We start from the raw sequence: 115,343 nt of genomic DNA, 5'->3' as shown, positions 1-115,343 counted from the left end.
AAGTCATTTCATGAAGCCATTTCATGAAGCCATTTCACTCAACTGTATCATTATACCATACATTCATTATTTCTTTTTAGACCCGTTTCTCGCTCAATTAGAAAAGATTATTAATAAAGGTCATTAAAAAAAGCCCCTTATCGGAGCTCAGTTATCAGGCCTTACTATTGCTCGTCTCGTTGAATAATTGAGAGAACTTCATTGAAGAAAGTTTTCGTGTGATACCATACCCAATCAAGCACTTGGTCTACTTCATCAATTTCTCCTGAAACACTACCGGCAGAAGCTAAATAAGGTTGGCTGTTCACTAATAAGATATTGCCCCGCACCTCACCTTCCACCACTAACTCTCCATTTCGAATGACAAGATCGCCATCAATCACTTCTCCCTCGGGAACAATGACACGTCCACTTTCATGATCAATCTGAACATTCCCTGAGCCTGTAAAGCTAATTTGATCATTATTGTTCCCTTGCCATAAAGTAGAGATACTTGTTGACATGAGTAAAATAAATACAGCAGCCGCTACAAGAATAGGGTGGTTCTTCATCCACCGCTTCCAAGTAGATTTGGTTTTTGATGTGGTTTTCTTTTGAGGCAGGTCAGCCATCACATTTGCTGTAAAATCTTTAGGTGCTTCAATATGGGAGGCACTTTGGACAAAGGCAATAGCCTTCTTTAATTCACGAACATGCAGCATGCAATGAGGACATTCATTAAGGTGTTTTTCTAACGTTTGTCTCTCTGTTGAAGTGGCTTCACCGTCTAAGTATTTATGAATTAATTGCTCATAGCTTTGTTCACATTTCATCATTAAGTCCTCCTTTCTACAAATGACGCATTCGCTTTCTTAGCGCTTCTCTGCCACGGTGTATGCGAGTCTTCACAGTAGATACAGGCAGATCCAAAATCTCACTAATCTCCTTTAATGAGAGGTCTTCTAAATATTTCAATATGATAGCTGTTCGATATTTAACAGGCAGCCTATTAATTTCACCTTGAACCCACTCCTGCATTTCAGCGGTGACAATTTGTTCTTCAGGAAGATCATCACTTGCTGCTAATTGACTTTCATAGGTTAGATCCCGAGACCCTTGAACTTGATCTTGCAAATAGAAATCAGGCTTCTTTTTTCTCAAACGGTCAATCGCCACATTTGTAGCAATGCGGAAAATCCATGTTGAGAACTTACGATTCGTATCGAAACGATCGAGATTAGTATAAGCACGGAGAAAAGCCTCTTGAGCGACATCTTGTGCTTCATGAGCGTTACCAACCATACGATATGCTACTTGATATACTTTGTCTTTATATAACTCTACCAACTCTGCAAATGCTTGCTCATCACCTTGTTTTATTTCTAGGATGATTCGTTTCACAATCGCTTCCATTATTTATCCCCTGCTTATATTCAATCTATAGTGATATACGTTTGGATTTATTATTAGGTTTCATTCATTAGGTATTATTTCATTTTTTCTTTGCTTCTATTATTTTATCATAAAAAAATAGAAGCTACTTCCTAATGATGTTTTAATTTGATAATAATGGGTATTCAAATAATAACCAGTTATTTCCGTTAGGAGGGTGTAAAATATGCTTATGATGACATGCTCACACAACGATCTTCTTTATCAAATTGAAGCAGCTAGACATAAATTGAATGAACTTGCACAGACAATGCCCTTGCATTCAGAATTGATTGTTTGGCAAAGTCAACATTTAGATGAATTACTGAACGAATATGATTTGTTATTAAAAGAAGAATAAAACAATAAAAAACCCTTAGCTGGCAGGCTAAGGGTTGAAATATGTAAGTTTGGTGGAGCCTAGCGGGATCGAACCGCTGACCTCCTGCGTGCAAGGCAGGCGCTCTCCCAGCTGAGCTAAGGCCCCGTATGTATGGAGCGGAAGACGAGATTCGAACTCGCGACCCCCACCTTGGCAAGGTGGTGTTCTACCACTGAACTACTTCCGCATCAGTTCACCTTAGGAAGATGAACGATATAAAAATGAGCCATGAAGGACTCGAACCTTCGACCCTCTGATTAAAAGTCAGATGCTCTACCAACTGAGCTAATGGCTCTAAAAATGGCTGGGCTAGCAGGATTCGAACCTACGCATGACGGAATCAAAATCCGTTGCCTTACCGCTTGGCGATAGCCCAACATAAATGGTGGAGGGGGACGGATTCGAACCGCCGAACCCGGAGGGAGCGGATTTACAGTCCGCCGCGTTTAGCCACTTCGCTACCCCTCCACTTAACTAATAAGAGTGCCGGCCAGAGGACTTGAACCCCCAACCTACTGATTACAAGTCAGTTGCTCTACCAATTGAGCTAGACCGGCATATGGTGGAGGATGACGGGCTCGAACCGCCGACCCCCTGCTTGTAAGGCAGGTGCTCTCCCAGCTGAGCTAATCCTCCATAGCTTGTCTTAAAAGTAAGTCATTTATGTATGATATAAAATTAATGGTGACCCGTACGGGATTCGAACCCGTGTTACCGCCGTGAAAGGGCGGTGTCTTAACCGCTTGACCAACGGGCCATTGTTTCAGAATGTGTCGTTTCTTGCTGACAAAAAGTATTATATCCAATATTCTTTTCGATGACAACCCCTTTTGTACATTTTTTTATAGATTTTTTTCTTTTTTTAATTCTACTGTAAAAACGATTGATTATACGAACGCATATTCGCTATACTATAATAAATAGCATACGTAATGGAGTGATCTTAATGAATCTAGATCAAGAAATGCTGCAGGCGGATTTAATTAAAAAGTTTCAATATGTTAAAAATCAAGCTAGAAATGAAACAAGGCTAGAAGTGGCTGAAAGAATGATTGATTATGGAATTGACTTGCAGCTTGTGCGAACTGTTACAGGTTTAACTGCTGAAGAGCTAAAAAGCCGTTCAACGCGATAGAGAGGCCCTCTTATTGGTCAATAACTACTACTTACCTGCTAGCAACCCCATTTCACTAAAAAAGCTCTCTCAGGAGCAAAATCCTGAATGGGAGCTTATTTTTAATTTATAGACTTTAGAAACTACTGTATTGAGTTGACTATATTAAGATTAAGAGTGAAAATATACTTTTCTACAAATAAAAAACCAACCTCACCAGGCTGGTTTGATCTATAGATATAAGATAAAGTCTCTCTGGAGCTTCCAAGCGGATTCGAACCGCTGACCCCTACCTTACCATGGTAGTGCTCTACCTGCTGAGCTATGGAAGCATAAAAATGGCTCCACAGGTAGGACTCGAACCTACGACCGATCGGTTAACAGCCGATTGCTCTACCACTGAGCTACTGTGGAACGTAAAAAAATGCCTGGCAACGTCCTACTCTCACAGGGGGAAGCCCCCAACTACCATCGGCGCAAAAGAGCTTAACGACCGTGTTCGGCATGGGAACGGGTGTGACCTCTTTGCTATCGCCACCAGACTATGATTTACTTCAGATGATCTTCACATTTCTTCGTCAGCTTCCTCATTCATGTCCTCACGTATGCTTGATACGCTCCGGGCATTCACTTCGTCGCTTCCTCGATATGTTCGATCCTCTTTGTAAATGTTTGAGATGGTTCTCTCAAAACTAGATAATGTGTAAACATATGTCAAGAATAATTTGGATAAGTCCTCGACCGATTAGTATCTGTCAGCTCCACATGTCGCCATGCTTCCACACCAGACCTATCAACCTCATCATCTCTAAGGGGTCTTACTGGATTAACTCCATGGGAAATCTCATCTTGAGGGGGGCTTCATGCTTAGATGCTTTCAGCACTTATCCCGTCCACACGTAGCTACCCAGCGATGCTCCTGGCGGAACAACTGGTACACCAGCGGTGTGTCCATCCCGGTCCTCTCGTACTAAGGACAGCTCCTCTCAAATTTCCTACGCCCGCGACGGATAGGGACCGAACTGTCTCACGACGTTCTGAACCCAGCTCGCGTACCGCTTTAATGGGCGAACAGCCCAACCCTTGGGACCTACTTCAGCCCCAGGATGCGATGAGCCGACATCGAGGTGCCAAACCTCCCCGTCGATGTGGACTCTTGGGGGAGATAAGCCTGTTATCCCCAGGGTAGCTTTTATCCGTTGAGCGATGGCCCTTCCATGCGGAACCACCGGATCACTAAGCCCGACTTTCGTCCCTGCTCGACTTGTAGGTCTCGCAGTCAAGCTCCCTTTTGCCTTTGCACTCTACGAATGATTTCCAACCATTCTGAGGGAACCTTTGGGCGCCTCCGTTACTGTTTAGGAGGCGACCGCCCCAGTCAAACTGCCCACCTGACACTGTCCCTGAACCGGATCACGGCTCGAGGTTAGAATGTCAGCACAGTCAGGGTAGTATCCCACCGACGCCTCCATCGAAGCTGGCGCTCCGACTTCCAAGGCTCCTACCTATCCTGTACAAACTGTACCAACATCCAATATCAAGCTACAGTAAAGCTCCATGGGGTCTTTCCGTCCTGTCGCGGGTAACCTGCATCTTCACAGGTACTATAATTTCACCGGGTCTCTCGTTGAGACAGTATCCAAGTCGTTACACCATTCGTGCGGGTCGGAACTTACCCGACAAGGAATTTCGCTACCTTAGGACCGTTATAGTTACGGCCGCCGTTTACTGGGGCTTCAATTCAGAGCTTCTCCCGTAAGGGATAACCCCTCCTCTTAACCTTCCAGCACCGGGCAGGTGTCAGCCCCTATACTTCGCCTTGCGGCTTCGCAGAGACCTGTGTTTTTGCTAAACAGTCGCTTGGATCTTTTCACTGCGGCTCTCTCGGGCATACACCCTACCAGAGCACCCCTTCTCCCGAAGTTACGGGGTCATTTTGCCGAGTTCCTTAACGAGAGTTCTCCCGAGCGTCTTAGAATTCTCTTCTCGCCTACCTGTGTCGGTTTGCGGTACGGGCACCTCTCACCTCGCTAGAGGCTTTTCTTGGCAGTGGAGGATCAGGAACTTCGGTACTACATTTCCCTCGCCATCACAACTCAGCCTTCGCGAGAAGCGGATTTGCCTACTTCTCAGCCTAATTGCTTGGACGCACATATCCATCAGTGCGCTTACCCTACCTTACTGCGTCCCCCCATTACTCAAACGGTGAGGAGGTGGTACAGGAATTTCAACCTGTTGTCCATCGCCTACGCTTTTCAGCCTCGGCTTAGGTCCCGACTTACCCTGAGCGGACGAGCCTTCCTCAGGAAACCTTGGGCTTTCGACGGAGGGGATTCTCACCCCTCTTTTCGCTACTCATACCGGCATTCTCACTTCTAAGCGCTCCACCAGTCCTCACGATCTGACTTCGCTGCACTTAGAACGCTCCCCTACCACTGACACCTAAGGTGTCAATCCATAGCTTCGGTGATACGTTTAGCCCCGGTACATTTTCGGCGCAGAGTCACTCGACCAGTGAGCTATTACGCACTCTTTAAATGGTGGCTGCTTCTAAGCCAACATCCTGGTTGTCTGGGCAACTCCACATCCTTTTCCACTTAACGTATACTTTGGGACCTTAGCTGATGGTCTGGGCTGTTTCCCTCTTGACTACGGATCTTAGCACTCGCAGTCTGACTCCCGAGTAAAAGTTTTTGGCATTCGGAGTTTGACTGAATTCGGTAATCCTGTGGGGACCCCTAGTCCAATCAGTGCTCTACCTCCAAAACTCTCAACCTCGAGGCTAGCCCTAAAGCTATTTCGGGGAGAACCAGCTATTTCCGAGTTCGATTGGCATTTCACCCCTACCCACACCTCATCCCCGCATTTTTCAACATGCGTGGGTTCGGGCCTCCATTCAGTGTTACCTGAACTTCACCCTGGACATGGGTAGATCACACGGTTTCGGGTCTACGACGGCGTACTCATTCGCCCTATTCAGACTCGCTTTCGCTACGGCTCCGCCTTATCAGCTTAACCTTGCACGACATCGTAACTCGCCGGTTCATTCTACAAAAGGCACGCTGTCACCCATTAACGGGCTCCAACTAGTTGTAGGCACACGGTTTCAGGATCTGTTTCACTCCCCTTCCGGGGTGCTTTTCACCTTTCCCTCACGGTACTGGTTCACTATCGGTCACTAGGGAGTATTTAGCCTTGGGAGATGGTCCTCCCGGATTCCGACGGGGTTTCACGTGTCCCGCCGTACTCAGGATCCACTCAGGAGGAAATAGAATTTCGACTACAGGGCTGTTACCTTGTGTCGCGGACCTTTCCAGATCGCTTCGCCTATCCTATTTCTTTGTAACTCCGTATAGAGTGTCCTACAACCCCAAGAGGCAAGCCTCTTGGTTTGGGCTGATACCGTTTCGCTCGCCGCTACTCAGGTAATCGCATTTGCTTTCTCTTCCTCTGGGTACTTAGATGTTTCAGTTCCCCAGGTCTGCCTCCTCATACCCTATGTATTCAGGTATGGGTACTATTCCATTACGAATAGTGGGTTCCCCCATTCGGATATCCTCGGATCAAAGCTCACTTACAGCTCCCCGAGGCGTTTCGCCGTTCGTCGCGTCCTTCTTCGGCTCCTAGTGCCAAGGCATTCACCGTGCGCCCTTTCTAACTTAACCAAAATTTAAAAAAGGTTGTTGAATTCTTGACATGCTCGTTCAATCTTCTCTATTAAAAGATACCGATGAACAAATATGTTTACATTTCATTATCTAGTTTTCAAAGAACCAAGTACTAACTCTTACTCAACTTGGTGAGAATTAGTATCTAATTGAAGGATAGTTCCTTCAAAACTGAACAAAAGATCCAAAGCGTATATGATCGTAAGATCATACATCGACTAGAGTAAATACTCCATAGAAAGGAGGTGATCCAGCCGCACCTTCCGATACGGCTACCTTGTTACGACTTCACCCCAATCATCTGTCCCACCTTAGGCGGCTGGCTCCAAAAGGTTACCTCACCGACTTCGGGTGTTACAAACTCTCGTGGTGTGACGGGCGGTGTGTACAAGGCCCGGGAACGTATTCACCGCGGCATGCTGATCCGCGATTACTAGCAATTCCGGCTTCATGTAGGCGAGTTGCAGCCTACAATCCGAACTGAGAATGGCTTTATGGGATTCGCTCAACCTCGCGGTTTTGCAGCCCTTTGTACCATCCATTGTAGCACGTGTGTAGCCCAGGTCATAAGGGGCATGATGATTTGACGTCATCCCCACCTTCCTCCGGTTTGTCACCGGCAGTCACCTTAGAGTGCCCAACTGAATGCTGGCAACTAAGATCAAGGGTTGCGCTCGTTGCGGGACTTAACCCAACATCTCACGACACGAGCTGACGACAACCATGCACCACCTGTCACTTTGTCCCCCGAAGGGGAAAGCTCTATCTCTAGAGTGGTCAAAGGATGTCAAGACCTGGTAAGGTTCTTCGCGTTGCTTCGAATTAAACCACATGCTCCACTGCTTGTGCGGGCCCCCGTCAATTCCTTTGAGTTTCAACCTTGCGGTCGTACTCCCCAGGCGGAGTGCTTAATGTGTTAACTTCGGCACTAAGGGCATCGAAACCCCTAACACCTAGCACTCATCGTTTACGGCGTGGACTACCAGGGTATCTAATCCTGTTTGCTCCCCACGCTTTCGCGCCTCAGCGTCAGTTACAGACCAGAGAGTCGCCTTCGCCACTGGTGTTCCTCCACATATCTACGCATTTCACCGCTACACGTGGAATTCCACTCTCCTCTTCTGTACTCAAGTCTCCCAGTTTCCAATGACCCTCCACGGTTGAGCCGTGGGCTTTCACATCAGACTTAAGAGACCGCCTGCGCGCGCTTTACGCCCAATAATTCCGGACAACGCTTGCCACCTACGTATTACCGCGGCTGCTGGCACGTAGTTAGCCGTGGCTTTCTGGTTAGGTACCGTCAAGGTGCCGCCTTATTCAAACGGCACTTGTTCTTCCCTAACAACAGAGCTTTACGATCCGAAAACCTTCATCACTCACGCGGCGTTGCTCCGTCAGACTTTCGTCCATTGCGGAAGATTCCCTACTGCTGCCTCCCGTAGGAGTCTGGGCCGTGTCTCAGTCCCAGTGTGGCCGATCACCCTCTCAGGTCGGCTACGCATCGTCGCCTTGGTAAGCCGTTACCTTACCAACTAGCTAATGCGCCGCGGGCCCATCTGTAAGTGATAGCCAAAGGCCATCTTTTACCGCTCCACCATGAGGTGGAACGGGTTATCCGGTATTAGCCCCGGTTTCCCGGAGTTATCCCAGTCTTACAGGCAGGTTGCCCACGTGTTACTCACCCGTCCGCCGCTAACCTCAGGGAGCAAGCTCCCATCAGTCCGCTCGACTTGCATGTATTAGGCACGCCGCCAGCGTTCGTCCTGAGCCAGGATCAAACTCTCCATAAAAGTGTTTGATTAAGCTCACTTACACAGGATGTGTTGGCTTCGATGTTGCAACAGGACGTTGCGAACTTAATCGAAGTTCATCTCTGCTAATAATTGACGAGATATCATGTATCTCTATTTCGCTTGGCTTTTGTTCAGTTTTCAAAGAACTTGTTCGCCGCTCGTTGGCGACTTAGTTATCTTACCGCATCTTTATGTGGAAGTCAACAACCTTTTTTGAAATATTTTTCAATGTTGTTTGTTGTTCCCTTGCGGTATGTACTAATATAGCATGTCCATTTTTTGAAGTCAACGATTTTTTTAATGATTTTTCTTCTATTCATTCATATAGTGAATTAAGGCAAAAGAAAAAGGAAGGCAATGCCTCCCTCTTCTCACTGGGTATGTTTCTTATTTTTTTGAAGCATGTATTTCATTCGATCATTTGGAGGGACAAACCGTTTATAGATGCCGTACACAATTTGATACTTTTCTTCCATTGCTTTTTTGACGACCTCATCTATTCTCGGGTCGGATAGATCTAGTAAGAGCTCTTCCATCTCTCTTTTCAACATGTATTCCACTTCAATTACTTCTTTACTATTTAACAAAAAACCTAACACAAGCAACACCTCAACCTTTAGAGACTCAACAGCATTACATACTCGTTTTATTTAATTGGTTATATCTTACAAGTGCCATCTAACTAAATTGTTTTCTAAACCTAATGTTTTTATTCATATGTTCTAATACTTTGCATAAATTTATCCTAAAAGGTGGACGAGGGGGATAATAAATGAAGTTTATTTGGGTCATTCATGCGAAACGTATGAAGCAATTATCTTTAATTATTGTTATGGCACTTTTTGCTGCAGGGTTCTTATATATCGAACGAGCCCAGCTTCCTGTTTTTTCAACATCAGAAGGACCACAGGCGTTTTACAAAGCGGAGACAGATGATAACCGTATCGCACTCACGTTTAACTTAAGCTGGGGAGATAAACAGGTTGGACCGATCCTTGATGTGTTAACTCAAAAGGGTGTTGATCAAGCAACGTTCTTTGTCTCTGCATCCTGGGCCGAGCGGTATCCGGATTTAGTAAAGCAAATTAAAGAGGCCGGTCATTTAATCGGAAGCCATGGCTATCAATATAAGAGCTATACTTCATGGGAAGATGAAAAGGTGAGGAAAGATCTAGTGAGGAGTAAACAAGTTCTTACTGAATTAGCTGGCGAAAAGCCAACGTTGCTTAGACCTCCAAATGGGGCTTTTGATAAACGAATCCTGGCCCTTGCTGAAAAACAAGATTACAGTGTTGTACATTGGAGCGTGGATTCTCTCGACTATCAAAATCCAGGAGTCGATGTCATTGTAGATAATGTCGTAAACAACACGACATCCGGAGACGTTCTTTTGTTCCATGCATCAGATTCTGTAAAGCAGACTGATAAAGCCCTTCCTATCGTTATTGATCAATTAAAAGAAAAAGGTTTTACTTTTATTTCAGTTGAAGAACTGATGGCAAGCACTGAAGCTGAAAGCGAAGAAATTAAATAGAAATAAAAAAAGCTCGAGCGACTATGCTCGAGCTTTCGTATTTGGTTGATTTGTCAGCTTATGAAGAGTAAGCAGCTGCCATGTATTTGCTGAGATAAGCGGTGCAAAATACATCCATAACCATTTAGGGTCATTTACCGTTAGGGCTGGCACCCATTCAATCGTCGTAACAACCACGATGAAAAATAAAGCTGGAATAAATGCTCCTTGATTTGTATCTTTTGCTTTAAGGTAAGCAATGACTAGCCCATATGCTAACAGTAAAACCGGCATAATGGTATAGTGCAGAATCGTCTCACCTTCTGTTGCAAAGGCAATATACCGCAGATAAATTAAATCAAAAATGACAAACGCAATCAGAACTACTTGTATTCTGTTCCAAAGCCTAGCCGATTTAAATAAACCGAGTCCAAAGCGGTGCAGCGTCAAGTAGGCAAAGAAGCCCATTTGACTCACTAAGCTAAATGCCGCACTGATCCCAAGCAGCCAAATGAGCCCGACTACCATATTTGTAATGTCCCCGCCTGTATACACATCAAAATCAATAATAAAGCCAACAATTGCTCCACTTAAACTTCCTACAAGCAATGTAGAAAAAAATAAATATACCACTTTCCGACTATTCACTGGCATTTCCTCCAAAATCGTTAAACATACTGTCATGATTGTATCAATCAAGATTAAAAAATGCTAGTTGTTCACTGTTACTCATGCATATTTTTTTAATAAATATCTCAAATTAATGACAAAGCGAAGGAGGTGAGCAGCTGTCATGAAAAAATTTCTTCATGGGTTGATTGTGTGCTCAGCTATACTTACACTAATAAGCTGCGCAACTGCTGAAGGAAGCGGTGGCAATAATACAGATTATGAAGGTACTAAAAAGATGATGGTCGATATGCTTAAGACCGATGAGGGCAAGCAAGCGATTCAAGAAATTATGAACGAAGAAGAGATGCGTCATGAGCTTGTAATGGACAATGCGTATGTGAAAGAAACGATCCAAGAAACCTTAACCTCTGAAAAGGGGCGAGCTTTTTGGCAAGAAGTGATGCAGGATCCTGAGTTTGCAAAAACCTTTGCAGAAAGTATGCAGACAGAAAATGAAAAGATGCTAAAAGGTTTAATGAAAGACCCTGAATACCAAGGCATGATGATCACCGTTCTGCAAAATCCCGAAATGGAAGAAACGGTGCTTGAGGTTATGAAGTCAAAGGAATACCGCCAGCAAGTGATGACTGTTATGTCTGAGGCCTTTGAGAGTCCTTATTTCGTTGCTAAAATTAGTGAGATCTTAGGCAGTGTTGCTGAGGAGCAAATGAAGAAACAAGATCCAGCCAAAGCAGAGGAAGAGAAGAAACAGCAAGAGGAACAGCAACAAGAAGAAGGCGGCGGTGGCAGTGGAAGCGGCGGCCAATCTTCAGGTGGATAAAAAAAGAAGCCAAAGCGGCTTCTTTTTTTACTTTTCGATTTTTACAATAATTTTCTCGGCAATTTCTTTATAAATCAGACCATTTGGATGATCCTCAGCATAAATAGATGGCGCAAAATCATTTTCATCGATGTCAGGTTGTCCAAGAGGAATTTGGCCAAGAATATCTGTTTTTAACTCTTCTGCTAAACGTTCTCCGCCTCCGCGGCCAAACACATATTCTTTCTCTCCTGTTGTCTTGCTTTCAAAGTATGCCATGTTCTCAACGACACCAAGAATTTCATGATGTGTTTTAATAGCCATTGTACCTGCACGTGCAGCTACAAAGGCTGCTGTAGCATGAGGCGTTGTCACCAAAATTTCTTTTGAATGAGGAAGCATTGTATGTAAATCAAGGGCAACATCACCTGTACCCGGCGGCAAATCAAGGATTAAGTAATCAAGCTCGCCCCACTCAATATCACTAAAGAACTGATTAAGCATTTTACCAAGCATTGGTCCGCGCCAGATCACGGGTGCATTATCTTCAACAAAGAAGCCCATAGAAATGACTTTTACACCAAAGCGTTCTACAGGATAAATACGATCTGCAATGACTTTTGGACGCTCTTCAATTCCCATCATATCCGGCACACTAAAGCCATAGATATCTGCATCAATAATTCCGACACGCTTCCCAAGACGAGCTAGTGTTGTCGCCACATTAACAGATACGGTGGACTTTCCAACGCCCCCCTTACCGCTTGTTACCGCAATAAACGTCGTTGGGCTGTCAGGAGCCAGAATAGAAGGGCCTTCAAATGCCGCTTCTTTTAATCCGCCGGCCGACTTCAACTCTTGTTCTGTCAGCTCTTCAAAGCGCAGGCCTACAGATTCTGCCCCTTCTCCTTTTAATACATTAACTACTTCCTGCTGCACTTCCATTTGTTCTGCTGTGCCTGTTTTGGCAAGAGCAATTTTGACGCTGACATTTCCGCCTTTAATCTTTACTTCACGTACACCACCAGTTTCGACGATGCTTTTATTTAAATCACGATCTTTGACTCGTTTTAAGGCTTCGACAATTGTCGTTTCTGTTACCAATATGAACACCATCCTTTAACCAGTTATATGCCTAGTATAGCATATTCTGCATAAGGACCGTGAATCCGTTTACACCTCGTTAGAATTATGAGACAGGTTCTTCTTCATTCGTATAATATCTCATGATTCCTTGGTAAATTGAAGCTGCGACCTTATCTTGATACGCCTCGGTCTGTAGCATCGACGCTTCTGTTGGATGAGATAAGAATCCAGCCTCTACTAACACCCCTGGGATTTCTGCTTTCTTTAATAAGAAGATATTATCAATAGGCTTAGCTATTCTTTCTGTATTCTCTAAGTTCGTCCGAATTTGATCTTGCACAAATTTGGCCAGTCCTTCATTTTCAGGAATTGCGCGATGGTAGAACGTTTGTGCCCCGCTCCATTTTGGTGAAGGAATCGCATTAAGGTGGATGGTCACAAACAGATCGGCATCTGACTCATTGACGATCTCAACCCGTCTTTTCAAATCCTCAATTTTACGATGCCTGATTTTCTTTGTTCCCTCCCCTGCTAAATCGCGGTCTTCCTCTCTTGTCATTAATACAAGTGCACCTGCTTCTTGAAGATAATCTCTTAGGTGTTCGCTTATTGCTAAGGTAACTTCTTTTTCAAGCAGACCTTGTTTTGACACGGCACCTCCGTCAATCCCGCCATGGCCTGGGTCGACGACTATAATTTTGCCTGATAAGGGCAGATGCCATGTCGCCGAATCTTTACTGATAAATTGATATTGTATTAAAAAAAGCAGTCCCACTATACCGAGCGCAAACGCTATGCCTCTCATCCACCTGATCATCAGCCTTCCCCCTTTATATCCCTACCCATATATATTGGGACAAGGAGGAAAATATGAATGGTTTAATGAAGTCTAAGTCTGTGGCGTTTTTCTGCTTCTTTAAATCCTTTTTCCCACCAACGGTCTATAAAGACATCAGATGAAATTTTAAGTGACTCTAATAAATAATCTGTATCCCCGTTCCACCCTTGTAATAGGTTAAACAAGGAAAAGGAAATATCGGTTAATTCATCTTCACATCTTGCCATGACTTCTGAAACGGACTCTCCTAAGTAGCCAAACCTCCCGTATTCTGCTCCCACTAAGTAAGCATCAATAGCCATGTCCATACAAGGATCGAGTAAAAAAGGATGAGATAAGAAATAAAACGGAACAACTGGCTTAAAATGCTTATGCACATCTTCTTTTAACTGCTTTAACGAGAGCTGCCTTAATACCCCTCGTTCAAATTTCCACTGCTTTTCACGTCTTTTTTCTGAAAAGGTCGATACAACTGCCATTCTCCTCACTCCCATAAATCATGTTGCCATTAGTATGGGGAATGTAAATGTCACTATGCAGTGGAAAAATTGTCAGGAGATGAAGGATTTAAAAACATTCATGACAGGCACCATTTAGGGAGATACCCATACACTAGGAGAGAATTGTATTAAGGAGGTCGGTCAAATGAGTATGCCTATTATTCCAAAACAGCCCCATCGTCCTGACTTATGTAAAGTAACGATCGATTTGATGGAATCGATCGCTTTAGAAGAGATAGCTCTCTCTCATTTAGTCAATGCAGAAGCTGAGAAAATTCAAGCCTTTGTCGGAAAGCATCTAAACTTCCCTACTTGTCCTAATACCGGCGAGATTATTACGTTTAATAAGTCAGTTAATCGAATGATCGACTCTGTTCTGATGAAAGAATTTCTGCTGCTTAGAAAACTTGAGACGACCATGGAGATTATAGACCTCAAACATTGTCACTCACATTGCGATAAATGTTATGACCCTTGTCATGATCATAAGCATCACCATGACTGCGGGTGCGCGTTTGAATTTGGCACAGACCATAAACATGAAAAAGAGTGTGATTGTGAATGCGATTGTCATTGCGAAGGTGACTGCGACTGCGGCTGTCATGATTAACCACAAGCTTGTTAGGAGGTGAGGATGATGAAAACAAACCCTCATGCAAATAAACCATTGATATTACTGAAGTCTATTTCAAGTATGGAAAAGGCGCTTAATTCTTATCTAGGTGCAAGCATTGAATTGATTGAATTGATTGAATTGATTGAATCGATTGATAAGAATAAAGGGATCCATGAGGCGGACATGATAACAAATAAACAGGTCTGCTTGCTCGTTCACGCGAGCTTATCTCAGTTATGCCAGCTGCAGCATCTTCTCAAGCGTAAACTCCAGTATTATGTAATGGTCATTCCTAACAACGGTGCAGCACCCATCATTGACCTTGATGAATTAGAAGAGAATCAGCAGCAATTATTATCAGCTATCAAAACGTTACGCATCCTTTTAAAAAGCTCGCCCCTATACAAAAAAGACCTGCCATTATTCAATAGCAAGCTTGATGATTTAATGAGTTATTATAAAGAAAAGAAGGAGCTGCTGCAGATAAGGTATGAACAACATACCATTCAACAGCCAGCTCCCCCGTTGTTGTGGATATGATTTTAATCTTCAATACACGGACTAACACCTACAGGAGCACTTGTTACTCCAACGTATAACTCATCTCCTGTATCTATATCTGTTAACGTTAATGTTACGATATTCGCATCATCATCAAATACCATCGTAAAGTTTACAGGTGTGTTCATTTGGTCAAAACCTGTACCTGTAGCTCTTCCAGTACCTGTTACTGTAACAATACCATTCTCTATATCATCACAGTCTACTTCATCTAATTCTTCTACATCTGCATCGAATTGAAGATTGACTCCTTGAGCATTGAAGTTATAGTTAATTCGTATATCTTCCTCACAATCTGCACAAATACGTAGTTGTCCAGCTACGTTACCCTCTATATCCTCTAATTCTTCTTCAGGAAATGAAGCAGTTGTCGTTTCGGTTTGTGAATTGACTAGTGCCTCTGCTGAGCATGCACACTCGAAAACTGGCGGCGGTGTTGGTCCATTTCCATTTAAAAGCCCTGAATCTAAAATATCCTCTAGCTTAAATTGAAGCAGCATTTCTTTTTTTATAACAGTTCTCAACATACGTTCTACACTGCGGTTGACAGCTAGAAGACCATCTAAATCTAAGTCCTCAGCAAGGCCCCCTCCATTTTCAAGAGTCCCTAACGCATACTGCAGCTTCTCACCCTCCGCATTCATGATGTGAGCTAAGCTTAGTTCTTCAAAGGCAATCGAAGCTAGTAGTAATAGAGCTACTTGCTCTCGATCTAATCCAGTTATTGAATTGAGATTTTCTGGTATATTAGACATTGACATTTTTAATGTCCTCCTTTCGTTTATAGTTCTAAAGTATTCATATAAAATGAAAAGGGGACGGCCCTTGTCCGCATGCTAATGCCTGTTTTAACAAGGGTTTCACTGTACTTGCTCATTCTTTAATAAATCAAAATTGTAAGCTCTTCATTAAAGCTTTTCTATCAGATGATTCAAAATACCCCTCATTTATAACCAGGCTTTTTTTAATTATGTTTTTAAGAGATTCTAAGGTCTTCCACTTTTTACTAAGGATTTTCCTTCAAATACTTTAAAATGTTATCTAACTTATACAACAGCAAAATCTCTTTTTTGATTACATGTTGAAGGGATTGTTCTAATCGGTTATTGGCTTCTAGTAATTCGTCTAAGGACTCAGCTTGGCCAACTTCAGGGTTTTCTATTAAACCAAGTGCAGCTTGCAGCTCTTCAGCACTCGCATTCATGACGTGGGCTAAACTAAATTGTTTAAAAGCGATCGATGCTAATAACAATAACGCTACTTGCTCGCGGTCTAACCCTTCTTTTGGTAATAGCTCTATTGGTAGATTATCCATTTTAGCTTACCTCCTTTCTTATTTATAATTTATTCATTCAGATAACCCCTTGAAACAGCCAGTGTCATTGATGCACTGCCTTTTCTTAGCTCCTTCTAAATATATAAAGCTCCTAACCCATTGGTTAAGAGCTTTACATTTCTAATTAATCTCCAGGTACATTATTTTCAAGAAGGCCTGAATCAATAACATCCTCTAACTTAAATTGGAGCAGCATTTCTTTTTTGATTACTGTTCTTAACATCCGTTCAACGCTTCGGTTAATCGTTAGCAAATCTTCGAAATCTCCTACTATGGGCGTCTGCCCAGGCAGTAATGTTCCTAATGCATATTGCAGCTTTTCTGCCTCCGCATTCATAATATGAGCTAAGCTTAATTCTTCGAGTGCAATGGATGCTAACAGCAGCAGCGCGACTTGCTCACGGTCTAAACCATCAAACGAATTAATATCAGGTATATTTGGATATGACATTTACTCTCCTCCTCCATCACTACACTCTATTCCGTATATTTATATTGGGCAGGGCGAATGTCTATAGATCAGCTAAACAAAAACAAAAAACCCCCATCCAAAATGGATGAGAGTTTTTGAAAACGATATTAACGTTTTGAGAACTGAGGTGCACGACGAGCTGCTTTAAGACCGTATTTCTTACGCTCTTTCATACGAGCATCACGAGTCAAGAAGCCAGCACGCTTAAGAGATGTGCGGTTTTCAGGATCTACTTCAAGTAGTGCACGTGCTACACCGTGACGGATAGCGCCTGCTTGTCCTGTGTACCCACCACCGTCAACGTTAACGTGAACGTCATATTGACCTTCAACGCCAGTTTCAACTAGTGGTTGCTTAGCGATAAGCTTAAGAGTATCAAGACCGAAATATTCATCTAATTCACGACCGTTGATGATCATACGACCATCACCTGGTACTAAACGTACGCGCGCAACAGAGTGCTTACGGCGACCTGTACCGTAGTATTGTACTTGTGCCAAGATAATAACCTCCCTATCGATTAACCGCGAAGTTCGTAAACTTCTGGTTTTTGAGCTTGTTGTTTGTGTTCACTTCCAGCATAAACATGAAGTTTCATACCTTGCTTACGTCCAAGCGTGTTCTTAGGAAGCATTCCCTTGATAGCAAGCTCAAGCATACGCTCAGGCTTGTTAGCACGCATATCAGCAGCTTTAGTCATCTTTAAACCACCTGGGTGATTTGTGTGACGGTAGTAAATCTTGTCGTTTAATTTGTTACCTGTTAGTTCAATTTTCTTTGCGTTGATGATGATCACGTGGTCACCAGTGTCAACGTGCGGAGTGTAAGTTGGTTTGTGCTTACCACGAAGGATAGAAGCAACTTCAGAAGCTAGACGACCAAGAGTTTGGCCTTCAGCGTCTACTACAAACCACTTACGCTCAACTTCGTTTGGCTTTGCCATATATGTTGTACGCATGAATTTCCCTCCTAAATACGTTCACTTTCAAATTTAAAATCAAGTGTGTTAAATCCAAAGTCTCTTGTAACATTCTACTACCCGGGGCTAGTGGGTGTTAGAATTACCATCTAAAATCATATAATAATCAAAACCCAATGTCAACAATTTGTTACACTAGGGTTCGTTGTTTTAGAAAGTTTTTTTCTGGAAAACTTATTTCAGTCATTATATTGTACGGACCATAGATAAAGTCCCTGTGGAGGAGCTGTTTTTCCAGCATCATCCCGCTTGCACGTACGAAGTGCTGTATCCACACTCTCTGCTGTTCTCTTGCCGTAGCCAACCTCAAGCAGCGTGCCGACAATAATCCGAACCATATTGTAGAGAAACCCATTCCCGCGCAAAATAAAATGCAGTTCATCTTCGTGTACGTTAATGTCGACTGCGTAAAGAGTGCGCACTTTATCTATGACACTTGTATTTGCTGCACAAAACGCGCTGAAGTCATGAGTGCCAATTAAATAAGCCGCTGCCTGTCTCATTTTATCAATATCAAGCGCGTACAAGACATGTGCTGTATGATGCCGTCTGAATACATCAGGATCTTCTGCATTCAGCACACGATAGCGATACTCCTTGCCTGTTGTATGATATCTCGCATGAAAATCCTTCTCTGCATAGTGCGCAGAAAGCACTCGAATATCATCAGGCAGACATGCATTTAATGCTTTAGGCCATTGAGCTGCAGGAATACGAAACGGGCTGTCAAAATGAATGACTTGGCCTTTGGCATGAACACCTGCATCGGTACGGCCAGAGGCGGTGACACTTACCTCTTGTCCTTTATGCACACGTTTTAAGGCTTGCTCGATCTCTAATTGTACGGTTCGTTTATTCGGCTGAACTTGATAGCCTGAAAAGTTCGTTCCATCATACGAGATGATACATGCTATACGGTTCAATTCGCTTCACCTACCCGTTTCGTAACAATATAATTCCAACGCCAATCACCAAAGCCGACACAACGACAAAAGAGTCCTTGCCATTCCACATCAACACTCTTAGCTTCGTACGGCCTTCACCGCCCCTGTAGCCGCGCGCTTCCATTGCAAGAGCTAAATCCTCTGCTCTCTTAAACGCACTGATAAACAACGGTACGAGGAGCGGAAGCAGTGCTTTTACCCGCTTTGAAATCGGACCAGAACTAAAATCCACCCCGCGGGCCATCTGCGCTTTTAAGATCTTTTCCGTCTCTTGCATAAAGGTTGGGATAAACCGGAGAGCAATCGACATCATTAAAGCAAGCTCATGTGCCGGCAGCCCTACTTTTTTAAGCGGGGTAAACAATGACTCTAGCCCGTCTGTTAAATCAATCGGACTCGTTGTTAATGTGATCAATGATGTCAGCATCACAAGCGTTAACAGTCTCGTAGCAATAAATAAGCCGTTCATCACGCCGCCCTCATGAATGGCGATCGGACCGAGCGTCATCAGGACAGGGCCCTCTTTTGTTAAGAGGATATGGAGAATGAGAGTGAACAACACTAACCATAAAATCGGCCTGAGCCCGCGATATAAAAATAAAAGCGGAACCCTTGAGATGGCCATTAACATGACAGTTAACCCTACTAGCAATAAGCTTGAAAACCAGTTATCAGCAAAGAAAATAATGATTAATAAAATAAAGACACTAATCAGCTTTGAGCGCGGATCAAGCTTATGCAAAAAGGAATTACCCTGCACATACTGGCCGATAATCACATTTTGAAACATGATCAGCCCTCTCCTTTCTCGTGAAGAAGGTCTGCTAGAAATGCAGCCACTTCTTCTTTTTCAAAAAGCAGAGGAACCTCAGTAAGGTTAAACTTCTTTTTCACCTGAGCCAGCAGTCGAACAGTGTCAGGTAAATCAAGCCCTATCTCACTTAGACGCTCAGACTCCTTAAACACTTGATCGCGGGTGCCAGACATCTCAATCTTCCCGTTATTCATTACCACTAAATGATCAGCATATTTCGCTGCATCCTCCATGCTGTGAGTAACAAGAATCGTTGTCGTGCCATATTCCTTATGATAATTATTAAAGAGCTCAAGCATTTGGACTCTTCCTTCTGGGTCAAGGCCTGCTGTCGGCTCATCTAGAACTAGTACAGAAGGCCTGATTGCAAGCACTCCAGCTATCGCTACCCGTCGCATCTGACCGCCGCTTAATTGAAAAGGAGACGACTCAAGTACATCTTCATTTAGCCCTACAAGAGGCAGAAGCTCACGCACCCGGCGCATAGCCGCTTCTTCAGTCACTCCGTAATTCATCGGCCCAAAACAAATATCCTTAGCCACTGTTTCTTCAAACAACTGATGCTCAGGGTATTGAAAAACAAGACCAACCTGCTGCCTTAAATCTCGTAACGGCTGCTTATTCTTTTTATCAGCATTCAGTTTAAATTTACCGATTACAATCTCTCCTGCACTTGGATTAAGGAGTCCATTAATATGTTGAATAAGAGTAGACTTACCTGATCCTGTATGACCAATTATGGCAGTAAATGAACCGGAAGGAATAAAGAGGTCTACAGGATGTAAGGCCGTTTTTTCAAATGGTGTTCCAATCATATACCGATGTTCTACGCCTTTGAATGATATGTCCATAACGCCCGAACCAACTCTCCTTCCGTCAGAGGTAACTGCTCGAAGCTGATCCCCTTTTGTTCTAGCTCATGAGCAAGACGTACAGAAAAAGGCACCTTCAAACCAGCAGCTTCTAACTGTTCACTCGATTGAAATACCTCTTTGGGTGGACCATCTGCTTTTATTTGACCATTTTCAAAGATAAGTACACGTTCAGCCATGACTGCTTCTTCCATGTCATGAGTAATCGTCATAATAGCCATACCGCGGTCATGAAGCATCTTCATCGTTTTCATGACATCTTTACGACCTGAGGGATCAAGCATGGACGTTGCTTCATCAAATATAATTAGATCAGGCTCTAGGGCAATAATGCCAGCAATCGCTACACGCTGCTTCTGTCCTCCAGAGAGGCGGTGAGGCTCTGCATCTAAGAGATGACTGATACCGATTAATTGAGAGTACTTTTCGATTCGAGAGATCATCTCATCACGAGGAATCCCCTGATTTTCTAACCCAAAAGCAATATCATCGCGAACAGTCGTCGCAACGAATTGATGATCTGGATTTTGAAAAATCATACCGACACGCTTTCTCACTTGCCATAACTCCTCTTCAGAAGATGTATGGAAGCCATCTACTATCACCCTGCCTTGCTGCGGTGTCAGCAAGCCATTGATTAACCTGCCAAACGTGGACTTACCTGATCCATTTCGTCCTAGAATGGACACCCATTCCTTTCGGTTAAAGGAGATCGTCAAGTCATGAAGCGCTAGATCCTTCGATTCTTCGTATTGAAACGATATTTCCTTAAGCTCAATAAAAGCAGACAAATAAAACCCTCCTCAAAAGGTCTTTTACTCGAATGAAACCGAATGAAATCAATATATAGGAGTGGTCTCATTCTCTATGACAAATATATGAGCAACAAAAAAGGGCCCCCAGAGTCAGAGCGTTACTTGCTCAGATCCTGTACAGCCCTTTGTCGCCTCATATAATGACTCTTTAAAGACTCTAATTATACAAGTTCAATAATCGCCATTGGTGCACCGTCTCCACGACGAGGACCAACTTTAAGAATACGAGTGTAACCGCCTTGACGATCCTCGTAACGAGTTGCGATTTCAGAGAATAGCTTTTGGATTGCATCTTCGTTAGTCTCTTCGTTAGCTACTTCACGACGAATGAAAGCTGCAGCTTGACGACGAGCATGAAGATCTCCACGCTTCCCTAAAGTGATCATTTTCTCAACGATTGAACGAAGCTCTTTCGCTTTCGCTTCAGTCGTTTCGATGCGCTCATTAATGATAAGGTCAGTTGCTAAGTCACGGAAAAGAGCCTTACGACCAGCACTATCACGACCTAATTTTGCGTATGCCATGTTCGTTTCCCTCCTTTGTTACCTTCTCTTGCTGTTAAGCCAGAGATATAAAAGAACTTTCAAACCTTAAAAGAGTTAAGAGCAGGCTGGGATTAGTCTTCTTTACGAAGGCCTAAACCTAGTTCGCCAAGTTTCTCTTGAACTTCTTCTAGTGACTTACGTCCAAGGTTACGTACTTTCATCATGTCTTCTTCTGACTTCTGCGTTAACTCTTGTACCGTATTGATACCAGCACGCTTCAGGCAGTTGTAAGAACGAACAGAAAGATCAAGTTCTTCAATCGTCATTTCAAGAACTTTTTCCTTTTGATCTTCTTCTTTTTCGACCATGATTTCAGCATTTTGTGCTTGATCCGTTAAGCCTACAAAAATATTAAGATGCTCAGTTAAGATTTTTGCGCCAAGTGACACAGCCTCTTCTGGGCGAATGCTTCCGTCAGTCCACACATCAAGGGTTAGTTTGTCATAGTTGGTGACTTGACCGACACGAGTGTTTTCAACTTGATAGTTGACACGAGATACCGGTGTGTAAATAGAGTCAATAGGAAGAACACCAATCGGTTGATCGTCATTCTTATTCCCTTCAGCAAGTGCGTAACCACGGCCACGCTTTGCTGTAAGGCGCATATGGAAGTGTGCTCCTTTTGCTAAAGTTGCAATATGCAGATCTGGATTTAGCACTTCGATATCACTATCATGTGTTAAATCGCCTGCAGTTACTACACCTTCACCTTGAACATCTACCTCTAGCGTCTTCTCTTCATCAGAATAAATCTTAAGTGCAAGTTTCTTAAGGTTCAAGATAATAGTCGTTACGTCTTCTACAACACCTTCAATTGTTGAGAATTCGTGCAGAACACTATCAATTTGAACTGAAGTAACAGCAGCACCAGGAAGAGAAGATAAAAGAATACGACGTAAGGAGTTACCAAGAGTCGTTCCATACCCACGCTCTAGTGGCTCAACGACAAATTTACCGTACTTTGCGTCTTCACTAACTTCAACCGTTTCAATATTTGGCTTTTCGATTTCAATCATTAAAACAAACCCTCCTTCAAAACGTCGAACTCCGGTAGACTGCCAGGAAAGCCTAACCGGAAATCCCCATTAGGCAGTTCCCAACCGTTTCACCTTTTTGTCAATCGGATGTATTCGTCTCATCCATTATTGACACTTTCAGGAAATCTATACAATGATTGATTTCGTTACACTCTACGACGTTTTGGCGGACGGCAACCGTTATGAGGAACTGGAGTAACATCTTTTATCATGTTAACTTCAAGTCCAACAGCTTGTAGTGAACGAATCGCAGCTTCACGACCAGCACCAGGGCCTTTTACAGAAACTTCGATTGTTTTCATGCCATGCTCCATTGCTGTTTTAGCTGCTGTTTCAGCTGCCATTTGCGCTGCGAATGGAGTAGACTTACGAGAACCTTTAAATCCTAATGCACCTGCACTTGCCCAAGAAATAGCATTGCCGTGCGTGTCAGTGATCGTCACAATAGTGTTGTTGAATGTTGAACGGATGTGCGCAACACCAGCCTCAACATTTTTACGTTGACGACGCTTTGGACGAGTATTCGTTTTCTTAGCCATTTTTTATGCGACCTCCTTTACTATTTCTTCTTGTTTGCTACTGTACGACGAGGACCTTTACGCGTACGAGCATTGTTTTTAGAGTTTTGACCACGAACTGGTAAACCACGACGGTGGCGGATACCACGGTATGAACCGATTTCGATTAGGCGTTTGATGTTAAGTGATACTTCACGACGAAGGTCACCCTCAACTGTGTGAGCTTCAACTGCTTCACGAATACGACCTAATTCTTCTTCTGTTAAATCACGAACGCGAGTATCCTCAGATACGCCAGCTTCCGCTAAAATTTCAGATGACTTTGTTTTTCCAACTCCATAGATATAAGTGAGTGATACAACCACTCGCTTATCACGAGGAATATCTACACCTGCGACACGTGCCATGTGCTGTGCACCTCCTTAAATATTAACCTTGTTTTTGTTTGTGTTTAGGGTTTTCACAAATAACCATAACCGTCCCTTTACGACGGATAACTTTACACTTTTCACAAATTGGCTTGACTGATGGTCTTACCTTCATTATCGTTTACCTCCTTATGGTACGGAGTGCATTTAATTGTAATCGTTCAATTCACATCTAGCAAGTCTATCGGATAGATCTCGCTAGCAAATCGCAACGTTTATTTGTATCGATATGTGATTCGTCCACGAGTCAAGTCATACGGTGATAGTTCAACCGTTACTTTATCTCCAGGAAGGATTCGGATAAAGTGCATACGAATCTTACCAGAAACATGAGCAAGGATCTTGTGACCATTCTCTAACTCTACACGAAACATTGCGTTTGGCAGCGGCTCGATGACCGTACCTTCCACTTCAATTACATCCTCTTTGGCCATGAATTTACTCTCCTTCCTTCAGCAAATCAAGTTGTTGTTTTAGGAAACCGCTAAGTGCATAGCGGAGCTTTCCGTTAGTAACACGTCCCGTTTCTTCAACGCTCATACGTATTTCAGGAGCAATGTAGTTCAACAATTCTAGATGGTTGATGTTTTTCTTCTTAGCTCGATCAATTTTACGCTTATCTCCATCAGCAATCAAGACATAACGATCATTTTGGACCTCAATGACCACAGCATAGCTGCCTTCGTCTCTACCTTTTTTGACTTGCACTATCTGTCCGATAGCAATTTGACCGATACCGGGACTCGGACCAGAGTCGTTCATTACATCCATCACCTACATCTAAAGTTTTGTTAAAATTTCATACCCTGTTTCTGTAATTGCAATCGTATGCTCAAAGTGTGCACAGTTTTTGCCGTCAACTGTAACCACAGTCCAGTTATCGGCAAGTGTACGCACATAACGAGAACCTGCATTAATCATTGGTTCAATTGCTAGTACCATTCCAGGCTTTAGACGAGGTCCTTTACCAGGTGGTCCATAGTGTGGGATTTGCGGGTCTTCATGTAAGTCTTGCCCTACTCCATGGCCTACATACTCCCGAACAATTGAATAACCGAGCGGCTCAGCATAAGTTTGGATTGCATGAGAAATGTCTGATAATCTCTCACCAGGCTTAGCCTGTTCCAACCCTTTATATAATGCGTTTTCTGTGACGTCCAACAATTGTTGATCCTCATCAGAAATTGTACCTACAGCATACGTCCAAGCGGAGTCACCGTGGTACCCATTCAACTTAGCACCAATGTCAACACTAATTACATCGCCGTCCTTAAGCACTCTAGAACCGGGTATACCATGTACCAATTCCTCGTTTACTGAAGCACAGATGCTGCCTGTAAATCCATTGTACCCTTTGAATGAGGGTGTTGCACCGTGTGAACGAATCAACTTTTCTGCAATCTCATCCAATTCTTTAGTAGTAATACCAGGTTGGATATGCTGCTTTAACTCTTGGTGAGTCAGAGCAACAATTCTCCCAGCTTCACGCATGATTTCTAATTCACGTTCTGTCTTACAAATAATCATGCATTGAGTCCTTTCAGAAGTTCATCTAAGTCTTCGAATACCTTATTGATATCTTGATCTCCATCGATCGTACGAAGATAGCCTTTTTCTGTATAGAAATCAATTAGTGGCTGTGCTTGCTGTTGATTTACTTCAAGACGTTTTTTTACTGTTTCCGGCTTGTCGTCATCACGTTGGATTAACTCACCGCCATCAACGTCACATTTCCCTTCAACCTTTGGCGGGTTGTAGATCATGTGGTATGTCTTACCTGAAGTTGGCGACACACGTCTACCAGTTAAACGATCCATTAAAAGCTGCTCAGGTACATCAATGTTTAATACGTAATCAAGTTTACGTTCCATTGAAGCAAGCATATCTTCTAATGCTTCTGCTTGTGCTACTGTGCGAGGGAAGCCATCTAATAAGAAGCCTTTCTCACAGTCCGCTTTAGAGAGACGCTCTCTCACAATGCCAATTGTCACTTCATCCGGCACTAATTCACCAGCATCCATAAACGATTTAGCTTTTAAACCTAACTCTGTTTCTCCTTTAATGGCAGCTCGAAACATATCACCTGTAGAGATATGAGGGACCTCATATTTCTCGACAATACGCTCAGCTTGAGTACCTTTACCTGCTCCTGGTAAACCCATTAAAATAAGATTCATCACTAATCCCCTCCATCGCTCCGATTTAACAACAGAAGGCGAACGGGAAGAAATGATCCTCCCCTGCTCCCCTTGTTACTTAATAAAGCCTTTATAAGAACGTTTAATAAGCTGTCCTTCTATCTGTTTCATCGTGTCTAATGCTACACCAACTACGATTAATAATCCAGTACCACCGATTTGAATCGCCGCTGGCAGACCCATTAATCGTGTGAAGAAAACCGGGATAATTGCTACAGTTGCTAGGAACAATGCTCCGACAAACGTTAAACGGTATAAAATGCGAGTTAAGTACACTTGAGTTGTTTTACCGGGACGAATTCCTGGAATATAGCCACCTTGCTTTTTGAGGTTCTCGGCCATTTTTTCAGGATTGACCTGGATAAATGTATAGAAGTACGTAAATCCAATGATAAGCAATGCATACACTACCATACCCACCGGCTGAGTATAATCAAATACTCTTGTTACCCATGCAGCAATTGCATTATCCGTTCCGAAGAACCCGGCAACTGTTGGAGGGAAGATGAATAGTGAAAGTGCGAAGATAACCGGAATTACCCCTGCGCCGTTCACTTTTAATGGTAAGTGTGTAGATTGACCACCTACAGGACTACGACCAACTAAGCGTTTTGCGTATTGAACAGGAATCTTGCGTAATGCTTGTTGAACAAAGATAACACCAACAATAATAGCTAGTATTGCTAAAGCAAGTAGTAATAATGAAACGATACTCAAGAATAGCTGTTCGCCAGCATCTTGAATCTGTGTAGCATACAATTGGTTAAGTCCGTTTGGAATACCAGCTGCGATACCTGCAAAGATAATGATCGAAATACCATTACCAACACCCTTAGCGGTAATTTGTTCACCAAGCCACATAAGAAATGCTGTTCCCGCTGTAAGAACAAGTGCAATAAACAAATAAGTTGGAACACTTGGATTTGGAATTAATCCTGGGAAAAAGGAGTTAAATCCAATAGACATTCCAATTGCTTGAACAAAGCCTAAAACGATCGTTCCATATCGGGTGAACTGTGCCAGCTTACGTCGGCCAGCTTCCCCCTCTTTAGCCCACTCGGCAAACTTAGGTACAACATCCATTTGCAACAACTGAACCACAATCGATGCAGTGATGTATGGCATAATACCCATTGCGAAAATCGAGAAGTTGCCAAGTGCTCCACCACCAAAAGTATTTAAGAACCCGAAGGCATTCAATTGGTCATGGAAGTTCAGAACATCACTGTTTGCCCCTGGTACAGGGATAAAGCTACCGATCCGAAAGACAACGAGCATGAGTAGGGTGAAAACAACCTTACGTCGTATGTCACCCACTCGAATAATGTTGGAGATCGTCCCGAACATTAAATCACCTCAGTTTTTCCGCCAGCAGCTTCGATTGCCTCAACTGCAGATGCAGAAAACTTATGTGCTTTAACTGTTAAGTTCTTTTCAAGCTTTCCGTTTCCAAGGATCTTAATTCCGTTTCTTACGTTCTTTACTGTACCTGATTCGATAAGTAGTTCTGGTGTTACCTCAGTACCTGCATCAAAACGATTGAGCGTCTCAAGGTTAATCACTGTAAACTCCTTACGAGTCGGGTTAGTAAAGCCGCGTTTTGGTAGACGACGGTATAATGGGTTTTGACCACCCTCGAAACCAGGACGTACGCCACCGCCAGAACGAGCGTTTTGACCTTTGTGACCTTTACCTGATGTCTTACCGTTACCAGAACCGATACCACGTCCTACACGATTACGTACTTTACGTGATCCTTCTGCGGGCTTCAACTCATGAAGTTTCATGTCGACACCTCCTCATGTATAAATTAAGCTATTAAGCTTCGATTTCTTTTACTGTTAAAAGGTGAGATACCTTATTTACCATACCGCGAATCGCAGCGTTATCTTCTTGAACAACAGTTTGGTGCATTTTGCGTAATCCAAGTGTGTTCACTGTAACGCGTTGGTCTTCCGGACGACCGATAAGACTACGAGTGAGGGTAATTTCTAATTTCTTAGCCATTGACGTTCCCTCCTTATCCTAACAGTTCTTCCACTGATTTACCGCGAAGTTTTGCAACTTCCTCAGCACGCTTCAGTTCTTTAAGTCCTTGCATAGTTGCACGAACCATGTTGATTGGGTTGTTAGAACCTAGTGATTTAGAAAGGATGTCACCTACACCAGCAAGTTCTAATACCGCACGTACAGGACCTCCAGCGATTACTCCAGTACCTTCAGAAGCAGGCTTTAATAATACGCGCCCTGCACCAAAGTGACCGATGATCTCGTGTGGAATTGATGTACCAACAACTGGTACTTCAATGAGGTTTTTCTTTGCATCTTCTACCGCTTTACGGATTGCCTCAGGAACTTCCTGAGCTTTACCCATACCGAAGCCGACATGGCCGTTCTTATCGCCTACTACAACCAATGCAGCAAAGCGGAAACGACGTCCACCTTTAACTACTTTCGCTACACGATTGACAGCTACTACTTTCTCTTCAAGTTCCAACGTATTAGGGTCAATACGACGCATTCGTTTTCCCTCCTTTGTTCTTTAGAATTGCAGGCCAGCTTCACGAGCTGCATCTGCTAATGTTTGTACACGACCGTGGTATACATAACCACCGCGATCAAACACTACTACTTTATGACCGTTTTCTACCGCACGTTTAGCAACAAGCTCACCTACAGCTTTAGCTGCTTCTTTATTTCCACCGTTCTCAAGTGCAAGCTCTTTATCTAAGCTAGATGCAGAAGCAAGAGTTACACCATTTACGTCATCGATAAGCTGTGCGTAAATGTGTTTTGATGAACGGAAAACATTAAGACGTGGACGTTCAGGTGTTCCTGTGATCGCACGACGTACGTGAGCGTGTCTTTTCTTACGCGCCAAATTTTTGCTAGGCTTCGTAATCATTGAACGTCATTCCTTTCCGTAATTAATTATTTACCAGTCTTACCTTCTTTACGACGCACATATTCGCCTTCGTAACGAATACCTTTACCTTTGTAAGGCTCAGGAAGACGTACTGAACGAATATTAGATGCAACTGCTCCTACACGCTCTTTATCGATACCTTTAACGATAACTTTCGTGTTAGCAGGTACTTCGATTTCGATACCCGCTTCAGGAGTGATTTCAACTGGGTGAGAGTAACCAACGTTAAGTACAAGCTTTTGTCCTGACTTTGTTGCACGATAACCTACCCCGATAAGCTCAAGCGCACGCTCGTAGCCTTTCGTTACGCCCTCAACCATGTTATTGATTAAGCTGCGAGTAGTTCCGTGAAGAGCTTTGTGCTCCTTGTGCTCAGACGGACGCTCTACTGTAACTTGGTTTTCTTCTACATTGACTTTCATGTCCGGGTGAAGATTACGACTAAGTTCACCTTTAGGACCTTTAACCGTAAGTAGTGTTCCATCAAGCGTGATTGTTACACCAGCTGGAACCTCTACTGGTTTATTACCAATACGAGACATTCTTGTACACCTCCATTCATTTCAAGGAATGTATTACCAAACGTATGCTAATACTTCTCCGCCTACTTGTTGTTGACGTGCTTCCTTGTCTGTCATTACACCGTTTGATGTAGAAACTAACGCGATTCCTAGGCCGCCTAATACACGAGGAAGCTCTCCAGCTTTCGCATATACACGTAGACCAGGCTTACTGATACGTTTAAGACCAGTAATTACACGCTCATTTGTAGCACCATATTTTAAGAAGATGCGGATTACACCTTGCTTATTGTCTTCGATATATTCATAGTCACGAATAAAGCCTTCACGCTTAAGGATATCAGCGATTTCTTTCTTTACCTTTGAAGCAGGTAATTCAAGCTTCTCGTGACGAACTGTGTTCGCATTACGAATACGAGTCAGCATATCTGCAATTGGATCTGTCATGACCATAGTTATTTACCTCCTTCCCGTTCTTGGGCTTACCAACTAGCTTTCTTCACACCAGGAATTTGCCCTTTGTGAGCAAGCTCTCTGAAGCAAATCCGGCAAAGTTTAAACTTACGCAATACTGAATGAGGACGACCGCAACGTTCACAGCGAGTGTACTCTTGTACTTTGTACTTTTGTGTACGTTTTTGCTTTGCAATCATTGATTTCTTTGCCAAAGTTTTCCCTCCTCTTTCGAAACGACTTTAATTATTTTTGAAATGGCATTCCCATTTGTGTTAATAGTTCACGAGCTTCTTCGTCTGTATTCGCAGTTGTTACGATAACAACGTCCATACCGCGAACTTTATCAACTTTATCGTAATCAATTTCAGGGAAGATTAATTGCTCTTTCACACCTAGTGTGTAGTTACCGCGACCGTCGAATGCTTTTTTAGAAACACCGCGGAAGTCACGTACACGTGGAAGTGAAACAGAAACTAACTTATCAAGAAATTGGTACATGCGCTCACCACGAAGAGTTACTTTCGCACCGATAGGCATACCTTCACGAAGTTTAAAACCAGCGATTGATTTTTTAGCTTTTGTGATTAATGGCTTTTGACCAGTGATCTCAGCTAATTCTTCTACAGCTTTATCTAAAGCTTTTGCGTTAGATACAGCATCACCAACACCCATGTTTACAACGATTTTCTCAAGTTTCGGCACCGCCATAACAGATGAGTAGTTGAACTTCTCCACTAGAGAAGGAACGATTTCAGTTGAATACTTCTCTTTTAAACGATTCATACGATTGACCTCCTTTCACACACTGACTACTTATCTAATGCTTCGCCAGACTTCTTAGCAATACGTACTTTTTTGCCGTTCTCAATTTTGTGTCCTACACGAGTAGGTTCACCAGACTTAGGATCTACAGGCATAACGTTTGAAGAATGAATTGGCGCTTCTTGATTCAAGATTCCACCTTGCGGATTATCTTGAGATGGCTTTGCGTGTTTCTTCACAATGTTTACGCCCTCTACAAGAACACGATTCTTCTTAGGAAAAGCTTCTAAGATTACACCTTGTTTCCCTTTGTCTTTACCAGAGATGACCTTAACTGTGTCACCTTTTTTGACATGCATCTTCGCCATGTTCGCACCTCCTTGACAGGGCCTTCCGTTAATATCTATTAAAGAACTTCTGGAGCAAGAGACACAATCTTCATGAATTGGTTGTCACGAAGTTCACGTGCTACTGGTCCGAAAATACGAGTTCCGCGTGGGCTCTTATCGTCACGTACGATAACTGCTGCGTTCTCATCAAACTTGATGTATGAACCATCGTTACGACGTACGCCGCTCTTAGAACGAACGATTACTGCTCTCACAACTTCACCTTTCTTGACAACGCCACCTGGTGTTGCTTGTTTCACAGAACAAACGATAACATCACCAACATTAGCTGTCTTACGGCCAGAACCACCTAATACTTTAATACATAGTACTTCACGAGCACCAGAGTTATCAGCAACTTTTAAACGGGATTCTTGTTGAATCATGCGATCTTACCTCCCTTCAATCGAGAACTTCTATTAAATGATTACCGCTTCTTCTACGATTTCAACTAAGCGGAAACGTTTATCTTTTGAAAGCGGACGAGTTTCCATGATACGAACAACGTCGCCAATTTTAGCAGCGTTTTCTTCGTCATGCGCTTTTAACTTCTTAGAGTATTTTACGCGCTTTCCATAAAGGCGGTCTTTTTTGTATGTTTCAACAAGAACAGAAATTGTTTTATCCATTTTGTCAGAAACAACGCGCCCTGTATATACCTTACGTTGGTTGCGTTCCATTTAGCAAACCTCCTTTTTAGCCGTTGTTAATTCCAAGCTCACGTTCACGCAATACTGTCTTCGCACGAGCAATTGCTTTACGAACTTCACGAATGCGGGCTGGATTATCCAATTGACCAGTCGCTAGTTGAAAGCGAAGGTTGAACAACTCTTCTTTAAGTGATTTCGTCTTTTGCTCAATTTCAGCAGTGGTTAAGTTACGAATATCATTAGCTTTCATTTGCGTCACCACCCACTTCTTCGCGTTTTACGAATTTACATTTTACCGGTAATTTATGAGAAGCTAGACGTAAAGCTTCACGAGCAACTTCCTCAGAAACACCAGAGATTTCAAACATAATCTTTCCAGGCTTAACTACAGCAACCCAGCCCTCAGGAGCACCTTTACCAGAACCCATTCGAACTTCAAGTGGCTTAGCAGTGTAAGGCTTAGATGGGAAGATCTTGATCCAAACTTTACCACCACGTTTCATATAACGTGTCATAGCAATACGCGCTGCTTCGATTTGACGGTTAGTGATCCAAGAAGCTTCAAGCGCTTGAAGACCATACTCACCGAAGTGTACTTCTGTACCGCCTTTTGCACGACCGCGCATTTTTCCGCGATGTTCACGACGATATTTCACACGTTTTGGCATTAACATGATTAGTTGCCTCCTTCCTCTTTGTTCGTTCCTTTCGTTGGAAGGACTTCACCACGATAAATCCAGATCTTGATGCCTAGCTTACCGTAAGTAGTATCAGCTTCAGCTGTACCGTAGTCGATATCAGCACGAAGTGTGTGAAGTGGAACTGTTCCTTCGCTATAGTGTTCTGCACGTGCAATATCAGCGCCACCAAGACGACCAGATACTTGAGTTTTAATACCTTTTGCACCTGAACGCATTGTACGTTGGATCGCTTGTTTCATAGCACGACGGAACGAAATACGATTTTCTAATTGACGAGCAATGTTTTCAGCTACTAATTTAGCATCTAAATCAGCTTGCTTAACTTCAAAAATGTTGATGTGAACGCGTTTGCCAGTTAATTCGTTAAGTGCTTTACGTAAAGCTTCAACTTCAGAACCGCCTTTTCCGATCACCATTCCTGGTTTAGCAGTAGAAACTGTAACATTTACGCGATTTGCAGCACGTTCGATTTCTACTTTAGACACAGAAGCGTCTTTTAAGCGTTTTTCAATATACTCACGAATTTTGATATCTTCGTGTAGTAGATCAGCATAATCTTTCTCAGCGTACCATTTTGACTCCCAGTCTTTGATAACGCCAACTCGAAGTCCAGTAGGATTAATCTTTTGACCCACGCTTTATCCCTCCTTCTTTTCAGTTACAACCAGTGTAATGTGGCTAGTGCGCTTGTTAATACGGCTCGCACGTCCCATCGCACGTGGACGGAAACGTTTTAAAGTAACACCTTCGTCTACATACGCTTCACTAATTACAAGGTTGTTTGGCTCCATTTCATAGTTATGCTCAGCATTCGCAATTGCAGAGTTTAGAAGCTTTTCTACAACAGGTGAACCAGCTTTTGGTGTGTGACGAAGAATAGCAATCGCCTCACCTACTTGCTTTCCACGAATCAAGTCAACAACTAAACGCACTTTACGAGGAGCAATACGCACTTGTTTTGCTACAGCTTTAGCTTGCATGGATAGGACCTCCTCTCTAACTAACCTTAACGTCTTGTTTTCTTATCATCAGCAGCATGACCTTTATACGTACGCGTAGGTGCAAACTCACCAAGTTTGTGTCCTACCATGTCTTCAGAAATGTAAACTGGAACATGCTTACGGCCATCATATACTGCGATAGTGTGCCCGATGAACTCAGGGAAAATTGTTGAACGACGAGACCAAGTTTTGATCACTTTCTTGTCATTAGCTTCGTTATGAGCTTCGACCTTTTTCATTAAATGATCATCAACGAAAGGTCCTTTTTTCAAACTACGACCCATGAGAAAACCTCCCTTCGTGATTCGCCCACGGTTCTACGCGAGAACCGCAGCCAAACCCCGTTATTTTTTACGACGACGTACGATGTACTTGTCAGATCCTTTGTTCTTCTTACGAGTTTTGTAACCAAGTGTTGGTTTACCCCAAGGAGACATTGGAGACTTACGTCCGATTGGTGCTTTACCTTCACCACCACCATGTGGGTGATCGTTAGGGTTCATAACAGATCCACGAACAGTTGGACGTTTGCCTAACCAACGTGAACGACCTGCTTTACCAATGTTGATAAGTTCATGTTCAACGTTACCTACTTGACCAATTGTCGCACGACAAGTAGCAAGGATGTAACGAGTCTCACCAGAGTTTAAACGTACTAATACATAATCTCCTTCTTTACCAAGAAGTTGAGCTTCTGTACCAGCAGAACGAACTAATTGTCCACCTTTACCAGGCTTAAGTTCGATGTTGTGAATTACAGTACCAACTGGGATGTTTTTAAGAGGTAACGCGTTACCTACTTTGATATCCGCTTCAGCACCTGATTCAATCATCATGTCAACTTTAAGACCTTTTGGCGCTAAGATGTAACGCTTTTCACCATCAACATAGTTGATTAGTGCGATGTTAGCAGAACGGTTTGGATCATATTCGATCGTAGCAACGCGTCCTGGAATTCCATCTTTAGTACGTTTGAAGTCAATCACACGGTATTGACGTTTGTGTCCGCCACCTTGGTGACGTACAGTTAATTTACCTTGGTTGTTACGGCCGCCTTTTTTGTGTAAAGGAGCAAGTAACGACTTTTCCGGTTTGTCAGTTGTGATTTCCGCAAAATCTGATACGGACATACCACGACGACCGGCACTGGTCGGTTTATACTTTTTAATCGCCATGTTCAGTTCCCTCCTTCGCTTTTAAACTTATACACCTTCGAAGAATTCGAGTTCTTTGCTCTCAGGTGTTAATGTAACAATGGCTTTTTTACGACGAGCTGTGTAACCCGTGTAACGTCCAAATCTCTTAGACTTACCTTTGTAGTTCATTGTGTTAACTTTAGCAACCTTAACTTCAAAGATCTCTTCAAGAGCATCTTTAATTTGAGTTTTATTAGCACGAACGTCTACTTCGAACGTGTATTTTTTCTCACCCATAAGGTCAGTTGAACGTTCAGTAATTACGGGGCGCTTAATGATATCACGAGCGTTTGACATTACGCAAGCACCTCCTCTACTTTTGCAACTGCGTCTTTAGTGATGACAAGCTTATCATGCTTCAGCACATCAAGAACGTTTACTCCTTCTGCAGTAACAAATGTTACACCAGGAAGGTTACGTGTAGATAATGCAACTGTTTCATTATAATCAGCTGTCACAACAAGAGCTTTGCTGTCAACAGAAAGGCCATTTAATACGTTAGCCATATCTTTTGTTTTTGGAGCATCAAGTTGTAGGTTGTCTAAAACAACGATTTCTGCTGCTTTCAATTTGCTTGATAGAGCAGATTTGATTGCAAGACGACGAACTTTTTTAGGTAGCTTGTAGCTATAGCTGCGTGGTGTCGGTCCAAAAACAACTCCACCGCCTACCCATTGTGGTGAACGGATCGAACCTTGACGAGCACGACCTGTTCCTTTTTGACGCCATGGTTTACGACCGCCGCCGCGTACTTCTGAACGTCCTTTTGTTTTGTGTGTACCTTGACGTAGAGATGCTTGCTGCATTACTACTGCGTCATGAAGCACACTTTGGTTTGGCTCAATGCCAAAAATCGAATCAGATAATTCGATATCTCCTACTTGTGAACCAGCTTGGTTAAATACTGCTACTTTCGGCATGATGTGTCCTCCTTTCTTTCAATCTTTATTTTGCTTTAACCGCACTTTGTACAGATACGTAGCTCTTTTTAGCGCCAGGTACGTTACCTTTAACTAATAGAAGATTACGGTCTGTATCAACTTTTACGATTTCAAGGTTTTGTACTGTTACTGTTTCTCCACCCATACGTCCAGGTAATAGTTTACCTTTGAATACACGGTTTGGAGCTACAGGACCCATTGAACCTGGGCGACGGTGGTAACGTGAACCATGAGACATCGGTCCGCGAGATTGGTTATGACGCTTGATAGCACCTTGGAAACCTTTCCCCTTAGATGTTCCTGTTACGTCTACTACGTCTCCAGCTGTAAATGTGTCAACTTTAACTTCGTTACCCACTTCAAGAGAAGCGTCGAAGTTACGGATTTCCTTCATGAAGCGCTTAGGAGCTGTGTTAGCTTTTGCAGCATGTCCTTCTTGAGGCTTGTTAGTATTTGATTTCTTTTGGTCAGCAAATCCGATTTGGATTGCTTCGTATCCATCAGACTCAACAGTTTTCTTTTGAAGAACCACGTTTGGCTCAGCTTCGATAACTGTTACTGGGATGACTTCACCATTTTCAGCAAACACTTGTGTCATACCGATTTTTCTACCTAAGATTCCTTTGGTCATCCGTTACACCTCCTAATATAACTCGAATTTTTTGTTTGCCATTTTTATATACTTACATATAAAAGTCTATATTCACTAATTGATCATACAGATTTATAGTTTGATTTCGATGTCTACGCCAGACGGTAAATCCAAACGCATAAGAGCATCCACAGTTTGTGGAGTTGGATTCACGATATCAATCAAACGCTTGTGCGTACGCATCTCGAATTGCTCACGAGAATCTTTGTACTTGTGAACCGCACGAAGAACTGTGTAAACCGACTTCTCAGTTGGAAGTGGAATCGGACCAGATACATTAGCACCTGAACGCTTTGCAGTGTCTACAATCTTCTCTGCTGATTGATCAAGAACACGATGATCATACGCCTTTAAACGAATACGAATCTTTTGCTTTGCCATTATAGCCCCTCCTTTATCGTCCATTTTATAAACAGACATACTCCGTGAAAATTTCCTACACCCTGCCATGGCAAAGGGGCCGGGTGTATCAGCAACCTTCCACATCATCGCTGCCAATGACCAACATTCAACATTATACATAGGCACATGACCTAAATCAAGTAAAAGTTTTTATGTTGGGCACACTCCTACTATTATAACGACACCTATGAATAATTGCAAGGTTTTATCGAAATTAATTGCATAAAAAAAGAAAGCACCTTGGAAGACCAAGATGCTTTCTATCAGAAAGTAATATAATTACTTAGTGATTGTAGCTACGACACCAGCACCTACAGTACGTCCACCCTCACGGATAGAGAACTTAGTACCTTCTTCGATTGCGATTGGTGAAATTAGTTCAACAGTCATTTCGATGTTGTCACCAGGCATTACCATCTCAACACCTTCTGGAAGGTTGATGATTCCAGTTACATCAGTTGTACGGAAGTAGAACTGAGGACGGTAGTTTGAGAAGAATGGAGTGTGACGTCCACCCTCTTCTTTTGAAAGAACATAAACTTCAGCTTTGAAGTTTGTGTGTGGAGTAATACTACCTGGCTTAGCAAGTACTTGTCCACGTTGAACTTGGTCACGTGAAACCCCACGAAGAAGTGCACCAATGTTGTCACCAGCTTCAGCATAGTCAAGAAGCTTGCGGAACATTTCTACTCCTGTACAAGTAGTAGAAGATGGCTCTTCTGCTAAACCGATGATGTCAATTACGTCACCAACATTAAGTTGTCCACGCTCTACACGACCAGTAGCAACCGTACCACGACCAGTGATTGAGAATACATCCTCAACTGGCATCATGAATGGCTTTTCTTTATCGCGCTCTGGAGTAGGGATGTAATCATCTACAGCAGCCATAAGTTCGATAATTTTTTCTTCGTATGCTTCGTCACCTTCAAGTGCTTTAAGAGCAGAACCTTGGATAACAGGTACATCGTCACCAGGGAAGTCATACTCAGAAAGAAGGTCACGTACTTCCATTTCTACTAATTCAAGTAGCTCTTCGTCATCTACCATGTCACATTTGTTTAAGAATACAACAAGGTAAGGTACACCTACTTGACGAGAAAGAAGGATGTGCTCACGAGTTTGCGGCATTGGGCCATCAGCAGCAGATACTACTAAGATACCGCCGTCCATTTGTGCAGCACCAGTGATCATGTTTTTAACATAGTCAGCATGTCCTGGGCAGTCAACGTGTGCATAGTGACGGTTATCAGTTTCGTACTCAACGTGTGCAGTTGAGATTGTGATACCGCGCTCACGCTCTTCTGGAGCACCATCGATAGCGTCATACGCCATTGCAGCACCTTTACCAGAACGCTTAGCAAGTACAGTTGTGATTGCAGCTGTTAAAGTTGTTTTACCATGGTCAACGTGTCCAATAGTACCGATATTGGCATGCGTTTTCGAGCGGTCGAATTTTTCTTTACCCATGATTAATTTCCTCCCTTAAATAAACAATAGTAAGTTTTTTTATGAATAAGAAAGGTGCCATATCCATACGAATATCACCTTTCTTAGCTTACAACAAAACGTTGTATGAAACAATTACAAAACGTTATTACTGACCGTTTTGCTTTTTAATGATCTCTTCCGCTACGCTCTTAGGAACTTCTTCGTAGTGGTCAAAGAACATTGAGTACGTTCCGCGTCCTTGTGTACGAGAACGTAATGATGTTGCATACCCGAACATTTCAGCTAATGGAACGAACGCTTTAACTGTTTGTGCGTTACCGCGTGCTTCCATACCCTCAACGCGTCCACGACGTGCTGTAACGTCACCCATTACATCACCCATGTACTCTTCAGGAATAACAACTTCAACTTTCATTAATGGCTCAAGTAATACTGGTTTACACTTAGTTTTAGCGTTTTTAAGTGCCATAGATGCAGCAATTTTAAACGCCATCTCACTTGAATCGACATCATGGTAAGAACCATCATAAAGCTTCGCTTTAATATCGATTACAGGGTATCCAGCAATCATACCGTTGCCAAGAGCTTCTTCAATACCTTGTTCTACAGATCCGATGTATTCACGAGGAACTGATCCACCAACGATTGCATTTTCGAATTCGAAACCTGCACCCTCTTCGTTTGGAGAGAATTCTACCCAAACGTGACCAAATTGTCCACGACCACCAGATTGACGAACGAACTTACCTTCAACTTGAGCCGTTTGACGGATCGTTTCACGGTAAGATACTTGTGGAGCACCAACGTTAGCCTCTACTTTAAACTCACGTTTCATACGGTCAACGATGATATCAAGGTGAAGTTCACCCATACCAGAGATAATCGTTTGACCAGTTTCTTCGTTTGTTTCCGTACGGAAAGTTGGATCTTCCTCAGCAAGCTTAGCTAATGCCATACCCATCTTATCTTGGTCAGCTTTAGACTTTGGCTCTACTGATAAAGAGATAACCGGCTCTGGGAATTCCATTGACTCAAGAATAACAAGATTCTTTTCATCACATAGAGTGTCACCAGTTGTTGTATCTTTTAGACCAACAGCAGCAGCGATATCACCAGAGTAAACCGTAGAGATTTCCTCACGTGAGTTTGCATGCATTTGAAGGATACGACCAACACGCTCGCGCTTATCCTTAGTTGAGTTCTTAACATAAGAACCTGAATCTAGTGTACCAGAGTAAACACGGAAGAATGTTAACTTACCTACAAATGGGTCAGTCATAACTTTAAACGCAAGTGCTGAAAACGGGTTGTCATCACCAGGTTCACGAGTTACTTCTTCTTCAGAGTCAGGTACTGTACCTTTAATTGCAGGTACATCAAGTGGTGAAGGAAGGTAATCAAGTACTGCATCAAGCATTAATTGAACACCTTTGTTTTTGAATGCAGAACCACAGATAACTGGGTAGAATTCAACGTTACAAGTACCTTTACGGATTGCAGCCTTGAGTTCATCATTCGTTAACTCTTCACCCTCTAAGTATTTCATCATGAGTTCTTCGTCTAGCTCAGCAGCTGCTTCAACTAGTTTCTCACGATATTCTTGAGCTTGTTCTTTATACTCTTCAGGAATTTCTTTCGCTTCAGTACGAGTACCTAGGTCATCTTCATAGAAGTATGCAACCATTTCGATAAGATCAATGATACCATTGAAATCATCCTCAGCACCAATTGGTAATTGGATAGGGTGTGCATTTGCTTGAAGACGATCATGAATCGTTCCAACAGAGTACAAGAAGTCTGCACCAGTCTTGTCCATTTTGTTAACGAAAACGACACGTGGTACACCATAAGTTGTTGCTTGACGCCATACTGTTTCTGTTTGTGGTTCAACACCCGATTGAGCATCTAGTACCGCTACAGCACCATCTAATACACGTAGTGAACGTTCAACTTCAACTGTGAAGTCTACGTGTCCTGGTGTATCAATGATGTTAATACGATGGTCTTTCCAAGCAGCCGTTGTAGCAGCAGAAGTGATCGTGATACCACGTTCTTGCTCCTGTGCCATCCAGTCCATTTGTGAAGCACCTTCGTGCGTTTCACCAATTTTATGAATACGACCTGTGTAAAAAAGTACGCGCTCTGTAGTAGTTGTTTTACCGGCATCGATGTGAGCCATGATGCCGATATTACGCGTATCTTTTAAGGAGAACTCTCTTGCCATGGGGTATTTCTCCTTCCTATTTCATACGATTTATTTAATAAGAATAAAATCTTACCAACGATAGTGAGCAAACGCTTTGTTCGCTTCAGCCATCTTATGAGTATCTTCACGCTTCTTAACAGAAGCACCAGCGTTGTTAGCAGCATCTAAGATTTCATAAGCTAAACGCTCTTCCATCGTTTTTTCTCCACGAAGACGTGAATAGTTTACTAACCAACGAAGACCTAAAGTTGTACGACGCTCAGGCTTAACTTCGATCGGCACTTGGTAGTTAGCACCACCAACACGACGAGCTTTAACTTCAAGAACAGGCATAATGTTCTTAAGCGCTTGATCAAATACTTCCATAGGGTCTTTTCCGCTACGTTCCTTCACTAATTCAAACGCATTATATAGGATTGTTTGAGCAACCCCACGCTTTCCATCAACCATAATACGGTTGATTAGACGTGTAACTAGTTTTGAATTATAAATAGGATCTGGTAATACATCGCGACGAGTAACTGGACCTTTACGAGGCATTGTTTCCCCTCCTTTCAACATTTAAACAATTATTTTTTTAATTACTTTTTATCTTTTGGACGCTTTGTACCATACTTAGAACGTCCTTGCATACGATTTTGTACACCTGCTGTATCAAGCGCACCACGTACGATGTGGTAACGAACCCCTGGTAAATCTTTTACACGGCCGCCACGGATAAGAACAACACTGTGCTCTTGTAGGTTGTGACCGATACCTGGGATGTATGCCGTTACCTCAATTTGGTTCGTTAAACGAACACGTGCATACTTACGAAGAGCCGAGTTCGGTTTCTTCGGAGTCATTGTACCAACACGAGTACAAACACCGCGCTTTTGAGGAGAAGAAAGGTTTGTTTGATTCTTCTTGAAGCTGTTGTACCCTTTGTTAAGTGCTGGTGAATCAGAATTCTTAACTTTAGCAACGCGTCCTTTACGGATTAATTGGTTAATAGTAGGCATTATTTTTCCTCCTCTCTTTTAAAAAGATAAGACCACTGATCCTGGTGGTTCATATTTAGGCAAAAGTAAAGTTTTTGCCATGCGGATCGCCCCGAATGGCAAAAACACGATTACTTCCTTAAAGCAACAGTGGCTGCACCGACTTCAATGCCACAAGCTTCACCAAGCTTTTTCATTGAGTCAACATAATAAACCGGGATTTGCTTTGACTTCGCTAACGCTTCAACTTTGTATACAACACGAGTATCAGCATCTTCTGCTACAACCAGTTCACAAACCTCACCGATCTCTAGCGCCTTTAATGTTTGCTTAGTACCTATAATAAGGTTACTAGCCTGCTTTACTTTTTCATAAGACATTGTTCATCCTCCAAAGCAACAGGTTCTGAGGCACACTTTGATATCTTATCACCCTGATATATGTGTGTCAACCACTTATTAATAGTTTTTATTCGTGAGTTCCTACTTCTTCTAGTACAGCAGCTTCCGCTTCTTCTTGATTATCATCATGAGTAGATAAAATATTCAAGTGGCGGTAGCGGTCCATACCAGTTCCCGCTGGAACCAACTTACCGATAATAACATTTTCTTTAAGACCTAGCAACTCATCACGTTTTCCTTTAATTGCCGCATCAGTTAAGACACGAGTCGTTTCTTGGAACGAAGCAGCTGATAAGAAGGAATCCGTTTCAAGAGAAGCTTTTGTGATACCAAGAAGTACCGGACGACCTGTAGCAGGGCGTTTGCCTTCAAGTAACACTTTTGCGTTCTCATCGTTGAAGTGTTGGATTTCAATAAGGGAACCTGGAAGTACATTTGTTTCCCCTGCATCCACCACACGAATTTTACGAAGCATTTGACGAACCATAACCTCAACGTGCTTATCGCCAATTTCTACCCCTTGCATACGGTATACTTTTTGAACTTCGCGTAAGAGATACTCTTGAACACCGTCCATACCACGAACTTTTAGAAGTTCTTTCGGATCGATCGAACCTTCTGTTAAGCTTTCGCCGGCTTTTACATGATCACCGACAGCCACTTTTATTCTTGCACCGTAAGGGATCGCATAGTTAATGCTCTCCATTTCGCTGCGAACGGTAACTTCACGTTTGTCGCCTTCTTTAAAGTCAACAACTTCTCCTTCAATTTCAGAGATAACTGCTTGACCTTTAGGATTACGAGCTTCAAAAATCTCTTGGATACGCGGAAGACCTTGAGTGATATCGTCTCCTGCTACCCCGCCTGTATGGAACGTACGCATTGTAAGCTGGGTTCCCGGCTCACCGATTGATTGAGCAGCGATAATTCCAACTGCTTCCCCAACTTCGACGTCGCTTCCTGTCGCAAGGTTGCGGCCGTAACATTGCTTACACACACCATGCCGTGTATTACAAGTGAATACAGAACGAATTGTCATTTCTTCAATTCCAGCATCTAGAATTATTTTAGCGACATCCTCTGTAATAAGTTCATTCTTTTTAACAAGGACTTCATTTGTTTCAGGATGGCGAACAGTCTTGAATGCTACACGGCCGAGTAAACGGTCATACAGTCCTTCAATAATTTCGTTTCCTTCTTTAATCGCACCGACTAATAGTCCACGATCTGTACCACAGTCTTTTTCACGTACGATTACATCTTGCGCAACATCTACTAGACGACGAGTCAGGTAACCTGAATCGGCAGTCTTTAAGGCTGTATCGGCAAGACCTTTACGTGCACCGTGAGTAGAGATGAAGTACTCGAGTACCGTTAAACCTTCACGGAAACTTGATTTGATCGGAAGCTCAATGATTCGACCAGACGGGTTAGCCATCAGACCACGCATACCTGCAAGCTGCGTAAAGTTTGATGCGTTACCACGGGCACCTGAGTCACTCATCATAAAGATTGGGTTGCGTTTATCAAGAGTTCCCATTAATTTATTCTGGATAACATCCTTCGCTTCACTCCAGACTGAGATAACACGGTCATAGCGCTCTTCCTCTGTGATAAGACCACGGCGGAATTGCTTTAATACCTTCTCAACTTTAATTTCAGCTTCAGCAAGGATTTCTTTTTTCTCTGCAAGTACAACGATATCGGCTACCCCAACAGTAATACCGGCTTTCGTTGAGTACTTAAATCCTAAGTCTTTCATGCGGTCAAGCATCTTAGAAGTCTCAGTGATCTTAAACTTCTTAAATACTTCAGCGATGATATTTCCTAGGAAGCCTTTCTTAAATGGCGCTACAACTTCACGCTCTTCAAACAACTTCGCTACATCTGTAGTGCTTGGTACAATGTATTTAGCTGGCGTTTCCACCTCTAAGTTCACTGCAGTCGGCTCATTGATGTATGGGAATGACGGAGGAAGAATTTCATTGAAAATTAACTTCCCTACAGTCGTTAATAACAATTTATCTTCTTGGTCTTCTGTAAATGTTGTTTTACCGAGTGAGGCAACAGGAATTGCTACACGTGTATGAAGATGCACATATCCATTTTGATACGCAATCAATGCTTCATTTGTATCTTTAAAGATAGAACCTGTACCTTTTGCTTCCTCACGCTCCATTGTCAGGTAGTAGTTACCTAATACCATATCCTGAGAAGGAGTAACAACCGGCTTACCATCTTTCGGGTTCAAGATGTTTTGAGCTGCAAGCATTAGAAGACGCGCTTCTGCTTGTGCTTCTGCTGATAATGGTACGTGTACAGCCATTTGGTCACCATCAAAGTCAGCGTTATAAGCTGTACATACGAGCGGGTGAAGCTTAATTGCACGACCTTCAACTAAAGTTGGCTCAAATGCTTGGATACCAAGACGGTGAAGAGTAGGGGCACGGTTTAATAAAACTGGGTGCTCACGAATTACTTCTTCTAGTACATCCCACACCTCAGGTTGAACGCGCTCTACCTTACGCTTAGCACTCTTAATGTTATGAGCAAGACCTTTACTTACAAGCTCCTTCATAACAAATGGCTTAAATAGCTCTAGTGCCATCTCTTTTGGAAGTCCGCACTGATACATCTTTAAGTTCGGACCTACTACGATAACCGAACGACCAGAGTAATCAACACGTTTTCCTAGTAAGTTTTGACGGAAACGTCCTTGTTTCCCTTTAAGCATATGAGATAAAGATTTTAATGGACGGTTACCTGGTCCTGTTACCGGACGTCCGCGGCGGCCATTATCAATCAATGCATCTACTGCTTCTTGAAGCATACGCTTTTCATTTTGAACAATAATATTTGGAGCTCCTAAATCTAGAAGGCGCTTCAAACGATTGTTACGGTTAATTACACGACGATAAAGGTCATTTAAGTCAGAAGTAGCAAAACGACCACCATCAAGCTGAACCATTGGACGTAATTCTGGCGGAATAACCGGAAGTACATCTAAAATCATCCAAGAAGGTTCGTTTCCTGAATTACGGAATGCTTCTAATACTTCTAGACGTTTAATCGCACGCGTACGACGTTGACCTTGAGCAGTTAACAGCTCTTCTTTCAGCCCATCAACTTCCTTTTCAAGATCGATATCAGCTAAAAGCTTACGGATCGCTTCTGCTCCCATAGCAGCAGTAAATGAGCGGCCGTATTTATCACGGTATGTGCGGAATTCTTTCTCAGATAGAAGCTGCTTTTTCTCAAGCGGCGTCTCACCTGGGTCAGTTACTACGTATGAAGCGAAGTAAATGACTTCTTCAAGAGAACGAGGAGACATATCCAGCACTAGGCCCATACGGCTCGGAATTCCTTTGAAGTACCAAATGTGAGAAACAGGTGCAGCAAGCTCAATATGACCCATACGTTCACGACGAACTTTTGCACGTGTAACCTCTACACCACAACGATCACAGACAACACCTTTATAACGGACACGCTTATATTTACCACAGTGACATTCCCAGTCCTTTTGAGGTCCGAAAATACGCTCACAGAATAAGCCGTCTTTCTCAGGTTTAAGTGTACGATAGTTAATCGTTTCTGGTTTCTTTACTTCCCCACGTGACCAAGAACGAATCTTGTTCGGTGAAGCAAGACCAATTTTCATATATTCGAAGTTATTTACATCTATCAAGGGGCCAACCTCCCTTTTGATTTCCATGTCTTATAGAACACGCAAATGAAAGTATCTATATTCTCTTTTTAATATGTTAAAGAGGGTAAGACAGCAACATGGGAACTAGTACATCTAGCCCCCGCATCGCTTTTTTCTATACTTTTATTCGTTATACGTTTGATTCACTTGATTCAAGATTCAAGTTAAGCTTTTCTGAAGTCTGTTCATCTTCATCATCAAGCTCTCTCATCTCAATCTCTTCCTCGTTACTTGAGAGCATCTTCACATCCATACCGAGTGATTGAAGCTCTTTGATAAGAACTTTAAATGATTCAGGTACACCTGGCTCAGGAACATTTTCACCTTTAACAATTGCTTCATACGTCTTAACACGTCCGACAACGTCATCAGACTTAACAGTTAAGATTTCTTGTAAAGTGTAAGCAGCTCCATAGGCCTCAAGTGCCCAAACCTCCATCTCACCGAAACGCTGTCCACCAAATTGTGCTTTACCACCAAGCGGCTGTTGTGTAACGAGTGAGTATGGTCCAGTTGAACGAGCGTGAAGCTTATCATCTACCATGTGGGCAAGCTTGATCATGTACATGATCCCTACTGACACACGGTTATCAAACGGCTCCCCAGTACGTCCATCATAAAGGACTGTCTTACCATCACGTGCCATACCAGCTTCCTCTAGTGTACCCCAAACATCTTCCTCATTCGCTCCGTCAAATACAGGAGAAGCAACATGGATGCCAAGTTTACGAGCTGCCATACCTAAATGAAGCTCAAGAACCTGTCCGATGTTCATACGAGATGGTACCCCTAGTGGGTTTAACATGATATCGATTGGTGTTCCATCTGGAAGGAAAGGCATATCCTCTTCTGGCAAGATACGAGAGATAACCCCTTTGTTACCATGTCGTCCGGCCATCTTATCTCCTTGGTTGATCTTACGCTTTTGTACGATGTATACACGTACAAGCTGATTCACACCAGGAGGAAGCTCATCGCCGTCTTCACGGTTAAAGATCTTCACATCTAGTACAATTCCGTCGCCGCCATGCGGTGCACGTAGTGACGTATCACGTACTTCACGAGCTTTTTCACCGAAGATTGCATGTAATAGACGCTCCTCAGCTGTTAGTTCTGTAACCCCTTTTGGCGTAACTTTACCAACCAGAATGTCGCCGTCTTTTACTTCAGCACCCACACGGATAATTCCTCGCTCATCCAAGTTCTTAAGCGCGTCTTCACCGACGTTTGGAATATCACGAGTAATTTCTTCAGGTCCAAGCTTCGTATCACGAGCTTCTGACTCATACTCTTCAATGTGAACAGATGTATATACGTCATCTTTTACAAGGCGCTCACTTAAAATGATCGCATCCTCATAGTTATAACCATCCCATGTCATGAATCCAACAAGTACGTTACGGCCTAATGCCATTTCTCCGCTTTCCATTGATGGACCATCAGCAAGGATTTCACGTTTTTCAATCACATCGCCTTCACGAACGATCGGACGTTGGTTGTAGCTTGTACCTTGGTTCGAGCGAATAAACTTTTGAAGACGGTATTTGTCAAGGTCACCCTTCACTTGTTTACCATCTACTTCTTCAGTTCTGCGAACCCAGATTTCTTTAGCTGTTACACGCTCTACTACACCAGGATGCTTCGATACAATCGCAGCACCTGAATCTTTAGCAGATACATGCTCCATACCTGTACCAACAAGCGGTGCCTCAGGAATAAGAAGAGGAACAGCTTGACGTTGCATGTTCGCTCCCATAAGTGCACGGTTGGAGTCATCATTTTCTAAGAACGGAATACATGACGTCGCCGCTGAAACTACCTGCTTAGGAGATACATCCATATAATCTAAACGCTCACGTGGGACAACGGTGTTCTCCCCACGGAAACGAGCAATGATATTATCATCTACAAATGATCCATCATCAGCTAGACGAGCATTTGCCTGAGCGACAACATAGTTATCCTCTTCATCTGCTGTTAGATAATCAATTTGCGCTGTTACTTTTCCAGTTTCAGGATCCACACGACGGTACGGTGTTTCCATAAAACCAAATTCATTTACCTTCGCATAAGAAGATAATGAGTTAATCAATCCAATGTTCGGTCCCTCAGGAGTTTCAATTGGACACATACGACCATAGTGAGAGTAGTGAACGTCACGCACTTCAAATCCAGCACGCTCACGTGTTAAACCACCAGGCCCTAATGCTGATAGACGACGCTTATGTGTCAACTCAGCTAGCGGGTTCGTTTGGTCCATAAATTGAGAAAGCTGAGAGCTTCCGAAGAACTCTTTAATAGAGGCAATAACCGGACGGATATTGATAAGAGCTTGAGGCGTAATCATATTCGGATCTTGAATAGACATACGCTCACGTACAACACGCTCCATACGAGATAAACCGATACGGAATTGATTTTGCAGTAATTCCCCTACTGAACGAAGACGACGGTTACCTAGGTGGTCGATATCATCTGTATCACCGACACCATGCAGTAAGTTAAAGAAGTAGTTAATAGATGCGATAATATCAGCTGGAGTGATATGTTTCACTTCACGCTCTACTAAGCCATTACCGATGATACGGATCACTTGCTCACCCTCTTGGTCATCTGGAGCATAAACCTTAATAGATTGCAGATCAATTTCGCTGTCTTCTACTACTCCGCCTGATGCACGAGCTGTACGGAAACCAATGTTATTTTCTAAGTTAGGCAGAATACGGTCTAGCGTACGACGATCTAGAAGCGTACCTTCCTCAGCAATTACTTCACCCGTCTCAGGATCCACTAACGTTTCTGCTAAACGCTGGTTGAATAAACGGTTTTTAATATGAAGCTTTTTGTTAATCTTGTAACGACCAACATTCGCTAGATCATAGCGCTTAGGATCAAAGAAGCGAGAATCAAGCAAGCTCTTTGCATTTTCTACTGTTGGCGGTTCACCCGGACGAAGACGCTCATAGATTTCAAGCAATGCCTTTTCCGTGCTATCTGTATTATCTTTCTCTAGGGAATTACGAAGATACTCATCTTCACCTAATAGATCAATGATCTCTTGATCAGACCCAAACCCTAAGGCACGCAAAAGAACCGTCACTGGAATCTTTCTTGTGCGGTCAATACGGACATACACAATGTCCTTCGCATCGGTTTCAAGCTCTAACCATGCTCCGCGGTTTGGAATAACAGTAGCGGTGAAACCTTTCTTCCCATTCTTGTCAGTCTTTTGACTGTAGTACACACTTGGAGAACGTACTAACTGAGAAACGATAACACGCTCTGCCCCGTTAATGACGAATGTGCCAGTCTCTGTCATTAATGGGAAGTCACCCATGAATACTTCTTGTTCCTTCACTTCACCAGTCTCTTTATTAATAAGACGGACTTTAACTCGTAAAGGAGCAGCGAACGTCACATCACGCTCTTTTGATTCATCTACCGGGTATTTGGGCTCCCCAAGACTGTAATCAATAAACTCTAAAACTAAATTTCCTGTGAAGTCTTGAATCGGGGAAATGTCTTGGAACATTTCTCTTAAACCCTCATCAAGAAACCATTGATAAGAAGCTGTTTGAATCTCAATTAAGTTTGGCAACTCCAACACTTCGTTAATTCTTGCATAGCTTCTACGTTGGCGGTGGCGTCCATACTGAACAAGTTGACCTGTCAACTGATTCACCCCTCAAATCTCGCGTTATAGTATCTAAAAATGACTTCATCTACTCTCTCCCTATAGATCATAAGAAAAGATTGCAGATTAAACATTTTTATAGATTGCGTACACACTTATACTGCCGCATTCTCACACAACTCATATAAGCTTAAAGCTTGTATTACCTGACATAGTCTTCACGCACAAAAAGAAAAAATGGCTTCGTTTAATAAAACCACATTTTCCATCTATTCGTTCGATTATACTAGTATAACCATATTTCTCCAATGCTATACAGAATAAAAAAAGATAGACTTTACGAAAAATAGGTAGTTATACGCATTAAATAACAATATCACAAAGTAGATACTCAGTCAATTTTTTTTGCAGATAAAATGAAGTATCCCTTTTTCTTTTCTACTACTTCTACATTTCCAAATAACCCTTCAATCTTCTCCATTGCTGAAGGAGCACCTTGCTTCTTTTGAATAACAACCCACAGGCAGCCTCCATTTTTAAGGCGCCCATGTGCCTGTTCAAAAATCTCGTGAACCACTTTCTTGCCGGCACGAATAGGAGGATTAGTTAAGATCGCAGCATACTGGTCGCCTTTCACTTGGCCGAGCGTGTCACTTTCATAGATGTCCACGTTCGATATTCCGTTATTCATAGCATTTTTTCGAGCAAGATCTAATGCTCTCACATTTACATCTACCATATGAACTTCACGCTCTTTATCGATAGAGGCAACAGCTAGACCAATCGGCCCATATCCACAACCGACATCTAATAGCGCCCCGCTCACTTCAGGCATTGTAAATGCATCGATTAAAAGACGACTTCCAAAATCCACTTCATTCTTTGAAAAGACACCTCTATCAGATGTGAATCTGTACGTCTTCCCTTTCAGTTCAAATGACCATGTTTTTTCATCACTTTCTACTTTAGGATCATTTGAATAATAATGACCAGACACTTATGAATCCCTCACTTTCATCAACTTCTATCACCTATTTTGATCTCATTTACTATAATCAAAACCTGTTATTTAGAAGAAAAAAAGACCCGCATAGATGCGAGTCTTTTTTGAAGATTTATTACTTAACTTCTACAGAAGCGCCAGCATCTTCAAGTTTAGCTTTCATTTCTTCAGCTTCTTCTTTAGCGATACCTTCTTTAACTGGAGATGGAGCACCATCAACTAAAGCTTTAGCTTCTTTAAGACCAAGACCAGTGATTTCACGAACAACTTTGATTACGCCGATTTTTGAACCACCAGCAGAAGTTAGGATTAGGTCAAATTCAGTTTGCTCAGCAGCGCCACCCTCAGCAGCTCCACCTGCTACAGCTACAGGAGCAGCTGCAGTTACACCAAATTCTTCTTCGATTGCTTTAACAAGGTCGTTAAGTTCTAAAACAGTCATTTCTTTAACTGCTTCAATGATTTGTTCTTTAGTCATTTTGAAATCCTCCTATATAAATAAGTTTTTTAGTTTTTGTAAAACGTTAGCGAACAAGCGTCAGCTTACGCGCCTTTTTCTTCTTTTTGCTCTGCAACAGCCTTCGTAACTAATGCGAAACCACGCATTGGAGCTTGAAGTACGTTCGCAAGCATAGAAAGTAGACCTTCGCGTGATGGAAGTTCAGCAAGAGCTTTGATTTCTTCAACCGAAGCAACGCGTCCTTCAATAACACCAGCTTTGATCTCAAGAGCATCATGCTTCTTAGCAAATTCGTTTAGCACCTTTGCAGGAGCAATTACATCCTCTGCACTGAAAGCAACAGCGTTCGGTCCAACAAGCTTTTCGTTAAGCTCAGAAAGCTCAGCTGCATCAGCTGCACGACGAGTTAAAGAGTTTTTGTAAACTTTGAACTCAACGCCTGCTTCACGAAGCTGCTTACGAAGTTCAGTTACTTCAGCAACGTTAAGACCACGGTAGTCAACAACAATAGTTGCTTTATTATCACGTAGCTTATCAGCGATATCAGATACGATTTGTTTCTTTTGTTCTAGTACGCTCATCCTTACACCTCCCATGGTTTTTATACCATACCGTCAAGAAGCGAATATAAAAAGCCCCCATGTAGACATGAGGGCATTATTGATGTCAGTTACACTGAATCTATAAGCTTACCTCGGTAGGAAATTAAGCAACCAATGCACCTACTGTCTACGGTATGATGTTCATTTTTATCTTAGTCGTGCCAAAGCACTCTTAAGAGTATACTTTACTAATTATTGAAAGTCAATAATTACTTTGCAATTGATGAAGCGTTAACGCGTACACCAGGTCCCATAGTTGATGCTACAGCAACATTCTTCATGTATGTTCCTTTAGCAGCAGAAGGTTTTGCTTTCACTAATGTTTCAATAATAGTTGTGAAGTTCTCAACAAGTTTTTCTGTTTCGAACGATACTTTACCGATTGGTACGTGGATGTTACCAGCTTTATCAACACGGTATTCTACTTTACCAGCCTTGATTTCATTAACAGCTTTTTGAACATCAAATGTTACTGTACCAGTCTTAGGGTTTGGCATTAAGCCTTTTGGTCCAAGAACACGACCAAGCTTACCAACTTGTGCCATCATGTCAGGAGTTGCTACGATTACATCAAACTCGAACCAACCTTGGTTGATCTTGTTGATGAAATCCTCATCACCTACATAATCAGCGCCAGCAGCTTCAGCTTCTTTCGCTTTTTCACCTTTAGCAAATACAAGAACGCGTTGAGTTTTACCTGTTCCGTTTGGAAGAACAACAGCTCCACGGATTTGTTGATCTGCTTTCTTAGGGTCAACACCTAGACGTACAGCAACTTCAACTGTTTCATCGAATTTAGCTGTAGCAGTTTTCTTTACTAATTCAATTGCTTCATCAGCAAGATATGCCGCATCGCGGTCTACTAGCTTTACAGCATCTTGATATTTTTTACCTTTTTTAGCCATGCTAATTTCCTCCTCGAATGTGGTTTTAGCGGTAGTACCTCCCACTATTAAAGGTTGCGAACCTAAAACTTAGGTAAAGAGGGGTTTCCTCATCGCAACCTCCATAAAAAACAATGTTACAAATTAGTCTTCAATCACGATACCCATGCTACGTGCAGTACCTTCAACCATACGCATAGCTGCTTCAACATCAGCTGCGTTTAGGTCTGGCATCTTCGTTTCAGCAATCTCGCGTACTTTATCACGCTTAACTGTTGCAACTTTCTTAATGTGAGGCTCACCAGAACCTGACTCGATACCAGCAGCCTTCTTAAGAAGAACAGCAGCAGGTGGAGTTTTAGTGATGAATGTAAACGAACGGTCTTCAAATACCGTAATTTCTACCGGGATGATAAGACCCGCTTGATCTGAAGTACGAGCGTTAAATTCTTTACAGAATCCCATAATATTAACACCTGCTTGACCTAATGCAGGACCAACCGGCGGCGCTGGATTAGCTTTACCAGCAGGAATTTGTAATTTAACCATTTTAATTACCTTTTTAGCCACGTGACACACCTCCTTAGTCCGTGATGTGGTTATCCGGGTGTCTACACCCTCCCACTCAAAAAACGGATGCAATCATGCACCCGATGGTTCATGTAGTAAAACCATTATCAAACATGAAGATTTTATCACCTTCAGAGATAACTTTCAAGTTTTTTTGAATTAAATCTTTTCAACTTGATCAAATTCAAGCTCTACCGGGGTTTCACGACCGAACATATTTACATGCACTTTAATCTTTTGCTTGTCCAAATAAATTTCTTCAATCGATCCGATAAAGTTAGCAAATGGACCTTCCTTCACCTTAACTGATTCTTTTAATTCAAAATCAAGATCAGCTTTAGGCTCACTTACACCCATTTGTTTCAAGATCGCTTCTGCTTCTTCAGGTAATAACGCTGTAGGTTTTGAACCCGCACCCGAAGAGCCGACAAAGCCAGTTACTCCAGGTGTATTACGTACAACATACCATGAATCGTCTGTCATGACCATCTCAACAATAACATAACCAGGAAATACCTTTTTTGTCACTTGCTTCGTTTTCCCGTTTTTCACTTCTGTTTCTTCTTCAACAGGAACAAGCACTCGGAAAATTTTGTCAGTCATATCCATTGACTCAACACGTTTTTCCAAGTTTGCTTTTACTTTATTTTCATAGCCTGAATACGTATGAACCACATACCAATTTTTCTCCATGTTTAATAGGACGGTTTTGTCCTTCCCTCCTTCTCTCAACCATACTTAACCAAGACTGAAAGCTATCCAGCTGGTTTATCCGAGCAATAAACGAACAACAGAAGAGATTCCGTAGTCTACAATTGCAAAGAAAACAGTAATAAACGCAACCGTACCAAGAACCACCCAAGTGTAGCGAGTTAATTCTTTACGAGTAGGCCACGATACACGTTTCATCTCAAGTACGACATCTTTAAAAAACTTACCAATGTTCTTTTCGCCGCCAGCCATGGCAGACACCTCCAGCACCAATCAATATAGACAAATAAATGCGTATCTATTCCGAAATTGTTTATGTCAGCACATAAACAAGACCAAACCAACGTCCCATCCATAGGCAAAGCTTGTCTTATTTTAGGGGCTTTACCGTAAAGCAAAACTTTTCACCTTTGTCTTTTTATTTCTATATCCGCTCAAGTTTTTATATATGGTTAATATATCTGCTTAAGTTTCATCCAAGTCAAGGTGTAAAAAAAGCCAAAAAAAGAACCGCTCCATCTGTATTACTTGGTTTCACGATGAAGAGTGTGCTCATTGCACAACTTACAGAACTTCTTCACCTCAATGCGGTTAACGTGAGTTAGTTTATTCTTTTGGGTTGTATAATTTCTCGAATGACAAATCTCACAGGCTAGTATTACTTTATTACGCATCAGGCACCTCCGTACAGCTGTATACACACTCTTTAACTGTAGCACAGCAACTATTAAGTGTCAATTGCTTCTAGTGATACCAACTGATTGGCTGATAGATTCACCACCTGGCATCCTACAAGAAAAAGAACCTGGTTGACATAGAACCAGGCTCTAGTGCTCCTTATAGCGTAATACCTTTTAACTCTACATAACGCTCTAGCTTACGCTTTACACGCTGCAGGGCATTATCTATTGATTTTACATGACGGTTCAGATCCTCAGAAATTTCTTGATAGGATCTTCCATCGAGGTAGTGCATTAACACTTGTCGCTCGAGTTCACTTAAGATTTCTCCCATTTTAAGCTCGATATCTTCAAACTCTTCTTGGTTGATTAATAGATCTTCTGGATTGGTTACTCGACTTCCACAGATTACATCCAATAATGTACGGTCTGACTCTTCATCATAAAGCGGCTTATCAAGTGAAACATACGAGTTAAGCGGAATATGCTTTTGTCTCGTAGCTGTCTTGATTGCGGTAATGATTTGACGGGTAATACATAGTTCTGCAAATGCCTTGAATGATGCAAGCTTGTCCCCTTTAAAATCTCGGACAGCTTTATAAAGACCTATCATACCTTCTTGGACAATGTCCTCATGATCTGCTCCTATCAAAAAGTACGACCGAGCTTTTGCTCGTACAAAATTCTTGTACTTGTTGATCAGAAACTCAAGAGCACCACTATCCCCCATACGCACTTGTTCCACTAACACATCATCATCAACTTGATCATAACTGAGCTTTGTTACCGTTTCTTGAAGGTCCATGTGCACGACAATCCCCCCGACCTTGGATGTTGTCCAAATTATACGATAATTATATAGCACAGATTTCCAGCCGGTCAACCACTCATCTGCCGCCTCGACGCCATCTTTCAAAAATTTCAATCATTTCTTCATTTAGCGGCAGTTTTGTCGAATCTCGCTTTTTTCGTGTAGTTTCGACACTTTCTTCAATCCCTTTATCTGCCACTTCAAGTTCAATTAATAACTCTCTGGCTGACTTCCTTAATGCACCGCTTCCAAAGATTAGTGATTGCTCTGTAAAGTCAGAAGTAGCTACATGAATTCGTGTATCAATTTGTTTTAGATCAAGCACAAGTCTCTCAATTCGTTCATCTGCAGTTTCATTTTCTTTCGTATAGATCACATCCACACGGTAGTTAAGATACTGCTTCCCAATTCCTGCAACCATATGAGCATCAAAGATGACCTTCACCTCATACCCAGTAAAAGCTTGATACTCAGCCATCCGCTCAACGAGACGATCACGCGCCAGAGCGAGATCACGATCCTTTAATGCTCTCAGCTCCGGCCATGCTCCAATCATGTTGTAACCATCTACAAGGAGAATATCTTTCATTTTACTTGTTTCCTAATGGATGACGTCTTCTATACACTTCATACATCAAAAGGCTCGCTGCAACAGATGCATTAAGAGAGGTAACTTGTCCTACCATTGGAATCTGAATCAGAAAGTCACATTTTTCTTTAATTAAGCGGCTGATTCCTTTCCCCTCGCTTCCAATAACTAACCCAATGGGCATATCAAATGAAGCTTGACGGTAATCAGCACTCCCTTTTGCATCTGTGCCGGCAAACCATAAGCCTCTCTTCTTCAAATCATCCATCGTTCTTGCAATATTAGTTACGCGTACAACCGGGATATACTCAATCGCACCGGTTGAGGCTTTGGCAACTGTCTGCGTGAGGCCTACTGCACGGCGCTTTGGAATAATAATTCCGTGTGCTCCTGCGGCATCAGCTGTCCGCATGATAGAGCCTAAATTATGAGGATCTTCTATTTCATCTAGAATAAGAAAGAAAGGTTCTTCCCCGCGTTTTTCGGCAAGTGCAAACAAATCATCCATCTCTGCATATTCATAGGCAGCAATCGAAGCAACAACCCCTTGGTGATTGGAGCTGTCTACTAGCTGCTCAAGCTTTTTCTTTGGAGCATTTTGGATTAGGACGCCTTGCTCTTTTGCCAGCTGTACAACCTTAGTCATTTGTCCTTTATTGGACCCCTCTGCAATCCAAATTTTATTAATAGCATGTCCTGCGCGAAGAGCCTCAATGACCGGATTTTTCCCTAAAATAAACTCCTGTTTCATACTCTCACGCCTCCTTCCATTTACTTTTATTATTTATTTTTCATCCAATATAGCAACGACCTTTTCCATCACTTGATCTAATCGTGCATTTTCACCTTGTAAATAAAGATAGCCAAGCACAGCCTCAAATCCGGTAGAATAGCGATACGTATTAGCATCGGTATTCTTTGGGATCGAGCCTGACTTTGCATTGCGGCCGCGCTTTAGCACGGCCTCTTCTTCCGTTGTAAAAAATTCTTCATCTAATAATGAGTAAACCACTTTTGCTTGTGCTTTAGCTGATACAAAGCGCGTCGCTTCTACGTGCAGCCGATGCGGCCTTACTTTACCTTGCGCAATAAGATAGTAACGAATATACATATCTAATACCGAGTCGCCCATATAGGCAAGCGCTAATGCATTAAGCTGTGTTAAATCTGTATTCGGTTCTATTAATTTCATCTTAACCTCGTTTCCACCTAACACCTTGCGCAGTGTCTTCAAGCAAAATACCTTGATCCTTCAGCTGATCACGAATTTCATCTGCACGCTTAAAGTTACGCGACCTGCGAGTTTCATTTCGCTCTTCAATCAAGGCTTCTATTTCTGTATCTAAAAGTTCTGCTTGGGTACGGACCACAATCCCTAGTACATCTGCTAACTCATCAAATAAATCGATGAATGCATGCAAGACTTCTTTAGATGTTTGTTCTTCACGCAAGTATCGATTCGCCTCTTTAGCAAGGTCAAACATTACCGCAATGCCGTTTGCGCTATTAAAATCATCATCCATTTCCTTAATAAACGCTTCTTTCAGCTGCGAGATTTTCGTTAACCATTCTGCTTTCTCTCCGTAATCAGCCGATTCTCCTAAGCGGTGCTCTAAACTTGAAACAGCTGTGCGAAGACGCTCTAATCCATTCTTAGCTCCATCTAGCAGTTCGTCGCTGAAATTAATCGGGCTGCGATAGTGAGCAGTCAGCATAAAGAAACGTACGACTTCTGCAGAATGCTGTCGAATAATATCATGTGCTAAAACAAAATTACCGAGTGATTTCGACATTTTTTCGTTATTTATATTAATAAATCCATTGTGCATCCAGTAATTTGCCATCGTTTTTCCAGTTAAAGCTTCCGATTGGGCGATTTCATTTTCGTGATGAGGGAAAGATAAATCTTTTCCGCCGGCATGAATATCGATCGTATCGCCTAAATATTTCTTCACCATCGCAGAACATTCGATATGCCAGCCTGGACGACCATCACCCCACGGACTCTCCCAAGAAACTTCTCCTTCTTTAGCCGCTTTCCACAATACAAAATCAAGCGGGTCTTCTTTTCGCTCATCTACTTCAATTCTCGCACCAGAGCGAAGGTCATCTATCGATTGAGAAGATAGCTTGCCGTAGCCTTCAAATTTCTTTGTGCGGAAATAAACATCTCCCCCCGACTCATAAGCGTATTCTTTTTCAATTAACTTAGCTACAAATTCAATAATTTCCGGAATCGTCTCTGTTACACGAGGGTGTTTATTAGCCTTTTTGACTCCGAGTGCGCACGTATCATTGTGGTATTCTTCAATGAAACGATTCGCCACAGCAAATACGTCTTCTCCAAGTTCGTGAGCAGCCCGGATGATTTTATCATCTACATCTGTGAAATTAGAGATAAATTCTACCTCATACCCGCGATATTCTAAATAACGTCTGACCATATCATAGACAATCGGCGGTCTTGCATTGCCAATATGGATGTAGTTATACACGGTAGGCCCGCACACATACATCTTAACTTTCCCCTCTTCCATCGGTACAAATGTTTCTTTTTTCTTTGTTAAGCTGTTATATAGCTGAATCGCCATATGATCGACTCCTTCAACTTTTAATCATTCATTAGTTTTATTAATCGTTAATTACTATTTTGATTGTCTTTGTTCTTCTAGCTGCTTACGCAGATCGCGAACCTCATCTTCTAACTCTTTTAATTTATCGGCAATAGGATCTGGTAATAGGTGATGGTTTAGGCCGTGTTCTACTTTTACTCCATCTTGAATAACAATCTTTCCTGGTATCCCTACTACGGTGGAATTAGGAGGTACAGGCTTTAATACAACCGAACCTGCTCCTATACGAGCATTCTCTCCAATTAAAAATGATCCTAACACTTTAGCACCAGAGGCAATCAATACACCATCTGCTATAGTCGGGTGGCGCTTGCCTTTTTCCTTCCCTGTTCCACCTAATGTTACACCTTGGTAAATCGTCACATTATCCCCGATCTCACAAGTCTCCCCAATGACAACACCCACGCCGTGATCAATAAATAACCTTTGGCCAATGACTGCTCCAGGATGAATTTCAATTCCGGTGAAAAAGCGACTAATTTGTGATTGCAATCTTGCTAAGAAGTAAAACTTCTTTTTCCACATCCAATGAGCGAGCCGGTGTGACCAGATCGCATGAACTCCTGAGTAGGTAAAAATCACTTCTACCCGACTTCTAGCAGCAGGGTCCTGACTAAACACCACATCTACATCATTCATGAGCGTTCGTATGATTTTTCTCATCGCTTCTCCTCCCCCTTTGAAAATTATCTCTTTTTTTAAATATAAAAACGCCCCTGTGCAGCATATGCACAGAGGCGCCTAGCGCGGTTCCACTCTGTTTTAGTAAAAGGGAGCATCCCTCATACTATCTCTATGGCATATAACGACGCCACTCGCTTTCCCCTACTAAACCGGAGTGATTCAGAGAAAGGCTCAAGGGTGCATGTTCAGAAATCATTGCTTAAACCACTTTCAGCCGATGATGGTTCTCTCTAAAAAGCAATTATATTCCTTACTTTTCCCTCTCAACACGATAACACTATTTATAAAAGACTTTTAAGGCGAGCTGTCACGACTGCTTTGCCTAGAAGTTCAATTGATACTAAAAGATCTGGACCATGCGTCTGGCCGGTTGTTGCTACACGGATTGGCATGAAGAGATTCTTGCCTTTTTGGCCTGTCGCTTTTTGAGTCGACTTAATAGCAGCCTTAATCTCTGCAGCTTCAAATGTGTCAAGCTCTTCAAGTTCACTTAAGAAATGCTTCAGCACTTCAGGTACTTGCTCTTCATCGAGTACGTTTTGCGCTTCTTCATTATAATCAATTTCTGCCTTAAAGAACAACTCTGTTAACTCAACAATTTCTGCCCCGTAATGGAGTTTTTCTTGATGCAGGCTTACTAAGCGTTTTGTCCACTCAAGACGCTCTTCATTCATATCTTCAGGCAGTCTTCCTGCTTTCTCTAGATGAGGAATGGTCAGCTCAAGAACTCTCTCTAGCTCTGCTTCTTTAATATACTGGTTATTCATCCACGTCAGCTTATCTGTGTCAAATACAGCAGGAGCCTTTGCTACACGGTCAAGCGAAAATTGCTCTCCTAGCTCTTTCATAGAGAAGATCTCTTCTTCTCCGACTGGTGACCAGCCAAGTAATGATAGGAAGTTCACAATGGCTTCCGGCATGTAACCAAGCTCTTTATATTGTTCCACAAATTGAATAATCGACTCATCACGCTTACTCATCTTCTGACGATTAGGATTTAAAATTAATGATGCATGAGCAAAACGAGGAGTTTCCCAGCCAAATGCTTGATAAAGCATTACTTGGCGCGGTGTATTAGATAAATGCTCCTCACCACGAATGACATGTGTGATTTTCATTAAATGATCATCAACTGTCACAGCAAAGTTATACATCGGCACGCCGTCTTTTCTTGCAATAACGAAATCACCAATGCCGTCAGACTCAAATGTTACTTTCCCTCTTACCGCATCATCGATCACAATATCCTGACCCTCAGGCACGCGGAAACGAACAACAGGCTTGAGGCCCTTTTCTTCGTAAGCTTTGCGTTCACTTTCAGTCAAGTTACGATCACGACCGCTGTATTTAGGCGTTTCGCCACGTGCAAGCTGCTCTTCACGCTCTGCTTCTAACTCGCTTTCCGTCATATAGCAGTAGTACGCTTTGCCTTCATCAATAAGCTTTTGAATATATTCTTTGTATAGGTCAATACGCTCCATACAACTGTAAGGACCATATTCGCCTCCTACGTCAACACTCTCATCCCACTCAATTCCAAGCCACTTCAAACTGTCCATTAATTTTTCTGTCGCAGTCTCTACATTGCGGGCTTGATCTGTATCCTCAATGCGAAGGATAAACTTTCCGCCTTGGCTTTTTGCAAATAAATAATTAAATAATGCCGAGCGGGCACCACCAATATGTAAATGCCCCGTCGGACTAGGAGCAAAACGTACTCTCACTTCACTACCCATTTCATGCACCTTCCATTTCTAAAATAGTATGCTTTTTATTGTAGCATTGTTCCTATAATCCTGCGTCACTCTTTTTAGACTTGCCTAAAAGAATTAAGATGACTTTGTCAAAAGCACCGTTGCTAGTGAAGCAATACCTTCGCCGCGGCCTGTGAAACCAAGCTTCTCGGTAGTTGTGGCTTTCACGTTAACTTGGCTGATATCTGCTTCAAGAAGCTCCGCAATGCGCTGTCTCATCTCATTTATATGAGGAGCCATTTTTGGTTTTTGGGCAATGATCGTGCAATCAATATTGCCTAATTCATACCCCTTCTCCTTTACAATTCCCCATACATGAGTTAAAAGTTTCGCTGAATCTGCATCTTTAAACTCAGGGTCAGTATCTGGAAAATGTTTGCCGATATCACCTTCAGCCACTGCTCCAAGAACAGCATCCGCAATGGTGTGAAGCAGCACATCTGCATCAGAATGACCAAGCAAACCTTTCTCATACGGGATTGTGATTCCGCCGATAATGAGAGGTCTTCCTTCTACTAATTGATGCACATCATATCCTTGTCCTATTCGAATCATCCTATACTCTCTCCTTATGTGCCAATATCGCTTCTGCAAAAAGCAGATCTTCAGGGGTGGTAAGCTTTATATTTGTATAATCGCCTTCAACAATCGTCACTGACCTGCCTGCCCATTCAATAAGGCTCGCATCATCTGTACCTAATTGATTGGCATCCTCTGCCTTATCATGCGCTTCTTTTATGGTAACTAGCTGAAAAGCTTGCGGTGTTTGAATCGACCATAGTTCAGAGCGGTCCATCGTCTCCACCACTGTCATATCTCTTACTCTTTTCACCGTATCTTTCATAGGTACAGCTACGGTTGCAGCCTTATCAATTGCCGCTGCTTGCACAAGCCGGTGAATGACTTCCTGCTTGATAAAAGGTCTGGCCCCGTCGTGAACTAATACGATTTCTTCTTTTTCCTCATCCCTTGTGTCAAAAATAGCATCAATTCCACATTTTACACTTTGCTGCCGCTCTGAACCTCCATCAACCAATTCAATCGGCTTCTCTCCCTTAAAGGTAGAGGTTAACTTTTCCATTTCGCGGCGATCATCTTTATTAACTACAAGAACAATGCGTCTGCACCATGAGTCTTCTATAAAAACACGAAGCGTATGGACAATAATCGGCTCATTCTTAAGAAAGATAAATTGTTTGTTCTTTCCTGCCCGCATTCTTTTCCCTTGTCCTGCAGCAGGAATGACTACACTATAGTTCATGTTTGTATACCTCTACTTCTCCTCGATGCAACAAAAGACAAAACTACTGCTGCGGCATCATTTTATTGCCTTTTATTTTATCATGATTTTAAGAATACACGCATAAAATTTGCCATGCTTAATCAGCCATCCTACCCGTAATGAAGCAAAAAGAGTAAGTTAACCTAAAAAAGAAAAGCACCTTCCATCTGAATCAACGCTTAGAGGCAGGTGCTTCATCTATTTATTTACAGAGCTTTTTCTAACAGTTTAGGTTTTGCAAAAATCATACGCCCTGCGCTGGTTTGCAGAACACTTGTGACCACCACATCAAGATTCTTTCCTATATGATCACGTCCACCTTCTACGACAATCATTGTGCCGTCATCTAAATAAGCGACGCCTTGATGCTGTTCTTTTCCATCTTTAATCACTTGAACATTCAACTCTTCACCTGGAAGAACAACTGGTTTAACAGCATTCGCCAGGTCATTAATATTTAAGACCGACACACCTTGCAGTTCACAAACTTTATTCAAATTGAAATCATTTGTTACAACCATACCTGAAGAAAGTTTAGCTAATTTCACAAGCTTACTGTCAACCTCTTGAATCTCTTCAAAGTCACCTTCATAGATCTCAACATTTATCGGTAATTCTTTTTGGATTTTATTTAAAATATCTAATCCTCGGCGGCCTCTATTGCGCTTTAATACATCTGAGGAATCAGCAATATGCTGGAGCTCTTCTAAGACGAATTCCGGGATCACTAAAGTCCCTTCTAGAAAACCTGTCTTGCAAATATCAGCAATGCGGCCATCAATAATCACACTCGTATCAAGAATTTTCAGCTGACTGCCGCTAGCACGCTCTTCCTCTTCTTTCTTTTTATCTTTTCCTATGTTTCGCGTGAACAGATTAATTAATTCATCACGCTTCTTAAAACCAATCTGGAAACCGAAATACCCTAAGAATATCGTTACAAAGATAGGAACAATCGTACTTACGACAGGGATTTGAATAACATTTAGAGGAATACCTATTAAATACGCAACAATTAGTCCAATAATCAATCCCATCGAGCCAAATAAAACATCTGTAACAGGAGCTTTGACAATCGCTTCTTCTACAAGTTTCATAAGATTTACGATATAGTCAGCTAACCAGAAAGTGGTAACAAAAAGAATAACGGCTCCAATTACAGCACCTGCATAAGGACTCATTAACCAAGCTGGCGTTTCACCAAAGTTGATCACCTGAATCAGTTCAGGAACAAATAAAAACCCTAAGGTCCCACCCATTAAAATGAAAAACAATTGCACAATCCATCTCAGCATTCAGCTTCACCTCCTTCAATTATTATAGACAAGTTTCCATAATTGAAACCTAGCAAACTTAATTTCACATAAAATTCCATGATAAAATGTTACTTAAAACGTAACAAACGAATAAAAATCTGTCAATTCAGATAACTTAATCATCCTTAGATATGACGGTCTACAAACAACTGTTCTTGAATCCTTTGAAGACCATCTTTTATCATTTTAGCACGTGCTTCTCCGATCCCTTCGACCTCATCAAGCTCCTCGATACTCGCAAACATGATGCTCGATAAATTGCCGTACTTATCAATCAGGTTATTAATAATTGCTGGCGGCAGTCTTGGGATTCTGTGCAGGATCCGGTACCCTCTTGGTGACACGGCTTGTTCTTGAACATTCACATTTTTCCCGTAACCGAGTACCTTCACAATTTCATGTTCATCAAGCAGATCTTCTGTCTGAGACTTTGTCAGCTCTCGCAACGTATCGAACTCATCTTGCTTTCTATCCTTCACATAATCTTTCAGCAGATAAATCGCTTCTTTTTCAATATTTGATACCAGCTCATTTAACTGCATAGTAATCAATCTGCCCTCATCACCAAGTTCATTGACGTAATTCAAGATCTCTCTTTTAATTCGCAGCACCATCTGCACTCGGTGAATTACTTGAGTTACCTCGTGGAATGTAACCAGCTGTTCAAATTCCAATGCTCCTAAATTTGTTATCCCTTGGTCAAGAACCACTTTATACTTTTCAAGTGTTTGAATCGCTTGGTTTGCCTTCGTTAAGATAACCCCAATATCTTTAAGAGAATAGCGGTTCTCTCCTTGATATAGAGTGATAACATTACGACGCTGAGAGATCGAAATAACAAGGTTGCCCGTTTGTTTTGCTACACGCTCGGCTGTTCTATGGCGGATTCCTGTTTCATTTGATTCAATCCCGTTATTAGGAACAAGCTGAGTGTTCGCATACAAAATACGTTTCCCATCCTCGCTTAAAATGATGGCACCGTCCATTTTAGCCAGCTCATATAAGTAAGCAGGGGAGAAATCACAATTAATAAAGAAGCCCCCATCTACAATATTCATCATCTCATTATTATAACCAAGAACAATTAAGCCCCCTGTTTTAGCTCGAAGTACATTATCGATTCCTGCACGTAGAGCAGTACCAGGGGCTACAAGTTTTAATACACTTTGAATAAAGCCCTCTTTTTTCCTTTCATCCATACGACTTACCTCCCTAAAGCTACCTCAAGCGCACGCTCTAACGTTGGTACGCCTACTACTTGAATCTCTTTTGGAACACTCCAGCCTCCAAGATTCTTCTCAGGTATAATAGCACGCTTAAACCCTAATTTAGCTGCCTCATTCACACGCTGTTCAATCCGTGACACCCTACGTATTTCGCCGGTTAATCCAATCTCTCCGATCGCCACATCTGTTGGGCTTGTCACTTGGTTACGGAAGCTAGATGCGATACTTAATGCAATCGCTAAATCAATAGCAGGTTCATCTAAGCGAACACCGCCTGCCACATTAAGGTAGGCATCTTGATTCTGCAGCAAGAGACCTACACGCTTTTCTAAAACAGCCATTAACAGTGATACACGGTTATGATCAATTCCTGTTGCCATTCGTCTAGGATTCCCAAAACTGGTTGGAGAAATAAGTGCTTGCAGTTCGACTAATACAGGCCTCGTACCTTCCATTGATGCGACAACGATCGATCCTGCTGCTCCTTTTGAGCGTTCCTCTAAGAATATCTCAGAAGGATTCAACACTTCTTCTAATCCTAATTCCTTCATTTCAAAGATCCCCATCTCATTCGTCGAACCGAAACGATTTTTCACAGCACGAAGAATTCGATATGTATGATGACGCTCGCCTTCGAAATATAAAACGGAATCGACCATATGTTCAAGAAGCTTCGGTCCAGCTATAGAACCCTGTTTGGTCACATGACCTACGATAAAGATCGCAATCCCGCGTGTCTTGGCTATTTTCATAAAGGCTGCAGTACATTCTCTTACTTGTGCCACACTTCCTGGTGCAGAGGCAATCTCATCTTGGTAAACGGTTTGAATGGAATCGATAATGACGAGGGCGGGTTCGACTTGATCAATAGCTCGTTCAATAAAGCTAAGATCCGTTTCAGCTAATACATAAAGGTTAGATGACGATACATTTAACCGATCAGCCCGCAGTTTGGTCTGCTTTACAGATTCCTCACCAGAGATATAGAGGACTTTTTCATTTGTAGCAGCGAGCTTCGCTGATAATTGGAGTAATAAAGTAGACTTGCCTATTCCGGGGTCACCGCCTACTAATACAAGAGAGCCAGGTACAATCCCTCCGCCGAGTACACGATTTAACTCGACCATCGTCGTGCTCATTCTAGCTTCTGTTTCACTAACGATGGTTGTGATCGCTTGCGGTTTCGTGCCTTGGGCTGCCCCTGAAGTGACATAACTCCGACTAGATTGTTTGGCACTTGGTTCAAACTCTTCGACCATGGTGTTCCAGCCTTGACATCCAGGACATTTCCCCATCCACTTGGCTGATTCATAGCCGCATTCCTGACAAACGAACTTTGTTTTTTTCTTTGCCATTAACCTTCCTCACTTCCTTACTTCTTCTACTCTTATTGTAACAGAGAAAGGAGACAAACGTGAAAGAGGAGGTACTACTATCTCTATGGTGAAAAGCCGAGGGATTATGTCTGTCCCTCGGCTTTTCTTTCCCGAATTTAGTCGATTATTTATACTTGCGCACTTTCACGCGTTTCTACAACAAGCTCATCATCTTTTACATCAATGATCGCCTTCTGCCCTTTGAAGATCGTTCCTTTAAGAAGTTCTTCTGAGAGACGGTCTTCTACTTGCTTTTGAAGCGCACGGCGTAATGGACGCGCACCGTACTCGGGATCATAACCAAGGTCAGTAATCTTATCTTTTGCAGCCTCAGTAAGTTCAAAATCAATGCCCTGCTCTTTCAAGCGCTGCTTTAATTGATCTGCCATTAATGTGATAATTTCACGCACATGCTTTTTCTCTAGTGAATGGAAGACAATAATTTCATCGATACGGTTAAGGAATTCAGGACGGAAGCTTCGTTTAAGCTCAGCCATCACCTTTCCTTTCATATCTTTATACTCTTGCCCTTCACTTTCCGTTGTAAACCCAAGATACTTATTACGTTTTAACGTACTAGCACCAACGTTGGATGTCATGATGATTGCTGTATTGCGGAAGTCTACCGTACGGCCTTTAGAATCTGTTAATCGTCCATCCTCAAGCACTTGCAATAAAATATTAAATACTTCCGGATGAGCTTTTTCAATTTCATCTAAAAGAATTACAGAGTACGGCTTGCGACGAACTTTCTCTGTTAACTGTCCGCCGTCCTCATGTCCTACATATCCCGGAGGAGAACCTACTAAACGGCTTGTTGCGTGCTTTTCCATATACTCAGACATGTCGATACGAATAACTGCATCTTCATCTCCAAATAATGTCTCGGCTACTGCACGTGCCAATTCTGTTTTACCAACACCAGTCGGCCCTAGGAATATAAATGAACCAATTGGACGTTTAGGGTCCTTTAAGCCTGCACGAGCACGCCTTACTGCTTTAGAAATAGATATAACCGCTTCTTCTTGGCCTACTACACGCTCATGAAGAATTTTCTCCATCTTAAGCAATCTTTCTGTTTCTTCCTCAGCTAGCTTTGATACAGGAATTCCAGTCCAGCTAGCAACGACTTGGGCAATATCTTCAACGACAACTTCGGTATCCTCTTGCCCTTGCTTTTTCTTCCACTCGTTCTTCATTTCTTCAAGCTCTTCACGCAGACGCTGTTCAGTGTCACGAAGAGAAGCCGCTTTTTCAAATTCTTGGCTTTGAACGGCAGCATCTTTTTCTTTACGCGTTTCCTCAAGACGGCCTTCAAGCTCTTTTAAGTTTGGAGGTGCTGTGTAAGAACGCAGTCTCACTTTTGATGCAGCCTCGTCAATTAAATCAATGGCTTTGTCAGGTAAGAAACGATCTGAAATGTAGCGATCTGACATTTTAACAGACTCTTCAATCGCCTCATCTGTAATTGTTACACGGTGATGTGCTTCATAACGATCACGGAGACCTTTTAAGATTAAGATCGACTCCTCTAGCGTCGGCTCATTTACTTGAATTGGCTGGAAACGACGCTCAAGCGCTGCATCTTTTTCAATATACTTACGGTATTCATCAAGAGTTGTCGCACCGATACATTGAAGTTCTCCACGTGCTAGTGAAGGCTTTAAGATATTAGAAGCATCAATGGCACCTTCTGCTCCACCTGCTCCAATTAATGTGTGCAGCTCATCAATGAATAAAATGACATTGCCCGCTTGACGAATCTCATCCATCACTTTCTTTAAGCGGTCTTCGAATTCACCACGATATTTTGTACCAGCTACTACCGTACCCATATCGAGTGTCATCACACGTTTGTTGCGAAGTGTTTCAGGAACTTCATTTGCAACAATAGCTTGTGCCAACCCTTCAGCAATCGCCGTTTTACCAACACCAGGCTCCCCGATTAAAACAGGGTTGTTTTTTGTACGACGACTAAGTACTTGGATTACACGCTCAATCTCTTTACTTCGTCCAATAACAGGGTCAAGTGACTCTTCACGGGCAATAGCAGTTAAGTCTCGAGCTAAGCTGTCAAGTGTCGGCGTGTTTGCATGAGTAGCACTTCCTCCTTGTTGTGAAGAGCTGCCAACCTCATTGCTGCCTAGTAACTGCAGTACTTGCTGACGTGCTTTATTGAGGCTTACACCAAGATTATTTAATACTCTTGCTGCAACACCCTCTCCTTCTCTAATTAACCCTAAAAGGATATGTTCTGTACCGACATAAGAGTGTCCAAGCTTTCTCGCTTCATCCATAGAAAGCTCAATTACCTTTTTGGCACGGGGTGTATAATGAATCGTTTTAGACCCTTCTTGGCCTTTTCCGATTAATGTCTCTACTTCTTTTTGGATTTTTTCTGAACCTAATCCAAGGGCTTGCAACGCTTTAGCAGCAATTCCTTCTCCTTCTCTGATCAGACCGAGCAGTACATGCTCTGTACCAATATTATTATGACCTAATCGAATGGCTTCCTCTTGTGCTAATGCTAATACCTTCTGAGCTCGTTCTGTTAAACGTCCAAACATCATTGGCGCCACCTCCACGTTTATTCGTTCGTATCGTTCTCAAGCTTTAATCGTTCACGGATGAGAGTTGCACGCCGCTCATCTCGTAAATCCGGCGATAACACTTCGCCTGCGTACTGCTGCAAAAAGCCCGGCTGAGTTAGGATCATTAACTCATTTAAAATATTTGCAGAAACATTCTCAAGCAGACCAACATCAATACCTAATCTGACATCAGACAATCGCTGAGTAGCTTCTTTTGATTCAATTACTCGACTATAAGAAAGGATCCCATAAGAGCGGTACACCCTGTCTTCTAGCTGTAATTTCGAACTTTGCATTAACACTTCTCGTGCTGCACGTTCTTGTTGAATCAACTGCATCACTACATCTCGCAGGTCTTCAACGATATCTTGTTCAGATTTTCCGAGAGTTAATTGGTTTGAAACTTGAAATAGGTTACCTAAAGCTTCGCTACCTTCCCCGTAAATTCCTCTAACAACTAATCCTAATTGATTAATTGCCGGTAAAATTTTATTTAATTGACGTGTCATCGCAAGCGCTGGAAGGTGCATCATCACTGAAGCTCTTAACCCTGTCCCAACATTTGTCGGACAGCTGGTTAAATAACCTCTTTTTTCATCAAAAGCATAGGTCACTCTTTCTTCAATCCAATCATCCAATCTACTAGCTGCCTCTAACCCTTTCGTTAACTGAAACCCAGGAAAAAGACATTGAATTCGAAGATGATCTTCTTCATTAATCATAATACTTACCGACTCATCTTCACTTAGGATCACAGCACCATGTTTTGATTGCTCCGCTAAGTTGGGGCTGATCAAGTGCTTCTCTACTAAAACTCTTTTTTCGTTAGCTTTTAAATCTTCCATTAACACAAGTTCAAGCGGACCAGTCTCTTGGTTGTCATCTGTAAGCAATGACTCTTTAACCTGCTTTACTACTGCGCTTGATTCTTCCATGGTAGCTAACAAAGGGAACTTATATTCTTTTAGGTTTCTAGCTAATCTTATTCGGCTGCTCAAGACAATATCCGAATCTGCACCATCTTTTTTCATCCAAGGACTAATTGCTTCTGAGATAAATTTCTGGAGTGACATCTTCTCACCCCTCTCCTTGATTCTTTTTTTGTTCTTCAAGCGCTCGAATTTGGTCACGGGTCTCTGCTGCCTGCTCAAATTCTTCACGTTCAATGTACTGCTTCATTTGAGCTTTCAATGAGTCAATTTCTCGTTGAAGCTGAATTCCTCCGCCTACTCTTACGGGAATCTTTCCAGAGTGAGTGTGGTTTCCACTATGTACCCTTTTTAGAATAGGGTCCAACTTATCTTCGAAACTCTTATAGCAGGCCGCACAGCCAAATCTTCCTGTACGGGTGAACTGTTCATACTTCATTCCGCAATTGTGACAAACCAGCTCTTTAGGTCTATTAACCTTATCTTGACTTGTATTAATAGGTTTATCTAAATGAAGCAGCCCAGATAGTAATTGATGGATAGAGAAGCTGTTAGAGCCTGGGATGTGCTCTCCTTTTTCTCGTGCACAGTGTTCACATATATGAAATTCTGCTTTTTTCCCGTTAACAATTTTCGTAAAATGCAATGTCGCCTCTCTTTCACCACATTCTTGGCATTTCATCGCATAACACCTCACTCATTTTTCGATATTAAACAGGTTTGATATTAGACAGTTATCGATTAAAGGAAGATCGATTAAGGTAAGTCTTCTAACGAATTTCTATTAACGGTCTTGTTTATAAGTTAATGTTTCGAGCATTGCTTTTAGAAGGTTTGCTCTTATTTCATCTCGATGAGTGACCGTTGTTTGGAATAATGATCGGTCTACTACACTTACCATAAGATTTGCTTCCCTTTTAGAGATAGCCCCTTCTTCTAGAAGCCGCAGTATCACATTTTCTGCTGTCTGTTGATCAATTTTTGTTCCAATTACATTCATGACCTGTTCGAAGAGAGCTAGATCGTCATGAGGCTTCACTTTAATAATTCGAATGTACCCGCCACCGCCTCGTTTGCTTTCCACAATATAACCTTTTTCTATTGTGAAACGAGTACTAATCACATAATTAATTTGAGAGGGCACACATTCAAATTGTTTTGCTAATTCGCTTCGTTTTATTTCAAGCAAATCATCTTTACTTTTCATTAAAGTTGACTTAAGGTAATTTTCAATAATATCCGATATGTTCCTCAATCATAGACGCCTCCTCTCTCCCATTTTGACTTTGACTATCTTTGACTTTGAAGATATTATAATCAATCTGTTGTAAAAGTGCAACTATTTGACGTCACACAAGCTAGTATAGCCAATGACTCATCAATCTCTACATGGAATATGTAATTGGTTAAGTAATTCTTTCTCTATTCCCTATATATGAATAGAGTAATCATGATTATTATTAATTCAGATCCGTTGAAAGTTTTTTAATTTTAGAAAGTAGCTGATATACGAGATTTTTTTAGATAGAGGCAGGATTGAGGAGGATGGTATGCGCCGATTTAATGAGTAATTGCGTTGTTTGAATGGAGGATTGCGCCGGGGTTTCGTGTAATTGTTCAGGTTCAGAGGCTAATTGCGCCAAAGCTTGTTTATTGCGCTGATCGAAGAGCTATTTGCGTCATCGTCAGACGTAATTATGTTGAGTTTGGTGTTTATTATATCTTATGCATGCACAAAAAAACCATTCCTTTAAGGAATGGTTTAGGTGCCTGGCAACGTCCTACTCTCACAGGGGGAAGCCCCCAACTACCATCGGCGCAAAAGAGCTTAACGACCGTGTTCGGCATGGGAACGGGTGTGACCTCTTTGCTATCGCCACCAGACTATGATTCACTTTACAGTGAATGTTTGAGATGGTTCTCTCAAAACTAGATAATGTGTAAACACATATGTCAAGAATAATTTGGATAAGTCCTCGACCGATTAGTATCTGTCAGCTCCACATGTCGCCATGCTTCCACACCAGACCTATCAACCTCATCATCTCTAAGGGGTCTTACTGGATTAACTCCATGGGAAATCTCATCTTGAGGGGGGCTTCATGCTTAGATGCTTTCAGCACTTATCCCGTCCACACGTAGCTACCCAGCGATGCTCCTGGCGGAACAACTGGTACACCAGCGGTGTGTCCATCCCGGTCCTCTCGTACTAAGGACAGCTCCTCTCAAATTTCCTACGCCCGCGACGGATAGGGACCGAACTGTCTCACGACGTTCTGAACCCAGCTCGCGTACCGCTTTAATGGGCGAACAGCCCAACCCTTGGGACCTACTTCAGCCCCAGGATGCGATGAGCCGACATCGAGGTGCCAAACCTCCCCGTCGATGTGGACTCTTGGGGGAGATAAGCCTGTTATCCCCAGGGTAGCTTTTATCCGTTGAGCGATGGCCCTTCCATGCGGAACCACCGGATCACTAAGCCCGACTTTCGTCCCTGCTCGACTTGTAGGTCTCGCAGTCAAGCTCCCTTTTGCCTTTGCACTCTACGAATGATTTCCAACCATTCTGAGGGAACCTTTGGGCGCCTCCGTTACTGTTTAGGAGGCGACCGCCCCAGTCAAACTGCCCACCTGACACTGTCCCTGAACCGGATCACGGCTCGAGGTTAGAATGTCAGCACAGTCAGGGTAGTATCCCACCGACGCCTCCATCGAAGCTGGCGCTCCGACTTCCAAGGCTCCTACCTATCCTGTACAAACTGTACCAACATCCAATATCAAGCTACAGTAAAGCTCCATGGGGTCTTTCCGTCCTGTCGCGGGTAACCTGCATCTTCACAGGTACTATAATTTCACCGGGTCTCTCGTTGAGACAGTATCCAAGTCGTTACACCATTCGTGCGGGTCGGAACTTACCCGACAAGGAATTTCGCTACCTTAGGACCGTTATAGTTACGGCCGCCGTTTACTGGGGCTTCAATTCAGAGCTTCTCCCGTAAGGGATAACCCCTCCTCTTAACCTTCCAGCACCGGGCAGGTGTCAGCCCCTATACTTCGCCTTGCGGCTTCGCAGAGACCTGTGTTTTTGCTAAACAGTCGCTTGGATCTTTTCACTGCGGCTCTCTCGGGCATACACCCTACCAGAGCACCCCTTCTCCCGAAGTTACGGGGTCATTTTGCCGAGTTCCTTAACGAGAGTTCTCCCGAGCGTCTTAGAATTCTCTTCTCGCCTACCTGTGTCGGTTTGCGGTACGGGCACCTCTCACCTCGCTAGAGGCTTTTCTTGGCAGTGGAGGATCAGGAACTTCGGTACTACATTTCCCTCGCCATCACAACTCAGCCTTCGCGAGAAGCGGATTTGCCTACTTCTCAGCCTAATTGCTTGGACGCACATATCCATCAGTGCGCTTACCCTACCTTACTGCGTCCCCCCATTACTCAAACGGTGAGGAGGTGGTACAGGAATTTCAACCTGTTGTCCATCGCCTACGCTTTTCAGCCTCGGCTTAGGTCCCGACTTACCCTGAGCGGACGAGCCTTCCTCAGGAAACCTTGGGCTTTCGACGGAGGGGATTCTCACCCCTCTTTTCGCTACTCATACCGGCATTCTCACTTCTAAGCGCTCCACCAGTCCTCACGATCTGACTTCGCTGCACTTAGAACGCTCCCCTACCACTGACACCTAAGGTGTCAATCCATAGCTTCGGTGATACGTTTAGCCCCGGTACATTTTCGGCGCAGAGTCACTCGACCAGTGAGCTATTACGCACTCTTTAAATGGTGGCTGCTTCTAAGCCAACATCCTGGTTGTCTGGGCAACTCCACATCCTTTTCCACTTAACGTATACTTTGGGACCTTAGCTGATGGTCTGGGCTGTTTCCCTCTTGACTACGGATCTTAGCACTCGCAGTCTGACTCCCGAGTAAAAGTTTTTGGCATTCGGAGTTTGACTGAATTCGGTAATCCTGTGGGGACCCCTAGTCCAATCAGTGCTCTACCTCCAAAACTCTCAACCTCGAGGCTAGCCCTAAAGCTATTTCGGGGAGAACCAGCTATTTCCGAGTTCGATTGGCATTTCACCCCTACCCACACCTCATCCCCGCATTTTTCAACATGCGTGGGTTCGGGCCTCCATTCAGTGTTACCTGAACTTCACCCTGGACATGGGTAGATCACACGGTTTCGGGTCTACGACGGCGTACTCATTCGCCCTATTCAGACTCGCTTTCGCTACGGCTCCGCCTTATCAGCTTAACCTTGCACGACATCGTAACTCGCCGGTTCATTCTACAAAAGGCACGCTGTCACCCATTAACGGGCTCCAACTAGTTGTAGGCACACGGTTTCAGGATCTGTTTCACTCCCCTTCCGGGGTGCTTTTCACCTTTCCCTCACGGTACTGGTTCACTATCGGTCACTAGGGAGTATTTAGCCTTGGGAGATGGTCCTCCCGGATTCCGACGGGGTTTCACGTGTCCCGCCGTACTCAGGATCCACTCAGGAGGAAATAGAATTTCGACTACAGGGCTGTTACCTTGTGTCGCGGACCTTTCCAGATCGCTTCGCCTATCCTATTTCTTTGTAACTCCGTATAGAGTGTCCTACAACCCCAAGAGGCAAGCCTCTTGGTTTGGGCTGATACCGTTTCGCTCGCCGCTACTCAGGTAATCGCATTTGCTTTCTCTTCCTCTGGGTACTTAGATGTTTCAGTTCCCCAGGTCTGCCTCCTCATACCCTATGTATTCAGGTATGGGTACTATTCCATTACGAATAGTGGGTTCCCCCATTCGGATATCCTCGGATCAAAGCTCACTTACAGCTCCCCGAGGCGTTTCGCCGTTCGTCGCGTCCTTCTTCGGCTCCTAGTGCCAAGGCATTCACCGTGCGCCCTTTCTAACTTAACCAAAATTTAAAAAAGGTTGTTGAATTCTTGACATGCTCGTTCAATCTTCTCTATTAAAAGATACCGATGAACAAATATGTTTACATTTCATTATCTAGTTTTCAAAGAACCAAGTACTAACTCTTACTCAACTTGGTGAGAATTAGTATCTAATTGAAGGATAGTTCCTTCAAAACTGAACAAGGCTACTGACTTCATTTACATCATGTAACACTTCTCAGTTTTCGCTTCATGCAGCCTTGCGACGAGTAATCGCAGGAGCAAAAGCTTTTAATAGAGAGTTTTGTGTTCTCTCAAAACTGAACAAAAGATCCAAAGCGTATATGATCGTAAGATCATACATCGACTAGAGTTAAATACTCCATAGAAAGGAGGTGATCCAGCCGCACCTTCCGATACGGCTACCTTGTTACGACTTCACCCCAATCATCTGTCCCACCTTAGGCGGCTGGCTCCAAAAGGTTACCTCACCGACTTCGGGTGTTACAAACTCTCGTGGTGTGACGGGCGGTGTGTACAAGGCCCGGGAACGTATTCACCGCGGCATGCTGATCCGCGATTACTAGCAATTCCGGCTTCATGTAGGCGAGTTGCAGCCTACAATCCGAACTGAGAATGGCTTTATGGGATTCGCTCAACCTCGCGGTTTTGCAGCCCTTTGTACCATCCATTGTAGCACGTGTGTAGCCCAGGTCATAAGGGGCATGATGATTTGACGTCATCCCCACCTTCCTCCGGTTTGTCACCGGCAGTCACCTTAGAGTGCCCAACTGAATGCTGGCAACTAAGATCAAGGGTTGCGCTCGTTGCGGGACTTAACCCAACATCTCACGACACGAGCTGACGACAACCATGCACCACCTGTCACTTTGTCCCCCGAAGGGGAAAGCTCTATCTCTAGAGTGGTCAAAGGATGTCAAGACCTGGTAAGGTTCTTCGCGTTGCTTCGAATTAAACCACATGCTCCACTGCTTGTGCGGGCCCCCGTCAATTCCTTTGAGTTTCAACCTTGCGGTCGTACTCCCCAGGCGGAGTGCTTAATGTGTTAACTTCGGCACTAAGGGCATCGAAACCCCTAACACCTAGCACTCATCGTTTACGGCGTGGACTACCAGGGTATCTAATCCTGTTTGCTCCCCACGCTTTCGCGCCTCAGCGTCAGTTACAGACCAGAGAGTCGCCTTCGCCACTGGTGTTCCTCCACATATCTACGCATTTCACCGCTACACGTGGAATTCCACTCTCCTCTTCTGTACTCAAGTCTCCCAGTTTCCAATGACCCTCCACGGTTGAGCCGTGGGCTTTCACATCAGACTTAAGAGACCGCCTGCGCGCGCTTTACGCCCAATAATTCCGGACAACGCTTGCCACCTACGTATTACCGCGGCTGCTGGCACGTAGTTAGCCGTGGCTTTCTGGTTAGGTACCGTCAAGGTGCCGCCTTATTCAAACGGCACTTGTTCTTCCCTAACAACAGAGCTTTACGATCCGAAAACCTTCATCACTCACGCGGCGTTGCTCCGTCAGACTTTCGTCCATTGCGGAAGATCCCCTACTGCTGCCTCCCGTAGGAGTCTGGGCCGTGTCTCAGTCCCAGTGTGGCCGATCACCCTCTCAGGTCGGCTACGCATCGTCGCCTTGGTAAGCCGTTACCTTACCAACTAGCTAATGCGCCGCGGGCCCATCTGTAAGTGATAGCCAGAGGCCATCTTTTACCGCTCCACCATGAGGTGGAACGGGTTATCCGGTATTAGCCCCGGTTTCCCGGAGTTATCCCAGTCTTACAGGCAGGTTGCCCACGTGTTACTCACCCGTCCGCCGCTAACATCAGGGAGCAAGCTCCCATCAGTCCGCTCGACTTGCATGTATTAGGCACGCCGCCAGCGTTCGTCCTGAGCCAGGATCAAACTCTCCATAAAAGTGTTTGATTAAGCTCACTTACACAGGATGAAAAATCATCTTGCGTTAATAATTGACGAGATATCATGTATCTCTATTTTGCTTGGCTTTTGTTCAGTTTTCAAAGAACTTGTCCGTCGCTCATTGGCGACTTAACTATCTTAACACTTTCAACTATCAGCGTCAAGATCTTTTTTAAAAAGTTTTTCGATCGCTGTTGTTTGTTTCGTTGTTGTCTCAGCGACAAGTAATAATATATCACCCTGGATAAAAAGTTGCAACTGTTTTTATAAACTTTTTTAAAAGTTTTTTTGAAAGCTAAAATTTCCTTCCATTATAACGGCATTACCCGTTTAACGACAGACTAAACCAATATAAAGAGAAAAAGTCCAGGTCTTCATTATGACCTGGACTTTTTACGTTTATTCACTTTGTTCACGATTTCTCATTTGCGGGAATAGCAGCACGTCACGAATAGACGGGGAATTAGTTAGTAACATTACTAAACGGTCAATACCGATCCCTAGTCCACCAGTAGGAGGCATTCCATATTCAAGAGACTCTACAAAGTCCTCATCCATCATATGAGCTTCATCATCGCCTTGTTCGCGCTCAACCAGCTGCTGCTCAAAGCGCTGGCGCTGATCAATAGGGTCATTTAACTCAGAGAAGGCATTCGCGTGCTCACGTCCGACAATAAACAACTCAAAACGATCTGTGAAACGCTCGTCTTCAGGATTTTTCTTAGCTAGAGGAGAGATGGCTGTTGGGTGGCCGTATATAAATGTAGGCTGAATAAGCGACTCTTCAACAAAGTGTTCAAAGAACTCATTAACAACGTGGCCGTATGTCATTGTTTCTTTTACCGGTACCTTGTGTTCTTTTGCAAGAGCACGAGCTTCTTCATCAGTCATTTCAGGCCAGAAATCAACGCCGCTCTTTTCTTTAATAGCATCCACCATATGCACACGAGTCCACTTAGGCTCTAGGTCTACTTCATACTCACCGTATGTGACCTTTGTTGTCCCTAATACTTCCCTAGCAATATGGGCGACAAGTTCTTCTGTAAGCTCCATAATGTCTTGATAGTCTGCATAAGCTTCATATAACTCAATCATTGTAAACTCTGGGTTATGTCTAGTAGATACCCCTTCATTACGGAATACACGGCCGATCTCATATACCTTCTCCATGCCGCCTACAATAAGACGCTTCAGGTGAAGCTCAATTGCTATACGCATATATAAAGTCATGTCTAACGCATTGTGATGCGTGACAAAAGGACGTGCAGATGCTCCGCCTGCAATCGAGTGCATAGTAGGAGTTTCTACTTCAAGGAATCCACGATTATCTAAATAACGGCGCATAGATTGCAATATTTTACTACGTAATACAAACGTATCACGCACTTCTGGGTTCATTATTAAGTCTACATAACGTTGGCGGTAACGTTGCTCAATATCTTTTAAGCCATGAAACTTATCCGGAAGCGGGCGTAATGATTTTGAAAGAATTTGAAAATCAGTTACTTTAACTGATAACTCTCCTACTTTTGTTTTGAAAGCCGTACCTGTTACACCTACAATATCTCCAATATCAATAGAAGTGAAAAGATCATACTGCTCTTCACCCACTGCATCCTTACGAACATAAATTTGAACTTGACCAGATAAGTCTTGGATGTGGGCAAAACCAGCTTTCCCTTTTCCACGCTTAGTCATAATACGTCCAGCCAGCGTTACTTCATGACCTTGCTCTTCTAATTCTTCTTTAGATAACTCTGTAAATGTACTCTCCATTGTTTTGGCTGTATGGGTTCTCTCAAAACGGCCGCCGAACGGGTTTGCTCCTTGTGCTTCTAATTGAGAAAGCTTGTCTCTTCGTACGGCAAGTAAATCATTTAATTCGACCTCTTGGCTCATTACTTTTTCATCTCCTCTATTTTATGAGTCCATATTGTGAACTCATTATAATCAAATCTTTTTTGTTCTATAACTAGATTACACTTATCCTTTAAGTCAACCAATCGAATTTAATGATTCGCTACTCGAGATTAACTTATCAGTTATCATTATACAGGTTTTTTTGACATAGAAAAACTGCCAGGGGTTAGCTGGCAGTTTCATAAACTCAAACGCATTATAGTTAATTATTCACTTAAAGTCAAACGACAATTGACTCATTAGCCATTTCCTCTTCTAGCTGGTCAATATAATCATACAATGTTTTCGCTACATCATCTCTTGATTCGAACATGTTAATTTGATCTCTGATACGGCCGCCGCCGCGCAACCCTTTCAAATACCATGCTGCGTGCTTTCTCATTTCCCGCACAGCAACAGATTCACCTCTTAGAGCAATTAAGCGATCTAAGTGAATCATGCACACGTCGATCTTCTCACGCGGTGTAGGATCAGGCATTAGCTCCCCATTTTCTAGATACTTCACTGTACGATAAAGCATCCATGGGTTTCCTAGTGCAGCACGACCTATCATTACACCATCAACACCTATTTCATCTATCATACGACGAGCATCTTGCGGAGACTGCACATCGCCATTTCCGATTACAGGAATATTTACAGCATCTTTTACTTCTTTAATGATGTTCCAATCTGCATGTCCTTCATACATCTGGACACGAGTACGACCATGAACAGCAACCGCACTCCCCCCTGCACGTTCAACTGCACGCGCGTTTTCAACTGCAAAGATATGATCCTCATCCCAGCCGATACGCATCTTAACTGTTACAGGTTTATCAACGGCATCTACTGTCGCTGCAACCATTTCATAAATTTTATTCGGATCAAGCAGCCATCTCGCACCTGCATCACATTTAGTGATTTTCGGGACAGGACAGCCCATGTTGATATCAATAATATCTGCATTTGTATTTTTATCAACAAACTTAGCTGCCTCAACAAGCGTTTCTTTTTCCCCGCCAAAAATTTGTAAGCTTAGAGGCTTTTCGCGATCATCTACATATAACATGCTTAGAGACCTTTCATTTTTGTGTAGAATCGCCTTATCACTTACCATTTCTGCACATACTAAGCCGGCACCAAATTCCTTAGCAATTAAACGGAAAGCCGGATTACAAACGCCAGCCATCGGTGCAAGGACAACTTGGTTTTTCATTTCAATATTACCGATCTTTAACACTTCAATTCACCTCTAGGTTTTGTCTGATCACCTTTGGATTAAATCTTGCTTCGTTATATTTAAAACCGATGTTACTTTCTTGAGCATTTTTTCATCAGGTTCTCTGCTGCCTCGCTCCACTTCACCTAATACAGAAACAGATATCCCCATCTCTTTAGCAAATCGCTGCTGGGTAAAACCTTTTAGCTTTCGAAATGCTCTGATCCTTCTGCCCCAACTCTCGATTTCCATACGTTTACACCCTCTTTATCTGGCAACGCCTCGTATATATCTTTTATCGTTTGATTACGTGATTGAAAATTAAGTTCAGAGTTAAGTTCATATAATGGCACGATTACGAATGCACGTTCCCACATTCTAGGATGGGGTATGCATAGGTTCTCTACTTTCATATTTTGTTGATCGAAAAGGAGAATGTCAAGATCAATTGTTCTTGGTCCCCACCTGATATCGCGCTTGCGTCCGCATGTATCTTCTATTGATTGAGTCATCTCCAATAATTTCTCTGGACTTAAATTCGTCTTAGCTTGTATAACCATATTTAAAAATGACTGTTGATCGACATACCCTACAGGTTCCGTTTCATAGATAGAAGATCTTTTAACGACTTTGATATCCTCTTCTTTATCCAGCCGATCGATCGCTTCTTCAAGATAGGCAGCTCGGTCCCCTATATTAGAGCCGAGAGCAATATAGACATTATGCTTCATTTTTCCCCCTTGTGATTTCAACCGCAACAGATTTATAATGACCAGGAATAGGCGGGTCAGGCTTAATAAGCTTCACCGTGCACCTTTCTAGCCGTTGATAGGAGCCAAGCAAGTCAGCCGCAATCTTCTCAGCAACCGTTTCTACCAGCTTATAGGGCTCTCCTTCAACAATTTCTTCTACCTTCTTATAAACCTCGCCGTAATTGATCGTTTCATCAATATTGTCAGATGCAGAAGCCTTCTTTAAATCTAGGTCTAGCGTTAAGTCTACATAAAAGCGCTGCCCTAGTTTATTTTCTTCTTTAAAGACCCCATGATAGCCGTAAAATTCTAATCCATCCATATAGATTTTATCCATTATCATTCGCCTCCCAGCATTGCATCCATCATCTTTGCCATTCTGCTCATTTCAAGAACATCATGTACACGTACAATTTCACAGCCTTTAGCTATACCTAAGCATACCGTAGCGCCAGTTCCTTCAACACGTTCATCAACAGGGAGGTCTAATGTTTTTGCAATAAACCTTTTTCTAGAAGTGCCTAAAAGAACGGGGTACCCTAAAGCAGTAAATTCATCAAGCCTGCGCATCACTTCAAGATTTTGCTCGTACGTTTTAGCGAAGCCGATGCCCGGATCTAAAATAATTTTCTCATCTTTTACGCCAGCTTGATGGCATAAAGCGATACTCTCTTCTATATCTTGTTTCATATCTAGAAGTAGATCTGTGTACTCTGTATTGTCACGATTGTGCATCAAAATAATTTCAACACCAGTGTCAGCTGCTACTTGAGCCATCAGTGGATCAGCCTTAGCTCCCCATACATCATTAATGATCGTCGCACCCGCCTTAATGGCTTCCCGAGCTACGTACGCTTTGTACGTATCAATAGAGATCGGAACATCCGTTACACCTCTTACCGCTTCAATGACCGGAATGACTCTGGCAAGCTCTTCATCTGCCTCGACTTTTTCAAAGCCAGGACGAGTTGATTCTCCACCAATATCAATAATATCAGCACCTTGCACAATCATTTCCAACGCTCTTCTTTTAGCTGCTTCGACATCGTTATATTTACCGCCATCAGAAAAGGAATCTGGGGTTGCATTCAAAATCCCCATAATTTTTGTACGTTTACCCACGGTGCACCCTCCTTATAACTCACTCTTGCTCCAAAGCTTTTTGCTGTATAGCTTATACCTTTGTTGCAGCTCTCTCGTTATGGTTTGTTTTGAATCATACGTATGGCGGTCGATACTTGTAAGAGAGACAACTTCTTGTATAGAATTGGTCACAAACACTTCATCGGCCTCATAAAGCTCTTCTTTTGGATACTTTCCTGCATTTACGATATACCCGCTGTCTTCAAACATCTTGATTACAAACTGCCTCGTTATACCATTCAGAATACCCGTTTCAATAGAGGGGGTATACACGATACTGTTCTTTACCCAGAATAAGTTCGAAACAATCCCCTCAGCTAGATAGCCATCTTCCGTTAAAAAAATGCCTTCAACTGAAGGATCTGATCCTATTTCACGTTTAGCCATTATATTATTCAAATAGTGATGTGACTTCAACCGCACCTTCGTTTCAGGTGTATTGCGTCTCGTCTTTAAAATAACACCTTGTTTTTCTCGGCCCATCTGTTCAGGGAGCGACTTGGTATACACTACGGTTACAGGTTCAGTGTATTGCCCCGTATAAAGCCCAAGTCCCTTATCACCCGCAGAAACGTTCCACCTTACATACACATCTTGATCTTGATATTGATTGGCATTGATCAGCTGATCGATGACACGGCTCATATCTTGACGGTTCATCTCCCACTCTATGCCAAGCATATGTAATCCTTCTTGCAAACGGCGAAAATGGTCATCCAATAGAAAAGGATGACCATTATACACGCGAAATGTCTCAAACAACCCTAGTCCATACATGTAACCATGGTCAAAAACAGACACTTTCGCTTGTTCGCCTGAAACGAGTTCACCATCTACATACATCATCATTCTACTGGTTCCTTGCGATATGTCTTAACAAAGTTACGCAATAAAACTTTCCCTGCATCCGTCATAATCGACTCCGGATGGAATTGAACACCTTCAATCGCCAGCTCTTTATGACGAATCGCCATAATTTCTCCCGCTTCCGTTTCAGCTGTAATCTCAAAGCATTCAGGCAGCGTTTCTCTTTTTACAATTAACGAGTGGTAACGAGTAGCTGTTAGCGGCGTAGGAATATTTTTAAAGATTGTTTTCTCATTATGATGGACTAAAGAGGTTTTACCATGCATTAAACGCTCTGCACGAATCACATCTCCACCAAACACTTGAGCAATCGATTGATGACCGAGACATACACCGAAGATAGGAATTTTACCAGCAAAGTAACGGATTGCCTCAAGGCTGATCCCCGCCTCATTAGGACTGCACGGTCCAGGTGAAATCATTAAGTAATCAGGGTTAAGTTCTTCAATTTCTTCAATTGTAATCTGATCGTTACGCTTAACAATCAGCTCTTCTCCCATTTCCCCTAAATACTGCACCAAGTTATACGTAAAAGAATCATAGTTATCAATCATAATAATCATAAATAGTTCCTCCTCAGCTCAACTAGCTATTTAATTTCGAACTCAACTCTTCTTCACTCAACTCAAGGGCATGCCACAATGCTCTTGCTTTCTTTAATGATTCCTTATACTCATGCTTAGGGTTTGAATCAATTACAATTCCTGCTCCCGCCTGCACATGAGCCTGCCCATCCTTACACACCATCGTCCGGATTGTAATATTCAACTCCATTTCATCGTTAAACCCAATCCAGCCGATCGACCCTGTGTAAATACCTCTTCTTACAGGCTCTAGCTCTTCGATAATTTCCATCGTCCGTACTTTTGGTGCACCCGTAATTGTTCCTCCAGGAAAAGTCGCTCGTATGACCTCATACAAATCGTATTGATCATTGAGCATCCCGCGCACATTAGAGACGATATGCATCACGTGTGAATACTTTTCAATCACCATTAATTCGTTTACTTCGACAGTGCCGTACTCACAAACACGCCCTAAATCATTTCTCTCTAAATCCACAAGCATCACATGTTCAGCTCGTTCTTTTTCATTTTCTATTAAAGTCGCAGCAAGCTCTCTGTCTTCTTCTTCATTTTTTCCACGTGAGCGCGTTCCTGCAATCGGACGCGTACTCACTTCCATTCCTTGCTTTTTTACGAGCAGTTCTGGTGAAGCACTAACAAATTGGACATCCGGCGTTTCGAAATAGCTCATGTATGGAGATGGATTCAATTTTCGCAGTGTCTCATACACATGCATCGGTTCGCACCTAAGCCCTTTAGACTGTCTCACCGATAGATTCACCTGAAAAACATCTCCAGCTGCAATGTACTCTTTAATTTTTTCTACTGCAGCCCCAAACTCCTCTTCACTCATCGAAGCATCTGCATCAGGATTAGCTTCCCTAGCCCCATAACTCCAAGTGGTTTCAGCAGACGTCTTTGTCCATAATTCTTCGTAATGCTTTAATCTTTCCTCTAACTCACTTACATGATCTTGTTCTCCATGAACAATGGCCCACATCTTTTCTTCCTTATGCTCATAAATAAATACATCATGAAAAAGCATAAAGTAAAGATCAGGCAGACCTAGATCATCGTTTGATATATGAGGAAGCTTTTCGATTTCCCGGACAATATCATAGCTTAAGTAACCAATCGCCCCTCCTTGAAATGAAGGTGTATCTGGCAATACAGCTGTCCGGTAAGGCGCCATAACCTCTTTTAATGAATCGAGAAGTTTCCCATTTTTCGTTTCGGTTTCGTTTCCCCGTTTAACGGTAAGAACCTCGCCCTTCCCTTCCACAATCGCAAACGGATCAAGTCCTATAATACTGTATTGACCGCCGCGCCCGCTTTCTAAAAGGACGTGATGGGGTTTTTCATTAGATAATCGTTTATATACTTCAAACCATTTTTCTTTGCTTAATGAAAAAGAACTCGCCTTTGCGGTCCAATTCATCTTTTCTTTTGATAGGCCATTCCGTTCCAACGGCTTCACTCCGTTCATTTCATTTCTTTCTACTATCCATTCTACATGACAACGAAATAGAAGAAAAGAACAAGACCGAGTAAGAGAGCCGACTAATAATGGAAACGGCCTATAAGAAAAAACAGCCTCACCAGAAGGCGCGGCTGTTTGTCTTCATTTAATCTTCGAATTGATAAAGTGGTGTACTTAAGTAACGTTCACCATTTGAAGGAATAATCGCTACTACCTTTTTACCCGGTCCAAGCTTTTCAGCTAATTGAAGCGCAGAGTAAATGGCAGCCCCAGATGAAATTCCTCCAAGGATTCCTTCTTCTCTTGCTGCACGACGAGCATATTCAAATGCTTGCTCAGTGGATACTTGAATAACTTCATCATATACAGCGGTATCTAGAATATCTGGAACAAAACCCGCACCAATTCCTTGAATCTTATGAGGTCCTGGGTTTCCTCCTGATAAGATTGGCGAGTCTTGAGGTTCTACTGCTGCAATATGCAGGTTTGGAAAATGTTCTTTCAAGAAACCGCCGGCACCTGTAATCGTACCGCCTGTTCCAATTCCAGAAACAAACCCATCAAGCTGCCCATCTACTTGCTCTAGAAGCTCTTTTCCTGTCGTCTCACGATGGATTTTAGGGTTGGAATCATTTTCAAATTGCTGCGGCATGAAGTAGCCGTTTTCTTTTGCAAGCTCTGTCGCTTTACGGATCGCACCGCCCATCCCTTCTGGTCCTGGCGTTAGAACAAGCTCAGCTCCATAAGCGCGTAACAAGTTACGACGCTCCATACTCATTGTCTCAGGCATTACTAATTTCGTTTTATATCCTTTTGCAGCTGCGACCATTGCTAATCCAATTCCTGTGTTACCACTTGTCGGTTCAACAATTGTATCTCCAGCTTTTAATGTCCCATCTTTTTCTGCAGCTTCGATCATTGCTAATCCAATACGATCCTTTACACTGCTCCCCGGGTTCATAAATTCTAATTTCAAATACACATCGGCGTGCTTATCAGTAACAAGACGATTTAATTTTACTAGCGGCGTGTTGCCAATTAACTCCGTAATTGATTGAACAACTTTCATGGATAGCGCCTCCTAATCCCAAGTAATTTCATAGGTTTTGTATAAATAATGTTAGCAGACGTTTTCAGATAAGTCAATCAATAAAAAGCCCAATTTCCAATTTATTTAGTTTCTGTTAGTAATTTCTCTAGCTCAGCGACATCAAACGCATAGACTTCATTACAGAAGTTACAGCGAGTTTCAGCTCCCCCGTCTTCGTCAATCATTTCTTGAATTTCTTCTTTACCAAGACTCGTAATAGCATTCGCTACACGTTCTTTAGAGCATGCACATGAGAAAGCAACCGGCATATGATCTAAAAACTTAACATTATCATCACCAAGCAGCGCTTTTAACATTTCTTCTGGCGGCATACCTGCTTCTACAAGCTTTGAAATTGGAGGAATCGAGTTTAGTCGTTTTTCGATTTCAGAAATGACTTCATCATCCGCACCTGGCATTAATTGAATAATAAATCCGCCCGCAGCCAAAATAGAGTTGTCTGGATTTACCAGAACCCCTACACCAACTGACGATGGAGTTTGTTCTGAAGAAGCGAAATAATACGTGAAATCTTCCCCAAGTTCTCCTGATACAATCGGAACACTTCCAGTAAAGTTATCTCTCATACCGATATCTTTTACAACTGATAAATAGCCATCCGTGCCTACTGCACGAGCTACATCAAGTTTCCCGTGCTCGTTAAGGTCGAAATGTGTTTGAGGATTCGTTACATAACCGCGAGATTCTCCTTTTGTATTAGCATCTACAATAATTGCTCCAATTGGACCGCGGCCTTCAATCTTCACCGTTAATTTAGCATCACCTTTTAACATGGCTCCCATCATTGTGCTTGCCATCATCGCACGCCCTAAAGCAGCTGATGCAGTCGGCCATGTCCCTTGTCTTCTAACTGCCTCATTAATCATATCCGTCGCTACTAATGCATATGCACGAACTTTGCCTTCAAACCCTGTTGCTTTTACTAAATAATCACTCATTGTAATTCTCCTTTATTTAGAAATTGTTTTTATGTTGTTCTTTATTTTTCTCATAAATAATCCTTAAGCCTTTTAATGTCAGTAAGGGATCAACCACATCAATACTTTTAGCTTCTGTAGAGATAAGGCTCGCTAACCCTCCTGTCGCAATAACAGCAGGAGTTTCTTTTGATTGTTCCTTCATGCGGCCGACAATCCCATCAACTTGACCGACATAACCAAAAAATATCCCTGCTTGCATCGCGTGTACCGTATTTTTTCCCAGCACATCCACAGGCTTCGCTATTTCAATTCGCGGCAGTTTTGAAGCCTTTGTATATAGGGCTTCTGTTGAAATCGAGATGCCGGGTGCGATGGCCCCGCCCATATATTGTTTTTGCTCGTTTATATAGCAGTAAGTTGTAGCTGTGCCAAAATCCACAATAACAAGCGGCGAGCCGTATAACTCTATAGCGGCAACTGCATTGACAATTCGATCTGCCCCTACTTCGCGCGGGTTATCATATTTTATGTTCAACCCTGTCTTTATTCCAGGACCAATGATCATAGGATTTAATTTAAAATATCTCTTGCACATTTGCTCGAGTGTATACATGATAGGCGGGACGACTGAAGAGATAATAATTCCTTCAATCGATTCAAAGGGCAAGCCCTTGTCCTCAAATAATGCTTTAATGGTCATCGCATATTCGTCTTCGGATTTTTGCCTGCTCGTTGCTATACGCCAATGATAGATCAATTCATGTTTTCTATATACACCTAAGGCAATGTTTGAATTCCCTACATCTGCCACCAGAATCATCTGCCTCACCTCTTATCTCTGGTCAAACCTAGTACAGATTTGAATCTAATTTATATGTGGCCAAACAACTGAATTTAAGTTTAAACGAAAGAAAAGAGGATGTCGATTCCGACACCCTCCCTTTCATCAAAAAGATTAATCATTCTTTTTTATTTGTATCATCTTCAAACGAACGATTATCCTCCACCGATGGATCTTTTTCAATCGGCTCATCTGTGTTTGGTTCCTGCGGCTGTTCAGCCTCTACTTGCGGTGTTTCTTCTTTTTTAGAGTTGATGTTCACTTTCACATCTGACTCCGATGCTTTCTCTTTTTCAAGGTGAGCGTTTAAATGATGATCATCAGGAAGTTTTCCTTCATGCACCAATGATTTAATTTGCTCCGCATCTAACGTCTCCATATCAAGTAACGTTTTCGCTACAAGATCAAGACTGTCTTTATTTTCAAGAAGAATTTGTTTACAACGTGCGTAACATTCTTTAATAATACGTTGTACTTCTAAGTCAATCTCATGAGCAATCGCATCACTGTAGTTCTGCTCATTTTGAATATCGCGACCAAGGAATACTTGACCGCCAGACCCAGAAATAAACTGCATCGGACCGAGCTTTTCACTCATTCCGTATTCTGTAACCATTTTTCTAGCTATACCGGTAGCTCGTTGGAAATCATTATGAGCACCCGTACTTACTTCTCCAAAGGTTACTTCTTCCGCCACACGGCCACCTAAGAGTCCGATAATCTTATCAAGTAGCTCTGGCTGTGTCATGAAATAACGGTCTTCTTTAGGAAGCATAACCGCATATCCTCCCGCCATACCACGAGGGACGATCGTTACTTTATGAACCATGTCAGCATTCTCAAGCTTCACACCTACAACGGTATGTCCAGCTTCATGCCATGCAACAATTTTCTTTTCTTTAGGTGAAATAACACGGCTCTTTTTAGCCGGCCCTGCAATTACCCGGTCAATCGCTTCTTCAATATGAATCATGCTGATCTTCGTGTGATCATGTCTTGCTGCCACTAACGCTGCTTCATTTAGCAGGTTTTCAAGATCAGCCCCTGAGAAGCCAGGTGTTCTTGTAGCAATGGTCTTTAAGTTTACATCATCATTTAAAGGTTTGTTTCTTGCGTGAACCTTTAATACTTCCTCACGTCCATTTACATCTGGACGGTTAACTTGAATTTGACGGTCAAAACGGCCTGGGCGAAGAAGGGCTGGATCTAGAATATCCGCACGGTTTGTAGCCGCAATAATGATAATTCCTTCGTTTGCGCTGAAGCCATCCATCTCAACAAGTAATTGGTTTAATGTTTGTTCACGCTCATCATGTCCGCCGCCAAGTCCAGCTCCACGCTGACGACCTACTGCATCAATCTCATCAATAAAGATGATACATGGGGCGTTTTTCTTCGCATTTTCAAATAAATCACGTACACGGGATGCACCGACACCGACAAACATCTCAACGAAGTCTGAACCACTAATTGAGAAGAACGGTACGCCAGCTTCACCAGCTACTGCACGAGCAAGTAATGTTTTACCTGTACCTGGAGGTCCTACTAAAAGCACCCCTTTTGGAATACGAGCGCCAATTGCAGAGAATTTACGAGGGTCTTTTAAGAACTCAACAACTTCTACAAGCTCTTGTTTCTCCTCATCTGCACCAGCAACATCTTTAAATTTCGCTTTTTTCTTATCTTCATTAACCATTTTCGCCTTACTTTTACCAAAGTTCATCACTCGGCTGCCGCCGCCTTGAGCTTGACTTAGTAAGAAGAAGAAGAGAATAAAGATAATGATAAACGGAATAATCCCTGTGAAAAATTGAACCCACCCGCTCGTCTCATCAGCCGGCTCAATTTCTAAATTAAATGGTGTTCCTGTTGGGTCTTCTGCATTAAATAAAAGTTCAGCAGTCTGCTCGCTGCGTAGAGCATACGTTTGGAAAAACTCATCTTCAGCTTGATCATTAAATTGACCGCGCACTAAGTACACTTGTCTCTCAGGTTTCACTGATAATTCTTGAACCTGACCATTCTCAAGCCTTTCAGCAAATTCATTAAACGATACGTTCTCTGTTTCTGTTTGATCAGAGTTGAATACACTCACAATCCCGACAATGACTAGGAAAATGAGTAAATAAAAAATCGTATTACGGAATATCCGATTCATCCTTGACCTCCTCCGACGGGCATTATAGCTTCGTTTATCGTATCATAAGTAATCTTTACCACTCAAATATTAACTCTCGTAGATCTCTGGCTTTAACACACCGATATACGGCAGGTTACGATAACGCTCAGCATAATCTAGCCCGTATCCAACAACAAATGCATCTGGCACTGTAAAACCAGCCATATCTGGAACAAGGTCAACCTTTCTTCCGTCCGGCTTATCAAGTAAAGTAACTACTTTCACTGACTTCGCTTTACGGTAGTGGAAAAGCTTAATCAAATAGCTTAACGTTAAGCCGCTATCAATAATGTCTTCAAGAATTAATACATCACGGCCTTCAACAGATGTATCTAAGTCTTTTAGAATCTTCACTTCACCTGAAGAAACCATACCAGCACCGTAGCTTGAAACATCCATAAAGTCCATTTCAAGATGTGTGTCTATACGCTTTGTTAAATCACCCATAAACGGCATTGCGCCTTTTAAAACTCCTACTACTAAAGGAAAACGACCATCATATTCTTCTGTAATCGCCTTTCCTAACTCTTTCACTTTTTCTTGAATTTCTTCTTCTGAGATTAATACTTCTTTAATTTCGTCCCTCATCAATTTAAAATGCCCCTCCTGTAATGGACTTATAATCATGAAACAAAAAAAACTCATCATTTGGTCAAATACTAATACATGGTACAAATACTAATACAAGTACACGCTTCGTCTGTTCCGTGATGACTGCACTTTTTGATCGATGCAAAAGAGGAACCCATAATAATTCTCCGCTTCCATCGACTAGCAAAGGCCATACCTTTCTTACCGCAGAATCCACTTTCCGGTCTATATACAGCCGGTTTACTTTTTTCGTGCCAGACATTCCTCTAAGTGAGATTCGATCACCCGGCAGTACACCTCTAATAGAAAGAGGGAATACTACCTTATCAGCATCTAAGTGAAGCATATGCTTTTGATCTACAGGTATGTCCGAAGTCTCTAGATAATAGGAAGTGAATGTTCCGGCAGCAGTATCTGTTTTTCCCGGCACCGTTAGAGGAACAAGAGGTTGTTCTTCTTTTATTTGCGGCTTTAGGGTAAAGTGGCAGCAGTCATAGCTAAGGTATACAAAAAGACCGTTTGCTAAATGAAGTTCTTTAGACGGTTCCTGCCTGTTGAGCAAGCGGATAATCTGCTCGATATGTATAGATGTACTAGATGGTGAATTTTTCCCGTAAAGATACCTTAATATTAGATGAATCACCCTTCTTTGTAAAGGGAAGCGCAGACGTTCTGTTGCTTCAATCGAAATTGTAATGGATTGTTCACTTTTTTTGACAACAATTGACTTAAATGCCTCTTCTGCTAACTCCATTAAATAGCTCTGATCATCACGCTGCCACTCTTGAAAACGTTGCATATGAATGTGCACAGATGGGTTTTCCGACTTAATAAAGGGCATAATCTGTTGTCTGTACCGATTTCTTGTGTACTTCATTGAATGATTGCTCGAATCTATACGCGGGGTGATTCCTTCCCTCTTACAATAATGCTCGATTTCTTCTTTTGTTATTCCCAAAAACGGGCGAATTACAAACCCGTTTTGAAGAATTCTCTTCACATTAATTCCTGACGGGACAAGCAAGTTTCCTCCCCGCACCATAGTCATTAAGATCGTTTCCGTTTGATCATCACCATGGTGAGCGGTAGCTATACATGAATGCGGGCGATTTTCTAACCATTCATCAAACCACTGATACCTTAGTTCGCTGGCTGCTTTTTGCGTCCCCATTTTGTTTTGTGAAGCGAATGTTTGTACATCCATTTTCTTAGTATGTAAAGGGATGTTATGCTCTGTGCAAAATTTTCGCACGTACTGCTCGTCATCAACTGATTCAGCGCCCCTCAGTTGATGATTAACATGGACAGCCTCAACTTCTATCCCGTACATCTCACGCCGTTTTATTAAGTAATGGAGAAGTGCCATAGAATCAGGACCTCCGGACACGGCAACAAAAACGGTTTGTACTTCATTTAATAGTTTATGTTTTATAATAAAATCATGAACGTCTTGACTCATACCGCTGCCCTATACCCCCTTTACCAAATGAGAAAACCGACAACGCAAACACCAGACCTGCAGCAATCGCCCCTGCTTGGAGCATCGTTTCAATTCCAAGCTGAAGTCCCTCGATGTAATTTCCATCCACAAAAGCAAGCATGGTAAAATAAGCTCGGCTTCCCGGTACGAGTGGTATAATTCCTGGAATACTAAAAGTGGTCACCGGTACTCGGTATCTTTTGGCTAAGAAATGCGAGATGGTGGCACTTACAAGTGATGCAATCGCTGTTGCAAAAATTACGGATATATCCCAGTTAGGTAAGGTAGAATAAATAAACCACGCCACAGATCCGATCAATCCGCCAAGCCAAATAACTTTATAAGGAACATTAAAGATGACTCCAAAAGCAACGGTTGCCATAAAACAAAAGATAAGTTCTACTATCATTGGTATCCCTCCTTATAACAGCAAGGCTATAGCTAATGCAATGCCTGTTGCTATTGATAATGCTGTAATCACAGCCTCTGCTCCGCGGCTGACTCCGGCTATTAAATCTCCAGACATCAAATCACGCACAGCATTTGTAAGAGGAACACCTGGGACAAGCGGCATTAACGTTCCAATAATCACTTGGTCTAAGTTTTCACCTAAGCCAAGCAACACTAGAAGAATAGCTACTGCGCCTCCCAAAAATGCAGACATAAATTCAGCAAAAAATTTGACCTTCATATACTCCTGTAATGCTACTACACTAAAGCTAGCCGCAAAGCCTGCAATAAAGGCTGGAATCGTATCAAATAAGTTCCCGCCGAATAAATACGAAAAAGCCCCTCCTGCTACACCTGAAGCAATATGTAGAAGCCATGGAGAATAATTCATCGGGGCTTTAGCAATTTCCTCTAATTTTTTATATGCCTCATCCCCGTCCAATAGGCCGCTTACGAACTCCCTCGATAATTGGTTAACAAGAGAAACCTTATTTAAATCCTGCATCCGATCATCGACACGGATCATCTGCATGACATCATTGCCTTCTACATCAAACGAAAGAAAAATTCCTGTCGTGGTGACAAAGCTATGCACATTTTTAAACCCGGCAGACTTAGCCATACGCTCAAGCGTCTCTTCTACACGGTATGTTTCTGCACCGTAAGTCAGCATAATTTCTCCAGCGAGCATACAAATGTCCATCATCCGATCTGCATTCATGCCTTGCACCCCCCGTTCTACTCAATTAGCAGCTCCAATCAGCCTTCTTCATTCAGAAGAGCTATCAGTTAATGCAAACATTAACCTCGTAAAGGAACCCTACATCATTTGTCCAAATAAGTATAGGATATATGCTAAAAGAATAAAAGAGCAGACGAGGAAGATTTCAACAAAGTAAGATGGTTTTTTCTTTTTCTGTTTTTGCATCTTCACCTGTTTTTTGACCGGCTTTTGTCTACTTCTTGACTTAGCTTTACTCCGAACAGCCGTTTTTTGTTTTGGTGCCTTATAAGAAGAAGCATTTGATACAGCTTCAACCATATCTTTTCTCATGTCGGCTGCATGAGCGTATTTACCCTGCAATGCTTTATAAATGACATGTTGATACGGGCCTAAATAGCTGCTTTGATCGACCTTTTCTTTTAACAAAACAATCGGCTTATCGCCTTTTTTATCAAATCGCTTAGGGTAGGCGCAGTTTATCATAATCATAGCCACACTAAAAAGATCATAGCTCGGCTCAGCTACTCTTGTCCCGCATCCCCAATACCCACGGTCATAAAACTCTGTGTATTCTTTGATTGAACGGCCGAGTAAGGTTGTACCCCCGACATCAAGCCACCGGATACGAGCAGGCGGGCCTACTACTAGTAAATTATCAGGTTTTAAATCTCCAAAGGCCCATCCAGCTTGGTGGAGCTTATCTAAATCTCCTAACAGCTGAATGATTAAGAGACCGAACCATTCTGCCCCTTTATTGGATAAATACGTAATCAGCTCCTGGCCGTCTAAGTATTCCATCGCATAAAAAGGAAGGGTCACCCCGCCCACTACTGCATCATCTACATCTAGTAAAGAAGGTCCAAGCGTTTGTCCTTGGACCTTCTCAAAGTGCTTTAACACATTTACCTCTGATGTAATAGCCATGTTATCAATTCCTACTTTAAGAGCTACCAGCCCGTGAACCGATTCGGCTAGATATACTTTCCCAGTCGCTCCAGACCCGAGAGAACGTATGATCTTGTACCGTTCTTGATGCCATTTACCAAGCAGCCTTGTCCCGGCAGTCAGCTTATATGCCAGATTCTCTGAAGAGCTGTTCTTCATCACCAGCCATCAAACTCCTTCTTGAACCGCCTTTTGAAAACTTTTGCAATGCTGCTTGCAATGCTGGACCTGTAGGCGTAATACCGCCTGATGATAATTTATGGAATACACCAGTAAGAGACTGAAGCTGAGGTGTCCAATCTAGTAAACGGTCAACCTCACGTCTTTTCCCGGGAAATGCATAAAGTGCAAATCGATTTTCACCCATACGTGATGTGAGGCTGATAGAAAGATCTGTTAAAGCCTCTTGAACCATTGGCAGTTTATTATTCATACTTGCACTCGTATCTACTAAAATAAGAACATCCAGATGAATGGTTTCTCCTAATTCATCTACCACTTCCATTACTTGACCTCTTTTTTCGGGAGAGAGATCTTCCATTTCTTGGTCTTTACCTAAAATCTGCTGCAACTCTTTATTTACTACCCCGTGTAAGGTTTGAGTCATCGCTTTTCTAGTCACCATCTGGACGGTTTTTGCGAGCTGCTTTGCATAGACAATTTGGCTGACCCCGCCACCTGCCAGGGCAATTGCTTCAATTTCATCAATTCCTTGTTTATTTAAATGATTCTCATCTACTACCCCAATTACATTCACCGTAATACCTTGCTCTTTAGCAAGCGCCGCAATAGCAACTGGATCTTCTCCTTGATTTGAGTGACCATCTGTTAACAATAAAATTTGCTTTAACGTACCTCTACTCAAAACTGATCCCCTCCAAGTAAACTGAATGTTACCATCATTCACCACCTGAAGAGGATTTATACGTTTAGTATTTATTAAATTGGGGAATATTACCTCTGCCTGAGATGTTATGCTCTCTTTCTTAATAACTTAGGAGACTTATAGAGCGGAATGGCTGCCCACTTCGGTGTATTGCGCTTCACTTCCGCTACAATAATAGTCATATCATCTTCAATCATCCCTCGGCCAGATCGTATGACTTTTTCTAACATGACATCAGCTACTTGCTGAGGATCCGTTGTGTCAAGCTCATTGATCATGCGTCTAACCCACATTTCTTTGTTTTCTACATGTTTTGGAGCTTCAAATATTCCATCACTCATCATAATTAATAGATCTCCCGGCTTTAACTGCTCACTTACGACATCCACATCAAACTCTTGAATAATACCCATGGGCAGATTGCTTGCCTCAATTTTAATGACTTTATCTCCTCTCTTAATAAAGCTTGGAATGGATCCTATTTTCAAGAAACGTGCGGTAGCATCTTGTAAGTCAATCATAGCTAAGTCGAGGGTGGAAAAGATCTCATCTGTTGTTCTCAGTGATAAAACTGAGTTCACTGACTTTATCGCAACGGTCTCTTCAATCCCTGATTGCAGGACCTTCTGCAGCAACTGAAGCGTTTCATTACTCTCTAGGTGAGCACGCTCTCCATTTCCCATTCCGTCACTAATAGCTATCGCGTATTTTCCGGCTCCAAGCTCAATTGTAGAATAACTGTCTCCAGAGACGTATGCCCCCCCTTTTGCTACATTTGCAATTCCTGTTTCTATGACAAATTTTTTCGCGGAACTAAATGAAATATGACTATAGCCATTCGGGTAATAGGACGCTTGCTCTGCTTTTACGACAATCGTTTCTTTTAATAGATCAGAAAGCATTGGGGCAATAATCTTCTCTGCTTGTCCATGTCCCTGATCAAAAGAAATGCTCATTTCAATCTCAATATTCCCTTTCTCTAAATTATAGATATCAATATGGCCAACTTCGAGCCCGACCCCTCTTAGCGCTTCTAGCATTTGCTCTTCTTGATGATGATGAGCCTGCTTTTCCTTTTGAATTTCTTTTGCAAAATCACCCATAACTCTCGAGACACCTAACAGTTGGTCCGCTACTAGCTTACGGCTCTCAAGCACTTGTCTTTTTAATTTTTGATTCGCTTGGAAGTGACCATGTTCATGTTCAATGGCTTGAATGACCTTCTCTGGTTTAATGCACTGCTTTTTCCATTCTGATAAAAGCAGCTGACTTGTCACTTCACCACGCTCCTCGGTTTCTTTCATAAGCTTTTGCATTGACTCATAAGTGGAAGAGAAGTTCTGCACCCAGCACTTTTCTTTTTTGAAGCATGTTTGACATGTTTTTTCTGTTACATTACTTAAGAAGTAGTCAACCTCCCTCTCTGCATCTTCTGGAATATCCGTATCAGGTGAAGTTTGGAAGCTTTGTGATAGTGTTTGAAAAAGTGTAGAGAACTGTTCCACTCGTCCTGCTGTTACATCTCTAATTTTTCGCAAATATTGCTGCTGCTCTTTGGAGTACTCTGTTGTGCCTGGAATATATCTCGCCAGCTTCCCGATAAGATCTCTAGGTGTCAGCATAAATATTGCAATTGCGGCAAGAGATTCGAGCAAAGTGACTCCTAGATTCGTACCCCCTTCTCCGTATAGTCCAATTAATAAGGTACCAACTAATAATCCTATACCGACTCCAATCTTTTTGCCGTCTTTTAATAACCCGCCAAGCAAACCAGAAAATGCAAGTAAGCTCATTTGATACAAGCTTGCCACACTAGCGAGGCTTAATATTAAACCTGTTACGACACCAACAGTCGACCCAATTGCTGCACCACCTACAAAAGCAAAAATTAACACAAGATAGCGAGCTAATACATGTTCCACTGTTACATCATAAATGACCCAGCCAACCGTCCCTGTCATAACAGATGCTAATAAGATAATTAAACAGACAATCTCTTCATTTCGAAGCGGCTGCTTCACTTTTCTTGATGTGACTAGAGGTACACTTTGCAGGAAAATCATAGTAAGAATAAAACTGAGCCCAGCTTCAACTGTTGCCATCATAAGAGCATAATTAGTAATCGTTCCTTCTAAGATAAACACTAAACCCAGCCTCGCTGTCATACTTGCTGCAAACACCGTATACGGCAAAGCTTTTGTCGTTTTATCTACATACCTCCCAACCACTTTTTGCATCAGAACATATAAGAAGATCGCTACGATGACAAAGGCAATGCTGCCATGGTAACTCGTTAGCGCCCCAGCCATTAATGCTAGTGCAGCGATACCCGCCTTCTCTCGTTTCAACATATATACAGCAGCTAAAAACGGAAGAACAAACGGTGTCAGTTCAGATAAAATCATGGCTCGTCCAAGTAAAAAACCTACAACCGCAACAAGCAGGCCCCATTGGTAAAAAATCGCTTGCGTCGTCTTGCCGGCTTTTGTGAGCATTCCACTCGTAAAACTGATTAATCTTTCATGAACCATTACACTGCGAGCAGGTTCAATCATTTCTTTAGCCGCCTTCCTTATCATCATACCCACCACCCATATTAGAATCGTGGTTTCATTATAAACAGAATAGTCTTTCAATTTTTGTCATATTAAGGTTTGGCAAGAAAAGAATCGTTCGACTTAATTCGGCTAAAAGAGGATTAAATACAACAGGTTTAAGCAAAATGAACAGGATAAATCACTCATTTGCTAGGAGATGGGGGGGATATGCTGAAGAAAGATGAGGAAAAGTTCTTTGTTTAAAATGGTTCTATTGGCAAACTCCCCACTTACGAGAGCACAAAAAAACTTGAATCTGAATAGATCCAAGTTTGAATATGTATATGGTAGCGGCGGAGGGAGTCGAACCCACGACCTCACGGGTATGAACCGTACGCTCTAGCCAGCTGAGCTACACCGCCATATATTGTGTGTCATCAACGTGTCATTAACGACAAGTATTACTATACACCCTTCTTTTAAAAGAGTCAACCCATTTAAATCATTTTTTTATATTCTTTTTTAGACCAGTCTATACAACGTTTTATGAAAAGTAAAAGACAAGCATTTCTGCTTGTCTTATATTTGTATAAAGAAGCTGACAGCAAGTTAACCACGGCGAGCGCCACGACCGCCACGCTTAGACTCCGTTTGACGCTTGATGGTTGAAAGACGCTCCTCACTATCTTTTAAGAAACGACTCATCTTATCTTCAAATGATGGTGCTGGTCTGCTGTTTGTCCGAGGACCACGATTTCCACCTTGTGGACCTCTTCCGCCGCCTTGCGGACGCGGCGGACGTCCTGATGGGCTTGGACGACTAGGACGTGCAGGTCTTTCGGAACCTTCCGGACGGTCTTTTGCTTTACGAATGGATAAACCGATCTTTCCATCCTTCTCCACATTTACAACCTTAACTGTAACTTCTTCTCCAACCTTTAAAAACTCATTAATATCCTTAACGTAATTATCAGCAACTTCACTGATGTGTACAAGGCCGGTAGAACCACCCGGTAACTCAACAAACGCTCCAAAATTTGTAATTCCAGTAACCTTACCCTGCAACTTGCTGCCTACTTCAATTGACATGAAAAAATAGATCCTCCTTAAGAAATCTGTAAATATTCGTTTCCTACATTATACCCGAATGAAAAAAAGGTGTCAATCAGCTGAAGAATCTGGAAGTTTAAACAATGTTTCCCCAGGCTTGGACAAATAATAATCCCTTCTCGCAATCTCTGCTATATAGTCCAGATCATTATAGTTAATGATTTCTTGTTCAAGTCTCTTTTCCTCTGCTTTCAATAACTCAAGCTCTTGTTCAAGAGCCTGCTTTTCTTCTTGTTTTTCATTTATGGTTGATGCTTGGGCATAAAATGTCACAGATGCAATTCCAGCGAGTATAAATCCGAAAATACCCAGCACACTTAATCTACGGATCAACCCTCTGCGTTTCTTTGCTTGAAACTCAAGTTCCTGCTCCCGCTTTTCAATGTACTGTGAATCCATTTCTCGCACGGTTGACGAACGCTTTGTGACCATTTTTATCCCCTCCTTACTCTTTCTTTTTCCGCATCGCCTTTATATATTCCTTTATTTTCAAAAAATAAGGCGAAAGTTTTTTATAAGCTCTATCTATTCGTGTGGCTTTTCCGATTAAACGCAAGGCCCATCTTAACGGCCTCCAGATGATTCTGAAGATAAATAAAAAGATAGCCACAATAGCAGTTACTACCATCATACCTAACGTATAAAGCAGTTTCAATACGTACTTTACAGGAACAATAAGTAGGATATTGAACAATTTTGTGACAAACCGGTAAAAAGCAATAGATAAACGAATAATTAATTCTAATGAGCGCTGATAAGTGTTCTGAAGCAGCGCTTTATAGCAGGCGTAGCCGCATAAAATAGCTAAAAATACATAAAACCTGACTTCACCATGATTTGATTCAAGGAGTACATAAAAAACGATCAGCCCTTGAATCAGCCAAAATAATACATCTTTTAAGGCCGTCAACCAGTGAAAGGAGCGTCGTTTTCGAAGGAAGCGTCCATACGTATCAATCGCTGCACCGAGCCAAATGCCCATCGCAGCCATTGATACCATTGTGTAAAATTGAACCGTCAGACTCACTTGAATAGCTTCCCAAAGAACCCTTTGGATTTATCTTGCTGGCTCTGATCAAGATAGACAAAGTCATCAATTTTCCCTTCGATGGACACAAGACCGAGTTCAACATTAAGGTTTTTCATATGAAGATTACGCCCTCTGACTGATAAAAATCCCATTACTGTTTCCAACAGAAACTCTTCATTATCAAAGCTCTCTACTTGTTTTACACCAGTAATATCTAATTGTTTTCTCCCGCGCAGGGTAATATCATGATCATTATTCTTTCTTTCCCGCCCCATTGGAGTTCCAAACTCATATTGATCCGTCATTTTATCTTCCCCTCTCTGTTCTTTACCACATGTGTATGAACTGAGCAAAAAAAATAGAACAAGCTCCCATTACGGGGCTTGTTCCTACTTTCTTACAGTGAGTGATTATCTTTTAAAGATTCTTCTTTTACTATCGTATACATGGAGCCTGCCTCTTCTTTACGGCTCGTTTCTTTCACTTCATTAATTTCTACCGTTACAAGCTTCTGACCGAACCTAACTACCAGTTCATCTCCAGCTTTCACATTTGACCCTGCTTTCGCTTGCTGGCCATTTATGCTGATTCGGCCTTGGTCACATACTTCTTTAGCTAGTGTGCGTCGTTTAATTAAACGAGATACTTTCAAAAATTTATCTAGTCTCATATGTGTCTCTCCCCTATTTATAAGTAGATTTAGATTCGTCCCAAAGCTGATCAAGCTCTTCTAACGTGCAATCTGTCATTTCTTTGTTCGTCTTCTTCACCTGCTGTTCAATGTAAGTAAAACGATTTTTAAATTTTTGATTTGTTAAGCGCAGTGCTTCTTCTGAATTTATTTTATAAAAGCGCGCGATATTAACAATCACAAACAAAATATCACCCAGCTCTTTTTCCATATTTTCTTTATCGCCTGCACCCACTTCTTCACGGAATTCGGCAAGCTCTTCAGTAAGCTTATCCCACATCGGCTGAACATCATCCCAATCAAAACCTACACGGGCTGCTTTTTTCTGAAGCTGATCTGCTGTCATCAGGGACGGCAGACCTTTTGGAATCCCATCTAGCATGCTCTCTTCTTTGTTCCCTTTTTCAGCCTTCTTAATCTCTTCCCAATTTGCAAGCACAGCTTCTGCATCTTCTGCACACTCATTTCCAAATACATGCGGATGGCGGCGAATCATTTTCTCTGTAGTTGATTCGATGATATCACCGATAGAGAACCAGCCTTCATCTTCTCCAATTTGAGCATGAAGCATGACTTGCAAAAGGACATCTCCAAGCTCTTCAATAAGATGATCATCATCCTCTTCATCAATCGCTTCTAGCACCTCGTACGCTTCTTCAATGAGGTACTTTTTTAATGATTGATGCGTCTGTTTTTTATCCCACGGGCACCCATCTGGTCCTCTGAGTGCCGCTATGACTTCACGTAATCTTGTAAACTCTGCAGCCAGTAAGGCCCCATCTTTAACAGGGGGCACGTAGACCGCAGTTAAATTATTTAATGTGGTTGCATGATCTAGTTCATATAAAGGAACCTTAGTCAGTTGTTCTTTAGCTGATCCGACTGCTGTTGCAATAACGACTTCATAATCATCAGGCAGTCGCTCCATTAATGTTAATTTCACATCAGATGCAATCATCGCATCATATACTTGGACAATAATGATGTGGTGAGTCAGTTCAAGCTCGTCTCGATTTAGTGCCGTTCCATCAACGATCTGACACCCTTCAATCGGATCAATCTTAAGAGCATTATACATCGGGTCAAGAAAGCTTTGCCCTCCTAAAAATTCAAGATGGATCTCTTTATCCTTCGTTTCATCGAGTAATAATTGGATCGTCCTCTCAGCGACAAAGGGATGCCCCGGCACCGCATAAGTAATAGCTCCTTCTGATGCGGCCTCTATAAGCTGTGCAGTAATGCTTCGGTATACATCTTCAAATTGATCAAATTGCTCATATACGTGATCAAACGACTGAAACGTAACACCTTCATGACGCAGCTCGTCTAAAACAGGATGGTCTTCTGTGCGGACATACAGCACTTCTGCTTGCTTCAAGTGACGATACACCCCAAGCGGCATCTGCTCTAAATCTCCCGCTCCGAGCCCTATAATATTAATTATACTCATGTCTTATCCCTCTTATCTTCTGCGCACCTTTAAGCGCAGCTTATTTAATTTCGGTACAGCCTGCCATTCTTCCTCCTTAAGAATCGGTAAAAAGAAGAAGTACCACCCGATCACTGCACCTCCAGCCATCACGGTTGATAAGGCGGCCGCAGCTGCTTGAATTCTGCTTCCTTCCATATCAAACAGGTAAGATACCAATCCACCCCATGTAAACGTTACGACAATAAGCAAAATCATTGCGCCAAAAAACAGCCAGTAGTACTGATTCGATCTTATGACAAAGCCTTCAAGCTTTCTAATTATTACTAATTGAACAAGCGCCATGCATGCAATAGCTGCAACCGTTGACACGGCACTTCCTAGCGTTCCTATAACAGGGACTAAAAGAATATTAAGCCCAAGCTTCACGAGAATACCAAGGCCCATAACCCAAGCTGGTATATGAACATAACCATATCCTTGCAAGATGGCAGCCGTTGTTAAATAAATCGAGCTAAAGAATATAGCGAAGGCTAAAACAGCCAAAACTTCAGAACCACGGGAATTACCATATAACATAATATTAGCCGGTTCAATGATCATAAAAAGTCCGATAGAAGCTGCTCCGCCGATAAATAACGTTAACCGCATAGCTAAATCACGATAAAAACCTGCTTTTTCTCTTTCCTTTGCGGCGATTGCTTGTGCGATCAGCGGCACGAGAGCCAATGAGAATGTGGTTGTCACAATCGTCCCAAGCTGTAATAACGGCTGCCCGCGATCATACACTCCTTTAGCAGCATAGGCATGCTCTCCTATTAATCCAAAGTTTTGAAGGAGTGGAATCATCGTAAATGCATCAATAAATTGAATAAAAATAAATAATAGCGCACTGATACAAATGAAAATACCTTGTTTAAAAAGCAAGGAGTGGATGGATAACACTTCCTTGAGTGATGCCCCACTCACCTTCAGCCATTCCGTCCAAGCGATAGATTTTGATAAGAAAATAATTACAATCACACCAACAACTCCCCCGATTAAGGATCCATATACTGCCCCCTTGCCTGCATCATACGGGTTAGCGGTTTGACTCATAATCACGACAACAAAAATAATAATCATCGCAACTCGCACAAACTGTTCGCTGATGTGAGAGATCGCTGTCGGAAGCAATTCACGCCTTGCTTGGTGAAGGCCTCTTCCTACACTTAAAAAGGGAATAAACCAAAATGTTAAACTCACTGCACGCAGCGGTGCAGTTAATTGCGTATCTCCCATAACCTGCGCTAACAGCGGTGCACTAAAGTACATAGCAGCCCACGCTGCTGCAGCTAGAACGAGTAAGCCATAAAAGGAAACCGCCACTGTCAGCCTCGCCCTCTGTACTTGTCCTGCTGCTTCTAGTTCAGCCACTCGTTTTGAGATGACCACCGGAAATCCATACATAGACAAAAGCATGACCAAACCATAAAAAGGGTAAAGCTGCTGATACACATAAAACCCAATATCACCCGCTATATTTTGATAGGGGATTCTATACCCTGCGCTCAATATTTTCGCAAACAAAGCAGCAGCAGATAACGCCATCGCACCTTTAATCAGTTGATGGCTTTGTTCTTGTTGCAAATGTTGTCCTCCTCCACTTATATACCTTTCCTTATCATAATAAAATTGGGTAATGAAACCAAGTATTACCCCGCATATTTTACGGTTAGTGAATTAAGGTTAATGGTTTAAGATTAATGAATTTAAGGTTAATGAAAAGGAAAAAGCTTGTCCTCCCATACAGGAGACAAGCTTTGACTTTTAATGTTCCATTTGACGAGCTAAAAAGCTAGCTGCAGTCTCTGCAAGCTTTTGTTCTAGCGATCCATTCAAGCTTTGTTCTTTATTGAAAATTACAACAGCCCCAATAGGATCTCCATTTGCAATAATCGGAGCCACGACAAATCCTTTAAGACTGTCAGTATGATCTCCAACTAAGTTGTACTCACCAGAGTTAGCTTCAAGCTTAGACTTTCGGTCATCCATTGCCATCTCGACAATTTCTCCGATTGCTTTATTAGAGAACTCTTTTTTCGATGCGCCTGCCACCGCGATATATGTATCACGATCAGCGATCAACACATGGTGATTTAGGCTGTCATACAACGCCTCTGCGTACTCTTTTGCAAAATCACCAAGCTCTGAGATCGGAGAATACTTTTTCAAGATGACTTCTCCGTCACGATCAACAAAGATCTCAAGAGGATCTCCTTCACGGATGCGAAGGGTTCTGCGGATTTCTTTCGGGATTACGACACGACCTAAATCATCAATACGTCGTACTATGCCAGTTGCTTTCATGCTGCTGTGCCCCACTTTCTGAAGATGTAATAGTCTTGATGTGTCTACGTTTAAAAGTGTGAAATCATCGCTTCATACTACTATTATCCGTTTAATAAAAAGAACTATTCACCAATTCAAGAATTTGTTTACCTCTATTGCTTACATCTTCATCGAAAGTAAGGGCACACCCATTTTTTAAACCGTATTACTTGTTGTTTGCTTTCTGCTCTTTGGAATGCTTTGCAGGATTGATTCAACTTTACTGATTAGCTTTTCATCGTCGATATTTTTTGTTTTAATGACAAATTTAATTTTTTCACCAGACGTACCAAGAGTTACCTCTCTGCCTAAGGAATGCGCCATTTCAAATAACATCGCCCCGTCCATCTCTTTTGATGTTTCAGGCGAGAATAAAATATCGATTTGATTTTTCGCTTCTACAATCGATTCGACTCGCTCCTTAGTGGCACGCAGCTTGATTTCTGTGAGACGCAGGAGATACTCAACCTGCTTTGGATATTCGCCGAAACGATCAAACATTTCATCTTTTAAATCAGCGAGATCTTCTATTGTTTCACAGCCTTTAAATCGTTTATACATTTCAATTTTCTGCTTAGCATCTTGAATATAGCTCTCTGGTATATAAGCATCCACTTTAATATCCATCTCAACTTGGAATGGAGGCTCTTTCGGTTTATCCCCTTTACGCTCTTCAATCGCTTCTTTAAGCATTTGAGAGTACAAGTCAAACCCGACCGATTCAATAAAGCCATGCTGCTGTGCACCAAGCAGGTTACCAGCTCCGCGGATCGTTAAATCGCGCATGGCAATTTTAAATCCTGACCCAAGTTCTGTGAACTCTTTAATGGCTTGGAGTCTTTTTTCAGCGACCTCAGTCAGCACTTTGTCACGCTGATACGTAAAATACGCATAAGCAACTCGGTTAGAACGTCCTACCCGCCCTCTAATTTGATAAAGCTGTGAAAGTCCCATTTTATCTGCGTCATTGATGATCAGCGTGTTTACATTTGGGATATCTACTCCCGTTTCAATAATTGTGGTTGTGACAAGAACATCGCTGTTTCCTTCTAAGAAATCAAGCATAATAGACTCAAGTTCCCGTTCATTCATCTGACCGTGGGCAAACGACACTTTTGCATCAGGAACAAGCATCGAGATCTGTTCTGTCATCCGCTCAATATCTTCAACTCTGTTGTAGAGGAAATACACTTGACCGCCTCGCGTTAATTCACGCTCAATGGCTTCCCTGATAAGCGAGGCATTATATTCGACCACATACGTTTGAACCGGAAAGCGGTTCTCAGGCGGTGTCTCAATAACGGATAAATCACGAACTCCAAGCATGGACATATGGAGCGTACGCGGTATAGGTGTGGCTGTTAATGTAAGAACATCAATATTTGCCTTCAATTGTTTAATCTTTTCTTTATGAGTGACCCCAAAGCGCTGTTCTTCATCAACAATTAGAAGACCGAGATCTTTAAAAACAATATCTTTTGAAAGCAGACGGTGTGTACCAACGATTAAATCAACAGAACCTGCTTTCAAGCCTTTCAGCGTCTCTGTTTGTTCTTTTCTTGAGCGGAAACGGCTAAGGACTCCAATATTAATTGGAAAATCAGAAAATCGTTCTTTAATCGTTTCGTAATGCTGCTGAGCTAAAATGGTGGTAGGAACTAATATAGCTACCTGTTTGCCATCCATAATGGCTTTAAAAGCAGCTCGTATAGCAACTTCAGTCTTCCCATACCCTACATCCCCGCACAGCAGGCGGTCCATCGGTCTTTCTTTTTCCATATCTTCTTTAATTTCTTCCACTGCTCTGATTTGATCTTCCGTTTCTTGATATGGAAATGTCCCTTCAAAATCAGCTTGTTCAGCCCCGTCTTTTGAGTAGGCATAGCCCTTGCTTGCTTCACGTTCAGCATATAATTTAATTAAATCATCCGCTATGTCTTCGACTGAAGATTGAACTCGCTTCTTCACTTTCTTCCAGTCATTTCCGCCCAGTGCATAAATTTTAGGATCTTTTTCTTCTGACCCTACATACTTTTGCACTTGATCAATTTGCTCAACAGGTACGTAAAGTTTATCATCACCAGCGTAACGCAAGTGCAGATAGTCTTTGTGCAGGCCGTTGATTTCAAGCGTTTCAACACCTAAATATTTACCGATCCCGTGGTTCGTATGAACGACTAAATCTCCGACCTTTAATTCGGAGTAGCTTTTAATACGCTCTGCATTTGATAACTTTTGCTTATTACGCTGTACACGTTTTTTCTGCTTGGCGTATACTTCTTCCTCAGTAATGACGACAAGCTTATGAGACGGCAGCTCAAAACCACTGTTTAACTGGCCAACCATTAAGTGAACCGTATTTTCAGTAAGCTCCGTCGCCCTCTCTACTACATGAGCGTCTATGCCTTCTTCATCTAAGTTTAATGCAAGTCGTTGCGCACGCTCTTTAGTGCCCGCTAAAAATACAATCGCATAGCCGGATTTTTGCCAGCGCTTTACTTCTGATTGCAGAAGCTGCATTTGCCCATGAAAGTTTTGCATCGATTTACACGTGAAATTCACCACATTTTCTGGGCTCGTTGATGGAATGTGCTTTAAGAATAACGATAAATAAACAATCGAATGAGAAGACTTTTTCATACCCTCTAGTGCATCTAGTGACATCGTTGCTTCATGTACTGTCTCTCCCTGCGCTAGGAGGGCCGTGCTCCATTCTGCTTCTTCTTTCTCTAAGTTGTCTGCCATCTCTTTAACCCGGCTCATCTCATCAATAATAATCAATGCATCATCTGGCAGATAAGAGAGTAACGTACTCTTTACCTCATAGTAAAAAGACATGTATTTATACATACCTTGGAAGCTCGAGCGCTGTTTGAGCTGACCAATTTCATAAGAAATATTTTGAGACAGCTTTTCTTTAGTTTGTTTAGCTTTTACTTTCTTTAAGGTAGCTGACAGCTGTTCTTGGAGCCTGTTAGCTGCGTGTTGGTAATGCTGATCTTGTAAAATAACCTCTTCGGCTGGCCCGATGGTGATTTCTTTCAATTCTTTTTCAGAGCGTTGCGTTTCAATAAGAAACGTTCTGATTGAATCAATTTCAGTATCAAATAATTCGACACGGATAGGGTTTGATTCAGTTAAAGGATAAATATCAATAATGCCCCCTCGCACACTGAACTCTCCTGGAGATGACACCATATCCACACGCTCAAACCCCATCATAACCAATTTTGTAATCACATTATGGATCTCGCCGATATCCCGGCCCACAGAGATATTTAATTGGCTGTCCTTCCATAAGTAAGTTGGAGGCAGCAACCTTCTTATCCCTGCTAAAGGAACAATGATAATCCCTTCAAAGCCAGCTACTAATTTATTTAATACGTCTAAACGCTGTGATTTCATTTCAGGACTAGCAATGGCAATTTCCGAGGAAATAAGCTCATTAACTGGATAAAGATGAACGTCCTCTTCTCCTACTAAGTCAATTAAATCCTCATACACCTTCTGTGCTTGAAAAAGATTATGAGTAATGACTACTTGCGTCTTTTTCGTTTCCTTGTATAAAGCAGCCATTAACAGCGTCCGGCTAGAACCTGTTAAGCCTGAGAGCAGCTGCTCTTTCATTCCAGCTTCAACACTAGATGAAACCGCTTTAACCTCATCATTTACTAGAAAATACTTTTGCAATCCTAACATGTTGTTCCCCCTGTTATTCAACACCTATTCTACTTTGTTTATTGCTACTCTGCCTTTTTAAGTAGTATGACAAAACAAATCAACTTTTTTGTCTTTAGCAGACTTTCATTTTTCATTTAAGCAGACCAATTCTATGCATACCAATTCGCATAATCGTTTTATTTATAACTATGTTCGACTTATAATAGCACTTACCTGCCACTTATTAAAATTTCAAAACAGAAAAACGCTTTGGCATATTGCCAAAGCACTTCCTGAAAGCTTATAACAGCCCATATTAATTGCTATTATTGATTGCTATTATTGAATAAATGTATCTAATTCATAAAAATCAGGATTTCTCGTTAATGCTTCTTCGCAATCATCACACACTACGTTCACATAGAGATCTCCATTGGTTTGATATGATAACATATCTTGTCTTTCATTAGACGTTAAATGGTCAAAACCAAGTGACCTAGCATCTGTGTGGCTTTCTAGCTGACCAATATTCGTTTTGCAATGTCTGCAATAATAATGAATAGCCATAGAATACCCCTCCTCACTTCACATACTCTTATACCTTCAGTATGATCATGTCATAAGGAGCCTATGCACAAACATTCATGCATAATGGGACAATTAATTAAATTGGTTCATTACCTCTAGAAAAGGTTTTTCAGTCCAAGCTTCTACAGCTTTAGCTGCTTGTACTATCGATTCATTCACTGCTTCTCGTTCATCAGGATGATACGTTCCTAATACGTAATTAACAATAGGTTCGCCGTTTTTAGGTCGATCGATCCCAACTCGAATTCGTTTAAATTTATCGGTTCCCAGATGTTGGATAAGCGATTTAATACCGTTATGACCACCAGCGCTGCCTTTTTGACGCAGACGGATCTTTCCAGCCGGCAAATCCAAATCATCGTAAATGACGACTAAATCCTCAATATCGATATTAAAATAATCAAGGAGAGGCCTTACCGACTCTCCAGATAAGTTCATGTAAGTAAGGGGTTTTAAGAAGAATACTTTTTCCCCATTGATTACCTTTGTGCCATACACTCCCTTGAACTTAGCTTGATCTAGTTCTACCCCAAGCTCTTTTGCACAGTAATCAATAATATCAAAACCAATATTATGACGAGTCCCTGCATACTTTGCGCCAGGGTTACCAAGCCCCACGACTACTTTCACCTTGTCACAACCTTTCAGTTGCAACGCCCTAAAAAGGTATAACCTCGCGGCTATACCTTTTTAAACGTAAACAACATCTTATTCGCTTATTATTCTTCTTTTTCTGAATCAGAATCGTCTTGATTAATTACTTCTGGCTCTTCATTTGAATCAGCTTCTTCATCCGTCTCTTCTACTACTGTAGGAGGCTGGACTGTCACAACTGTTTCTTCGTCTTCATTTGTAATATCAACAGAGACTTTATCACGTAAGTCTGTAATCTGAATTGAATCACCAATATTCAACCCAGATACATCAACTTTGATTTCCTCTGGAATATCATTAGGAAGACATTTCACTGAAATATCATAAAGCAAATGAGAAAGCACGCCGCCTTCTTTTGTTCCCGGCGCTTCACCTGTTAAGCGTACAGGTACATCAGCATCAATCTCTGATTTCATATCGACTTCAAAGAAATCAACGTGTACATACTCATTTTTAAGCGGATCGATTTGTACATCATGGATCATGACTTGATGTTTGCTTCCATCAACATTTAAAGAAAACAATCCATTCTTTCCTACCTCACGAACCGTCTTTAAAAATTCTACACTTTCTACATATACAGGCTTACTCTCAATCTTATTACCATATAATATAGCTGGAACATGTCCATCTTTTCGAATCTGTCTTGTTGCAGAACCTGTTAAGTCTGTACGTGGATTAGCTTGTAATGTTGTTGCCATCATTATCACCTCTAATTAGATTCCATTGCGTCTATATACTTTGTTCCCTAATTACATCGATTTAAAACGGCTTTTATGAAATTATCTCATTTAAACAGCATTACACTTGCAAAAAATTCCGCTGTACAATCTTTCTATTAATCAAATAGCTTACTTACTGATGCGTGCTCATGAACACGGATAATTGCCTCACCCATTAATGCAGCAACTGAAAGCGGAGTAACCTTTTCAATCTTCTTATCTTCATCTAACGGAATTGTATTTGTAACTACTAATTCCTTAATCTTAGAGTTATCAATACGCTCCATAGCAGGGCCTGATAATACAGGGTGCGTACAACATGCATACACTTCTTTTGCACCGTGTTCTACTAAGGCATTAGCAGCTAATGTAATTGTGCCTGCTGTATCAATAATATCGTCAATAATAATCGCTGTTTTGCCTTCAATGTTACCGACAATATTCATCACTTCGGCTACATTCGGCTTAGGACGGCGTTTATCAATAATAGCAATTGGTGCTTTTAAGCGATCAGCCATTTTACGTGCACGAACAACTCCGCCATGATCTGGAGAAACGACAACAATATCATCAAGCTGCTTTTCTTGGAAATAGTCGGCTAAAATAGGTACACCCATTAACTGATCAACTGGAATATCGAAGAAGCCTTGAATTTGAGTAGCATGTAAATCAAGAGTTAATACTCGCGTAGCACCAGCTGTTTCAATAAGGTTCGCCACAAGCTTTGCAGTGATCGGCTCACGCGCACGTGCTTTACGGTCTTGACGTGCATAACCGTAGTATGGCATCACAACATTAATTGTTTTAGCTGATGCACGTTTCATTGCATCAATCATAATTAACAGCTCCATAATATGTTCATTTGCTGGAGCTGATGTAGATTGAATCAAATACACATCGCAGCCGCGAATACTTTCTTCGATATTAATTTGAACTTCTCCATCACTAAAACGAGTTACAGAACTTTTCCCAAGAGGAACTCCGATATGCTCTGAGATTTCATGAGCTAAGTCCTTATTTGAGTTTAATGTAAAAACCTTTAAGCTTGGATCACCATATTTAGCCATTATAAATACCCTCCAGATAATAATGTATCAATACACTCACTTGTTTTGTGCATGGCACTTTTAACACGTATTATTTCTTTTGATAACCTTCTTTATTTGTTTGACGAGCACGAGCGATCGATAACGCTTCGCCAGGTACATCATCTGTAATTGTCGAACCCGCTGCAACGAGGGCATTTTTACCGACTGTAACTGGTGCAATCAAATTGGCGTTACAACCTACAAAAGCACCGTCTTCAATCTTTGTTAAAAACTTATTTTTACCGTCATAATTTACCGTTACGGCACCACAGCTGAAATTCACATCTTCACCAATCTCAGCATCTCCAATATAACTTAAATGAGAGGCTTTGCTGCGATTGCCAAGTGTAGATTTCTTCACTTCAACAAAGTTTCCGATACGTACCTCGTTGCCGATTTCTGATTTTGGTCTGATATGAGCAAACGGTCCAATTGCCACATCGGTCCCTGCCTCACTGTCATGAACAACCGACTGACGGATCGTTGTACGATCTCCAATTTTACTGTCTTTAATCTCAGAATGAGGGCCGATCACGCACTCAGATCCAATTGTCACATCACCTTTAATAACGGTTCCCGGATAAATTACTGTATCTTGACCGATCGTAGCATCTGTAGAAATATACGTGTGGTCTGGATCAATCAGGGTTACCCCTTGGCGCATCCAATGTTCATTCGTACGTTGCTTCATAATTTTCTCTGCTTGTGCTAAAGCAACTCGATCATTCACTCCAAGCGTTTCCTCAAACTTAGGTGTTTGATAAGCCGCAATGACTTCGCCTTGCTGCTGCAAGATCTCAATTACATCAGGCAGATAATACTCGCCTTGAGCGTTATCATTTCCGACATTTTTTAAAGAAGCAAATAAAGCCTCATTGTCAAAGCAGTACGTTCCTGTATTAATTTCTTGAATATTCTTCTCTTCTTCTGTCGCATCTTTATGCTCAACAATTCGTTCAACAAGCCCTTCATTATTGCGAACGATACGTCCGTAACCCATTGGATCATCTGCTAGAGCTGTTAGAATAGATGCTTTAGCCCCTTCTTGTTCATGATGAGCTAAAAGCTTCTCAATCGTTTCAGACGTTAAAAGTGGTGTATCTCCACATAAAACAACCGTAACCCCTTTTTTATCTGCAAGAATATCTTCTGCTTGCATAACTGCATGACCGGTTCCAAGTTGTTCTGTTTGGACAGCATACTTCACTTGATCACCAAGCTGCTCTTGTACTACTTCTGCTCCGTGACCTACGATTGTGACTGTTTCATCAAAGCCAAGCGCTAAGACTTGATCAACGACATGTTGAACCATTGGCTTTCCATTTACAGGATGAAGCACTTTATAAAGTTTTGATTTCATTCTCGTTCCTTGACCTGCTGCTAAAATAACCGCAAACCGATTACTCATGGTTTCCCCCCAAGTGTTCCTTTTTCCATTACGAATATATCCTAAAACCGCTGTCTTTTCAAGGACTGTTCACCAGTTGTATCAAACTGGATATGTCAGCTTCTTGAACTTTTCACTTTAACAGCGTGGCAGAGGGAACGAGACCACGACAAAGTAAAAAATTATGGTAGGCTGATCACCTTGTTATAAAAAAGCTAAACTAAAAATAAAAAGCCTATCAAAAATGATAGGCTCAGAAGGTTCTACGAAGCACCAGCTTCCTCATATTCAACTTCTTCTAATTCTCCAGCTCGTTCGTACTCGCTTAGAACAGCCGTTTGAATTTTATCACGTGTACGAGAAGAGATAGGGTGAGCAATATCTCTAAACTCTCCATCAGGTGTGCGTTTACTTGGCATTGCTACAAATAAACCATTGTTTCCATCAATTACACGGATATCATGAACGACAAATTCATGATCAATCGTAATGGATGCAATCGCGCGCATCCGGCCTTCTGTATTCACTCGACGTAATCTCACATCTGTTACCTGCATGTTGTCACCACCTATAAAAGTAGATTATTCATGCTATAACAATTCTCTGTAAAATTACTATTTCCTTCTTTTATAGAAAGAAAATTTATAATCTTTTTATTTTAGCTGTTATACCTATTTATTTCACTGCACAAAAAAGACCATGCACAGAGCATAGTCTTCAAAATGTCTGATTCTTATTTAACTAAAGCAATCACTTCAATTTCAACAAGAACGTCTTTTGGAAGACGCGCAACCTCTACGCAAGATCGAGCAGGTTTGTGATTGTTGAAATATTCGCCATATACCTCGTTAATGCGAGGGAAATCATTCATATCTTTAATAAATACAGTTGCTTTTACTACAGACTCAAGTGAAGCACCAGCTTCTTCTAGAACCGCTTTAAGATTTTTGAATACTTGATGCGTTTGTTCTTCCACTGTGCCGTTAATCAAGTCTCCATCTGCAGTCAACGGAATCTGCCCTGAGCTGTAAAACATATTGTTTACAATAATTCCTTGTGAGTATGGGCCAATAGCATCTGGTGCATTGTTTGTGTGAACTACTTTCATGATAAATCCTCCTCTGCAATCGGTACAAGTTTTTCAAGTACATTGCCCGCTTCCACTTCAATCGTCTTTTCTTTGACATTTACATCGGATAAACGGGTAATCGACATATATTCATCGACAAGGCGCTCTTCTACTTCTTCTGATTCAACTAAAACTCCGATACCAACCAGTTCAGCTTGGAACTCCTCTAATAAATCCATCATACCACGAATTGTTCCTCCAGCTTTCATAAAATCATCGACAATGAAGACTCTTGAACCTGGAGCCAAGCTTCTTCTAGCAAGTGTCATCGTCTGAATACGCTTTGAAGACCCTGAAACATAATTGATACTTACCATGGATCCTTCCGTCACACGGTGATCCCGCCTTACGATACTGACAGGCACATCTAAATATTCGGCTACCGCATATGCAAGCGGAATCCCTTTTGTTGCGACAGTCATAACCGCATCAATTTTTTTGTGAGCGAGGACTGAGGCAAATAGTCTCCCGACATCACGAATGAAACGAGGACTGCCTAATAAATCCATCAAATATAAATAACCGCCAGGCAAAATACGGTCTGCCACGGCTAATTGCTCGATGACTTCATCGACAATCTGGCTCGCTTCTTCTTTGCCTACCTTTGGCATGAACTTCACACCGCCGCTTGCACCTGGAATGGTCAAAAGCGTGCCATAGCCTTCTTGCTCGAATATTTCTTTGACAATGACTAAATCTTCACTTATCGATGATTTAGCCGATTGATATCTTTCTGCAAAATACGTAAGTGATATTACTTCATGCGGATGTTGCAGCATGTAGTAAGTCATATCGACCAGCCGTCCGCTTCGCTTTAATTTTTTCATAATACCCCCACTAAAACCGAATGATTACTTATAAGATATCACTTTTGTACGGTTTTTAGCAAGTAGACTAGGAGCGAATTAATCGAACTGCATGTACATCACTGCAGAAACCACGCAAGCCATTATAGACTCTATGCAGCCTGGATTCTTTTTCCACTAGGCCAAATACCGTCGGACCGCTTCCGCTCATTAATACGCCGTCTGCACCAAAACGCTGCATCTGTTCTTTAATATGGCGGACTTCCGGATGCATCTCGAGAGTGACCGTCTCAAGAACATTATGTAGATGATCACAGATCCCATTAAAATCTTGATTCTTAATCGCTTTAATCATCTCTTCTGTTTTAGCATGTTCTACTTCTTCTACCTTTAATCTTTTGTAAACATCTGCTGTAGATACCCCGATTGGCGGCTTGGCAAGAATAACCCAGCAAGGCGGCGGTGATTCGATATGTGTAATGATCTCTCCACGACCTGTTGCTAATGCTGTGCCTCCGTATACACAAAATGAAACGTCCGAACCAATTTCTGCACCGATACGAGCCAGTTCATCTAGACTTAATCCAAGTGCCCAAAGGTCATTTAACCCTTTTAATGTTGCCGCAGCGTCACTGCTGCCCCCAGCAAGTCCAGCAGCAACCGGAATTCGCTTCGTAATATAAATGGATACACCTTGCTTCACTTGATAACGTTCTTGAAGCAGTGAAGCCGCTTGATAAGCTAAATTACGATGATCGCTAGGTACAAAGCCTTCTGACACATCCACCTTGATTTTTCCGTCTTCAGTCAAGGTCAAATCAATGCGGTCAGCAAGGTCTACTGTTGTCATAATCATTTCTACTTCGTGATAGCCATCTTCTCTTTTTCTAATTGCATCTAATGATAAATTAATCTTCGCAGGAGCTTTAACTGAACATTTCACCATTGTCACCTTCTATACTATCCATTTGCTTACGTTATTTTATCACTTGTTCATCCAACATACCACAGCAACGACATTTTTATACTAGAAATGGGGCCCATTATAGATGTATAAAAAGCCGAGGCAGATGCCCCGGCCTTCATTTCCATTATTTTGACCCTTCTTGCTCCGCTAACTGCCTCTCAGCTATCTCTACTGCTCGTTTGACCATGTTTCCAGCATCTCTAGAACGGATACCGCCCCAGCCTTCTTTTTGAACCGTATCATAAAAGCCAAGCTCACGCGCCAGCTCTTCTTTGAATTGCTCAGACATCACACCACGTCTTCTGCTCACGATAATCAGCTCCTTATAAGAAATCGCTAACGAAACAATGCAAATAAAATGAACAAGCCGTCAATCATTTGTGACGACAGTTATAGCTTGTGCTGCATATAAAAAAAGATGACTCCCTAATGCTGGCATTAGGGAGTCACTGTATGTCATCTATGATGATTCTATGTTGGACTTACTTAAGGGCTTGGGCACTTTCACCCTCATCACATAACATAAGTTCCACAGTTTCAGTTAAGATATCTGCGTAACTATACGATACACGTTCAAATGCATTCTGTTGTTCATCTAATTTCACGATGAAAACTGAAGGGTATGTTTCTTCTAAAAGCCCAGAACGTTCCATCGTTTTACGACGGCCGCCATTGGCTTTAATTGTAATCCGTTTACCAACATTGGCATCTAGTGCACGCTTAATGTCTATCAACGTTTTTCCCATTATTACACCCCACCTCACTCTTATATGTAGTATAGCACGCTTATCTAATTTTGTCAAATAAATTTTAAATTATATCAATTGGACATATCTATTGTCAATGCTTTCAACAAAATCCGTGCAACTATTTTTTTATACTTCTTTATTTTGTCTAAGTTTGTCTTATTTTATGTACATATTCTATATTTTCCTTATAAAAAACAAGAGTATCAGCCCTCTTCTGGCTGATACTCTTGTTTGGTCGGCATTCCTCGTCTCATGACTCCTCGGGTTTCAATGCCCCCGAGCCCCTTTTCTCCAGTGATTGTATTTCGCAGCACATCCCACAAACCAATCCGGTCCATAAAAGAGGTTAAACTTACTCGAGCGGCTATATAAACAGGGTCAAGGGCGTGGATATTCACCCGTTCAGGAGAGCTTGCAAAATTAGCCCCTGCCCTGATCAATGTTTCAAAATGAGATTGGCATGCTCCTGCGAAAATAACTAATTCATCGCGATGAGCAACATGCTTCCTAGCAATCCTCACGCATTCAGCAAACTGCTTTGTATGCCGGTAAGAACGTAGGTCATTCTCGTCGCCTTTTCCTTTCAAAAAAGCA

Annotated in this window: 125 protein-coding genes, 11 tRNA genes, 6 rRNA genes and 2 other annotated features (1 of these 144 only partly in view); of the genes, 6 read left to right on the top strand and 136 right to left on the bottom strand. The window is 42.2% G+C overall.

Annotation, left to right across the window (positions count from 1 at the left end; translation table 11 throughout):
- Nucleotides 1-164: 164 nt before the first annotated feature.
- Nucleotides 165-815, bottom strand: coding sequence for an anti-sigma-W factor RsiW (gene rsiW, locus BPOF4_RS00950; RefSeq protein ID WP_274378525.1), 651 nt, complete (start codon nt 813-815; stop codon nt 165-167).
- A 13-nt stretch (nt 816-828) separates the two neighbouring features.
- Nucleotides 829-1,392: an RNA polymerase sigma factor SigW gene (sigW, locus tag BPOF4_RS00945; RefSeq protein WP_012957184.1), complete on the bottom strand. Its 564-nt coding sequence runs from the start codon at nt 1,390-1,392 to the stop codon at nt 829-831.
- 205 nt (nt 1,393-1,597) lie between these two features.
- Between sigW and BPOF4_RS21460 the strand changes: the two genes are divergently transcribed.
- On the top strand, nt 1,598-1,771 hold the full coding sequence (locus BPOF4_RS21460) for an aspartyl-phosphate phosphatase Spo0E family protein (protein WP_012957183.1): 174 nt from the start codon (nt 1,598-1,600) through the stop codon (nt 1,769-1,771).
- Nucleotides 1,772-1,821: 50 nt separating this feature from the next.
- Here the strand turns inward: BPOF4_RS21460 and BPOF4_RS00940 are convergent.
- The 8 genes from BPOF4_RS00940 to BPOF4_RS00905 form a co-directional block, all read right to left on the bottom strand.
- Nucleotides 1,822-1,897, bottom strand: a tRNA-Ala gene (locus BPOF4_RS00940).
- Nucleotides 1,898-1,904: 7 nt separating this feature from the next.
- Nucleotides 1,905-1,979 (bottom strand) — tRNA-Gly (locus BPOF4_RS00935).
- A gap of 35 nt (nt 1,980-2,014) precedes the next feature.
- Nucleotides 2,015-2,087 (bottom strand) — tRNA-Lys (locus tag BPOF4_RS00930).
- Between the two features lie 6 nt (nt 2,088-2,093).
- A tRNA-Gln gene (locus BPOF4_RS00925) sits at nt 2,094-2,168 on the bottom strand.
- Between the two features lie 7 nt (nt 2,169-2,175).
- Nucleotides 2,176-2,260: transfer RNA gene (locus BPOF4_RS00920), tRNA-Tyr, on the bottom strand.
- Nucleotides 2,261-2,276: 16 nt separating this feature from the next.
- Nucleotides 2,277-2,349, bottom strand: a tRNA-Thr gene (locus BPOF4_RS00915).
- Nucleotides 2,350-2,352: 3 nt separating this feature from the next.
- Nucleotides 2,353-2,428 (bottom strand) — tRNA-Val (locus BPOF4_RS00910).
- Between the two features lie 46 nt (nt 2,429-2,474).
- Nucleotides 2,475-2,549 (bottom strand) — tRNA-Glu (locus BPOF4_RS00905).
- 189 nt (nt 2,550-2,738) lie between these two features.
- Between BPOF4_RS00905 and BPOF4_RS00900 the strand changes: the two genes are divergently transcribed.
- Nucleotides 2,739-2,927 carry a hypothetical protein gene (locus tag BPOF4_RS00900; protein WP_012957182.1) on the top strand — a complete coding sequence of 63 codons (189 nt, stop codon included), beginning with the start codon at nt 2,739-2,741 and terminating at the stop codon, nt 2,925-2,927.
- A 235-nt stretch (nt 2,928-3,162) separates the two neighbouring features.
- Here BPOF4_RS00900 and BPOF4_RS00895 read toward each other — a convergent pair.
- The 6 genes from BPOF4_RS00895 to BPOF4_RS00870 all read right to left on the bottom strand — a co-directional run bounded on the left by BPOF4_RS00895 (nt 3,163) and on the right by BPOF4_RS00870 (nt 8,966).
- Nucleotides 3,163-3,238 (bottom strand) — tRNA-Thr (locus BPOF4_RS00895).
- Between the two features lie 7 nt (nt 3,239-3,245).
- A tRNA-Asn gene (locus BPOF4_RS00890) sits at nt 3,246-3,320 on the bottom strand.
- Between the two features lie 12 nt (nt 3,321-3,332).
- A 5S ribosomal RNA gene (gene rrf, locus BPOF4_RS00885) occupies nt 3,333-3,448 on the bottom strand.
- A 183-nt stretch (nt 3,449-3,631) separates the two neighbouring features.
- Nucleotides 3,632-6,571, bottom strand: a 23S ribosomal RNA gene (locus BPOF4_RS00880).
- 241 nt (nt 6,572-6,812) lie between these two features.
- Nucleotides 6,813-8,364 (bottom strand): 16S ribosomal RNA (locus BPOF4_RS00875).
- Together the 16S, 23S and 5S rRNA genes with 2 tRNA genes alongside form the textbook arrangement of a ribosomal RNA operon.
- A gap of 374 nt (nt 8,365-8,738) precedes the next feature.
- A complete protein-coding gene (locus BPOF4_RS00870) occupies nt 8,739-8,966 on the bottom strand; it encodes a hypothetical protein (RefSeq protein ID WP_012957181.1) in 228 nt (75 codons plus the stop codon).
- Nucleotides 8,967-9,139: 173 nt separating this feature from the next.
- Between BPOF4_RS00870 and pdaB the strand changes: the two genes are divergently transcribed.
- Entirely contained in the window at nt 9,140-9,901 is a 762-nt protein-coding gene (pdaB, locus tag BPOF4_RS00865; RefSeq protein WP_012957180.1) for a polysaccharide deacetylase family sporulation protein PdaB, read from the top strand.
- 21 nt (nt 9,902-9,922) lie between these two features.
- On the opposite strand, the gene BPOF4_RS00860 is transcribed toward pdaB, so the two are convergent.
- The gene (locus BPOF4_RS00860) at nt 9,923-10,528 is read right to left on the bottom strand and encodes a KinB-signaling pathway activation protein (RefSeq protein ID WP_012957179.1); all 606 of its coding nucleotides are present in this window, start codon (nt 10,526-10,528) and stop codon (nt 9,923-9,925) included.
- Between the two features lie 145 nt (nt 10,529-10,673).
- Between BPOF4_RS00860 and gerD the strand changes: the two genes are divergently transcribed.
- The gene (gerD, locus tag BPOF4_RS00855) at nt 10,674-11,333 is read left to right on the top strand and encodes a spore germination lipoprotein GerD (RefSeq protein ID WP_012957178.1); all 660 of its coding nucleotides are present in this window, start codon (nt 10,674-10,676) and stop codon (nt 11,331-11,333) included.
- A 27-nt stretch (nt 11,334-11,360) separates the two neighbouring features.
- Here the strand turns inward: gerD and BPOF4_RS00850 are convergent, their stop codons facing one another.
- From BPOF4_RS00850 to BPOF4_RS00840, 3 genes are all read right to left on the bottom strand, one after another.
- Nucleotides 11,361-12,416 (bottom strand): Mrp/NBP35 family ATP-binding protein, encoded by a 1,056-nt coding sequence (locus BPOF4_RS00850; protein WP_012957177.1) that lies wholly within the window; start codon nt 12,414-12,416, stop codon nt 11,361-11,363.
- Nucleotides 12,417-12,501: 85 nt separating this feature from the next.
- Nucleotides 12,502-13,215, bottom strand: a complete 714-nt coding sequence (cwlD, locus tag BPOF4_RS00845) for an N-acetylmuramoyl-L-alanine amidase CwlD (RefSeq protein WP_012957176.1) — start codon at nt 13,213-13,215, stop codon at nt 12,502-12,504.
- A 62-nt stretch (nt 13,216-13,277) separates the two neighbouring features.
- The gene (locus BPOF4_RS00840) at nt 13,278-13,715 is read right to left on the bottom strand and encodes a YbaK family protein (RefSeq protein WP_012957175.1); all 438 of its coding nucleotides are present in this window, start codon (nt 13,713-13,715) and stop codon (nt 13,278-13,280) included.
- Between the two features lie 166 nt (nt 13,716-13,881).
- Between BPOF4_RS00840 and BPOF4_RS22385 the strand changes: the two genes are divergently transcribed.
- Together BPOF4_RS22385 and BPOF4_RS00830 are read left to right on the top strand one after the other, a co-directional pair.
- Nucleotides 13,882-14,346: an alpha-helical endospore appendage domain-containing protein gene (locus BPOF4_RS22385; RefSeq protein WP_012957174.1), complete on the top strand. Its 465-nt coding sequence runs from the start codon at nt 13,882-13,884 to the stop codon at nt 14,344-14,346.
- Nucleotides 14,347-14,370: 24 nt separating this feature from the next.
- Entirely contained in the window at nt 14,371-14,892 is a 522-nt protein-coding gene (locus BPOF4_RS00830; RefSeq protein WP_148229476.1) for a hypothetical protein, read from the top strand.
- Nucleotides 14,893-14,894: 2 nt separating this feature from the next.
- On the opposite strand, the gene BPOF4_RS22560 is transcribed toward BPOF4_RS00830, so the two are convergent.
- The 116 genes from BPOF4_RS22560 to yabG form a co-directional block, all read right to left on the bottom strand.
- Nucleotides 14,895-15,674, bottom strand: a complete 780-nt coding sequence (locus BPOF4_RS22560) for an alpha-helical endospore appendage domain-containing protein (protein WP_012957172.1) — start codon at nt 15,672-15,674, stop codon at nt 14,895-14,897.
- A gap of 245 nt (nt 15,675-15,919) precedes the next feature.
- On the bottom strand, nt 15,920-16,228 hold the full coding sequence (locus BPOF4_RS00820) for an alpha-helical endospore appendage domain-containing protein (RefSeq protein WP_012957171.1): 309 nt from the start codon (nt 16,226-16,228) through the stop codon (nt 15,920-15,922).
- 145 nt (nt 16,229-16,373) lie between these two features.
- Nucleotides 16,374-16,700: an alpha-helical endospore appendage domain-containing protein gene (locus BPOF4_RS00815; protein ID WP_012957170.1), complete on the bottom strand. Its 327-nt coding sequence runs from the start codon at nt 16,698-16,700 to the stop codon at nt 16,374-16,376.
- Between the two features lie 128 nt (nt 16,701-16,828).
- Nucleotides 16,829-17,221, bottom strand: coding sequence for a 30S ribosomal protein S9 (gene rpsI, locus BPOF4_RS00810; protein WP_012957169.1), 393 nt, complete (start codon nt 17,219-17,221; stop codon nt 16,829-16,831).
- Nucleotides 17,222-17,241: 20 nt separating this feature from the next.
- The gene (gene rplM / locus BPOF4_RS00805) at nt 17,242-17,679 is read right to left on the bottom strand and encodes a 50S ribosomal protein L13 (protein ID WP_012957168.1); all 438 of its coding nucleotides are present in this window, start codon (nt 17,677-17,679) and stop codon (nt 17,242-17,244) included.
- A 200-nt stretch (nt 17,680-17,879) separates the two neighbouring features.
- Nucleotides 17,880-18,623 carry a tRNA pseudouridine(38-40) synthase TruA gene (truA, locus tag BPOF4_RS00800; RefSeq protein WP_012957167.1) on the bottom strand — a complete coding sequence of 248 codons (744 nt, stop codon included), beginning with the start codon at nt 18,621-18,623 and terminating at the stop codon, nt 17,880-17,882.
- A 10-nt stretch (nt 18,624-18,633) separates the two neighbouring features.
- Nucleotides 18,634-19,434, bottom strand: a complete 801-nt coding sequence (locus BPOF4_RS00795) for an energy-coupling factor transporter transmembrane component T family protein (RefSeq protein ID WP_012957166.1) — start codon at nt 19,432-19,434, stop codon at nt 18,634-18,636.
- A gap of 2 nt (nt 19,435-19,436) precedes the next feature.
- Nucleotides 19,437-20,309 carry an energy-coupling factor ABC transporter ATP-binding protein gene (locus BPOF4_RS00790; protein WP_012957165.1) on the bottom strand — a complete coding sequence of 291 codons (873 nt, stop codon included), beginning with the start codon at nt 20,307-20,309 and terminating at the stop codon, nt 19,437-19,439.
- Entirely contained in the window at nt 20,285-21,121 is an 837-nt protein-coding gene (locus BPOF4_RS00785; RefSeq protein ID WP_012957164.1) for an energy-coupling factor transporter ATPase, read from the bottom strand. The genes BPOF4_RS00790 and BPOF4_RS00785 overlap by 25 nt, the downstream gene beginning before the upstream one ends.
- A 185-nt stretch (nt 21,122-21,306) precedes the next feature.
- Complete coding sequence (gene rplQ, locus BPOF4_RS00780) at nt 21,307-21,669, bottom strand: 50S ribosomal protein L17 (protein WP_012957163.1); 363 nt, start codon at nt 21,667-21,669, stop codon at nt 21,307-21,309.
- Nucleotides 21,670-21,761: 92 nt separating this feature from the next.
- Complete coding sequence (locus BPOF4_RS00775; RefSeq protein ID WP_012957162.1) at nt 21,762-22,706, bottom strand: DNA-directed RNA polymerase subunit alpha; 945 nt, start codon at nt 22,704-22,706, stop codon at nt 21,762-21,764.
- A gap of 167 nt (nt 22,707-22,873) precedes the next feature.
- On the bottom strand, nt 22,874-23,266 hold the full coding sequence (rpsK, locus tag BPOF4_RS00770) for a 30S ribosomal protein S11 (RefSeq protein WP_012957161.1): 393 nt from the start codon (nt 23,264-23,266) through the stop codon (nt 22,874-22,876).
- Between the two features lie 20 nt (nt 23,267-23,286).
- Complete coding sequence (gene rpsM, locus BPOF4_RS00765) at nt 23,287-23,652, bottom strand: 30S ribosomal protein S13 (RefSeq protein ID WP_012957160.1); 366 nt, start codon at nt 23,650-23,652, stop codon at nt 23,287-23,289.
- 22 nt (nt 23,653-23,674) lie between these two features.
- Nucleotides 23,675-23,788 carry a 50S ribosomal protein L36 gene (rpmJ, locus tag BPOF4_RS00760; RefSeq protein WP_003322638.1) on the bottom strand — a complete coding sequence of 38 codons (114 nt, stop codon included), beginning with the start codon at nt 23,786-23,788 and terminating at the stop codon, nt 23,675-23,677.
- 100 nt (nt 23,789-23,888) lie between these two features.
- The gene (gene infA / locus BPOF4_RS00755; protein WP_010896341.1) at nt 23,889-24,107 is read right to left on the bottom strand and encodes a translation initiation factor IF-1; all 219 of its coding nucleotides are present in this window, start codon (nt 24,105-24,107) and stop codon (nt 23,889-23,891) included.
- 4 nt (nt 24,108-24,111) lie between these two features.
- The gene (locus BPOF4_RS00750; RefSeq protein ID WP_012957159.1) at nt 24,112-24,435 is read right to left on the bottom strand and encodes a KOW domain-containing RNA-binding protein; all 324 of its coding nucleotides are present in this window, start codon (nt 24,433-24,435) and stop codon (nt 24,112-24,114) included.
- Between the two features lie 18 nt (nt 24,436-24,453).
- Nucleotides 24,454-25,200, bottom strand: coding sequence for a type I methionyl aminopeptidase (gene map, locus BPOF4_RS00745; RefSeq protein ID WP_012957158.1), 747 nt, complete (start codon nt 25,198-25,200; stop codon nt 24,454-24,456).
- Nucleotides 25,197-25,850: an adenylate kinase gene (locus BPOF4_RS00740; RefSeq protein WP_012957157.1), complete on the bottom strand. Its 654-nt coding sequence runs from the start codon at nt 25,848-25,850 to the stop codon at nt 25,197-25,199. The genes map and BPOF4_RS00740 overlap by 4 nt, the downstream gene beginning before the upstream one ends.
- Before the next feature lie 75 nt (nt 25,851-25,925).
- On the bottom strand, nt 25,926-27,218 hold the full coding sequence (secY, locus tag BPOF4_RS00735) for a preprotein translocase subunit SecY (protein WP_012957156.1): 1,293 nt from the start codon (nt 27,216-27,218) through the stop codon (nt 25,926-25,928).
- The gene (gene rplO, locus BPOF4_RS00730) at nt 27,218-27,658 is read right to left on the bottom strand and encodes a 50S ribosomal protein L15 (protein ID WP_012957155.1); all 441 of its coding nucleotides are present in this window, start codon (nt 27,656-27,658) and stop codon (nt 27,218-27,220) included. The genes secY and rplO overlap by 1 nt, the downstream gene beginning before the upstream one ends.
- Nucleotides 27,659-27,689: 31 nt before the next feature.
- Entirely contained in the window at nt 27,690-27,878 is a 189-nt protein-coding gene (gene rpmD / locus BPOF4_RS00725) for a 50S ribosomal protein L30 (RefSeq protein ID WP_012957154.1), read from the bottom strand.
- A 13-nt stretch (nt 27,879-27,891) separates the two neighbouring features.
- Complete coding sequence (gene rpsE / locus BPOF4_RS00720; protein WP_012957153.1) at nt 27,892-28,392, bottom strand: 30S ribosomal protein S5; 501 nt, start codon at nt 28,390-28,392, stop codon at nt 27,892-27,894.
- 21 nt (nt 28,393-28,413) lie between these two features.
- Complete coding sequence (gene rplR, locus BPOF4_RS00715; RefSeq protein ID WP_012957152.1) at nt 28,414-28,776, bottom strand: 50S ribosomal protein L18; 363 nt, start codon at nt 28,774-28,776, stop codon at nt 28,414-28,416.
- Between the two features lie 26 nt (nt 28,777-28,802).
- A complete protein-coding gene (gene rplF / locus BPOF4_RS00710) occupies nt 28,803-29,339 on the bottom strand; it encodes a 50S ribosomal protein L6 (RefSeq protein ID WP_012957151.1) in 537 nt (178 codons plus the stop codon).
- Between the two features lie 33 nt (nt 29,340-29,372).
- Entirely contained in the window at nt 29,373-29,771 is a 399-nt protein-coding gene (gene rpsH / locus BPOF4_RS00705; RefSeq protein ID WP_012957150.1) for a 30S ribosomal protein S8, read from the bottom strand.
- A gap of 29 nt (nt 29,772-29,800) precedes the next feature.
- A complete protein-coding gene (locus BPOF4_RS00700; RefSeq protein WP_012957149.1) occupies nt 29,801-29,986 on the bottom strand; it encodes a type Z 30S ribosomal protein S14 in 186 nt (61 codons plus the stop codon).
- 31 nt (nt 29,987-30,017) lie between these two features.
- A complete protein-coding gene (gene rplE, locus BPOF4_RS00695; protein WP_012957148.1) occupies nt 30,018-30,557 on the bottom strand; it encodes a 50S ribosomal protein L5 in 540 nt (179 codons plus the stop codon).
- Between the two features lie 26 nt (nt 30,558-30,583).
- Nucleotides 30,584-30,895 carry a 50S ribosomal protein L24 gene (gene rplX / locus BPOF4_RS00690; RefSeq protein ID WP_031311928.1) on the bottom strand — a complete coding sequence of 104 codons (312 nt, stop codon included), beginning with the start codon at nt 30,893-30,895 and terminating at the stop codon, nt 30,584-30,586.
- Between the two features lie 47 nt (nt 30,896-30,942).
- Entirely contained in the window at nt 30,943-31,311 is a 369-nt protein-coding gene (rplN, locus tag BPOF4_RS00685) for a 50S ribosomal protein L14 (protein WP_012957146.1), read from the bottom strand.
- 33 nt (nt 31,312-31,344) lie between these two features.
- On the bottom strand, nt 31,345-31,605 hold the full coding sequence (gene rpsQ / locus BPOF4_RS00680; RefSeq protein ID WP_012957145.1) for a 30S ribosomal protein S17: 261 nt from the start codon (nt 31,603-31,605) through the stop codon (nt 31,345-31,347).
- Between the two features lie 16 nt (nt 31,606-31,621).
- Complete coding sequence (rpmC, locus tag BPOF4_RS00675; protein WP_003322618.1) at nt 31,622-31,825, bottom strand: 50S ribosomal protein L29; 204 nt, start codon at nt 31,823-31,825, stop codon at nt 31,622-31,624.
- The gene (gene rplP, locus BPOF4_RS00670; RefSeq protein WP_012957144.1) at nt 31,815-32,249 is read right to left on the bottom strand and encodes a 50S ribosomal protein L16; all 435 of its coding nucleotides are present in this window, start codon (nt 32,247-32,249) and stop codon (nt 31,815-31,817) included. The genes rpmC and rplP overlap by 11 nt, the downstream gene beginning before the upstream one ends.
- Nucleotides 32,250-32,251: 2 nt before the next feature.
- On the bottom strand, nt 32,252-32,911 hold the full coding sequence (gene rpsC / locus BPOF4_RS00665) for a 30S ribosomal protein S3 (protein ID WP_012957143.1): 660 nt from the start codon (nt 32,909-32,911) through the stop codon (nt 32,252-32,254).
- A gap of 3 nt (nt 32,912-32,914) precedes the next feature.
- A complete protein-coding gene (gene rplV, locus BPOF4_RS00660) occupies nt 32,915-33,256 on the bottom strand; it encodes a 50S ribosomal protein L22 (RefSeq protein ID WP_012957142.1) in 342 nt (113 codons plus the stop codon).
- 26 nt (nt 33,257-33,282) lie between these two features.
- Nucleotides 33,283-33,561 (bottom strand): 30S ribosomal protein S19, encoded by a 279-nt coding sequence (gene rpsS / locus BPOF4_RS00655; protein ID WP_012957141.1) that lies wholly within the window; start codon nt 33,559-33,561, stop codon nt 33,283-33,285.
- Nucleotides 33,562-33,621: 60 nt separating this feature from the next.
- Entirely contained in the window at nt 33,622-34,452 is an 831-nt protein-coding gene (gene rplB / locus BPOF4_RS00650; RefSeq protein WP_012957140.1) for a 50S ribosomal protein L2, read from the bottom strand.
- 27 nt (nt 34,453-34,479) lie between these two features.
- On the bottom strand, nt 34,480-34,770 hold the full coding sequence (gene rplW / locus BPOF4_RS00645; RefSeq protein ID WP_012957139.1) for a 50S ribosomal protein L23: 291 nt from the start codon (nt 34,768-34,770) through the stop codon (nt 34,480-34,482).
- Nucleotides 34,770-35,393, bottom strand: coding sequence for a 50S ribosomal protein L4 (rplD, locus tag BPOF4_RS00640; RefSeq protein ID WP_012957138.1), 624 nt, complete (start codon nt 35,391-35,393; stop codon nt 34,770-34,772). The genes rplW and rplD overlap by 1 nt, the downstream gene beginning before the upstream one ends.
- Nucleotides 35,394-35,418: 25 nt before the next feature.
- Entirely contained in the window at nt 35,419-36,045 is a 627-nt protein-coding gene (gene rplC, locus BPOF4_RS00635; protein WP_012957137.1) for a 50S ribosomal protein L3, read from the bottom strand.
- 93 nt (nt 36,046-36,138) lie between these two features.
- Nucleotides 36,139-36,447, bottom strand: coding sequence for a 30S ribosomal protein S10 (rpsJ, locus tag BPOF4_RS00630; RefSeq protein ID WP_012957136.1), 309 nt, complete (start codon nt 36,445-36,447; stop codon nt 36,139-36,141).
- Nucleotides 36,448-36,747: 300 nt separating this feature from the next.
- Entirely contained in the window at nt 36,748-37,938 is a 1,191-nt protein-coding gene (gene tuf, locus BPOF4_RS00625) for an elongation factor Tu (RefSeq protein ID WP_012957135.1), read from the bottom strand.
- 127 nt (nt 37,939-38,065) lie between these two features.
- A complete protein-coding gene (gene fusA, locus BPOF4_RS00620) occupies nt 38,066-40,144 on the bottom strand; it encodes an elongation factor G (protein WP_012957134.1) in 2,079 nt (692 codons plus the stop codon).
- Between the two features lie 51 nt (nt 40,145-40,195).
- Complete coding sequence (rpsG, locus tag BPOF4_RS00615; protein WP_012957133.1) at nt 40,196-40,666, bottom strand: 30S ribosomal protein S7; 471 nt, start codon at nt 40,664-40,666, stop codon at nt 40,196-40,198.
- Nucleotides 40,667-40,707: 41 nt separating this feature from the next.
- Nucleotides 40,708-41,127 carry a 30S ribosomal protein S12 gene (rpsL, locus tag BPOF4_RS00610; protein WP_012957132.1) on the bottom strand — a complete coding sequence of 140 codons (420 nt, stop codon included), beginning with the start codon at nt 41,125-41,127 and terminating at the stop codon, nt 40,708-40,710.
- Nucleotides 41,128-41,237: 110 nt separating this feature from the next.
- Complete coding sequence (locus BPOF4_RS00605; RefSeq protein WP_012957131.1) at nt 41,238-41,486, bottom strand: 50S ribosomal protein L7ae-like protein; 249 nt, start codon at nt 41,484-41,486, stop codon at nt 41,238-41,240.
- An 88-nt stretch (nt 41,487-41,574) separates the two neighbouring features.
- Nucleotides 41,575-45,195, bottom strand: coding sequence for a DNA-directed RNA polymerase subunit beta' (gene rpoC / locus BPOF4_RS00600; RefSeq protein ID WP_012957130.1), 3,621 nt, complete (start codon nt 45,193-45,195; stop codon nt 41,575-41,577).
- A gap of 151 nt (nt 45,196-45,346) precedes the next feature.
- Nucleotides 45,347-48,889, bottom strand: coding sequence for a DNA-directed RNA polymerase subunit beta (rpoB, locus tag BPOF4_RS00595; RefSeq protein ID WP_012957129.1), 3,543 nt, complete (start codon nt 48,887-48,889; stop codon nt 45,347-45,349).
- Nucleotides 48,890-49,241: 352 nt separating this feature from the next.
- Complete coding sequence (locus tag BPOF4_RS00590; RefSeq protein ID WP_012957128.1) at nt 49,242-49,847, bottom strand: class I SAM-dependent methyltransferase; 606 nt, start codon at nt 49,845-49,847, stop codon at nt 49,242-49,244.
- A 121-nt stretch (nt 49,848-49,968) separates the two neighbouring features.
- Nucleotides 49,969-50,331, bottom strand: a complete 363-nt coding sequence (gene rplL, locus BPOF4_RS00585; RefSeq protein ID WP_012957127.1) for a 50S ribosomal protein L7/L12 — start codon at nt 50,329-50,331, stop codon at nt 49,969-49,971.
- A gap of 65 nt (nt 50,332-50,396) precedes the next feature.
- A complete protein-coding gene (gene rplJ, locus BPOF4_RS00580) occupies nt 50,397-50,894 on the bottom strand; it encodes a 50S ribosomal protein L10 (protein WP_012957126.1) in 498 nt (165 codons plus the stop codon).
- A gap of 38 nt (nt 50,895-50,932) precedes the next feature.
- Nucleotides 50,933-51,066: a sequence feature (ribosomal protein L10 leader region), on the bottom strand.
- Between the two features lie 58 nt (nt 51,067-51,124).
- Entirely contained in the window at nt 51,125-51,865 is a 741-nt protein-coding gene (rplA, locus tag BPOF4_RS00575) for a 50S ribosomal protein L1 (protein ID WP_075683995.1), read from the bottom strand.
- Between the two features lie 78 nt (nt 51,866-51,943).
- Nucleotides 51,944-52,369 carry a 50S ribosomal protein L11 gene (gene rplK, locus BPOF4_RS00570; RefSeq protein ID WP_012957124.1) on the bottom strand — a complete coding sequence of 142 codons (426 nt, stop codon included), beginning with the start codon at nt 52,367-52,369 and terminating at the stop codon, nt 51,944-51,946.
- A 159-nt stretch (nt 52,370-52,528) separates the two neighbouring features.
- Complete coding sequence (nusG, locus tag BPOF4_RS00565; protein WP_012957123.1) at nt 52,529-53,062, bottom strand: transcription termination/antitermination protein NusG; 534 nt, start codon at nt 53,060-53,062, stop codon at nt 52,529-52,531.
- A gap of 75 nt (nt 53,063-53,137) precedes the next feature.
- Nucleotides 53,138-53,332 (bottom strand): preprotein translocase subunit SecE, encoded by a 195-nt coding sequence (gene secE, locus BPOF4_RS00560; protein WP_012957122.1) that lies wholly within the window; start codon nt 53,330-53,332, stop codon nt 53,138-53,140.
- A 272-nt stretch (nt 53,333-53,604) separates the two neighbouring features.
- Nucleotides 53,605-53,754 carry a 50S ribosomal protein L33 gene (rpmG, locus tag BPOF4_RS21455; RefSeq protein WP_012957121.1) on the bottom strand — a complete coding sequence of 50 codons (150 nt, stop codon included), beginning with the start codon at nt 53,752-53,754 and terminating at the stop codon, nt 53,605-53,607.
- A gap of 163 nt (nt 53,755-53,917) precedes the next feature.
- Complete coding sequence (gene sigH, locus BPOF4_RS00555) at nt 53,918-54,565, bottom strand: RNA polymerase sporulation sigma factor SigH (RefSeq protein WP_012957120.1); 648 nt, start codon at nt 54,563-54,565, stop codon at nt 53,918-53,920.
- Between the two features lie 82 nt (nt 54,566-54,647).
- Nucleotides 54,648-55,160 (bottom strand): NYN domain-containing protein, encoded by a 513-nt coding sequence (locus tag BPOF4_RS00550; RefSeq protein WP_012957119.1) that lies wholly within the window; start codon nt 55,158-55,160, stop codon nt 54,648-54,650.
- A gap of 1 nt (nt 55,161) precedes the next feature.
- Nucleotides 55,162-55,911 carry a 23S rRNA (guanosine(2251)-2'-O)-methyltransferase RlmB gene (gene rlmB, locus BPOF4_RS00545; protein ID WP_012957118.1) on the bottom strand — a complete coding sequence of 250 codons (750 nt, stop codon included), beginning with the start codon at nt 55,909-55,911 and terminating at the stop codon, nt 55,162-55,164.
- A 33-nt stretch (nt 55,912-55,944) separates the two neighbouring features.
- Nucleotides 55,945-56,352, bottom strand: coding sequence for a Mini-ribonuclease 3 (locus BPOF4_RS00540; protein ID WP_012957117.1), 408 nt, complete (start codon nt 56,350-56,352; stop codon nt 55,945-55,947).
- A gap of 1 nt (nt 56,353) precedes the next feature.
- Entirely contained in the window at nt 56,354-57,751 is a 1,398-nt protein-coding gene (cysS, locus tag BPOF4_RS00535) for a cysteine--tRNA ligase (RefSeq protein ID WP_012957116.1), read from the bottom strand.
- 54 nt (nt 57,752-57,805) lie between these two features.
- Nucleotides 57,806-58,456 carry a serine O-acetyltransferase gene (gene cysE / locus BPOF4_RS00530; RefSeq protein WP_012957115.1) on the bottom strand — a complete coding sequence of 217 codons (651 nt, stop codon included), beginning with the start codon at nt 58,454-58,456 and terminating at the stop codon, nt 57,806-57,808.
- Nucleotides 58,457-58,523: 67 nt separating this feature from the next.
- Nucleotides 58,524-58,753: a binding site (T-box leader), on the bottom strand.
- 5 nt (nt 58,754-58,758) lie between these two features.
- Entirely contained in the window at nt 58,759-60,213 is a 1,455-nt protein-coding gene (gene gltX / locus BPOF4_RS00525) for a glutamate--tRNA ligase (protein WP_012957114.1), read from the bottom strand.
- Between the two features lie 93 nt (nt 60,214-60,306).
- On the bottom strand, nt 60,307-60,786 hold the full coding sequence (gene ispF / locus BPOF4_RS00520) for a 2-C-methyl-D-erythritol 2,4-cyclodiphosphate synthase (RefSeq protein ID WP_012957113.1): 480 nt from the start codon (nt 60,784-60,786) through the stop codon (nt 60,307-60,309).
- Nucleotide 60,787: 1 nt separating this feature from the next.
- Nucleotides 60,788-61,492, bottom strand: a complete 705-nt coding sequence (gene ispD / locus BPOF4_RS00515) for a 2-C-methyl-D-erythritol 4-phosphate cytidylyltransferase (protein WP_012957112.1) — start codon at nt 61,490-61,492, stop codon at nt 60,788-60,790.
- Nucleotides 61,493-61,719: 227 nt separating this feature from the next.
- Complete coding sequence (locus BPOF4_RS00510) at nt 61,720-62,808, bottom strand: PIN/TRAM domain-containing protein (RefSeq protein ID WP_012957111.1); 1,089 nt, start codon at nt 62,806-62,808, stop codon at nt 61,720-61,722.
- 146 nt (nt 62,809-62,954) lie between these two features.
- Complete coding sequence (disA, locus tag BPOF4_RS00505; RefSeq protein WP_012957110.1) at nt 62,955-64,028, bottom strand: DNA integrity scanning diadenylate cyclase DisA; 1,074 nt, start codon at nt 64,026-64,028, stop codon at nt 62,955-62,957.
- Between the two features lie 5 nt (nt 64,029-64,033).
- A complete protein-coding gene (radA, locus tag BPOF4_RS00500; protein ID WP_012957109.1) occupies nt 64,034-65,410 on the bottom strand; it encodes a DNA repair protein RadA in 1,377 nt (458 codons plus the stop codon).
- A 149-nt stretch (nt 65,411-65,559) separates the two neighbouring features.
- Nucleotides 65,560-68,001, bottom strand: a complete 2,442-nt coding sequence (gene clpC, locus BPOF4_RS00495; protein WP_012957108.1) for an ATP-dependent protease ATP-binding subunit ClpC — start codon at nt 67,999-68,001, stop codon at nt 65,560-65,562.
- Nucleotides 68,002-68,018: 17 nt separating this feature from the next.
- Nucleotides 68,019-69,095: a protein-arginine kinase McsB gene (locus BPOF4_RS00490; RefSeq protein ID WP_012957107.1), complete on the bottom strand. Its 1,077-nt coding sequence runs from the start codon at nt 69,093-69,095 to the stop codon at nt 68,019-68,021.
- Between the two features lie 4 nt (nt 69,096-69,099).
- A complete protein-coding gene (locus BPOF4_RS00485; RefSeq protein WP_012957106.1) occupies nt 69,100-69,633 on the bottom strand; it encodes a protein-arginine kinase activator protein McsA in 534 nt (177 codons plus the stop codon).
- Nucleotides 69,634-69,735: 102 nt separating this feature from the next.
- On the bottom strand, nt 69,736-70,206 hold the full coding sequence (locus BPOF4_RS00480) for a CtsR family transcriptional regulator (protein ID WP_012957105.1): 471 nt from the start codon (nt 70,204-70,206) through the stop codon (nt 69,736-69,738).
- 513 nt (nt 70,207-70,719) lie between these two features.
- Nucleotides 70,720-70,835: ribosomal RNA gene (rrf, locus tag BPOF4_RS00475) — 5S ribosomal RNA — on the bottom strand.
- An 80-nt stretch (nt 70,836-70,915) separates the two neighbouring features.
- Nucleotides 70,916-73,855, bottom strand: a 23S ribosomal RNA gene (locus BPOF4_RS00470).
- Between the two features lie 366 nt (nt 73,856-74,221).
- A 16S ribosomal RNA gene (locus BPOF4_RS00465) occupies nt 74,222-75,773 on the bottom strand.
- Between the two features lie 402 nt (nt 75,774-76,175).
- Nucleotides 76,176-77,675 (bottom strand): lysine--tRNA ligase, encoded by a 1,500-nt coding sequence (gene lysS / locus BPOF4_RS00460; protein WP_012957104.1) that lies wholly within the window; start codon nt 77,673-77,675, stop codon nt 76,176-76,178.
- A gap of 241 nt (nt 77,676-77,916) precedes the next feature.
- Complete coding sequence (gene dusB, locus BPOF4_RS00455; protein ID WP_012957103.1) at nt 77,917-78,918, bottom strand: tRNA dihydrouridine synthase DusB; 1,002 nt, start codon at nt 78,916-78,918, stop codon at nt 77,917-77,919.
- A 27-nt stretch (nt 78,919-78,945) separates the two neighbouring features.
- Complete coding sequence (locus BPOF4_RS00450) at nt 78,946-79,149, bottom strand: helix-turn-helix domain-containing protein (protein WP_012957102.1); 204 nt, start codon at nt 79,147-79,149, stop codon at nt 78,946-78,948.
- Nucleotides 79,101-79,628, bottom strand: coding sequence for a 2-amino-4-hydroxy-6-hydroxymethyldihydropteridine diphosphokinase (folK, locus tag BPOF4_RS00445; RefSeq protein WP_012957101.1), 528 nt, complete (start codon nt 79,626-79,628; stop codon nt 79,101-79,103). The genes BPOF4_RS00450 and folK overlap by 49 nt, the downstream gene beginning before the upstream one ends.
- Entirely contained in the window at nt 79,618-79,986 is a 369-nt protein-coding gene (gene folB, locus BPOF4_RS00440; RefSeq protein WP_012957100.1) for a dihydroneopterin aldolase, read from the bottom strand. Before folB ends, folK begins: the two co-directional genes overlap by 11 nt.
- A gap of 2 nt (nt 79,987-79,988) precedes the next feature.
- Nucleotides 79,989-80,750: a dihydropteroate synthase gene (gene folP / locus BPOF4_RS00435; RefSeq protein ID WP_081457708.1), complete on the bottom strand. Its 762-nt coding sequence runs from the start codon at nt 80,748-80,750 to the stop codon at nt 79,989-79,991.
- A gap of 33 nt (nt 80,751-80,783) precedes the next feature.
- Complete coding sequence (pabC, locus tag BPOF4_RS00430) at nt 80,784-81,641, bottom strand: aminodeoxychorismate lyase (RefSeq protein ID WP_012957098.1); 858 nt, start codon at nt 81,639-81,641, stop codon at nt 80,784-80,786.
- A complete protein-coding gene (gene pabA / locus BPOF4_RS00425; protein ID WP_012957097.1) occupies nt 81,638-82,222 on the bottom strand; it encodes an aminodeoxychorismate/anthranilate synthase component II in 585 nt (194 codons plus the stop codon). Before pabA ends, pabC begins: the two co-directional genes overlap by 4 nt.
- Nucleotides 82,223-82,244: 22 nt before the next feature.
- A complete protein-coding gene (gene pabB, locus BPOF4_RS00420; protein ID WP_012957096.1) occupies nt 82,245-83,711 on the bottom strand; it encodes an aminodeoxychorismate synthase, component I in 1,467 nt (488 codons plus the stop codon).
- Nucleotides 83,712-83,850: 139 nt separating this feature from the next.
- Complete coding sequence (gene cysK, locus BPOF4_RS00415; RefSeq protein WP_012957095.1) at nt 83,851-84,774, bottom strand: cysteine synthase A; 924 nt, start codon at nt 84,772-84,774, stop codon at nt 83,851-83,853.
- A 101-nt stretch (nt 84,775-84,875) separates the two neighbouring features.
- Nucleotides 84,876-85,754, bottom strand: coding sequence for an Hsp33 family molecular chaperone HslO (gene hslO / locus BPOF4_RS00410; protein ID WP_012957094.1), 879 nt, complete (start codon nt 85,752-85,754; stop codon nt 84,876-84,878).
- Between the two features lie 16 nt (nt 85,755-85,770).
- The gene (locus tag BPOF4_RS00405) at nt 85,771-86,556 is read right to left on the bottom strand and encodes a type III pantothenate kinase (protein WP_012957093.1); all 786 of its coding nucleotides are present in this window, start codon (nt 86,554-86,556) and stop codon (nt 85,771-85,773) included.
- A 139-nt stretch (nt 86,557-86,695) separates the two neighbouring features.
- Nucleotides 86,696-88,735: an ATP-dependent zinc metalloprotease FtsH gene (ftsH, locus tag BPOF4_RS00400; RefSeq protein ID WP_012957092.1), complete on the bottom strand. Its 2,040-nt coding sequence runs from the start codon at nt 88,733-88,735 to the stop codon at nt 86,696-86,698.
- Between the two features lie 69 nt (nt 88,736-88,804).
- Nucleotides 88,805-89,344 carry a hypoxanthine phosphoribosyltransferase gene (hpt, locus tag BPOF4_RS00395; RefSeq protein WP_012957091.1) on the bottom strand — a complete coding sequence of 180 codons (540 nt, stop codon included), beginning with the start codon at nt 89,342-89,344 and terminating at the stop codon, nt 88,805-88,807.
- Between the two features lie 64 nt (nt 89,345-89,408).
- Complete coding sequence (tilS, locus tag BPOF4_RS00390) at nt 89,409-90,806, bottom strand: tRNA lysidine(34) synthetase TilS (protein ID WP_012957090.1); 1,398 nt, start codon at nt 90,804-90,806, stop codon at nt 89,409-89,411.
- Nucleotides 90,787-91,236 (bottom strand): threonine/serine exporter family protein, encoded by a 450-nt coding sequence (locus tag BPOF4_RS00385; protein WP_012957089.1) that lies wholly within the window; start codon nt 91,234-91,236, stop codon nt 90,787-90,789. The genes tilS and BPOF4_RS00385 overlap by 20 nt, the downstream gene beginning before the upstream one ends.
- Before the next feature lie 12 nt (nt 91,237-91,248).
- Nucleotides 91,249-91,998, bottom strand: coding sequence for a threonine/serine exporter family protein (locus tag BPOF4_RS00380; RefSeq protein WP_012957088.1), 750 nt, complete (start codon nt 91,996-91,998; stop codon nt 91,249-91,251).
- Nucleotides 91,999-92,097: 99 nt separating this feature from the next.
- Entirely contained in the window at nt 92,098-93,108 is a 1,011-nt protein-coding gene (locus tag BPOF4_RS00375) for a protein kinase domain-containing protein (RefSeq protein ID WP_012957087.1), read from the bottom strand.
- On the bottom strand, nt 93,071-93,811 hold the full coding sequence (locus BPOF4_RS00370; protein ID WP_012957086.1) for a vWA domain-containing protein: 741 nt from the start codon (nt 93,809-93,811) through the stop codon (nt 93,071-93,073). Before BPOF4_RS00370 ends, BPOF4_RS00375 begins: the two co-directional genes overlap by 38 nt.
- Nucleotides 93,812-93,918: 107 nt before the next feature.
- Nucleotides 93,919-96,411, bottom strand: coding sequence for a stage II sporulation protein E (gene spoIIE, locus BPOF4_RS00365; RefSeq protein WP_012957085.1), 2,493 nt, complete (start codon nt 96,409-96,411; stop codon nt 93,919-93,921).
- 303 nt (nt 96,412-96,714) lie between these two features.
- Nucleotides 96,715-96,791: transfer RNA gene (locus BPOF4_RS00360), tRNA-Met, on the bottom strand.
- A 187-nt stretch (nt 96,792-96,978) separates the two neighbouring features.
- A complete protein-coding gene (locus BPOF4_RS00355; protein ID WP_012957084.1) occupies nt 96,979-97,458 on the bottom strand; it encodes a S1 domain-containing RNA-binding protein in 480 nt (159 codons plus the stop codon).
- Between the two features lie 72 nt (nt 97,459-97,530).
- Nucleotides 97,531-97,911: an FtsB family cell division protein gene (locus tag BPOF4_RS00350; protein WP_012957083.1), complete on the bottom strand. Its 381-nt coding sequence runs from the start codon at nt 97,909-97,911 to the stop codon at nt 97,531-97,533.
- Nucleotides 97,912-97,924: 13 nt separating this feature from the next.
- The gene (gene yabQ / locus BPOF4_RS00345) at nt 97,925-98,506 is read right to left on the bottom strand and encodes a spore cortex biosynthesis protein YabQ (RefSeq protein WP_012957082.1); all 582 of its coding nucleotides are present in this window, start codon (nt 98,504-98,506) and stop codon (nt 97,925-97,927) included.
- Nucleotides 98,503-98,814 carry a sporulation protein YabP gene (yabP, locus tag BPOF4_RS00340; protein WP_012957081.1) on the bottom strand — a complete coding sequence of 104 codons (312 nt, stop codon included), beginning with the start codon at nt 98,812-98,814 and terminating at the stop codon, nt 98,503-98,505. Before yabP ends, yabQ begins: the two co-directional genes overlap by 4 nt.
- Before the next feature lie 92 nt (nt 98,815-98,906).
- Nucleotides 98,907-99,179 carry an RNA-binding S4 domain-containing protein gene (locus BPOF4_RS00335; RefSeq protein ID WP_012957080.1) on the bottom strand — a complete coding sequence of 91 codons (273 nt, stop codon included), beginning with the start codon at nt 99,177-99,179 and terminating at the stop codon, nt 98,907-98,909.
- A gap of 13 nt (nt 99,180-99,192) precedes the next feature.
- A complete protein-coding gene (gene yabN, locus BPOF4_RS00330) occupies nt 99,193-100,650 on the bottom strand; it encodes a bifunctional methyltransferase/pyrophosphohydrolase YabN (RefSeq protein WP_012957079.1) in 1,458 nt (485 codons plus the stop codon).
- A gap of 12 nt (nt 100,651-100,662) precedes the next feature.
- Nucleotides 100,663-102,258: a putative polysaccharide biosynthesis protein gene (locus BPOF4_RS00325; RefSeq protein WP_012957078.1), complete on the bottom strand. Its 1,596-nt coding sequence runs from the start codon at nt 102,256-102,258 to the stop codon at nt 100,663-100,665.
- Between the two features lie 180 nt (nt 102,259-102,438).
- On the bottom strand, nt 102,439-102,978 hold the full coding sequence (spoVT, locus tag BPOF4_RS00320) for a stage V sporulation protein T (protein ID WP_012957077.1): 540 nt from the start codon (nt 102,976-102,978) through the stop codon (nt 102,439-102,441).
- Nucleotides 102,979-103,155: 177 nt separating this feature from the next.
- Nucleotides 103,156-106,698, bottom strand: coding sequence for a transcription-repair coupling factor (mfd, locus tag BPOF4_RS00315; RefSeq protein ID WP_012957076.1), 3,543 nt, complete (start codon nt 106,696-106,698; stop codon nt 103,156-103,158).
- Between the two features lie 300 nt (nt 106,699-106,998).
- Nucleotides 106,999-107,226 carry an anti-sigma-F factor Fin gene (locus BPOF4_RS00310; RefSeq protein WP_012957075.1) on the bottom strand — a complete coding sequence of 76 codons (228 nt, stop codon included), beginning with the start codon at nt 107,224-107,226 and terminating at the stop codon, nt 106,999-107,001.
- 93 nt (nt 107,227-107,319) lie between these two features.
- Entirely contained in the window at nt 107,320-107,877 is a 558-nt protein-coding gene (gene pth / locus BPOF4_RS00305; protein ID WP_012957074.1) for an aminoacyl-tRNA hydrolase, read from the bottom strand.
- 89 nt (nt 107,878-107,966) lie between these two features.
- Nucleotides 107,967-108,602, bottom strand: a complete 636-nt coding sequence (locus BPOF4_RS00300) for a 50S ribosomal protein L25/general stress protein Ctc (RefSeq protein ID WP_012957073.1) — start codon at nt 108,600-108,602, stop codon at nt 107,967-107,969.
- 137 nt (nt 108,603-108,739) lie between these two features.
- Nucleotides 108,740-109,690 (bottom strand): ribose-phosphate diphosphokinase, encoded by a 951-nt coding sequence (locus BPOF4_RS00295; RefSeq protein WP_012957072.1) that lies wholly within the window; start codon nt 109,688-109,690, stop codon nt 108,740-108,742.
- A gap of 70 nt (nt 109,691-109,760) precedes the next feature.
- On the bottom strand, nt 109,761-111,119 hold the full coding sequence (gene glmU, locus BPOF4_RS00290; protein WP_012957071.1) for a bifunctional UDP-N-acetylglucosamine diphosphorylase/glucosamine-1-phosphate N-acetyltransferase GlmU: 1,359 nt from the start codon (nt 111,117-111,119) through the stop codon (nt 109,761-109,763).
- Nucleotides 111,120-111,361: 242 nt separating this feature from the next.
- On the bottom strand, nt 111,362-111,655 hold the full coding sequence (gene spoVG / locus BPOF4_RS00285; RefSeq protein WP_012957070.1) for a septation regulator SpoVG: 294 nt from the start codon (nt 111,653-111,655) through the stop codon (nt 111,362-111,364).
- Nucleotides 111,656-111,831: 176 nt separating this feature from the next.
- Nucleotides 111,832-112,206 carry a RidA family protein gene (locus BPOF4_RS00280; RefSeq protein WP_012957069.1) on the bottom strand — a complete coding sequence of 125 codons (375 nt, stop codon included), beginning with the start codon at nt 112,204-112,206 and terminating at the stop codon, nt 111,832-111,834.
- Nucleotides 112,203-113,054 (bottom strand): pur operon repressor, encoded by an 852-nt coding sequence (gene purR / locus BPOF4_RS00275; protein WP_012957068.1) that lies wholly within the window; start codon nt 113,052-113,054, stop codon nt 112,203-112,205. Before purR ends, BPOF4_RS00280 begins: the two co-directional genes overlap by 4 nt.
- Nucleotides 113,055-113,121: 67 nt before the next feature.
- Nucleotides 113,122-113,976 carry a 4-(cytidine 5'-diphospho)-2-C-methyl-D-erythritol kinase gene (gene ispE / locus BPOF4_RS00270; RefSeq protein WP_041822527.1) on the bottom strand — a complete coding sequence of 285 codons (855 nt, stop codon included), beginning with the start codon at nt 113,974-113,976 and terminating at the stop codon, nt 113,122-113,124.
- Between the two features lie 148 nt (nt 113,977-114,124).
- Complete coding sequence (locus BPOF4_RS00265; protein WP_012957065.1) at nt 114,125-114,310, bottom strand: small, acid-soluble spore protein, alpha/beta type; 186 nt, start codon at nt 114,308-114,310, stop codon at nt 114,125-114,127.
- Between the two features lie 172 nt (nt 114,311-114,482).
- The gene (veg, locus tag BPOF4_RS00260) at nt 114,483-114,746 is read right to left on the bottom strand and encodes a biofilm formation stimulator Veg (RefSeq protein WP_012957064.1); all 264 of its coding nucleotides are present in this window, start codon (nt 114,744-114,746) and stop codon (nt 114,483-114,485) included.
- A 206-nt stretch (nt 114,747-114,952) separates the two neighbouring features.
- A protein-coding gene (yabG, locus tag BPOF4_RS00255; RefSeq protein ID WP_012957063.1) for a sporulation peptidase YabG crosses the window boundary here: on the bottom strand, nt 114,953-115,343 show its final stretch. It continues 485 nt past the right edge of the window; the window shows 391 of its 876 coding nt (coding positions 486-876); its start codon lies beyond the right edge, outside the window; it ends in the stop codon at nt 114,953-114,955.

Origin of the sequence: Alkalihalophilus pseudofirmus OF4, assembly GCF_000005825.2 — a bacterium.
GTDB classification, from domain to species: Bacteria; Bacillota; Bacilli; order Bacillales; family Bacillaceae_D; genus Alkalihalophilus; species Alkalihalophilus pseudofirmus.
Note: the sequence above shows the minus strand (reverse complement) of the source record. Positions and strands in the feature narration are given on the sequence as shown.

Bases quoted from the DNA above. Each gene is read 5' to 3' on its own strand.
- rsiW (WP_274378525.1), bottom strand. From the start codon at position 815: ATGATGAAATGTGAACAAAGCTATGAGCAATTAATTCATAAATACTTA.
- sigW (WP_012957184.1), bottom strand. From the start codon at position 1,392: ATGGAAGCGATTGTGAAACGAATCATCCTAGAAATAAAACAAGGTGAT.
- BPOF4_RS21460 (WP_012957183.1), top strand. From the start codon at position 1,598: ATGCTTATGATGACATGCTCACACAACGATCTTCTTTATCAAATTGAA.
- BPOF4_RS00900 (WP_012957182.1), top strand. From the start codon at position 2,739: ATGAATCTAGATCAAGAAATGCTGCAGGCGGATTTAATTAAAAAGTTT.
- pdaB (WP_012957180.1), top strand. From the start codon at position 9,140: ATGAAGTTTATTTGGGTCATTCATGCGAAACGTATGAAGCAATTATCT.
- gerD (WP_012957178.1), top strand. From the start codon at position 10,674: ATGAAAAAATTTCTTCATGGGTTGATTGTGTGCTCAGCTATACTTACA.
- cwlD (WP_012957176.1), bottom strand. From the start codon at position 13,215: ATGATCAGGTGGATGAGAGGCATAGCGTTTGCGCTCGGTATAGTGGGA.
- BPOF4_RS00840 (WP_012957175.1), bottom strand. From the start codon at position 13,715: ATGGCAGTTGTATCGACCTTTTCAGAAAAAAGACGTGAAAAGCAGTGG.
- BPOF4_RS22385 (WP_012957174.1), top strand. From the start codon at position 13,882: ATGAGTATGCCTATTATTCCAAAACAGCCCCATCGTCCTGACTTATGT.
- BPOF4_RS00830 (WP_148229476.1), top strand. From the start codon at position 14,371: ATGATGAAAACAAACCCTCATGCAAATAAACCATTGATATTACTGAAG.
- BPOF4_RS22560 (WP_012957172.1), bottom strand. From the start codon at position 15,674: ATGTCAATGTCTAATATACCAGAAAATCTCAATTCAATAACTGGATTA.
- BPOF4_RS00820 (WP_012957171.1), bottom strand. From the start codon at position 16,228: ATGGATAATCTACCAATAGAGCTATTACCAAAAGAAGGGTTAGACCGC.
- BPOF4_RS00815 (WP_012957170.1), bottom strand. From the start codon at position 16,700: ATGTCATATCCAAATATACCTGATATTAATTCGTTTGATGGTTTAGAC.
- rplM (WP_012957168.1), bottom strand. From the start codon at position 17,679: ATGCGTACAACATATATGGCAAAGCCAAACGAAGTTGAGCGTAAGTGG.
- BPOF4_RS00795 (WP_012957166.1), bottom strand. From the start codon at position 19,434: ATGTTTCAAAATGTGATTATCGGCCAGTATGTGCAGGGTAATTCCTTT.
- BPOF4_RS00790 (WP_012957165.1), bottom strand. From the start codon at position 20,309: ATGGACATATCATTCAAAGGCGTAGAACATCGGTATATGATTGGAACA.
- rplQ (WP_012957163.1), bottom strand. From the start codon at position 21,669: ATGGCATACGCAAAATTAGGTCGTGATAGTGCTGGTCGTAAGGCTCTT.
- BPOF4_RS00775 (WP_012957162.1), bottom strand. From the start codon at position 22,706: ATGATTGAAATCGAAAAGCCAAATATTGAAACGGTTGAAGTTAGTGAA.
- rpsK (WP_012957161.1), bottom strand. From the start codon at position 23,266: ATGGCTAAGAAAACGAATACTCGTCCAAAGCGTCGTCAACGTAAAAAT.
- rpsM (WP_012957160.1), bottom strand. From the start codon at position 23,652: ATGGCACGTGTCGCAGGTGTAGATATTCCTCGTGATAAGCGAGTGGTT.
- rpmJ (WP_003322638.1), bottom strand. From the start codon at position 23,788: ATGAAGGTAAGACCATCAGTCAAGCCAATTTGTGAAAAGTGTAAAGTT.
- infA (WP_010896341.1), bottom strand. From the start codon at position 24,107: ATGGCCAAAGAGGATGTAATTGAAGTGGAAGGTACGGTCATCGAGCCG.
- BPOF4_RS00750 (WP_012957159.1), bottom strand. From the start codon at position 24,435: ATGAACGACTCTGGTCCGAGTCCCGGTATCGGTCAAATTGCTATCGGA.
- map (WP_012957158.1), bottom strand. From the start codon at position 25,200: ATGATTATTTGTAAGACAGAACGTGAATTAGAAATCATGCGTGAAGCT.
- BPOF4_RS00740 (WP_012957157.1), bottom strand. From the start codon at position 25,850: ATGAATCTTATTTTAATGGGTTTACCAGGAGCAGGTAAAGGTACTCAA.
- secY (WP_012957156.1), bottom strand. From the start codon at position 27,218: ATGTTCGGGACGATCTCCAACATTATTCGAGTGGGTGACATACGACGT.
- rplO (WP_012957155.1), bottom strand. From the start codon at position 27,658: ATGAAACTTCATGAGTTGAAGCCCGCAGAAGGATCACGTAAAGTACGT.
- rpmD (WP_012957154.1), bottom strand. From the start codon at position 27,878: ATGGCTAAGAAATTAGAAATTACCCTCACTCGTAGTCTTATCGGTCGT.
- rpsE (WP_012957153.1), bottom strand. From the start codon at position 28,392: ATGCGTCGTATTGACCCTAATACGTTGGAACTTGAAGAGAAAGTAGTA.
- rplR (WP_012957152.1), bottom strand. From the start codon at position 28,776: ATGATTACGAAGCCTAGCAAAAATTTGGCGCGTAAGAAAAGACACGCT.
- rplF (WP_012957151.1), bottom strand. From the start codon at position 29,339: ATGTCTCGTATTGGTAATAAACCAGTAGAGGTTCCAGCTGGTGTAACA.
- rpsH (WP_012957150.1), bottom strand. From the start codon at position 29,771: ATGGTCATGACAGATCCAATTGCAGATATGCTGACTCGTATTCGTAAT.
- rplE (WP_012957148.1), bottom strand. From the start codon at position 30,557: ATGAATCGTTTAAAAGAGAAGTATTCAACTGAAATCGTTCCTTCTCTA.
- rplX (WP_031311928.1), bottom strand. From the start codon at position 30,895: ATGCATGTCAAAAAAGGTGACACAGTTAAGGTCATCTCTGGTAAAGAC.
- rplN (WP_012957146.1), bottom strand. From the start codon at position 31,311: ATGATTCAACAAGAATCCCGTTTAAAAGTTGCTGATAACTCTGGTGCT.
- rpsQ (WP_012957145.1), bottom strand. From the start codon at position 31,605: ATGGAACGCAACCAACGTAAGGTATATACAGGGCGCGTTGTTTCTGAC.
- rpmC (WP_003322618.1), bottom strand. From the start codon at position 31,825: ATGAAAGCTAATGATATTCGTAACTTAACCACTGCTGAAATTGAGCAA.
- rplP (WP_012957144.1), bottom strand. From the start codon at position 32,249: ATGTTAATGCCAAAACGTGTGAAATATCGTCGTGAACATCGCGGAAAA.
- rplV (WP_012957142.1), bottom strand. From the start codon at position 33,256: ATGCAAGCTAAAGCTGTAGCAAAACAAGTGCGTATTGCTCCTCGTAAA.
- rpsS (WP_012957141.1), bottom strand. From the start codon at position 33,561: ATGGGTCGTAGTTTGAAAAAAGGACCTTTCGTTGATGATCATTTAATG.
- rplB (WP_012957140.1), bottom strand. From the start codon at position 34,452: ATGGCGATTAAAAAGTATAAACCGACCAGTGCCGGTCGTCGTGGTATG.
- rplW (WP_012957139.1), bottom strand. From the start codon at position 34,770: ATGTCAAACGCTCGTGATATCATTAAGCGCCCCGTAATTACTGAACGT.
- rplD (WP_012957138.1), bottom strand. From the start codon at position 35,393: ATGCCGAAAGTAGCAGTATTTAACCAAGCTGGTTCACAAGTAGGAGAT.
- rplC (WP_012957137.1), bottom strand. From the start codon at position 36,045: ATGACCAAAGGAATCTTAGGTAGAAAAATCGGTATGACACAAGTGTTT.
- rpsJ (WP_012957136.1), bottom strand. From the start codon at position 36,447: ATGGCAAAGCAAAAGATTCGTATTCGTTTAAAGGCGTATGATCATCGT.
- tuf (WP_012957135.1), bottom strand. From the start codon at position 37,938: ATGGGTAAAGAAAAATTCGACCGCTCGAAAACGCATGCCAATATCGGT.
- fusA (WP_012957134.1), bottom strand. From the start codon at position 40,144: ATGGCAAGAGAGTTCTCCTTAAAAGATACGCGTAATATCGGCATCATG.
- rpsG (WP_012957133.1), bottom strand. From the start codon at position 40,666: ATGCCTCGTAAAGGTCCAGTTACTCGTCGCGATGTATTACCAGATCCT.
- rpsL (WP_012957132.1), bottom strand. From the start codon at position 41,127: ATGCCTACTATTAACCAATTAATCCGTAAAGGACGCGTTGCTAAAGTT.
- BPOF4_RS00605 (WP_012957131.1), bottom strand. From the start codon at position 41,486: ATGTCTTATGAAAAAGTAAAGCAGGCTAGTAACCTTATTATAGGTACT.
- rplL (WP_012957127.1), bottom strand. From the start codon at position 50,331: ATGACTAAAGAACAAATCATTGAAGCAGTTAAAGAAATGACTGTTTTA.
- rplJ (WP_012957126.1), bottom strand. From the start codon at position 50,894: ATGAGCGTACTAGAACAAAAGAAACAAATCGTATCTGATATCGCTGAT.
- nusG (WP_012957123.1), bottom strand. From the start codon at position 53,062: ATGGAGAAAAATTGGTATGTGGTTCATACGTATTCAGGCTATGAAAAT.
- secE (WP_012957122.1), bottom strand. From the start codon at position 53,332: ATGGCTGGCGGCGAAAAGAACATTGGTAAGTTTTTTAAAGATGTCGTA.
- rpmG (WP_012957121.1), bottom strand. From the start codon at position 53,754: ATGCGTAATAAAGTAATACTAGCCTGTGAGATTTGTCATTCGAGAAAT.
- sigH (WP_012957120.1), bottom strand. From the start codon at position 54,565: ATGGACCTTCAAGAAACGGTAACAAAGCTCAGTTATGATCAAGTTGAT.
- BPOF4_RS00550 (WP_012957119.1), bottom strand. From the start codon at position 55,160: ATGAAAGATATTCTCCTTGTAGATGGTTACAACATGATTGGAGCATGG.
- rlmB (WP_012957118.1), bottom strand. From the start codon at position 55,911: ATGAAACAGGAGTTTATTTTAGGGAAAAATCCGGTCATTGAGGCTCTT.
- BPOF4_RS00540 (WP_012957117.1), bottom strand. From the start codon at position 56,352: ATGAAATTAATAGAACCGAATACAGATTTAACACAGCTTAATGCATTA.
- cysS (WP_012957116.1), bottom strand. From the start codon at position 57,751: ATGGCGATTCAGCTATATAACAGCTTAACAAAGAAAAAAGAAACATTT.
- cysE (WP_012957115.1), bottom strand. From the start codon at position 58,456: ATGAGAAAAATCATACGAACGCTCATGAATGATGTAGATGTGGTGTTT.
- gltX (WP_012957114.1), bottom strand. From the start codon at position 60,213: ATGGGTAGTGAAGTGAGAGTACGTTTTGCTCCTAGTCCGACGGGGCAT.
- ispF (WP_012957113.1), bottom strand. From the start codon at position 60,786: ATGATTCGAATAGGACAAGGATATGATGTGCATCAATTAGTAGAAGGA.
- ispD (WP_012957112.1), bottom strand. From the start codon at position 61,492: ATGAACTATAGTGTAGTCATTCCTGCTGCAGGACAAGGGAAAAGAATG.
- BPOF4_RS00510 (WP_012957111.1), bottom strand. From the start codon at position 62,808: ATGCTGAGATGGATTGTGCAATTGTTTTTCATTTTAATGGGTGGGACC.
- disA (WP_012957110.1), bottom strand. From the start codon at position 64,028: ATGGATGAAAGGAAAAAAGAGGGCTTTATTCAAAGTGTATTAAAACTT.
- radA (WP_012957109.1), bottom strand. From the start codon at position 65,410: ATGGCAAAGAAAAAAACAAAGTTCGTTTGTCAGGAATGCGGCTATGAA.
- clpC (WP_012957108.1), bottom strand. From the start codon at position 68,001: ATGATGTTTGGACGTTTAACAGAACGAGCTCAGAAGGTATTAGCATTA.
- BPOF4_RS00490 (WP_012957107.1), bottom strand. From the start codon at position 69,095: ATGTCACTCCAGAAATTTATCTCAGAAGCAATTAGTCCTTGGATGAAA.
- BPOF4_RS00485 (WP_012957106.1), bottom strand. From the start codon at position 69,633: ATGAAATGCCAAGAATGTGGTGAAAGAGAGGCGACATTGCATTTTACG.
- lysS (WP_012957104.1), bottom strand. From the start codon at position 77,675: ATGAGCCAAGAGGTCGAATTAAATGATTTACTTGCCGTACGAAGAGAC.
- BPOF4_RS00450 (WP_012957102.1), bottom strand. From the start codon at position 79,149: ATGGAAATCGAGAGTTGGGGCAGAAGGATCAGAGCATTTCGAAAGCTA.
- folK (WP_012957101.1), bottom strand. From the start codon at position 79,628: ATGAAGCATAATGTCTATATTGCTCTCGGCTCTAATATAGGGGACCGA.
- folB (WP_012957100.1), bottom strand. From the start codon at position 79,986: ATGGATAAAATCTATATGGATGGATTAGAATTTTACGGCTATCATGGG.
- folP (WP_081457708.1), bottom strand. From the start codon at position 80,750: ATGGGGATTTTGAATGCAACCCCAGATTCCTTTTCTGATGGCGGTAAA.
- pabC (WP_012957098.1), bottom strand. From the start codon at position 81,641: ATGATGATGTATGTAGATGGTGAACTCGTTTCAGGCGAACAAGCGAAA.
- pabA (WP_012957097.1), bottom strand. From the start codon at position 82,222: ATGATTATTATGATTGATAACTATGATTCTTTTACGTATAACTTGGTG.
- pabB (WP_012957096.1), bottom strand. From the start codon at position 83,711: ATGAACGGAGTGAAGCCGTTGGAACGGAATGGCCTATCAAAAGAAAAG.
- cysK (WP_012957095.1), bottom strand. From the start codon at position 84,774: ATGAAAGTTGTTCAATCAATTACGGAGTTAATTGGCAACACGCCGCTA.
- hslO (WP_012957094.1), bottom strand. From the start codon at position 85,754: ATGAGTGATTATTTAGTAAAAGCAACAGGGTTTGAAGGCAAAGTTCGT.
- BPOF4_RS00405 (WP_012957093.1), bottom strand. From the start codon at position 86,556: ATGATTCTGGTGGCAGATGTAGGGAATTCAAACATTGCCTTAGGTGTA.
- ftsH (WP_012957092.1), bottom strand. From the start codon at position 88,735: ATGAATCGGATATTCCGTAATACGATTTTTTATTTACTCATTTTCCTA.
- hpt (WP_012957091.1), bottom strand. From the start codon at position 89,344: ATGAGGGACGAAATTAAAGAAGTATTAATCTCAGAAGAAGAAATTCAA.
- tilS (WP_012957090.1), bottom strand. From the start codon at position 90,806: ATGAGTCAAGACGTTCATGATTTTATTATAAAACATAAACTATTAAAT.
- BPOF4_RS00385 (WP_012957089.1), bottom strand. From the start codon at position 91,236: ATGATAGTAGAACTTATCTTTTGTTTTATGGCAACCGTTGCTTTTGGA.
- BPOF4_RS00380 (WP_012957088.1), bottom strand. From the start codon at position 91,998: ATGAATGCAGATCGGATGATGGACATTTGTATGCTCGCTGGAGAAATT.
- spoIIE (WP_012957085.1), bottom strand. From the start codon at position 96,411: ATGATAAGGAAGGCGGCTAAAGAAATGATTGAACCTGCTCGCAGTGTA.
- BPOF4_RS00355 (WP_012957084.1), bottom strand. From the start codon at position 97,458: ATGTCAATTGAAGTAGGCAGCAAGTTGCAGGGTAAGGTTACTGGAATT.
- BPOF4_RS00350 (WP_012957083.1), bottom strand. From the start codon at position 97,911: ATGGTCACAAAGCGTTCGTCAACCGTGCGAGAAATGGATTCACAGTAC.
- yabP (WP_012957081.1), bottom strand. From the start codon at position 98,814: ATGACGGATCAATATGAGTTTGGAACTCCAATGGGGCGGGAAAGAAAG.
- BPOF4_RS00335 (WP_012957080.1), bottom strand. From the start codon at position 99,179: ATGAGACTAGATAAATTTTTGAAAGTATCTCGTTTAATTAAACGACGC.
- yabN (WP_012957079.1), bottom strand. From the start codon at position 100,650: ATGAGTATAATTAATATTATAGGGCTCGGAGCGGGAGATTTAGAGCAG.
- spoVT (WP_012957077.1), bottom strand. From the start codon at position 102,978: ATGAAAGCAACTGGCATAGTACGACGTATTGATGATTTAGGTCGTGTC.
- mfd (WP_012957076.1), bottom strand. From the start codon at position 106,698: ATGTTAGGATTGCAAAAGTATTTTCTAGTAAATGATGAGGTTAAAGCG.
- BPOF4_RS00310 (WP_012957075.1), bottom strand. From the start codon at position 107,226: ATGGCTATTCATTATTATTGCAGACATTGCAAAACGAATATTGGTCAG.
- BPOF4_RS00300 (WP_012957073.1), bottom strand. From the start codon at position 108,602: ATGGCAACAACATTACAAGCTAATCCACGTACAGACTTAACAGGTTCT.
- BPOF4_RS00295 (WP_012957072.1), bottom strand. From the start codon at position 109,690: ATGGCTAAATATGGTGATCCAAGCTTAAAGGTTTTTACATTAAACTCA.
- glmU (WP_012957071.1), bottom strand. From the start codon at position 111,119: ATGAGTAATCGGTTTGCGGTTATTTTAGCAGCAGGTCAAGGAACGAGA.
- spoVG (WP_012957070.1), bottom strand. From the start codon at position 111,655: ATGCAGGTAACAGATGTGAGATTACGTCGAGTGAATACAGAAGGCCGG.
- BPOF4_RS00280 (WP_012957069.1), bottom strand. From the start codon at position 112,206: ATGAAAGTAGTTCACACAAACAATGCACCAGATGCTATTGGCCCATAC.
- purR (WP_012957068.1), bottom strand. From the start codon at position 113,054: ATGAAAAAATTAAAGCGAAGCGGACGGCTGGTCGATATGACTTACTAC.
- veg (WP_012957064.1), bottom strand. From the start codon at position 114,746: ATGGGAAAAACGTTGATAGACATTAAGCGTGCACTAGATGCCAATGTT.